Consider the following 115343-nt stretch of genomic DNA (forward strand, 5'->3'; position numbering starts at 1 on the left):
GCGGCAGGCGGATTCCTTCGCTCTTTCGGTGTAGACCGAGGATCGACCTTGCCTTGGACAGATATCCATGAAACAGATTGCTTATTCATTGCAGGAAGCAACACGGCTGAATGTCACCCAACCTCCATGTTCCGTGTTTGGCATGTTCAAGAAAGAGGAGGCTACTTAATCGTTGCAGACCCGCGTGAAACACCAATTGCAAGGAGAGCAGATGTTCACTTGGATTTAAGACCGGGTACGGACCTTGCACTTGCAAATGGAATCTTAAATCTTCTTATTGAAAACGGCTATGCCGATGAAGAATTTATTAAAAACCATACAAACGGATTTGAAGAAACAAAGGAATTAATTAAAGAATTTACACCTGAATACACAAGCCAAATCACTGGCGTTGCACCAGAAAAAATCATTCGTGCTGCTGAGATTTACGGAAAAGCACCAAATGCCGTTGTCATGTTTGCCCGTGGTATTGAACAGCAGCATAAAGGAGTCGACAACGTTTCAGGTTACACGAATATGGCGCTTGTAACCGGCAAAATTGGGCGACCTAAATCTGGTGTCGCAACCTTCACGGGTCAAGGTAATGGTCAAGGCGGCCGCGAACATGGCCAGAAATCAGATTTACTTCCTGGCTATCGCAAAATCACTAATCCAAAACATGTGGAAGAGGTTTGTAAGGTTTGGGGAATTACTCCAGAAGAAATGCCGCAACCAGGTGTTTCAGCTTATGAAATGTTTGAATTGATGGAAGAAAAGACAATTCGTGGTTTATATTTGCTTTGTTCTAACCCAGCAGTTTCTGCGCCAAATCAAAACTTTGTCCGTAAAGCCTTAAAAGGATTAGATTTTATGGTTTGTGCCGATTTCTATCTTTCAGAATCAGCTGAGTTTGCAGATGTGATTCTTCCTACTGTTACATGGTCTGAAGATGAAGGTACAGTTACAAATCTTGAAGGACGGATTATTAAAATCAATAAAGCACAAGAGCCCCTTGGCGAGTCAAAACCAGATTGGCAAATTCAAGCTGAGCTAGCTGAAAAGCTTGGAAGAGGAAAATATTTCTCGCATTTAAAAACAGCAAAAGACGTTGCAGACGAATTCCGTCTCGCATCAAAAGGCGGTTATGCAGACTACTACGGAGCAACATGGGATAAAATCGACAAGCAGGATGGCGTATTCTGGCCATGTAAGGATGAAAATGATCCAGGTACACCCCATATGTTCTTAGATAAAAAATTCTATCATCCAGATGGAAAGGCAAAAATCTGTGCTTTACCATATCGCCCGCCAGCAGAAGAACCGGATGCCGAATATCCGTTGCGTTTAACAACTGGGCGCGTCGTTTTCCACTATTTATCAGGAAATCAAACAAGAAGAATCCAATTTTTACGAGATATGTGCCCAGAGCCGTATGTAGAGGTACATCCGGAAACAGCAGCAAAATATAACATTGAACATGAAGAATATGTCCGACTTTATACACGCCGAGGCGAAGCAGAATATAAAGTGAAAATTACCGAAGCGATTCGTAAAGATACAGTATTTGTTCCATATCATTTTGGTCACGAAAAATCTATTAATCTATTAACCATTGCCGCACTCGATCCAATGTCACGTATGCCGGAATTTAAAGCTTGTGCAGCACAGATTGAAAAACTAGAAATGAAGAAGGTGCAGTAAATGAAGAAGAGGCTTTATTTAGAACTGGAAAACTGTATAGGCTGCCGTTCTTGTTTAGCAGCCTGCACACAGTGCGGAGGACATGAGCAGCGCAACCGTAACTATGTTTACGACGTTAACCCGCTTGTTAACCGTCAAACGATGCCTCTTATGTGCCTTCACTGTGTGAATCCGGCATGTGCAAGAAGCTGCCCGGCTCAGGCGATTCAAATTCATGAAACAGGGGCCGTATTATCTGCTCTTGTAGAAAAGTGCATCGGCTGTCAAAACTGTACGATTGCCTGCCCATATGGAATTCCGAAGTTTGATACTGAGCAAAATTTAATGTATAAGTGCGACCTCTGTATCGACCGTTCTAAAGATGGCATCCCGCCGATGTGTGCGAGCGTTTGTCCGTCCAATACATTGCAATGGTTGACAGATGAGGAAATTGAAGCAAAGCAAAAACAATTTAACCTTGATAATGGTAAATGGGTAACAAGCATGCCTTATTTAGAAGGCGAAACAAATGTAAAAGTGAATCTCCCTGGAATCCTGCAGGGTGTCACAAAGTTGTTTTAGGAGGGATTAGACATGACAGATAAAAATAATAAAATCCCGTTTGATGAAGATAATTACACACATAATATTAACCGTAATAATGAACGAAAGCTTGACCGACGAGGATTTATGAAGACCCTTGTCGGGGCTGCTGGGGTATTTGCCGTTTCATCCCTTCCATGGGGAGCGTTGGCGGCGAAGGAACTTGCAGGTTTAGGAGACAAAAAATATCCTAAGCAGAAGATTACTGAGGTTAAATCCATTGCGATTGGAGATGCCGTAGACTTTGCTTTCCCCGGTGAGCACGATAGCGCCATCTTAATAAGACTTTCAGAAAAGAAATATGTTGCATATCAAAATGCCTGCACTCATCTTCGTTGTCCTGTTTTTTGGAAAAAAGACGAGGGAGAAATGCTTTGTCCTTGCCATCACGGAAAATTTGATGTAGAAACGGGTGCACCAATTGCCGGACCACCAAGACGTCCGCTTCCAGAAATCCATGTAAAAGTTGAAAACGGCACTGTTTATGCCCTGGGGGTGAAGCGTTATGAAGCGTAGTTACGTACCGGTTATTCTGCTTCTGGCCGTCCTAATGTTAAACATTATTTTTACGCAATACATGGTACATCAATATTTTTATGAACATTATACAAACACGATTATTGCAGCAGTTATCAATGTGATTTTATTCCCGGTAGCCTTCCTCATCTATAAAAAAGGTGTGAATGTCAATGACTAGCGAAACCTATATCGATTTTTGTTTTATGCGGGCGGAAACAGGAGGGTTTGCTGCAGAAATTGAGAATCTTTTAAAAAACACGTTTGCTAAAAAACGCTTAAATTGGTTTTTAGAAGAAAAAACAATTGATGGTGCTGAAATAGTGGTTGCCGAAATAAAAGGAATGAGTGATTGGGGTTCAGAGGATGAAACGATTCAATTCCTGGAGGCACATGCCGAAGATAAATTTTGGGAGTATCTGCAAGGCTACAAAATGTTCATCTATCCTGTAAAGAGAGGATGCAATAGCTGTGGAACTCATTAAATTAGAAGATGTGGAAGGATTTGTCGGTGTACCGGTTGAAATTGCAATCCAGGATGAAGAGGGTGGTGAAAGGGCACCATCCGTTAAGAAAACAGTGAAAAAGGTTCAATATTGCCCGGATCGTACTCATATCCGTTTTTATTTTGGTGATTTTTATTTTCTAGCAGCGCCCCTGTCAAGCCAGGTAAGACAATCGGAAAATGAATGGGCTGCCTATGACTCGGAAAGCGGGTTAACATATAAAGTAAAAAAGGTTCAGGTCTTGTAAAAGAGCCTGAATTTTTTATAGGTCACAAGGTTAGAGGAGGGGTGATGAATGGCATTAATAAATCCAAAACAGCAAATTAGCTCATACATTATTGATTCACAAGAAGAAGAAATAAAAAGGATTGCTCTTGAACTTCACGAAGGGGTCGGACAAAATCTGTTTAGCATATTAACAGGCTTGCAGTTTGTTGAAACAAGTATAAAAGAGCCGCATATGAAAAGTCACCTGCGTGAAATGTCCTTGTTGATCGAAAAGACAATTCAAGAAATTAGGCTGCTTTCGGTTGAATTACATCCGCCTGCCCTTACAACCCTTGGTTTACTTCCAGCTGTGAAAAACTATATTAAGTTATACACCTCCACCTTTGGCATTCTAGTTGATTTAGAATCATCCGGTGATGAAAGGCCGATTCCAGAAAGAAACAGTATTGCAGTATTTCGGGTATGCCAAGAAGCACTTGCAAACATTGCGAAATACGCCGACACCTGCAATGTAAAAATGAATTTTTATTGGAATGAGGATGAGTTAAAGATTAACATTCATGATTTCGGCAAAGGATTTCAACCAGTAGAACAGAAAGATAATCTTCCTTCATCAGGTCTTGCGGCGATGAAGGAAAGGATGCATCTGACTGGCGGGGAGTGTACGATTTCCTCTAAAATAGGGGAAGGTACATCTATACAAATTTCTCTTCCGTTTTAAAAAGTCTCTAAAGGGGAGTTTATTTTGATAAAAATTCTGTTGGTTGATGATCATGCTGTTGTGAGAAGTGGTTTAAAAATGCTGTTGAATACCAATCCCGAAATAGAGGTAGTCGGTGAGGCATCCGAAGGAAATGAAGGAATCAAAAAAGCGCAAAAACTTAAGCCCAATGTGGTAGTGATGGATTTAAGCATGCCCCATGGTAAGGATGGGCTGACGGCTACTACCGAGTTAAAAAAACTCATGCCAGAAGTCAATATATTGATTTTGACGATGCACGATGATGAAGAATACCTGTTTCGTTCCATTCAAGGCGGAGCATCCGGTTGTATTTTAAAAAGCGCTCCCCATGATGAATTAATGTCAGCAATTGAATCAGTTGCTAAAGGAGATGCCTATCTTCATCCATCGGCCCAAAAGAGATTAATGGAAGAATACTTAGCGGGTGTGAAACAAGATGGCAATGACACGTACAATCTATTATCTGAACGTGAAAAAGAAGTATTAACCCTAATCGCTAAAGGATATTCGAACAAGGAAATTGCCGAGCAGCTTGTCATTAGTGTGAAAACGGTCGAAACTCATAAAGGAAACCTAATGGAAAAATTGCAAATGAAAACCCGGCCTGAGTTGGTTGAATATGCCGTTAAAAAGGGGTTATTAGGTTATGGTATTTAAGGAGAATTATAAGGGATGACAGAGTTAACGGAAAACCCAGTAGTAATTGAGGTTTGCAACCAACTAAAAACTCTAGTCAGCTGTGATTTTGTTGGGCTTGCCCTCCAAAATGTATCCGGCCCTGATGTTAGATGGCATTATGCAGCCGGCAATTTAAATGATAAATATAAAAGAATAACGGTCCGATTCGGGAAAGGAATTGCCGGAAAAATCATTTCAAGTGGAAGTCCTATGATGCTGGCAAATTTCCCTAATGAAATCATTGGAAAAGTGACTGATTATCCTATTATGCTGGCTGAAAATCTCATTTCCTCCTATGCCGTTCCTTTATTTTTTAATGGTGTTCCGAAAGGCGTATTGCTTGTTGGGAAAAGGGAAGCGTATACGTTTACCGAAAATGAGCGGCAGTTGGTAGATGAATCTGCTCATACCCTGGAACACCTATTAAAAGCTCATATTATTCTTTGATGCAGGGGGTTGGAAATGGAAAGGGAATTTCAGCTGACGAAAAATGAACTGATGGACTATAAATTTGCCCTGGATGCATCTTCGATTGTAGCGATTACGGATTCGCGGGGCATTATTACATATGTAAATGATCAATTTTGTTATATTTCTAGATACACTAAGGAAGAATTGCTGGGGCAAGATCATCGGATTATAAATTCGGGTTATCATTCCAAAGCCTTTTTTAAAGAAATGTGGAGAACAATTGGTAATGGAAAGGTATGGAAGGGCGAGATTCGTAATAAAGCGAAGGATGGAACATTCTATTGGATGGATACAACGATTGTCCCTTTTTTAAACGAAAAGAACAAGCCTTATCAATACTTATCGATTCGCTATGAAATTACCGAGAGAAAACGCGTAGAGCAGGAATTACAAAAAATGTTGACGACGATCATCGATGTTCAAGAAGAAGAGAGAAAGCGATTATCACGAAATTTACATGATGGAATCGGACAAAATCTATACAGTCATTTAATCACGATTAATCGTTTGCTTTCTGAAATGAATCATCCTTTGCTTGATCAAATGCAAACAGAAGCGACCCAATTAATTGAAGAAATTCGCGAAATTTCATGGGAACTTCGCCCCTCTGTTTTAGATGATCTAGGGTTAGTACCAGCCATTCGTTCTTTTTTATCACGATATTCAGATCATTATAATATTGATGTATTTTTTGAATGCGTGTTACATCGCCGGCTTGCCATTAGCATTGAGTTGACGATTTATCGGATTATTCAAGAGGCGTTAACAAATATCCGAAAATATGCGGATGTTGATAAAGCTAAAGTCACCGTTAGAGAAATGGGCGATATTGTCAGGGTGATGATTGAAGATACGGGGAAGGGCTTTGACTTAAAAAAGAAGTCCCCAGGTGTCGGCCTATTCAGCATGGATGAACGAGCACGGTCTGTTGGCGGAGAACTTACCATCAATACAACACCAGGGGCAGGAACAAAGATTATCTTAGAGGTTCCTGTTTCAACTACAGAATAAGAAAAAAGAGGGTGTACTTGCACCCTCTTTTTTCTTATATTTTAAATGAACTTTTCAAGGAAACAATCCGGTTAAAGACTAGTTTATCGACTGTGGTGTGTTTTGGATCGACATTAAAGTAGCCGTGTCTAAAGAATTGGAACTTATCGTACGGTCTGCTTTCCTTCATATTTGGCTCAACAAAGCCTTGAAGTACCTCAAGTGAATTGGAATTGACTTGATCAAGGAATGTTTTTCCCTCTTCGCCTTCTTTTTCAGTTTCATCCATAATAAGTGGTTCGTATAAGCGAAACTCAGCAGGTACGGCATGAGTTGCTTCCACCCAGTGGATCGTACCCTTTACTTTCCTTCCAGTAAAGCCTGTGCCGCTTTTCGTTTCCGGATCATAGGTACAGCGAAGCTCGATAACTTTACCACTTGCATCCTTAATGACTTCCTCACATTTAATGAAATACGCATTTTTGAGGCGAACTTCGTTACCTGGGAACAGCCGGAAATATTTCTTTGGCGGATCTTCCATAAAATCGTCTTGCTCGATGTAAATTTCACGCGAGAATGGGATTTTTCTCATACCCATTTCTGGAACCTCAGGATTGATTTCCGCATCAAGTAATTCAATTTGTCCTTCAGGATAATTTGTAATGACTACCTTTAATGGATCAATGATACCCATTGTCCGAGGCGCTTTTAATTTCAAATCCTCCCGGACAAAATGCTCGAGCATTTGAACATCGACCATAGAGTTGTTCTTTGAAATGGCAGTTTCACGAACAAATTCACGAATGGATTCTGGCGTGAAGCCTTTTCTTCTCATTCCAGAAATGGTCGGCATGCGGGGATCATCCCAGCCATCTACAAACCCTTCATCGACAAGCTGCTTGAGCTTACGCTTACTCATAACAGTATTAGTAATATTTAAGCGGCCAAATTCGATTTGCTGTGGCGTGTTCTCCATTTCACATTGTTCGACAACCCAATTATAAAGCGGACGCTGATCTTCGAATTCAATTGTACAGATGGAGTGAGTGACTCCTTCAATTGCATCCTCAAGCGGATGAGCAAATGCATACATTGGATAAATACACCATTTATCACCTGTGTTATGGTGTGTTGCATGTGCAATACGGTAAATGACAGGGTCACGCAGATTAATATTTGGAGAAGACATATCGATCTTGGCTCGCAGTACTTTTTGACCGTTCTCAAATTCACCATTTCGCATTCGATCAAATAAATCAAGGTTTTCTTCAATTGAACGATCGCGATTAGGGCTGTTCTTTCCAGGCTCTGTTAGTGTCCCTCGGTACTCGCGAATTTCGTCAGCGGAAAGATCATCCACATAGGCTAAGCCCTTCTTGATAAGAAGAACCGCTCGCTTGTACATTTCCTCAAAATAATCAGAGGCAAACAATAAGTCATCCCAATCATAGCCGAGCCATTTGACATCCTCTTTAATGGAATTGACGTATTCGATATCTTCCTTTAATGGATTCGTGTCATCAAATCGTAAATTGGTTTTTCCGTTAAATTCATCGGCTAACCCAAAATTGATGAAGATCGATTTCGCATGCCCAATATGTAGATATCCATTTGGCTCCGGCGGGAAACGAGTCACGATTTTGTTGTGTTTACCTGATTCCAAATCTTTTATCATAATATCTTTTATAAAATTTGATGTTTGATTGTCCACCCATTTCAACCTCTTTCATCTTATCTATTAATTATAAATACCATAAATATTGATAATTTTCCATTGTTCCCATCAATTCATGAACAAAACATCCTGATTTGGAAATTTTTTAGTTCAAAATGGAAAGAAGAAGAAAAAAAGGCTAAAATGGTGTTTTATAAGTAAACAACAGAAAGGGGTACAAAGATGATTCATTTTGGAACAGTTGGAACCGGATGGATTACAGAATCCTTCGTTCAGGCAGCGAAGCTAAGCGGTCAAATGCAGTTAGCAGGAGTCTTTTCCAGGAAAGCAGAAAAAGCGAAACAACTTGCTGATACATATCATGCACCAAAATATTATACAGATTTAGAAGAAATGGCGAAAAGCGAGGAGATGGAGGCTGTTTATATTGCTTCACCAAATTCTGTTCATTTCGAACAGACACTTGTTTTTTTGAAAAACAAAAAGCATGTCATTTGTGAAAAGCCGATTTTTTCAAATTTAGCCGAGTTAGAAGAAGCTTACCGAATTGCAGAGGAGAATGGTGTGTATTTATTTGAGGCAATCCGCAATATGCATACGCCGAATTTTCAAATCCTAAAAGATAAGCTTCATCTAGCCGGGCCATTAAGAAGCACTATACTGCCCTATATCCAATACTCTTCCCGGTATGATTTGTTTCTCCAGGGAGAGGAACCCAATATATTTTCTGCAAAATTCTCTGGCGGTGCTCTCGTTGATTTAGGGGTTTATCCACTTTATTTAGCAGTGGGGCTTTTTGGGGAACCGGAAGCTGTCGCGTATCACCCATTCATATTGAGGAGCGGTGTAGATGGAAGCGGCACGCTTGTCTTAAAGTATGATGATTTTGTTTGTACGATTATGTGTTCAAAAATTTCCGATTCCGTTCTTCCTTGTGAAATTCATGGAGAAAAAGGAACCTTTATACTCGAAGACGCGGCACCTATTTCAGAAATTAAATTCATTGATAGTCACTCAAAAGAAAGTCAAATCCTGAGTGTCGAGCAAGAGGAACAAAATATGGTTTATGAATGTATCAATATCGCTAAGATAATTAGAACAAATAATGTAGCAGAGTATGAGAAGTTTAAAAAATGGAGTAAGATTGTTCTTCGCATAACGGAAGAGGCCCGAAAACAAAATAATATTATTTTTGGTTCAGAAAAATAAAAATAGCCAGAGGATATCTCATCCTCTGGCTATTGTGTTTAAGATGCTTGTTCTGATTTTACTTTTTTTGACAGATTTAAGATGGCAATGTGACATCTTTATGAAATGAATCTTAGCGATGATTAATATCACATACCCTGTTTTTCCAGTTACTTATAGTAAAAGTATTAGGAATGGAGGAATGGGGATGAAATCAAGAGCGTGGTACAGGAAACAGCTGAAACGTAAGCCAGTTCAGATTACTAGATATGCCGTTCAGGCTGTGTTTCTTTTGTTTTTGCTATATGTAGGTCTTACGTTCTATCAATTTTATATGCACTTTGAGACGCTTGGAAAAAGCCCTTTTGTAGAACGGCCGCCGGCAGTTGAGGGCTTTCTTCCAATCAGTTCGCTGGTTGCCTTAAAGGTATGGCTGATGAAAGGGGAGTTTGATCAAATTCATCCTGCCGGTCTCGTTTTATTTGCTTTCTTTGTTGGAACAGGAATTATATTTCGAAAATCCTTTTGCAGCTGGATTTGCCCAGTTGGAACGGCCAGTGAATGGACAGCCTGGCTTGGTAAAAAGATTTTTAAGAGAAATTTTGAAATTCCAACCTGGCTCGTTTGGCTGTTAACTCCTCTAAAGTATTTATTACTCTTTTTCTTTATCAATATGATTATTTCAATGCCAATCTACGGCGCCAAGGCATTTTTAAATGATCCCTATAATAAAATTTCCGATGTGAAAATGCTTTTGTTTTTTTTGAATATCAGCGGTTTCGCTTTAAAATTTATTATTGTTATTTTCATCTTATCCTTGTTCTTCAAGAACTTTTGGTGCCGATTCCTTTGTCCGTATGGTGCGATGATTGGGTTAGGCAGCATCCTTAGAATCACCAAAATTCGTAGAAATGAAGATACATGTACAAACTGCGAAATGTGTACAAAGGTTTGCCCGCAGCGATTAAAGGTTCATAAGGTAAAAACAGTCAATTCACTTAATTGTACAGCCTGCATGTCCTGTGTGGAGGCCTGTCCGATCAAAGATACATTGAATATGACGGTAGTGAACAAAAAAGTAAACAAATGGTTTGTGCCGGTTGGTTTCCTAGCCCTCTTTGTCTTGATTGTCGGAATTGCCAAAATTACAGGGCACTGGGAAACAATCATATCCTATAATGAATGGAAACAATTAATCCCTGATGCCAATTATGTTGGTCATTAGGGATTAGGCAGCCTAATTTGAAGGCTGCTTTTTCTTTTTAGAAAGATGGTTAAAGGCCACTGCTAATTTTTATCACTGTTGATTGGAGCGAAGCGCCTGGAGCGCAAATCAACAACCAGTTTAACAGCGCTTTTTAAAAAGAATCTTGTGAAACGAATTAATATCTTTTAATATTTAAATAATACGTTTTCGTACGAATGAGATTGGAATGATGAACAATGCTATTTGTTGAGGAAATGCCAAAAGAAGCAAAAGATAAAATCCTTTATGCTGGACTATCATTATTTACTAGCACCGGTTTTAAAAATACCTCTGTCCTAGATATAGTCGAGATGGCAAGGGTATCAAAAACAACCTTTTATCAACACTTCACCAGTAAAGAGAATTTGATGGCCGGTCTTTTTGAGGTACTGTTCTCAGAAATTATAAGTGAGGTTAAACAAGCGAGTGAACAAGAAAATCGGAACGCTTATAAAGCCTATTTTGGAATTCGGCGTTATATCGAAATTTGCTTTTCAGATGTTAAAGTTGCAGGCTTAATGCTCGTGGAATCTGTCGGAGTATCCCAAGAAGTTGAAAAAGTAAGGAGCGATGCGCACCGGCGTTTTGCCCAGCTTATTTTTAAGACTGTTCAAGGACTGCTGCCATCAACTGTTTCAGAAATCGAAATGCAAGTCGTTTCCCAAGCGATGGTTGGAGCTATTAATGAAGTAGTTGTCCAGAATTATAATGTAGATGGGGGAACACGCATAAGCTATGATGACCTCGCTCGCCTCCTTAATCGGATAGTAATTAGTGCATTCGTTAATCTCGCCAATTAACGGAATTAGCGGAAAAACCTTATAATATAAATGTTCTTACCGTTGTATTATTCGGTTTGTCCGCTGTTTTCTCTTTTATATTTGACGTCAAGTGAGTATAGATATTCATCGTTGTTTTAATGTCTGAATGACCTAGCTTTTGTTGAATTTCTTTTGGTAAAGCTCCAGCTTCAAGCATTAGGCTGGCATGTGTATGTCGAAATGAATGTGGTGTAATCTTCTTGCAAATCCCCGTTAATCTTAAAAGTCGTTTTAATCTTACATCAACATTATCACGCAGCTGTGGATCTCCATCATCCCGAGCGAAAATAAAATTGTGGTTTTTGTAGAGCATTCCATTTCTCAATTTTATTTCATTTTGTCGGACTCGATGCTTCTTTAATAAGTTCACGACCCTTTCATCTAAATCTATTGTCCTGACAGACCCTATGGTTTTTGGTGTATCTACCTTAAAAGATTTGAGAGTATTATCCGGTCTAAATAAAGTTTTAGTGACCCTTAGTGTTTTCTCAGTTTCGTTAAGATCATTCCATTTGAGAGCCAGGAGTTCTCCAATTCGCAAGCCAGTAAACGCTAGTGTAAAGAACATAGCATAATCCATATCAAGACCTTCAGATTTTGCAACCTCCAGTAACATTTTAACTTCTTCTTTTTCTAAATAGATAATTTCCACTTTCTCATTTTCAAGTTCTTCTACGGTTTTCTGTTTTTTGGGCAATTGAAAATCTACAGTAGGATTTCGATCGACTATATTAATAAAACTAAGGACACTTTAGCGTCCTCCGATAATTAAAGCCATCTCCATTGTGAAAGGTTTTTTATTAAAACACCCTCTAGGGAGGGCACTAAGTTTTAAGATTTCTTTAACGTACAAAAACGTTCAAATGTGCGAACTACCCCTATTAGTAAAGCTAATTATATCATTTTCATTCAAAAGCAAAATGCAGGAATGATTGCTTTAGGAATAAACTGCACGCTTTGACTTAAGAAAATATAAATACTCTATTCCGGCAACGGTTATCTTCGTGCCGCCCCGTCCTCTGCCTTTGACGACAAATCCTTCACTTTCTAAAATATCCAAGCGGAGGCGAATCTGCTGAGGGGACAAGACAAAGTCTGTTTCTTTGCTTTGACTTGAAATCAACTCTCTGCTTGCCACTTTTCCCTTTTCGTTGCATTGCTTGATTACTTCTAAGATGAAAGCGCGCTCCTTCATTTCCAGCATACTTTCACATGTAGAATATTCGGACATTACGCTGTCTTTCGCTTGTCCCAACATGGAGGGCAGGTCTCTTTTCGTTACGACATTTCCCTCACTAACCGTCAGCATGTAATCAATTGTGCTTTTCAGTTCCCGTATATTTCCAGGCCATTCATATTGCATGAAAAACTCCAAGACATTTTGCTCAACTTTTACCCACTTCCCGCTCTTTGTAATGAAATGCTTAATCAAAAGTGGAATATCCGCTCTTCTCTCCATGAGTGGCGGAATATTGAGATTAAGTACATTCAGCCGATAAAATAAGTCTGATCTGAATGAACTGTCCCGTATCTTTCCTTGAAGATCTTTATTTGTTGCGGTAATTACTCGAACATTGATAGGTATAATTCTTCCGCCGCCGATTCTACGGATTTCTCCCTCCTGCAGAACGCGCAGCAGATGGGATTGAACAGTGAGACTGATGTCGCCGATTTCATCCAAAAAGATCGTTCCGTTATCCGCCAATTCAAACAGACCTTTCTTTCCTCCTCTTTGTGCCCCTGTAAATGTCCCTTCTTCATAGCCGAACAATTCGCTCTCCAGCAGGCTTTCTGATAATGCGCTGCAGTTTACAGCCAGAAACGGCCCGTCTTTTCGCAATGAATGCTCATGAATCGCATGTGCAAACAGTTCTTTTCCTGTTCCTGTCTCTCCCTGAATTAAAATCGGATGTTCCGACAAGGCAAGTTTCTTGGCGATCCTCTTCCGATCCTTCATTACATCATGCTCGCCGATAATATCATCAAATCCGTATTTTGTATGAAATCCTTTATTACGCATTTCTCTTTGCGCTGTCTTTTCAATTTCAAAAGCTTGATGCACACTCTTGAAAGTTGCAATAATTGTATTTTCTTTCATCATTTGCACTCGAAAAATTACGACACCTACGCCATCTATGTCAAAGAACTTGCTATCATCCTTGCCTATCATGATGAAATCGATAATATCTCTGCGATTCATTACCTGTTCTATATTCTTATTAACCACATCTTGCACAACAACATGAAACAATGCCGCTAGACTATGATTGAATACCGTGATCTGTCCCTCCTGGTTAACGACCAATAGTCCATCATCAACAGTTCCCAACACATTTTGGATGTGCTCGCTCATCTGATTGGCATCCCGCTCTGCAACTAACAGCTTACGTTGTAAATCAATGATATTGCTAATATACCTTTCTGAAATCTTCGAAGTTATATCTTTGTCCAAACCGCAGCATTCCACAACTTCCAAAATAGTTGTCATATCAAAAAGACGCACACCTATGTCAATTACTTCTTTTATATAAGAGGGGCACAGATGCGTTTCTCCTGGTGAAACGGCAATTTGAACATCCTTATAAAACAATATGCCCTTTTGAAAAGGGATAAATTGAATATGGTCGACACCAAGCTGATATAAGGATTCAATAAGACTGATCGTTGCATCATGATCATCATTTACGAGCAGAACAGTTGAGCCTTCAGGTATTTTTAAAAGCTTGTCAATGTATTCATGATGAACGGTTCTCTTGCCAACAATTATGTTCTCGGCATTCCCGCTATACATACCGTTTGTTTCATTATAAGCAGCATCTGATGAACACAAGATAATGGTATCTTCCAGAGAAAGCGGTAAACCTTCAGCTGTAGCATGACTTTTAATTTGAACATAGTCCCCAAGCAGTTGTTCCAGCTGATCATGCAAGGCTTGCTTTGTTTTTAAGCTTCCCGCTATAAGTGTAAGGGTGGATTTCATCATAAGATTCCTTCCTGTCTTTAAATTGGTTCTATTATATCACCAAAAAAGACCGATAAAACCCTAAAGGATGATTCTAAGCATAAAAATTCCCCTGAGAATCAATCTCCCCATTTTGGCACAGATTTTGCATCTATAAATGGACGAAGTGCCAAAGGATTTGAAAAGGGGGGGAAAATAGGATGAAAGGTAAAAAAAGATAGGCGATCAGAGGAAACAAATTGTAAGCGTTTTTTAGAATTCTTTTATTTTAATTACAAAGGAGATTTGTGTATGGGCCAACCACAAGAAAAGGCTGTTTCGATCGGAACAGCGGGGAAAAGAGAGAGAAAAATCAATATTTTTGTATTGCTATTCAGCATTCTTGCTATTGCAACTCTATTAACCTATGTTTTGCCTGCAGGGGAATATGTACGAACTGAAGCGAATGGACGGACAACGGTAGACCCTCACTCTTTTAAGTGGTTAAAATCGGCACCAGTAGGTTTATTCGATATGATAAAAGCTGTTCCTACAGGAATGGTAGAAGCGGGCAATATTATCTTTTTCTTGTTAATTATCGGAGGATTCTTCGGTGTTTTAAGAGCAACAGGTACGATTGACGTGCTGATCGCCACAATGGCTCGAAAGTTGTCGACGCGTGAAAAGCTGCTAATCCCTGTCGTGATGCTGGTTTTCGCTGCAGGTGGTTCCTTAATGGGGATGGCGGAAGAAACACTGGCTTATGTTCCTCTTGTCATTCCGCTAGCGTTGGCTTTGGGATTTGATGCAATTACGGGAACGGCCATTGTCATAGTAGGGGCATTGTCAGGGTTTACGACTGCCATCATGAATCCTTTCACAGTAGGAATCGCCCAAGGCATCGCAGAATTGCCGATGTTCTCAGGGATGGGTTACCGCCTCGTTTTATTTGTTATTGTTTACCTTGTTTCTGCTCTTTTTATCTATCGTTACGCAATGAAGGTAAAGAAAAACCCTTCTTTAGGCGTCTACGGAAAATATACAAAAGAAGAAGCACACCATTTGCTGCAATCCAATGCGAAGTTAACAGCGAGGCATAAGTGTATCTTAGGTGCTTTTTTAATTAACTATATCGTTTTGGCTTTAGGTGTGATCAAATTTCAATGGTACATTACAGAAATTGCAGCCTTATTCATTGTATTGACAATCGTAGTTGGAATCATCGGAAACATGTCTGCAGATCATATTGTTAACTCCTTTACCAAAGGCTCTGCTTCCTTAATCGGTGGAGCATTGATCATTGGCGTTTCACGTGCGATTCTTGTTGTATTAAATGAAGGACATATCATCGACCCTCTCCTGCATCAAGTATCTGAGTCCATCAAGCATTTTCCTGGCTATTTAAGTGTTGCCGGTATGTATACCTTCCAGACGCTTATTCATTTTGTTCTAGCGTCCGGCAGCGGTCATGCAATGCTGACAATGCCGATTATGGCGCCACTCGCGGACCTATTGCATATTACACGCCAAACGGCAGTGTTGTCTTTCTCTTTTGCAGACGGAATCGGAAATATGATTTTTCCGACTGCCACCACCTTAATGGCAAGTTTGACAATTGCCGGTATCTCTTGGACAAAGTGGGCGAGGTGGATTCTGCCGCTGGTACTCATTCAATATCTAATCGGATTAATAGCTGTCATCATAGCTCACTTTATCGGATATGGTCCATTCTGATAGAGGACAAGAATACATGAACAGGAGGAGAAAAGAAATGCTTACCTTAATCAAAAATGGAGAAGTATATGCACCCAATTACCTAGGACGGAAAGACCTATTGATTGCAGATGATAAAATCGCATTTATCGATGACAGAATTGCGATTCCTGACAACTTTGCTCCTATTCAAATTATTAATGCAGCAAATCTTTTAGTTGTTCCGGGATTTATAGATTCACATGTTCACATTATTGGTGGAGGCGGCGAGGGGGGATTCAAAACCCGCACTCCCGAGCTTATGCTTACCAATATTACAACTGCAGGTATTACAACACTTGTTGGCTTACTTGGTACGGACGGGACAACGCGAAAAATGGAGAGTCTACTTGCCAAGGCACGGGCGCTTGAAGAAGAGGGTGTTTCCTGCTTCATTCATACAGGCTCCTATCAAGTGCCAGTAAAAACACTAACGGAAACTATCGAAGACGATATTATTTTAATCGACAAAATTATCGGTGTTGGAGAGATTGCCATTTCCGACCACCGGTCATCAGAACCCACATTTGAGGAACTGGCTAAAGTCGCTGCTGCGGCACGAAATGGTGGGATCCTTTCAGGAAAAGCCGGCATAATAGAAATTCATGTAGGGGACGGAGAGGGAAAGCTTTCATTGCTGCATGAAATTGCAGATAAAACCAATATTCCGATTCGGCATCTCCATCCTACACATATCAACCGAAATGAAGAATTATTCAAGGCTGGAATTGATTACGCGAAGCGAGGTGGATACGTTGACTTTACTACAAGTACCATTCCTCAGTTTTTGGAGGAGGGCGAAGTGAAGTGCAGCAAGGCATTACGCAGGATGCTTGAAGAAGGAATTCCTGTCGGACACATCACCTTCTCTTCAGATGGGCAGGCAAGCCTTCCCTGCTTTGACAGCGATGGGGAGTATATAGGCCTTCAAGTCGGGGAAGTATCGTCGTTATATCACGAAGTACGTGATGCTGTTTTAGAGGAAGGCATCCCGTTGGAAACTGCATTGGAGGTCATCACCACGAATCCTGCACATGTGCTAAAGCTTTCAAGTAAAGGCAGCATCCAAACCGGGAAGGATGCTGATATAGTATTGTTGGAAAAAGAAACGTTGGACATTCACAGTGTCATTGCAAAAGGTAAGCTTATGGTAGAAAACAAAGTTCCAATAATAAAGGGAACATTTGAATAAAGCGCCCTATTGCTTAGTAAGTATTTTTTTCATAATGGAACATTAAGGATTAAGGAAGGCAGCAAAGCTTCTCCAAATGTTACCATGGCCTTATTAACTGGGAAGGTAAAAGCAAAGGGTGACATCAGCACGGGAATGAAAATTGAAAGCATTCTCCGTAAATACAAAATTACAGAGCCATTATACTCAATTCAAAAGACAAATGGGAATTCGTCGTTCACCTTTGTCTTTTTCCTTTTAATAAACACTTTATCCTTGTTGAAAAAATGTCGAAAAATATTGGTTGTTTGATACGGATACGTATTGGTATCATATAAATATAATAAATACTGAATTTACGGAAAATTCAGATGTGCAAAAGGAGGACGAGGGAATGTCGAAAAAAATAGAAGAGTATTCTTTAGAAAATCTAATGAATAAGATTGAAGAGTTATTAAATGAGAATCCAGCGCCGTTTCAGGAGTTTAATGCAAACTATCAATTTGACATTGATGGGGAGGAGTCAGGGGTTTACCAGCTCCGCTTCCAGGATGGAAAAGCCGCCGTGCAGGAAGGTTCTGAAACTCCTGCTGATTGTAGATTGATCATGTCACTAGCAAACTTCCATTTATTTTTATTAGGGAAACTAAACGGAACGATGGCTTTTATGACAGGAAAGTTAAAAATTAATGGTGATATTGGCAAAGCAATGAAAATAGAAAGCATATTACGCCAATATAGCGTGAAAGAACAACTCTAAAAAGCCAAATTGTTCGAAGGTGGTATCAAATGACGGCAAAAAATTTAGTAGAAATGGTGTCCCGTTCAGCCGAACGATTTTCCGAGAAACACGTATTTTTATGGAAAAAAGACGGAAAGTATCAAGGCATCAGCTATCATTCCTTTTGGGAAAAAGTAAAAAATATTGCAGCCGGACTTGCCCATCTAGGAATAAAACGAAATGACAAGGTAGCGATTTTATCAGAAAACAATCCTTATTGGCCTGTTGCAGATGTGGCTATCATGAGTCTTGGGGCTGTATGCGTGCCGATACACTCCACCCTGCCGCCCGAGCAGATCAACTACATTTTGCAAAATGCCGAATGTGCTTTCGTTTTTGTTCAAGACAATAAGTATCTAAAAAAAATCCTTCTTAATGGTAAAGTTCCCCTTCCAACATCGATTATTTTTCCAGGTGAGAATTTCAGAGAAACTGATGGCCTATTATCCTTGCAGCATTTAGCCTATATTGGTTCCGTCCATCCTTTGGATCAGTGGGAAGAGGAATGGAGTAGCTTAACAAGGGAGAATCTTGCCACAATCATCTATACTTCAGGAACTACCGGTAAACCAAAGGGTGCCATGCTGACCCATGGAAATATCCTTTCCAATGTGGAAGGGATTCAATTCTGGGTGCTAGAAGCAAGGCCAGATGATGTTTTACTTTCTCATTTGCCACTCTCTCATGTGTTCGAGCGGATGGCAGGACAATTTATGCCACTTTCTGTTGGGGCAACGATTGCCTACGCGGAAGGAATTAATAAAGTCCAGGAAAACCTTTTAGAGGTCCGGCCAACAGTTTTGGTCAGCGTTCCTCTTCTTTTTGAAAGAGTCTATGCTCAGGCCCAAAAAATGGTGGAAACAGGCACACCATTAAGAAAGAAAATTTTCAAATGGGCAATCGAAATCGGCATGAAAAAATATGACCATTATTTAAAGTTAACTTTCGATGATGCGATGAAAAATGGTTTTTTGCCAAAAGAAATTAAGAAAAGCTGGAAATTGGCCAATGCTCTTGTTTACAGCAAAGTGAAAAAAAAACTGGGAGGAAGGGTCAGAGCGCTTATTTCTGGCGGAGGTGCCCTTAATCCGGAAATCGGGAAGTTTTTTTGGGCAGTCGATATCCCTGTGCTCGAAGGCTACGGTCTAACGGAAACTTCACCAGTCGTTTGCAGCAATCCAATGAATCGCTCAAAGGTCAGCACGGTTGGAAAGCCGCTTCCAAATCTAGAGGTAAAAATCGCTCCAGATGGAGAAGTACTGGTAAAAGGTCCGAGTGTAATGAAGGGGTATTACAAGGATGAAAAGGCAACAGATGAAGCATTTAAAGATGGATGGTTTTTAACCGGGGATATTGGAAGCTTTGATGAAGAAGGCTTTCTAAAAATTGTTGACAGGAAAAAAAGAATTATCGTGCTGACAACCGGAAAAAATGTCGCTCCCCAGCCAGTGGAAAATGCGATTACACAAAGTATCTATATTGACAATTCAGTTTTAATCGGCCAGGACAGAAAATATGTCATTGCTTTGATTACGCCAAACTTAGAAAATCTTTTGCCCTGGTCAAAAAAGAAAGGGTTTTCAGGGAATCTCCAGCAGCTGCTTAAAGAAGAAGCAGTACAACTTCTTCTAACCGAAGAGGTTTCCAGATTCACCCAACAATTTGCCCGATACGAACAGCCGAAAAAAGTGGTCATTATTGGGAAAGAATGGACAGTGGAAGATGGAGAATTGACACCATCTTTAAAGGTCCGCATCCCAGAGATTCAAAAAAAATACAAAGAAGTCATCCATCATGCCTATACGGAGGAAATGTTCACCGATATGCAAATCGCGGCAAACGAAGTGGCCGTCGGATTAACACTCGAGTTTAGCAGAGGGAAAGAGGATTAATCATAATCGCCAACTATTGAGTAAATAGCTGTTTTTTTATCCAATGGAAATGGTGACAAACCAAAAGCCCATATTTTTCATATACATATAAAAAAATACAATGGGTGAGCTCTAATGTTTGGAAATGAAAGAACGGTTTATCTTTTTCCGGCTTCTATAAAAGAAATTGGAGGGAACAAATGGGGATATATCAATGAAAAGGGAAAATTCATTCTTCCCCCGATTTACGAAAATGCCGGAGAATTTCAGGAAAATGGATTAGCAATTGTCAGGATGATGAATCAAACAGGGATTATCAATTCTAGCGGTTATTTTATTGTAAAACCAAAATACGATACCATTAACCCTTTCTCAGAGGCGCGGGCAACGGTTATAGACGATCAGGGGTTTAAAGTGATTGATGAGGCTGGAAAAGAGATTACTTCTAAGGCATATTCCTTTATAGGCGACTACAAGGAAGGAAGAGCATTAATAGCAGATACCGCTCCGGGCGGCCAGTATTTATATGGGTATTTAAATAAACGGGGGAAAGAAGTCATCCCCCTATCCTATGAATCTGCCAGTGATTTTAAGGAGGGAAAAGCTGTTGTAAAAACAAGTGCTGGCACCTATTCTCTTATAGACCTAACTGGTAAAGTACTCAAAACATACCCTTATTCCTATGTTGGTAATTATGGACAGGGAATGCTTGTTTTTCAAAAAAATATTGATGGGAAATTTGGGTTTTTAGACGAGGAAGGGAATACCGTAATTGAACCAAAGTATTCAGGAGCACAGTCATTTATTAATAATCGAGCTATTGTTCAAGTCTCCGAGGGTAATAAAGAGCAATACGGATTAATTAATCAGAAAGGTGACTATATCATAAAAGCAAACTATAATCGCATTGAAAATTTAGGAGAAGACCGGTTTGCCATCGGAAAAGCTAAAGACCCTTCCAAACCATATGCTGGATCAAAATACGCCCTGGCGGATGAGGAAGGCCGGATCCTTACAGGCTTTTTATATAATGAGATTACAAGATTTACAGACGGTTTTGCATCTGCTTCAAATGACCAAAACACCTTTTTTATTAATAGAGGCGGTAGTCGGGTGGATCATCTTCCACTCGTAAGCGGCAGTGGGAGATTACAGTTTGAGAAAACACTCATTAAGGGTGAAATCGATTTTCGTCTTGTCTATTTTTCCAAAAAGTGTGATATTATTTGGAAGCAAAATTCGGTGATTCCGCTCAATAGCCAATATTCTGTTTTAGAGCAGAAATATAAACCCAATGTTGATTATTTGGTCTATTTTCCTCAAGTTCAAGGGGTGGGGCATAAGGGAAAGGTGAACGAGGTATTAAAAGAGCTTTCAGGGGTGAAGGCAGTGCCTCCCCATACTCAATTATCCTCCAACTATTTGGGTGACTTTGAAGTTATTTTTTTTAAGGGAAATTTACTGGTGATTGAAATACAAGGATACGATTATCCTTTTGGGGCTGCACACGGAATGCCCGTAAAAAAATATGCACATATCAATCTCCAAAAAGGTGAGATAAATGAACTTAGACATTTATTTAAACCAGGAAGTCCATATGTAAAAGTCATTAGTGATATCATTCGTGAACAAATAAAAAGCAATCCAGAATATTTCTACGTTTTCCCTAACAGTTATAAGGGCATCCAAGCTGATCAACCTTTTTTTATTACTGAGGAAGCATTGAATATTTACTTTTCCCCTTATGAAATTGCTCCATTTGCAGCGGGATTTCCAACCTTTACAATACTGTTTAAGGATCTAATGAATATCATTGATCAGTCGGGCGAATTTTGGCAGTCATTTCATAAATGAATGAAAATGAAAAAAGCGTGAATCTGCGTAAGATTCACGTTTTTTATCTTAAACACTTAACATAAACGCTAAGTATCCTATAACGATGAATAGCAAGCTCAAAACAAGGGAGAACATTTTCGATGCCTTTTTTATAAAAGTAAAAATCATCAAGATTAAGAAAAATACTGCCGATACCATTAGGCTTTGCGATGCAATTCCAGGTGAAAAATGTAACGGGAATGTTAGACCACCTTGATGAGATAAGCTAAAAAGCTTTGAAACGCCTTCAGCTTTAATTGTTGTTTTAATATCATGTGGGGGGGATTCCTGGCCTAATGCCCCGGTTATAGCAAAGATGATTAACACGAGAATACTTTCAAGCCTTATCCAAGGAATAGGAATAAAGGGAACCCCTTTCGAAAGCTTATTGCGAATTAGGACACTGTTGATAAATGCAAAAACAAGCAGCGGTCCAATCGCCAAATGCTTCAATAACAGTGCCTGGCCATAGGATAACGGCCAAGTATTGGCGTAGTCGCTTAAATCCATAACATAGGTCATTAAGGAAATCCCAGTGATGATGATGGTTAGTAAACATATGATAGCGATCGGTGAAAACCATTTTAAAAACTTAAGCCAATTGTCATGATTCTTAGAGAACCAGCTTACTACGATAAGGAGGCCTATCCAGGTACTCACAGCTAAAAAATGGGCAGTATGAATAAAAAATCCTGGCCATTTTGATAAAGAGCTGGCATGGCTGGACCATCCAAGTGCAGCGATTAAAGCAAGTGTAAAAATTAATCCTGTTATTGAGAAGTGCGGTTTTCGCTCCAGTTTAATCGGAATTAGATAAATAAATAAAATAAAAGAAATGACCCCCGTGCTAATCCACGACTTACCAACCTCAAAATTGGTCAAAACAGACTGTATGGTCAAACCTAATCCAAGGTCCTTATATAAATAGAGAATAATTTTTAATACCGGAACAAAAGAAAGAAGAGCAATTCCAATAGCAGCAGCTAATAAAATACCTTTTGGAACTTTAATTGAAGGCCGAGCTGTTTCTGGAACGAGATGCAAAATAAAACTGCCCAACAGTACAGAAAAGCATAAATAAAGCAAAGCCTCGCTAATGATATTTAAAACAAACATTTAAGCATGCTTCCTTCGATAAATTAACCAGTAGGCGCTGATACCGAAAATAATCAACAACGATGCAGATCCAGGGACAACATAGTTTTTAAATGAAGGCTCTACCGTTTTGGTGTTTTCGGTTAATAAGGCAGTATTCTCAATCTTCTTTGGTGCAGCAGCTTCCTCCGTTTTATTTTTATCAGCTGGTTTCACTTCATTTGATGCTGATGCTGCAACAGCAGTGGCTTGGCTTGCTGGTAATTGAACAGAAAATGGAATATCTCCTTCAAGTGGATGCCCATCCGTCCCGATAATTTTCCAATGAATTTTATAACCGCCGTTTGGCACTTCATTGATCAATGATCCGATTAATTTATTCCCTTCAATAGAAACTTTGGAAAGTGGTATCTCGGTACCTTTTGTATCTTCTAAAGTAAATGTGCTGGTGCTCTCCAAATTTGTTTCGAAGGTAAGATCAATATCTTTTAATGGCTGGGTTAGCACTTCACCATTTTTGGGGGATGAGGTTTCTAAATGTGAATGTGCAAAGACAGTAGTTCCTAATAGAAAAAACAACATTGATGCAATAAGAGAGATTTTCTTAAACATCATTTTCAACTCCGTTATATTGTTATCTTGCTTGTTGTTCATTCTATCATCAAATCTTTACGGTTTTATCATTTTGGCGACATTGTTCACAAACCTTTCAAAAATGCTCTCTTATAAATTTTCGGAAATAATTCTCTATTAAGAACTGAAATGTTCTTGATTTTGTATTATTATATAACTATGTCCGTATTCCTGGTTAAAACAGAATAAACATTCCGAACGTATCAGCATAAGAATTAGTAGAAATAATGGATACTAAATATTGATTATGGAGGATATCATGAAATTTTGTGTATTCTTATTGTTTGCTGGTATATTGGATGCCGTCCTTACACATTTTGGGATTGTATCGGGTTTCGTAGAGGAAGGAAACCCAATTATGGAGTTCTTCATAGAAAAAAGCTGGTCTTACTTTTATTTAATAAAAATTCTTCTGCCAATTATTCTGATAGGTCTTGTTTCCCTTCGTCCATTTAAAGGTGGGGTTAGGACGCTTTTGCTTTCCGCATGCGTACTTTATTTTTCCGTTCTTATATTCCATATCGCCTGGATCCTTCTTTATTTAAATACATCGGCATAACTCCATAGAAACTAGACACACCTTGGTTATTAAGTTAGTATCAATACGATATGGATTGATCATTGCAAAAAACGAATACTATGAAAAAAGAGTTAAATAAGGAGTATTTTATGTTGAACAATTTAAAGCCATTTTTACAAGAAGCGTGGGAGAAGTCTGGGTTTCAAACGGCTACTTCTATTCAAGACGCTGCTATTCCAGTCATCCTAGAAGGAAAAGATGTAATTGCAGAATCGCCAACTGGTACAGGAAAAACACTAGCTTATTTATTGCCATTATTAAATAAAATCGACCCGACCATCCAATCCCTGCAAGCAGTCGTTTTAGCTTCTTCGCAGGAACTTGTTATGCAGGTTTATCAAGAATTCCAAAAGTGGTCGGAAGGAAGCGGGATTCGCGGAACTTCCATTATTGGCGGGGCAAATCTTAAGCGCCAATTAGAAAAATTAAAAAAACGACCTCAGGTGATTTTTGCGACTCCTGGTCGCTTGCTTGAACTGATCAAGCAGAAAAAAGTAAAAATGCATGAGGTTAAGATGGTTGTGCTGGATGAGGGAGATCAGCTACTGATTCCTGAGCACCTTGGCACTGTCCAAAATATCGTAAAATCAACGATGAGTGACAGGCAAGTTGTGTTATTCTCAGCAACGATGAAAACAGCAACAGAAAAATTGGCAAAAGATTTGACTAAGGAACCTGAAGTTCTTCGTATTGAAAAAGATGAAGTTGCTTCCTCGGGAAAGGTGGAGCACATTTACTTCCATTGCGATCAAAGGGATAAAATTAAGCTCCTCGAAAAGATAGCCCGTATAGAGGGAAGTAAGTCGCTGGCGTTTATCAATGACATTGGAGAGATTCAGGTTTTTAAAGAAAAATTACATTTTAAAGAGTTATCTGTCGGAATATTACATAGTGACATGAAAAAATTAGACCGGCAGGCTGCGTTAAAATCATTCCGTGATGGCAAAATGAAAATGCTGGTTGCCACGGATGTGGCGGCAAGGGGCCTTGATATTCAAGGGGTTACCCATGTCGTCCAAATTGATTTTCCTAAAGACATTACCCAATATGTCCACCGCGCTGGAAGAACAGGCCGAATGGGTGCAGATGGAATCGTTATTTCACTTGTCACCGAAAGAGAAGAACGGGAATTGAAGAGATATTGCAAAGAGTTGAATCTTCCTCTTCATAAAAGAATCTTTTACAAAGGGCAAATCGCAGAGGAAACCGAAAAAGGGCAAAAGTTGCGGAAGTAAGGAAAAAGATATTGGCTTGACTCTATTTAAAACTCATTACGGTCACGTAGAATTTTTCTACGTGACCGTTTTAGTTGTTCAAGGCCCTTTATGGTCGCGTAGACCACTTCTACGTGACCGTATTAGAGGTCGCAAGCTAGTTTGGGTCACGTAGACCGCTTCTACGTGACCGAATTAGAAGTCGTAAGCTAGTTTGAGTCACGTAGACCGCCTCTAGTTGACCGAATTAGAAGTCGTAAGCTAGTTTGAGTCAAGTAGACCGCCTCTACGTGACCAAATTAGAGGTTGCAAGCTAGTTTGAGTCACGTAGACCGCCTCTATGTGACCGTATAAGAGGTCGCAAGCTAGTTTGAGTCACGTAGGTTACTTCCCAGTGAAAAATCCCCTTTTTAAGCAGCAAAAAAAAGGATTTGTTCCACCCGTCTTGAATAAATAAATTGAAACGGAGGGAAAAACGATGGAAAATCCAAAATTAAAGAAAATGCTTAATGAATGGCTAGAGGAAGCCACAATAAGTGAGATGCAGGAGAAATTAGAGAGCGGAGAGATTTCGTCTAAAGAGCTAGTTTTGATGTATTTACATAGAATTTCGAGCTTTGATAAAGGGATTCATTCCGTTCTGGAGGTAAATCCAGACGCGTTACATATTGCCGCTACGCTTGACGCTGAACGAAGGAAAGCTGGGCCGCGCAGCCGTTTGCATGGAATCCCCATTTTAATAAAAGATAATATTGATACACACGACAAAATGCATACGAGTGCGGGGTCCCTTGCATTAAAGGATTCCATTGCACTAAAGGATTCCTACGTTGCGGAACAATTGCGCAAAGCAGGTGCAGTTATTCTCGGAAAAACAAATATGACCGAATGGGCGAATTTTATGGCTATAGGCATGAAAAGCGGCTATAGCTCCCGCGGCGGACAAGTATTGAACCCATACGGCCCTGGTAAGTTTGATGTAGGCGGTTCAAGCTCAGGCTCTGGGGCAGCCATTGCATCAAACTTTGCAGCTGCAGCTGTCGGTACTGAAACATCCGGTTCCATTTTAAATCCTTCTTGTCAAAATTCCCTTGTAGGAATCAAGCCAACCGTCGGCCTCATTAGCCGAAGAGGAATTATTCCAATCGCGCATACGCAGGATACGGCGGGGCCGATGACTCGAACAGTGGAGGATGCAGCGATATTGTTAACTGCCTTAAATGGAAAAGATGAAGAGGACGCAATCACCCAAATCAATCCTTTATTTAATATTGAATTCACGGAATACCTGTTTAAGGATGGTCTTAAAGGGAAAAGAATCGGGATCGCCTTACAAAGATTCATTGAGCAATTAAGTGAAGAAAAACTAAAGGTCGTCACTGAGGCATTACAGGTTTTAAAAACATCAGGAGCAGAAGTTATCGAAAACATTGAGATTCCTTCTGCAAAAGCAAACTGGAAATATGATGTTTTAACTTATGAGTTTAAACCTGATCTAAATGTCTATTTAAATGGTCTGCATCCTTCCATCAAGGTTCGCTCTTTAAAGGAACTTATTGAATTCAATAATCAAGATGAAGAAAAAATGTTAAAGTATGGTCAAGCTGTTTTGATTCAATCAGAAAAGACCAGCGGCTCCTTAACTGAAGCAGAGTATGTCCAAGCCTTGGAATTTGATTTATATCACTCCACCCAGCAAGGGATTGATTATGCTTTAGAAACCTATAATCTGGATGCAATTGTTTTTCCACACGAAGAGGGCTCACATATCAGCGCGAAAGCAGGCTATCCGTCGATTGCGGTCCCCGCAGGTTATACTTCTGAAGGGGAACCAGTGGGGATTACCTTTGCCGGGACCGCTTATAGTGAGCCAATGTTAATACAGGCAGCCTATGCTTTTGAGCAGATGACAAAATTCAGAAAACCGCCTGAGTTAGATAAAGAATAAGTCCATTTGTTTTCACTCATACTATCAATGAATTTCTCAAAAAGGAGCTGACAGCAGTGGGAAGAACGAAGCTGGGAAACGCCAATGCCAATCGTAATAATAATCGAAAAAAGGGCATGAGAAACAGCGAAGAACTGGTTGAATTTACGACTGGTGAAGATTTAAAACGGAACCGTCCAAATAGTAAATAGCAAATAACGCCTCCTAATAATTAGGAGGCGTTATTTATTATATTTGCTCTTCTTCCTTAAGCAATTCCAGTGCCCTAAGTGCAGGTCCCTCAATTACATCGCCGGAATAGCCATAGCGTGATCCGTGGCATGGGCAATCCCATGTTTTTTCCGCCTCATTCCATTCACACTCACAGCCTAGGTGGGTACAGGTGGTGTCTACAACATAGAGCTTGCCGTCTTTATCCTTGTAGGCACCTGCTCTTTTTCCGTTATACATGACAGCTGAGCCTTCTCCGTTCTGCAAATCCTCCGGATCCTTTGGCACAATTTCCAGCTTCCCTTTGATTAAATGCTTGGCAACATCTAGATTGGCGGTAATAACATTTTTTAGATCCGGGTCTGCCTGGAATCGAGATGGAGAATACAATTCTTTGTATGGATTTTCCCTATCCAAAACATAATCCGTGAGGAGGTGGCCAGCGAAAATGCCTGTTGTCATGCCCCATTTTTTATAGCCTGTTGCTACTAAAATATGCTCCCGCTCGGAGGTGGTTGGACCGATGTACGGGACTTTGTCAAGTGTCACTAAATCTTGAGCCGACCAGCGGTAAGCATATTCTTTGATGCCGAACACCTCTTCTGCAAAGGCCTCCAGTGCTTCATAATGTTTCATCGTATCGGTGCCTTGGCCGGGTTTATGCTTTTCCCCGCCGATGATGATAAGCTTTTCATCTCCATCAAGCGGCGTATAACGTATAGAGCGAGGAGGGCTTTCGGCACTGATATACATACCGCCTGGATAGTCTTTATCAGTTTTTATTCCAATGGCGTAAGACCTGCTCGCATACATTCGTGCAAAATAAAGACCTACTTTATCAGAAAAAGGAAAATGTGATGCCATAATGACTTTTTTAAATGTAACGGTATTGCCAGTTTTGGTGATAACTTTTGTCTCTCCGTAATCATCATCAATTTCATCAGCCGTTGTGTTTTCATAAACAGCACAGCCATTTTTCACTGCTTCATCCAGAAGGCCCTTCAAAAATTTTAATGGATGATATTGGGCCTGGTTGCTCATTTTCAAGGCTGCTTTCACAGGAATATTAAAAGGAATCGTATCCTTTAAAGCACCATCTATACCGAGCCTTTTATAAGCTTCCCATTCGGTTTGCAGCTTGTCCACATACTCTTCGGTAGTTGCATAAATATAGGCGTCTTCCTTGCTAAAATCACAGTCAATCCCTTTTTCTTGGATTGTTCTTTCTACAAATTCAATTGCACTAGAGGCGGAATCATAGTATTGTCGTGCCTTTTCTTCACCAAAATGATGGATTAGCTCATCATAAAGGATGTCATGCTGTGCCGTTAATTTCGCAGTTGTATGACCTGTGGTCCCATTTAAAACACTGCCGGCTTCCAAAAGCGCAACCTTTACCCCCTCTTTTGAGAGCAAATAGGCTGCTGTAATACCCGTTATCCCTGCTCCAACAATGGCGACATCGACCGTTATATCTTCGTTTAATTTTTTAAAAGCAGGTAATTCAATTTCACGCCAATATGTTTTTGGGAATTGTGGGATATTTTCTGACGTCATATGTACTCCTCCATTTTCCAAAATGATCTCCTGTTTAATTTTTCCTAAAATGATAAAATTAATCTAAAAGGAAAAAGAAAGAACCCTGCTTGATGGGCAAGGCTCTTCACTTGGAATATGGAGGCTTGATGAATGACCAACCCTTGGACGCCGGAAATTGAAGTATCCTCACAAGAAGCGAGCAAACTCATTGTTACGCAATTTCCTCAGCTTAATCCCATCCAAATTAGCCTTTTAGGGCAGGGCTTTGATAATACTGTCTTTAAGGTAAATAACCAATACATTTTTCGGTTTCCTAGAAGAACAATTGCGGTGGATTTATTAAAAACAGAAAATCAGCTTTTGCCACACCTAACAAAATCGCTTAATCTGTCTATTCCAGATCCCATTTTTGGGGGAAGCCCCAGCAGTACCTATCCATGGCCGTTTACTGGTTATAGAGCTGTTAAAGGAGAAACGCCAGGTCAATTAACAGAAGAAAGAAGACTTTTATCGGTTGATCTAATAGCAGAGTTTTTACGAACTCTTCATCAGTTTCCAATCGCCACGGCTAAAAACCTTCATGTACCAAATGATCAATTGAATCGATTAAGTATTCCAATCAGAAGAAAAAAATTAGAGGAAAATGTGAACATAGCTATCATGGATGGGTTGATAAAAAATCCAGAAGTTATAGGGAATTATCTTAAAAGGTTAAAAAATGTTGAGGTGAACCAAGAACTTGCCCTTGTCCATGGCGATCTTCATTTTAAGAATCTATTAGTCGACAACATAGGATTGATTACAGGCATTATTGACTGGGGAGATGTGCATATTGGACATCCTGCTGTAGATTTATCGATTGTCTACAGTTTTTTTCCGCCTGCAGGCAGAAAACAATTTTACGAAATTTATGGCAGGGTAGACGAAAACACCATGTACTTAGCCAGGTTTAAAGCCATCTTTACAAGTGTAATGCTAGTTAGGTTTGCCCATGACCAAAATGATCAAGAAGCTTTCGATGCTGCTGGACAAGCATTATATTTGGCCTTAGCGGATTAAGGAGAATCATTGTCTGTGGGAATTGGATCAATTCGTTTTGCATCATCAGAATTAAGACCTTTGCTTAAAAAATGAATCCAGGTTCCAAGAGCAAAACCAAGGCACAGAAGAAATCCGATGGTTGTAATCCACAAAAGAGCCATTGTAAATCCCCCTTTAATTTAGCTTAAGCGTCCAAGGAAGCTGAGCTTTCTAAAATATATGCATAAGGGGGATTAATTTTTCCAACCATTACAGTGTTTTCTTTATTCCTTTTTCTTCAATTCAGCATAATAATCGACTTTTTTAATATTAACGCCAACAAAGGTTTCGATAATGGACTGCCCGCCAGCGATAGAAAAAATCAATATAACCACATATGTAACCTTTGGAAATAATAAGTAAGCAGTACCGAAGATGATGGCACTCCAAACACCGGCACACCAGTAACACTTCAATAAATACCCAAACATGGAGGTCGGGACTTCCTTTGTTTCGGTTCCATTTTCTGTTTCCACCTTCACCTTTTTCACGAAGGGCTTCCGGATGGATTCGGTAATTTTATCGAAAACAATTAAATGGGTAAATCGGTAGCTTGCTAAAATTAACATGATATAGGTCATCCACGAAATGTCCTTCAAATTTAGTCCTCCAAAACCTATTGAATTCAACCACTTATTTATTTTTTCAAGTCCTGTATATTTTGAGCCTGAAATCAAAAATATATATTCGGAGGAGGCTAAAAAATGAAAAAATCTTTTTGGTTTAGTTTAATGTTTCTACTTTCTCTCTTCTGCATTCCAAGCATTTCATTTGCCCAGCAAGTTTATACGGTACAGCCGGGAGACTCACTTTGGAAAATTGCCGTTAGGTATCAAGTGGGGCTCTCAGAAATTATTTCAGCAAACCCGCAATTTAATAATCCTGCTTTGATTTATCCGGGTCAAAAAGTAACCATTCCAGATTTAGGCGGGGTTAAAGCGATTGAAAATCAGGTCATTTCGCTGACGAATCAGGAACGGGCGAAAAATGGGCTAAAAGCGTTAACTCCTGATTGGGAGCTTTCGAGGGTGGCACGCTATAAGGCCATGGATATGCGGGACAAAAATTATTTTAGTCATACCAGTCCAACCTATGGCAGTCCTTTTGACATGATGAAAAACTTTGGCATTCAATATAGCTCTGCAGCGGAGAACATTGCCGCAGGACAAACCACCCCAGCATCAGTCGTCCAAGCATGGATGAACAGCTCAGGACACCGTGCCAATATTTTAAGCACTAGCTCGACTTATATTGGTGTAGGCTATGCTGCTGGCGGTTCAAAACGATATTATTGGGTTCAGATGTTCATATCCAAATAAAGCAAGAAGGGTCAGCTTCTATTAGAGGCTGACCCTTTCTACGTCTCAGGTCTGAGTTAAAAATCAAGCTCTAGCGCAATTATGGGAAATAAAGAAAAAAGGTAAGATGATATCAAGATAAAGAAAGGAGTGAAAAACAAAATGAAAAAATTTGGTTTACTTTTAGCAGGTGGGATTGCGGCAGTCGTTTTACTGTCAACAATCGGTCCGATGGTGGGGCTTCTTGTTAGTCTAGTGCTCCTGTACTTCATTTTCAAACAGTTTTTAAAAGCTAAATCGACTGGAGCAAAAATCGGTTTAGGGATTATCGGTGCTATCGTCCTAGTGGCTTCTATCCATAACATCCCTGCCATTATTGGAGTGGCGGCAGCATATGTGCTTTACCTTGTCTATAAAAAATGGAACGAGAACAAGCATACCAAAATCATAGAAGAATCAGACCCATTCGTGAATTTTGAAAAACAATGGAATGAATTAAAAAATTATTAAAATAAAGGCTGTGTTTAAGGACTTTTTGATTTTTAACACTGTTGATTGGAGCGGAAGGCACGAAGACTCCTGCGGGAGTACGGGGCAGGGGAGACCCCGCAGGCGCTAAAGCGCCGAGGAGGCTCACCGGCACGCCCGCGGAAAGCGAAGTGCCTGGAGCGCAAATCAACAACCAAGTTTAACAGAGCCAACATAAAAGGAGAGAATGAACATGACAAACCTGTTTACAAGGATCAAAAATACCATTACTGCTGATTTACATGAAGCGATTGACAAAAAGGAAAAGCAAAACCCAATTGCACTGCTTAATCAATACCTCCGTCAGTGTGAGCAGGAAACGGAAAAGGTTAGGAAGCTCTTGGAACGTCAATACACACTAAAGGATGAATTTACTAGGGAATACCAACAGGCTGTAGAGTTAACCGAAAAAAGAAAGCATCAAGCGGAAATTGCCTCAAAAGCAGGAGAAACTGAACTTTATCAGTTTGCATCAGCAGAATTTCAACAATATTCCGACCGTACCCAACGATTAAGTGCTTCCTTAGAACAAGTAAAAGGTCAGCTTGAAGAATTAGAAAGAAAGTATCAAGAAATGAAGCACAAATTAAAGGATATGCATCTTCGCCGGATGGAATTAATGGGCCGAGAAAATGTTACACGCGCTAACCATCGGATTAATCAGGTGCTAGATTCTAATTCTTACTCTGATAATTCATACTCAAAATTTAAAGAAATTGAAAACTACCTAGATCGACTAGAGCATCAAGTAAATAGTTCTTTTTACCGCAGCACCATAGATGCCAGAATCGCTCAATTAGAAAAAGAAATGAAACTGGAAGAAAGCAAGTCTATTTAATAGAAGAATATGGTATTCTAAAAAGGCGTAGGTTTTACGCCTTTTTAGACATTATCAATTTTACAAAAAGGGAGGGTGGGCCGTTTGCTAAAAAATAAGAAAAATGAATATACAGGCTGGTTTATTGTCATTGGAGTAGTCGTTCTTCTGCTTGAAATATTGTTTTTCAATCCAGGGCTTATTTTCTCCCTTTTTGTTTCTGGCGGAATGATTTATTTGGGCCGTAAATGGGCAGGAAAAAAGAAAGGGAAAGTACTGTTCTACGGTGGAATTTTTTTCTTTGCTATTAGTATCTTATCAATGAAAACGTTCAAGTTTTTATTATTCGCTATTCTTCTGCACTATATTATTCAATTCTATCAATCGAAAAAGAATCCTAAGAAAATCCCACTGGTCTTAACAGAATCAGACAAAGTCCCACACGAGGAAACGCTAATTAAGAGCAAGCCGCTCTTTGAAAATATTTTTTTTGGGCAGCAAAAAACTCCTGCGGCTGCCTATGAATGGGATGACATCAACATCCAGGCAGGGATTGGCGATACAAGCATTGATCTTAGCTATACCATGCTTCCAAAGGGTGAAACAGTTATTTTTATTCGTAACATTATCGGCAATATTCAAATACAAGTCCCATATGAATTGGAAGTAAGTGTTCATCATTCTTGTTTGACAGGTTCCGCATCTGTTTTTGAACACAATGAATCGAAAGTTTTTAATCAAGTCTTTCATTTAAAAACACCGGGATATGAAACAGCAGAGCAAAAAGTGAAAATCTTTACATCGTTATTGGTGGGGAATTTAGAGGTGAGCCGGATATGAGCGCAACCCAGCGGCAGATTGTATGGAGTGTCACCTTTACCTTTCTTACTGCGATGATTATCTCAGGAGTGTTTTTAATGGTTTTCCCCCTGTCCAATTGGTCACAAGTGTGGGAACGGCACTTCATGGGAATTCCAATCCTTATATTTATTCCAGCTTTTAGTGTTGCATTAGGTATTTTATTAGGAGCGTATTCGGGAATTTTCTGGAGAAGGCAGCTTTTAGATGTTGAGCATTCTTTGCACTTGTTGGAAGAGGGGAAACAACTAGAGGTTAAAACAAATCCATCCTTGAGTGAGATTCAAAGTATTGCCGAGCGAATCGATAAAATCGGCAAACAAATGTCAGAGCAGGCAAAACTCTCGCAAAGGCTTGCTACAGAAAAAGTGGAGGATTTAGAATCGAAAATCCAAGAAATTATTGAGCAGGAACGAAACCGTCTTGCCCGCGAACTTCATGATTCTGTCAGCCAGCAATTATTTGCGGCATCGATGATGATGTCAGCAATCAATGAAACAAAGGTACAAACCGAAGAAACACGGGAAGCAAAACAATTGAAACTAGTAGAAGAAATGATTCATCAATCGCAGCTTGAAATGAGGGCACTCCTGCTCCATTTGCGGCCGGTTGCCTTAAAGAATAAGACCCTGCAGGAAGGAATTGAGGAGCTGCTAATCGAATTATCACAAAAGGTAACAATGGATATTAACTGGAAGGTAGAAGCGTTTCCGTTAGATAAAGGGGTAGAAGATCATCTTTTCCGGATCCTGCAAGAGTCGATATCAAACACACTAAGGCATTCAAAAGCAAATAAGCTCGAAGTCCTTATGATAAAAAGAGATGATCTTGTTATTTTAAGAATTGTTGATGATGGCATAGGTTTTGAAGTGGACGAAATGAAAGCAGGCTCTTATGGAATGCAAAACATGCATGAGCGGGCGCTGGAAGTCGGCGGTACGTTAAAAGTGATTAGTGTAAAAAATCAAGGGACAAGACTGGAAGTGAAGGTTCCGGTGATGGTAAATGGAGATGGTGTAAATGATTAGAGTAGTATTTGTGGATGATCATGAAATGGTGCGAATCGGGGTATCTTCTTACCTTTCAGCCCAGCCGGACATTGAAGTTGTTGGTGAGGCTGATGATGGAAAAAAAGGGGTGGAATTAGCATTAGAACTCCGCCCAGATATTATTTTAATGGACTTAGTCATGAAGGAAATGGATGGAATTGAGGCAACAAGGCAAATCGTTGAAAAATGGCCTGAGGCAAAGGTCATAATCGTGACCAGCTTCCTCGATGACGAAAAGGTCTATCCTGCCCTTGAGGCAGGGGCGACAAGCTATATGCTTAAGACCTCAAAAGCAAGTGAGATTGCCAATGCTGTCCGCGCTACATACCATGGCCAGTCAGTCCTAGAGCCAGAGGTAACCGGCAAAATGATGGTGAAAATGCGCCAGAAGACTCAGCACCTGCCACACGAAGACCTTACCAGCCGTGAGTTAGAAATTCTGCTTCTTATGGCCCAAGGAAAAACAAATCAGGAAATAGCCGATGAATTGTTTATCGCACTCAAAACTGTTAAAACCCATGTCAGCAATATTTTAAGCAAGCTAGATGTCCAGGACCGCACACAGGCGGTAATCTATGCTTTTAAACATTCTTTAATTAAATAATTTTCAGGCTTTCCAATAATAAAATTGGAGAGCTTTTTATTTTTCAAGAAAAAAGTAATTGAAAATTATTCTCAATAAGTATATGATAATGATTATCATTAGTATTTAAGCGGAGGGTTTTTTTTATGAAATTATTAAAAGTATCTGGAAGTCTAATTATATCTAGCAGTCTATTATTTGGATGTTCTAATACAGTCAAAGATTCAACTACAGAAAAAGTAAAAGAAACAAAGAATACATCTTCAGAAGCTTTTAAAGGGGTAACAGATGAATACCGTAAATATGCTATAGGTGAAATTGAAGAATTTGTAAAGGCAACGGAAGCTTTTACCACAGCAGTTAAAAACGGTGAAATCGATAAAGCGAAAGAACTGTATGGAACATCCCGGATGCATTATGAGCGTGCAGAACCAATTGCAGAAGTTTTCGGAGATCTCGATCCCAAAATTGATGCCCGTGAAGGAGACGTCCCTGATGCAGAATGGACCGGATACCACCGCATCGAAAAAGGACTATGGGTTGAAAACACCACAAAGGGTTATGAGCAGTATGCTGACCAGCTTATGAAAGATGTGAATCTATTAAGAGCAAAAGTAGATACTGTCGAAGTCACACCAGAGCTATTAATAACAGGTGCAGTTGATTTGTTAAATGAGGTTTCTACTTCAAAGGTTACCGGTGAAGAGGATCGTTATTCCCATACGGATTTATTTGACTTTGCGGCAAATGTTGAGGGAGCGGAAAAAATCTATCAGCTTTTAAATCCGGCATTAAAGAAAAAGGATCTTGAGGTTTCAAAGGAAATTCAGTCCAAATTTGCTGATGTTTATAATCTATTAAACAAGCATAAAACAGATGGTGGTTATAAACTCTATACAGATTTATCACAATCAGAAGTTAAAGAGCTTAGTCAGGCTATCGATGCTCTTGCTGAGCCGCTATCTCAAATTGGAAAGGTAAAGGAGGCGTCGTAAATGACAAACAATCCTAACAGCATAGAGGCACAAAAGGCAAATAAGATTTCGAGACGTGATGTCCTGAAAACTGCTGGTGTTGGCGGGGTAGGAATACTTTTAGGGGCATCCGGATTTGGCGGCTTGATGTCAATAACGGAAAGCAAGGCAACCAGTAAAATTGAAAAGGAAATCGTTACGTTCTATGGAAAGCACCAAAGCGGAATTACAACAAAAGCACAAAACCATATATATTTTGTTTCTTTAGATGTGACAACTTCAAAAAAAGAAGATTTGATAAAACTATTTAAAGATTGGACAAAGGCCTCGGCACTAATGACTGAAGGGAAGACAGTTGGTGAACTTTCCAGCAATGAGTTTCTTCCACCTAAGGATACAGGAGAGGCGGCAGGCTTATCTCCATCGAATTTGACGATTACCTTTGGAGTCGGGCCGAGTCTTTTTGTAAAAAACAATCAGGATCGTTTTGGGTTAAAGCAGAAGCAGCCAAAGGAATTAGTCGATCTTCCGAAATTCCCGCTCGATGCTTTAGAAGAGGAGTGGACAGGCGGAGATCTTTGTATCCAGGCATGCGCCGATGATTTGCAGGTGGCCTTTCATGCTATCAGAAACTTGATCAGGATTGCTCGGGGAAAAGCCATATTACGCTGGGCTCAGACAGGCTTCCAGCGGAGCAAACAGGCTGATTCAAAAAATGAAACACCTAGGAATTTGTTTGGCTTTAAAGACGGAACAATAAACCCGGATGTGAATAGCGAAAAAGAAATGAATGAAATTGTTTGGGTACAGCCAGGAGATGGTCCCAATTGGCTTGTGAATGGCAGTTATCTCGTTGTCCGCCGTATTCAAATGTTTATTGAAGTGTGGGATCGCACTTTATTAAAAGAGCAGGAGAATACCTTTGGACGCCATCGCGAGAGCGGTGCACCTCTTGGTCAAAAAAATGAACTTGATAGAGCCGATTTCAATCATAAAGATGAAAACGGACAAGATTATATTCCTGCTGATTCACACTTCCGGCTCTCTCGAGGGGATGGAACTCAAAAAATTCTTCGCAGGGGATTTTCCTACTCTGATGGTATGGACGTAAAAACTGGGTCCCTGGATGCAGGCCTGCTTTTCGTGGGTTTTCAGCGGACGCCAAGCAAACAATTTATCCCTATTCAAACCCGTTTAGCGAATATGGATAAATTAAATGAATATATTTCACACCGCGGAAGCGCCATTTTCGCTTGCCTGCCTGGAACAAAACAGGGAGGTTTTATTGGAGAGACACTATTTAATTAGTGTTTTTCCTTTTATAGAGGAGAGAGTTATATGCAAAAATTGTTGAAGCCATTTCTATTTCTGACGATATTATTTGTGTTTTTGCAAGCGGTACAACCAGTTTCAGCGGCAGAAAATCATGATGAGCTCTTTGTCCTAATTGGCGATAGTTTAATGAAGGCGAAGGATGGAGATAGGGCAACTGTTGCTAAAAACATGGAACAATTCGCAAGCGAATGGATTTCCATTAAAAAATCAGACAGCAAGCAGTCAAAAAAGGTGGACGAAAACCTTAATAAGGTTCAAAGTTTACTAGCCAAAGAGAATGTTGATAAAGAGGCACTTTCAAGAAGCCTATCGGCTCTGTCAAGTTCAGTTGTTCTGTATGATCAGGAACAAAATCCTGAAGATAAGGCAAAAGGAAAAGAGCAAGTAAAACAATTGCTTCCGCTAACCGCAAAATTAAAGGAATCGATTAAGGCGGGGAATCCATTAACCCTAAAGGCTGAATACCAGTCGCTCCTAAATCAATGGAATGCATCAGAAAAGATTGTTCATGATGAAAGTATTGCGACATATGGGAACATCGAAAAATACATGGCATTAATCCGGATCGCGATTACACAAAACCCAGCGGATCTGAAAAAAGCTGAAACGAATGTAGATAAATTAACAACAGTAGTGCAGGATTTCTTAGCGGGGAAGGTTTCGAAGCAGGAAAAAAGTGATTATTCTTTATCAGACCTTACGGCTTTGTTAAGTAAGGCTGAGAATGAAATTGCTGACGAAAAGTATTCGAATGCAAGCAATGATTTAAATGAAATCCTAAATATCTGGCCGATGGTTGAAGGGGACGTGTCAACAAAGGACAGTAAGCTCTACAGTGATATCGAAACAAAAATTCCGGAAGCTATTAGTATATTAAGTTCGGAGAAAGTAAATGCGCAAAAGGCTAAGACCATCATTGAGGATATAAATAAAAGATTGGCTCCTTTAATGAGCAAAACGGATTATTCATTATGGGATGCGGCTCTTATTTTATTACGTGAAGGGTTAGAAGGGCTGCTAATCGTTGCTACCCTAATTGCTTTCTTAAAGAAAATGGGCCAGCAAACTAAACAAAAATGGATTTGGGCTGGTGTTGCGGCAGGAGTGCTGGCAAGTGCAGTGCTTGCAGTCATTATCAATATTGTCTTTTCAAAGATCACTGCAGCGTCAAGCCGGGAGTACATCGAAGGTATAACGGGTGTTATAGCGGTTGTCATGATGCTGACGATAGGGGCATGGCTTCATAATAAATCCAGCATCGGGAATTGGAATAAATATATTAATGAGCAGATGCAGCAGGCCATTGCACGAGGTAGCCTTTTATCGTTTGCCTTTATCAGCTTCCTTTCTGTATTTCGTGAAGGGGCAGAGACAATCATTTTTTACGCAGGGATCACTCCATATATAAGCATGCAGCAGCTTGTACTAGGAATACTACTTGCTGCAGGATTACTAGTGATTGTTGGCTTTGCAATTATTCATTACAGTGTTAAAATTCCCATCCGTTTGTTTTTTAAAGCAGCAACCCTATTAATTTATTTCTTGGCCTTTAAAATTCTTGGCATCAGCATTCATGCCTTACAGATTTCCAACCTCCTCTCCACAAGTACGGTGCAAAATCTTCCGTTCATAGATTGGATGGGATTATATCCAACCTGGGAAACCACTTTAACTCAAGCATTGTTAGTAGCAGTCATCATTCTAATGACATGGATGGTTAAGAAGCGCGCGGTTACATCAAACATTTAAAAGGGCGAAGGCCCTTTTTTTGTTGCTTCCAAAAATATTCTCCTAATAATCATGGAACTTGTCTCATAAGTTATAAGGTGATATTAAAATAAGGGAGAATAAAAAAGTGGCTATTTACTACAAAAGTGTTTTCTTTTTAGCGGCTTCTGCATTTTTGGGAGAAGGAATTGAGTTCTTGGTAAATATGATTCTTGCAAGAGAGTTGGGAACACACGGTTTAGGGCTTTATATGTCCATTCTGCCAACGATCTTTTTGATTGTCCTGCTTTCGAGCTTCGAACTGCCAGTCTCGATTTCAAAATTCATTGCTGAACGTGAAGAACGCTATCACCGAAATATTCTTTATCATGCCATTACAATTACCATTGTCTTTACAAGTATTCTATTTTTATTGGCAACCGTGATTATCCCGTTCATCCCGATTTTTAAAACGTACCATCCGTATATTAGATGGTTTGTTATGATTCTCATACCGGTGATTTCCTTTACTTCGGTAGCAAGAGGATATTTTATGGGGAAGCAGCAGATGGGGAAAATTGCCGTTTCCAATTTTTTGAGAAAAGTCGTGCAGCTTGTCGGCCTATTTATCCTATTTCGATTCCTCGCCTTTGACTCAGAAAGGGCTCTATTAATCGCTATTGGCACGTTAATTGGCAGTGAAATTGTTGTTTTCCTTTACCTCATTTACATGTTTATCATTCAATTTCAACAAATCAAGCGACAGCCTTTTTCCAATCTAAATCGGAAGGCCGTTCGGAAAAATTTAATGGCCGTTTCAATACCAACAACTGGGATGCGCTTGTTTTCTGCTTTTACCAATGCCATTCAACCCTTTGTCATAAAGGCAGCATTAGTGCACTCTGGAATGACGGAAAAACTTGCAACCGAGCAATTTGGGATGCTGATGGGTGTGGCGATGTCGATTGGCTTCTTTCCAGCTTTTATTGCTCATTCGCTATTAGTTGTTCTCATCCCTGCTGTATCTAAAGCCCATTCCCAGCGTGATTTTCCTGCCTTACAAAAAATGCTCCAGCAGGTGATGAAACTTACCCTTTTGTACGGTGTTGCAGCAGTCACTATTTTCTACTTTTATGCTCCTGAATTAACGTCCCTTTTCTTTAAATCGGAAACACCTGCTATCTTCCTGCAATTACTATGGCCGTTTTTCTTGTTCCATTTCTTTATTATGCCGATGCAGGCTTTTATGATCGGTTTAGACATGATTAAAGAGGCGTTTATTCATATTATTTGGTCAACCGTAATCTCCTTTGGACTTATTCTTTGGCTTGGTTCTCAAGCGGATTGGGGAATGAATGGAGTTATTATTGGAATGAATACGGGTTCCGTCTTATTAGCGATGATGCATTATTTAACCATTTGCAAGAAAATAGGCTTTTCCATTTTTATGAAGGGGCTTATACAAAAAGGGCAGAAATTTAATGATGGGGTGTAGGGGTCATTACCATCCTTTCCGTCTAATAAAGTAGGTATTATTTTATTGAAGGGAAGGATGGAACGAAATGGGAAAAGGATTTGTACAACTATTTGAAGAATTAATAATAGAACATGGGCCGGCCATTTTTAAATATATTTTATCGTTAGTGAAACAGAAAGAACTTGCCGAGGACCTTTATCAAGAGGTGTTACTTTCTGCGTATTTGGCATATCCTGCAGTAAAGGAGCATTCAAAATATAAAAGCTGGTTGTTTATAATAGCAGTAAATAAATGCCGCGATTATTGGCGTAAAGAAAACAAGTCTAAATTATTTTGGAAGGAAGAGGTTTATTCCTACTCAGCCTCGGCTTATTGCTCTCCTATTCCTGAAGAGGAAGTACTACATAAATTTACAGCTAAACAAATGGCTGAAAAAGTAAACCTGCTGCCTGAAATTTATCGTAAACCTATTTATCTTTATTACTATCAAGATTTAACTCTAGATGAAATTGCACGAAAAAGTAATCTGCCGATGTCTACGGTAAAAACTAGGATGAAACGAGCGAAGGAACGTCTGCGGCCCAAGGTACAATCTCTCGCTTGATGCTCCTGATTAAACTATTCACTTAGAGGAGAATGTTCACGATGACTGGTAATGCTACAAAAGAAATCCCTGCTCATTTAATGCCGTTTATTTCCAAACAATACTACCATCGCTATACTCCCATCGATCATGCAGTCTGGCGATTTGTAATGAAGCAAAATCACTATTTTTTGAAACAAATTGCGCATCCAGCTTATGTAAATGGCCTCCGAGATTCTGGAATCAAAACTGAATCGATTCCAAAGGTAGAGGATATGAATTCGAGCTTGGCAAAAGTGGGCTGGGGGGCCGTTACGATTGATGGCTTGATTCCAGGTTCGGCCTTTTATGGTTTTTTAGCAAACGGGATTTTACCGATTGCAACAGAAATAAGGAACATCCAAAACATTGCGTATACGCCGGCACCAGATATGCTTCATGAAGCAGCTGGCCATGCCCCGATTTTATTAGATGAATCATACAGGGACTTCGTTAAGAAAATTGGAGAAATGGGCGCAAAAGCTCTATCGAGTAAAGAAAAACTAGAGGTATTTATGGCGGTTCGCCATTTAACGATTGTCGCTGAGGACCCAAAATCAACACCAGAGCAGGTGAAAGCTGCGGAACAACAAGTGGCTGAAGCTAGAAAGAAGGTAAAAGGATTATCGGAATCTGACCAAGTATCACGGCTTTTTTGGTGGACCGTTGAATATGGATTAATTGGCGAATTAGATGATCCAATAATTTATGGTGCCGGCTTGCTGTCTTCAGTAGGAGAAAGTCAAAGCTGTTTAAAGGAAGATGTAAGAAAAATTCCTTTTTCAGTTGAGGAATGTACGAAGACTCCTTATGATGTGACAAAGCCACAGCCGCAATTATTTGTTTGTAAAAGCTTTGATGATTTAGTAGCCGAGATTGATGAATTTGCTAATACGATGGCATTTCGGAAAGGCGGAACAGAAAGCCTCGAAAAGGCACTGACTACTGAAAATACAGCCACGATGGTTTTCTCTTCTGGTTTGCAGGTAACTGGTACGGTTGCAGATATATTGAGGGATGATACAGGAGAAGCTGTTTATTTCCGTACTGCAGGACCTACTGCTTTATCCTATGATAACCACCAATTAGCAGGCCATGGCACCGAAACACACCGAAAAGGCTTTGGAACGCCAATCGGTAAATTAAAGGGTGATATTGTTCTTGAATACTGCTCGATGGAGCAATTAAGTGCCCTAGGGATCATAGAAGAAAAGGAAGCAGTTTTAAATTTTCAAAGCGGGGTTAGGGTAGAAGGCGCCGTTAAGAGTATTTTGTGCTCAGAGGAAAACCCTATCATTATTTCCTTTAAGGATTGTACCGTGATCTATAAGGACAAAGTTCTTTTTGAAAAAGCTTGGGGTACCTTCGATATGGCGGTGGGATCAAAGATCACCTCTGTCTTTGCCGGTGCTGCCGATCCTAACAATTATTTTGATATTGAATCAAAAGAGGAAATCGAGGAAGAAATGGATCAGCCAAGCTGGAGTGAGCTTGAGGGCTTATATGAAAAAGTCCGGAATTTACGCGAGGCAGCCGTTTGGAATGAACAGAGTTTACCCAGTTTAAATGAAGTTTTAGACAAATTGGATCAAGATTATCTTTACGAATGGCTGTTGCGCTTGGAGATATTAGAACTCTATAAAATTCATAATGGCAGTCACTCTAATGTTGATAGAATTTTAAAATCATTAAATAAAGCTGAGTGGGAGCCATCTGTGAAACAAATGATTGGTCGAGGCCTGACTTTGTTTAACGGCAATTAAAATCAAAAGGAGCTTGGGGTTGTTGACCCTCAGCTCCTAATTTTTTAGTCTTTACTATTTAAAATTCCAAAGATACGGAGAATGCTGATAAATAGATTAACGAAGTCCAAATATAAGTTTAATGCCATCAAAGGCACTTCCTCGGCTTTAACTCCATAATGCTTCATGCGGCTGATATCGAAGAGAACATAACCGCTGAATACTAATACTCCGATAAATGAATAGGCAAGCATTCCTGTAGAGCTTAATGGAAAGAAAATATTAAAAATTGAAATGGCTACTAATGCAAGCAGGGCAGCGAGTAAAAAACCACCTAAGAAAGAAAAGTTCTGTTTTGACTTTGCGGCGTAAATAGCAATACCAGAGAAAACTACTGTAGTGCTTGCGAATGCCATTATAACGACGTTAGCGCCTGAAGTAGCTAGGTAGTAAGCAACGATTGGGTATAAGGTAATCCCTGAAATAAAGGTGAAAAGATACAGGAATGAATAAGACATTGCTTTTTTCCTTCTAACAAAGAACGCAATCATCAGCATGACAAATTCTAAAATGGCTAGTGGCATAAAAAGAGCTGGCGGTACAAATACTCCTGCCATGGTGCCTAGGAAGGCTATGGCTAGGGAAAAGGCAAACGTCCGTAAAACAGATGGCATAAATTCAGTTGATGTTTGTGGATACAATTTAACTTCACCTCAAAATATTGTATTACTAAGTTATACGTAAAAGTGGTCAAGATGTTTCATTTTTTCTGAAAAAATCTTTGTCTTCTTTTAAAAGGTCGCGAATCTCGGCTAAAAGTTGTTCTTCACGGCTGATTTTTTCTTCAACCACCACAGGCTCTTCTTTCTTTTTAAATCGGTTCAGGAACTTGATAAAGAGGAAAATCGAAATGGCGATAATGAAGAAATCAAGGACTGATTGAAGAAATACGCCATATTTTATCGGTCCATAGGAGAGATCTTTAATATCCTCTACGTTTACTGCACCGCTAATTACTACAATTATTGGCATAATAATATCTGCCACAAGGGATGAGACGATTTTACCGAAGGCTCCGCCGATAATAACCCCCACCGCTAAATCAATAACATTGCCTTTCATGGCAAATTGTTTAAATTCTTTCCACATGAAACAATACCTCCGAGAATAGTTTCTTAATTGTATATTGTAACCATAAGACTCTTAATATTTCAAACTCAAAGCATTTCCAGTAAAATGTTGATTGACAGTTACTTGAATATTAACTATAGTTACTATGTTAAATTAAATTTATCTGCGCCCGTTTATGGGAGAGGTTCATAGCGTATACCCTCTATAAAAAACTATGGAATGGACAAATTGACCATATCCTTAGGATATGGTTTTTTATTTCTTAGTTTTATGAGCTCCTATAATGCGCGGTTAACATAAGGAGGACTAAAAATGGCAGGAAGAACAGATGCCGAATTAGAAGGCGTAACACTACTTGGTAACCAAGGAACAAAATACTTGTTTGAATATACTCCAGAGGTATTGGAGGCGTTTGATAATAAGCATCCAAACCGTGACTATTTTGTAAAATTCAATTTCCCTGAATTCACAAGTCTTTGTCCAAAAACAGGGCAGCCTGACTTTGCAACAATTTATATCAGCTACATTCCAGATCAAAAAATGGTCGAAAGTAAATCTCTTAAGCTATATCTTTTCAGCTTCCGAAACCATGGAGACTTCCATGAAGACTGCATGAACATTATTATGAATGATTTAATCAAGCTGATGGACCCAAGATACATCGAGGTTTGGGGCAAATTCACTCCAAGAGGCGGCATCTCCATTGATCCTTACTGCAACTACGGCAGACCAGGGACAAAATATGAGCAAATGGCCGATCACCGCATGATGAACCACGATCTTTATCCTGAAAAAATTGATAACCGCTAATATGAAAGAGCAGCAATCCATCATGGAGCTGCTCTTTTTTACGAAATCAAGTTCATCTTGAATGCTTTAACCGCAGCATCGGTTCTGTTTTTTGCCGCTAATTTTTGAATAATAACAGACACATAGTCACGGACCGTATAGCTGCTTAAATGAAGCTCACTTGCTGCTTCGTTAATCGACGCACCTTCCGAAATTAACTTTAACACTTCTTTTTCACGCTGGGTCAATAAACAATTAGAACCCCCAAATTGTTGAATGGCCTCATCCCATATCGAATACATTAATTCCCCAGCGTACCTGCCAAATTTAATCAGTGTCGCCAAGGTTTGTGAGGATACTGCAAATTCGGAGTCCTCTCCCTGGTCCAATAAGGCAATTCCAAGCAATCTGCTTTTAGAGGGTGCATATATTGGCAAGATAACTAATGAACGAAGCTTATACTCCTGTACATATTTTTTCGGTAAAATCTCAGCTGCATCCGCAAAGTAAAGAGGGTGGGATTGAATCAAAGGAAGTAAATATTTCTGAATTAGGGAAAGCTCGAAAACCTCTTCTTTAATTTGCTGTACAGATGGGATGCTGACATTATAACCAGAAACACCAATTCCGGTATCCTCGTAGTGATTATATAAAAATAAGGCACAGCGGCTGAAGGGCATATAATCCACTAATCCCTTTGTAATGGCTTTAACTGCATCATCGGCATTTCGAGAGGGTAATAAGTGCTGAAAAAACAGGAGGGAAGCATCCTTCCAAACTATTTTTCTTTCAAGATGATAAAGCCTTAATTGGCGAAGATACATATCCCGAACAAACTGGATTTGCTGTTCCCCAATCGCTAAATCGTGTTCCTGCAGACAAACGAGCAAAATTTCATTCAAACAGGGAATTTTGAGGATTCTCTCCTTATCTGTACCTACTCCAATCAATCTGGAGATTGCCAGTGAAAGATGGTCAATTTCTCCTGATTTTAAACCTGAACACATATTAAGCAAATGGCTGTCCACTCCATGCTCAGGAGAACAAACAACACTATCAATTTGAAAATCGTCCTGTTCTTTTTTTACAACAGCTACCCATTTCATTGGGAGAATGTTCGTTGCCATGATCATTTTAACCCATTTATCGGTCAGGTTCTCACTGTCCTGGGTTAATAGCGCTTGGTCAAGGATTCTTGCAAAAAAAGCTTGGATTGCCTGATGGTCAAAAAAGGTTGCAGATGGATTGGCAGCAGCCAGCTTATGAAAAATATTTTCAATTGTTGTAACCAGTAAGATGGTTTCATTTTCGTCAAACTTGCCAGAAAAGCGTTTTTGCCATTCTGTCAGCAAAGAAAAAATAAAAGAGTCTATTCGGGGCGTCTGTTCACTTAAAATTTTTTGGATAGCTATTTCAATCATGATATCAAATTCATCTACTAAACTTTCGTTTCGGTATTTTAATGTGGGCAGGAGCTCTTTCCATTCTTTCATAAATGCCTCTCGATGCTCCATAAGGATATCGAGCCCTTTCAGTAAAAGCTGTTCCACTTTATGCTCCATGTGCTTCAGCCTCCATAACCTTTCTATGTTTAAAATGTTCGATGAAAAAAATTCCAATATGTCCGTAGTGGAAGCTCATACCCGACATTTGACGGGTTCGTAATAATTTTACGATATTTTTCGTGATTGTAGTAGTAAACCAAGGGTAGTAAGGTATAGAAAAGATAGATTGTTTAAAAAATTCAAAAAATAGGAGGGGTTTAAATGGAAAGTCCACTTCAACTTGTGGAAGGTACAACAAGCAAAAAAGTTTTTTGGTCAGCTTTAGGTGCTGGAATCTTAACGTTAGCACTATTATTAGTTTCATTTGGTGTATCAGGGGTAGCCTATGCTGTTCCGATTGCGGGTGTCGGGGATTTTTATGTTGAGTTTGACAAATTAGTTGGAACCGGTTACACCTTCTATCCTAAAATGGGGGAAACAAGCAGTTCTGATTCGGCCCCACAAGGTACCAATTTAATCGAAAATCTAACCATCGACAATTTGCAATTGTATAAGGATTTTAATGTAGGCGGAGAGTGGATCCGTGTGAAAATTGCGGCGTCTAAACCAGTTCAGATCAGCGGATTGCAGCATGACGCCGGTCTTATTCAGGCAGATGCCAAATTCGAGAATTTAGTCCTTCAGGAAAAGCACAGCGATGACTGGCAAAAACAATTCAAGCAAACTTCTTCCTCAATTGTTTTAGAACATGCCAAATTAAAAACGCACTATCTCTTCCAGAAGACCATTAATATGAATGGAATGAAACTTACCGTAGAAAAAATTAATAAATAGGGAGGGCGTACAGATGGGTTTTAGTAAATGGCGAAAACAACGGCCGTTGTGGGGGGCATTACTGACTATTGTAAGTGGTTTAATGATATTATGGGTTCCTTTAAATCTTTATCTAAGTACCTTCCTGCCAGGGTCGATTGCAATAATTGGATTATTATTTGGCGGATTAATAACCTTAATTGGCATTGTAGCTTTAATTTTTCCTAATGCTTCAAAAATTCTTGGGATTTTTACCATATTTTTATCCATTCTTTCTGTTATCGGCGCCTTAGGGGGGTTCTTATTTGGCACTATTTTTGGAATTATTGGCGGCGCACTGTTGATGGCATGGCGACTTGGTCCAGCGAAGGTAAAAGTCTCACGTTTTGGAGGCGTTGAAGAGACGATACACAATTTTTAAAGGAGAGCTTAATATGTGGTGGAAAAGCAAGTTTATCTTGTTAAGTTGCAGTCTAACGCTCATGTTTTTGTCAATATGCTCTCTCGGTAAAAGTGTATATGCCGAAAAATTAGATACAGATGGTTTTATTATCGAAGCAGATCGAGTGGTTGGCTCAGGAATGACAGCATCTATTGTAAAACAAGAAACTACAGAAAATGATATGAAGCCAATGCTTCGCTTTCAATATCAGTCGGCAACGATTTATGGAATGAGATTAACGAAACTTGTTGAATCAGCAAATGGTCCAGTCAGTATCACCTTAAAAGCAAGTGGACCAGTTACGGTAAAAGGGATGACTGTTGATACTACAGCCATTTCCTTTAAAGGCGCATGTATTAATGCATCTGAAACAGTTCCTGAGTTAGGCATGGAAGATGTGGTTATGGTCGCACATTATATGAAATCGGACGATAGTTTAATAGAAAAGTTAGTCCTTAATACTATTTCCGGAAATGCTGGTGCTGAAAAGCCGGGGAAATTGCAAATCCTCCAGAATTTAAGCTTGCTTCCATTGAATCAATTGGATAATGAAATTGAAAAAATTTCGGCTGGGCATCTGCCTCTTACTTGTGTAAATGGTTCAAAAGCGGACACGCCGTCTCGCGGCATTGGAGAAATTACCGATCCGATTCAAGATGTTATTGATGGCGTGACCAACCCGCTTGATCCGGTAACAAAGCCACTAGAACCAATTTTGAAACCGTTTGATCCAATAGCTAAACCGCTTGAGCCTGTCCTGAAACCGTTAGAGCCTGTTGTAAAACCGCTTGAACCAGTGTTGAAGCCGCTCGAGCCTGTAACAAAACCACTTGAGCCGGTAGTTAGCGGAACAACGGAAAAAGTGGAACAGGTGGTAAAATCTGTTTGTGAGCAAATGGAGGATGCAAAAGGGGTGATTAATAAAGAGCTGGCATTGGCTTTAATTGATGATGCGATTGCAAAGAATTTACCGTTGAATAAAGTTTGCCAAAGTAACATATCCCTGACCGTAACGCTTCAAAGCTGGGAAGAGAGCCTGTTAAAATCACTCGGACTTATTGATTTATTAGGAAAAGTCATCGTGCAGGATCCAATGCAACAGCTTAATAAAATGCGCGATAATATTTCAAAAGCAAAAGATGGAGCAATCATTTTTACTCCATAAAAAAGAAGGTGTCAGGCACCATGTGATATATTCACATAGTGCCTGACACCTTTCACGCTTATCTTATTAAAAAGCCCAATTTCCGCCTTTAAATACTGGTTCAGTTTTACCATCTGCCGTGATGCCATCGATGTCCATTTGATCAGATCCGATCATGAAATCAACGTGGGTGATACTTTCATTAAGTCCATTTTCAGCCAATTGTTCAGATGACATTTGCTTTCCGCCCTCAATACAGAAGGCATAGGCACTCCCAATAGCTAAATGGTTCGATGCATTTTCATCAAACAACGTGTTAAAGAATAAAACATTAGATTGTGAAATTGGCGAATTGTACGGTACAAGTGCCACTTCACCAAGGTAATGGGAGCCTTCGTCTGTATCGACAAGGCGTTTTAAAATTTCTTCGCCTTCTTCCGCCTTCACACCCACAATTTTTCCATTTTCAAAGGTGATCGAAAAACGGTCGATGATATTTCCGCCGTAGCTTAGCGGCTTTGTACTGGCAACCGTACCATTGACACCGGTTTTGAATGGAACGGTGAATACTTCCTCGGTCGGCATATTGGCCATAAATTCAAAACCCTTTTGATTCACGCTGCCGGCACCAACCCAAATATGTTTTTCGGGAAGCTCAATCGTTAAGTCTGTACCAGGTGCTTTATAGTGAAGTTTAGAATATCGTTTTTCATTTAAATAATGGACTTTTTCGTGAAGCGTTTCGTCATGCTTTTTCCAAGCTTCAACTGGGTTTTCCACATCTACGCGAGTTGCTTTAAAAATGGCCTCCCAAAGTTTGTCGACTTGCTGCTCACTAGGCACATCTGGAAATACCTTAGCAGCCCATGCTGGAGATGCCGCTGCAATTACAGTCCAGCTAACCTTATCTGATTGAATTGCTTTTCGGTAGTTAGACAATGCTTTCCCTGCAGCCTTATTAAAGTTAGAAATCCTTTCAGGGTCCACTCCTTTAAGCAAATCTGGACTCGTAGAAATAACTGACATAAAGGCAGCGCCATTTTCTGCAAGTTGTTCCTGCTCTTTTGCACGCCACTCTGGATACTCAAGAAATGCTTCATTTGGAGCCAAATCGTACTTTGTTCTGGTGACAGTATCATCGTTCCAATTCACAACGACATTGTGGGCACCTGTTTCGTACGCCTTTTTGACAACTAAGCGCACAAATTCAGCAGCATCCAACGTGGCACCAATAACCAAGGTCTGGCCTTTCTGAATATTAACGCCAACCTTAACGGCAAGCTCAGCATATTTTTCAAGGTTTCTTTGAAAATCACTCATATGTATGTCTCCTTTTCAGAATCTTCCTATATATTGTAGCTTTTTTAATTGGAAAAAGAAACCGCTAGCATTTAAACATAAAAAAACAGTAAAGACTGTTCTCTTTACTGCAGTTTGCTGCCATATACTTTTATATTAAAATAAACACCTGCTGAAAAAAGAACGATAAATGTAATAATACCAGATAATGAAGTTGGAGCCATGAATTGAGATAATTCCATTGATTCCACCGTCCTTAAAATAATTAATAAGTTTACACTCTAATTATAATGTTAAAAGGGGTGGATGTGAATAAATTAGTACAATTTTTTGGACATTTTTTGAACTCAACAAAAACGGGACCCATTAGGCCCCGGCATTAATAGATTGCTTTTCAAAAATATTGAACATCAGCCAATATAAGAAACTGCTTAGGAGTGCTAAGATAACCAAGACCAAAAACGTCCAGCTATACCCAATCCAAACCGTCAATGGGATCGAAAGGGGGGCGATTGTCCGGCTGATGGTAAACCGAAGACTTGCAGCGGCAAAATATTGACCTCTCATATGTTCGGGGGCCAGTTTAGAAACAAAGCTTTGCTGTAGCCCTGCGCCCATAAGTTCAGCAAACGTAAATACGGCCATTGCCAAAATTAGTCCCCAAATCAAATGGGTTTGGCTAAAGATCACAACGGAAACGGCATAAACAATAGAAGAAAGCACAAATACGTTTCGTTCATAATATTTACTCATCCATTTTGTTACAACAACCGTCAATAATGCGACAAGGAAGCCATTCTCCGCAAGCACAATTCCAAAGGCCTGCTCTGCCCTTACAGAAAAAGACCAATCTCCAAAGGTAAACAGATTTTGATTTTTAACGACATCCTTAATATAGACAGGAATCAATAAGTCCAACTGCATAAACGTTTGACCAGCTAAAACACCAGCCAAAATAAATAAAAGGAATGTTTTGTCCTTAATAAGGAGCGAATAATCCCTAAACTGGTTAATTAAAAAATAATACCACTTTCCATCAATTGAAGCATCTGCAACCCTTTGAAGGTTAGCTGTTTCACGGGTCCATTTAAATAAAATTAAACCGAGCAGAATGCAAACCATGCCTGCAACAAGCAGTAATTGAAAACGATAGTGAACATAAAATATAGATCCTAAAATAGGACCAATAACAACGGCAATATTGATAGATGTATAGAATATCGCAAAGACGCTGCTTCGGTCTTTTTCTTCGACGACATCCGCAATCATCGCTTGACTTGCCGGCCAATAAAAGGAACCGAAAACACCTGCAACCGCAAACGATAAAAAGCCTACCCAAGGAGAATGAAACCATGGTGAGCTTGCAAAAGCAAATGCCAAAAAAGAAAGTCCCTGTCCAATGGCGGACAAAACCATCATCCGTTTTCGACCAAAGCGGTCGGCACAGTATCCGCCCATTAGATTGGCAATCACAGAAAAAATCTGTGAAAATACTAATAATAATCCTGCTTTATTTTTACCGAATTCATCTGCAAAATAAATCGTTAAAAAGGGAAAAAACATCCAAAAGGTAATGTTCATCATGGCTTCACTAAACAAGCGAACCTTTAGATTTGGATCCCAATCCTTTATCTTCATGCTGTATCCTCGTTTCAAAATTTGATGCCATTTCATCATACTAGAATATGGCACTTTAATGGAACAGTTTTATTATTATTTTTGTACCTATGCTATATTAAACTTATGGAAACTTGAAAGGATGTTTTAAAATATGGCAAAAAGTGTTGTAATTGCTGAAAAACCTTCTGTCGCACGTGATATTGCACGTGTGCTTAATTGTAATAAAAAAGGAAATGGCTATCTTGAAGGTAATAAATATATCGTTACTTGGGCGCTTGGGCACCTAGTAACACTTGCTGATCCAGAAAGTTACGATGTGAAATATAAAACATGGAATTTAGAAGATCTGCCGATGCTGCCTGATCGTTTGAAATTGACAGTAATTAAGCAAACTGGAAAACAGTTTAATGACGTTAAGAGTCAACTGATTAGAAAGGATGTCAGCGAAATAATCGTGGCTACAGACGCAGGAAGAGAGGGAGAATTAGTTGCACGTTGGATTATTGATAAAGTAAAAGTCAATAAACCTATTAAACGTCTTTGGATCTCATCTGTGACAGATAAAGCGATAAAAGATGGCTTTGCTAATTTGAAGCCTGGCAAGTCTTATGACAATTTATATGCTTCAGCTGTCGCACGCTCAGAAGCTGATTGGTATATTGGGCTAAATGCAACCCGCGCATTAACAACCAGGTTCAATGCCCAATTAAACTGCGGTCGTGTTCAAACACCAACTGTTGCAATGATTGCAGCACGCGAGGATGAAATAAAAAATTTCAAAGCACAAACTTATTACGGCATTGAATCCCAAACATCGAACAATTTAAAGCTGACTTGGCAAGATGCAAAAGGGAACAGTCGCAGCTTTGATAAGGAAAAAACCGATGCGATTGTAAAAAAACTAGGAAAACAAAATGCCATTGTAACCGAAATTGAGAAAAAACCGAAAAAGTCATATTCCCCAGCACTTTATGATTTAACAGAACTGCAACGGGATGCGAATAAAATCTTTGGTTACTCTGCAAAGGAAACATTAAACATTATGCAAAAGCTGTACGAGCAGCATAAAGTTTTAACCTATCCGCGTACGGATTCGCGATACATCTCTTCAGATATTGTCGGAACGCTTCCAGAACGATTGAGGGCATGTGGGGGTGGAGAATATCGTCCTTTAACTAATAAAATTTTAAGCAAGCCGATAAAAGTTTCTAAAGCATTTGTTGATGATAGCAAAGTATCAGACCACCATGCTATTATTCCAACAGAAGGCTATGTAAACTTTGCAGCTTTTACAGATAAAGAACGGAAAATTTATGACTTAGTTGTAAAACGATTCTTAGCAGTATTGTTTCCGGCATTCGAGTACGAGCAATTAACGCTTCGAGCGAAAATCGGTGATGAGAACTTCGTTGCAAGGGGAAAAACAATTCTATCAATTGGTTGGAAAGAAGTATATGGAAATCGCTTTGAAGATGATGAAGCAGCAGATGACCTAAAGGAACAGATTTTACCTCGTATCGAAAAAGGCGACACATTAAACGTGAAGCTAATTGCTCAAACATCTGGCCAAACCAATCCACCTGCACGATTTAATGAGGCAACCTTACTTTCGGCAATGGAAAACCCTACGAAGTATATGGAAACAAAAAATAAACAACTGGCAGAAACGTTAAAATCAACTGGTGGATTAGGTACTGTTGCAACACGTGCTGATATAATTGACAAGCTATTCAATTCATTCTTAATCGAAAAGCGCGGAAAAGACATTCACATTACGTCTAAAGGACGTCAATTGTTAGATTTAGTGCCTGAAGAGCTAAAGTCACCTACTTTAACAGGTGAGTGGGAACAAAAGCTTGATCAGATTGCTCATGGAAAGTTGAAAAAAGAAGTCTTTATTAGTGAAATGAAAAACTACACAAGAGAAATCGTTGCTGAAATTAAAGCAAGTAATAAAAAATACAAGCATGACAATATTTCTACTAAGAATTGTCCAGACTGTGGAAAACCAATGCTTGAAGTAAATGGAAAAAAAGGTAAAATGCTCGTGTGCCAAGATCGGGAATGTGGTCATCGTAAAAATGTATCTCGAGTCACAAATGCACGATGCCCACAATGCCATAAAAAACTGGAACTTCGCGGCGAAGGCGAGGGCCAAATCTTCGTATGTAAATGTGGACATCGTGAAAAACTATCTGCTTTCGAAGCACGCCGCAAAAAAGAATCTAGCGGCAAAGTGGATAAGCGCACTGTACAAAAGTATCTAAAAAATCAGCAGAAAGACGAAGAACCATTGAATAATGCGATGGCAGAGGCATTAAAAGGGTTAAAGTTTGATTAACCATCTATTAAAGGGGCCATTCACGAAGATAGAATATCTTTATGAATGGCCCCTTTATCAATCCCTATTACCTTTCATTTGTTATTGTGCTAAAGTATTATCGTGTTAAAATTCTGAAAATTTAATTGACAGTAAGGGTTTTCTTCGCATACAATAATTATCGATACGATAGTTTTATAATTTTTTTGAATGGGATGATAACAATGAGGCATCGCAATAAATTCATACAATATTCCGTTATGTTCATAAAAGAGGCTGGACTCAAAATCTAATCAGATACGAGTCCAGCCTCTTTCTTTATTATACTAAAGTATTAGAGGAGATGGAGAAATGATTACACTTACTGGGAATAGTTTAACGTTGGAGCAAATGAAGGATGTTTTATTTCGCAAGCAAAAGGTCCGTGCTTCTGAACAAAGCATGGAGGCTGCTGCAAAAAGCAGGGAAGCAGTGGAAAGAATCGTATCAGAATCTAAGGTTGTTTATGGAATTACTACCGGTTTTGGTAAATTTAGTGATGTTTTAATTGACAAGGATCATGTACAGGATCTTCAACTTAACTTAATTCGTTCACATGCCTGCGGTGTAGGCGAGCCTTTCCCTGAAGTTGTTGCAAAGGCAATGGTTCTTCTTCGTGCAAATGCACTTTTAAAGGGCTTCTCAGGAATCAGACCGCTTGTTATTGAAAAACTTATTGAATTAGTAAATAAGGATATTATCCCTGTCATTCCGCAACAAGGATCGCTTGGAGCAAGTGGTGATCTAGCTCCATTATCACATCTTGCCTTAGTACTAATCGGTGAAGGCGAAGTTTTTTATAAAGGAAATCGCATGGACTCCCTTTCAGCACTACAGCAGGAAGAAATCCTTCCTGTTACATTAGAAGCGAAAGAAGGCCTCGCTTTGATTAATGGTACTCAAGCAATGACCGCAATGGGGGTAGTAGGATATCTTGAGGCTGAGCAGCTTGCTCATGAGAGTGAGCTTATTGCTTCCATGACAATCGAAGGATTAAATGGAATAATTGATGCTTTTGCTGAAGAAGTTCATGTGGCAAGGGGCTATCAACAGCAGATTGATACAGCTGCGAGAATCCGCCAATATTTAAGTGACAGCTTATTAACGACCATGCAGGGAGAGCTTAGAGTTCAGGATGCTTATTCACTTCGTTGTATTCCACAAGTTCATGGTGCATCTTGGCAGGCTCTTGATTATGTAAAAGAAAAACTAGAAATTGAAATGAATGCGGCAACTGACAATCCGTTAATTTTCGATGATGGTGAAAAAGTAATCTCTGGCGGCAACTTCCATGGTCAGCCGATTGCATTTGCCATGGACTTTATGAAAATTGCTGTTGCCGAATTAGCTAACATTTCTGAAAGAAGGATTGAACGTTTAATCAATCCGCAATTAAATGATTTGCCGCCATTCTTAAGCCCTGAACCAGGCTTACAGTCAGGGGCAATGATTATGCAATATGTAGCCGCTTCACTTGTTTCAGAAAATAAAACTCTTGCCCATCCTGCCAGCGTGGATTCGATTCCTTCATCAGCAAATCAGGAGGATCATGTCAGCATGGGAACAATTGCATCCAGACATGCTTATCAAATCATTCAAAACACTAGAAAGGTCCTTGCAATTGAGTTGATTTGTGCCATGCAGGCTGTAGAATTCCGTGGAGTCGAAAAAATGGCAACACATACAAAGCTACTCTTTGAAAAAGGCCGGGAACAGGTTCCTGCCATTACTCATGACCGAGTATTTTCTAAAGATATCGAAAAGGCATCTGAGTGGCTTAAAAATATTGAATTTTCCCAGATGGTTAGAAGCTTAAAACAAACATTCTAAAGGAAAAAGGCGTGAGTTGCTCACGCCTTTTTATTCTGTCTGTTCCGGCAGCACACGGGCGGTATCACCGCGGCCGCCGTCTTCCTCGATTCTATTCTTAAATGCTTCCTGGGTTACAATCAATTCTTCGTCGCCAATGGCTTCCTTTACATGCTTTTCCACTAGGCTATTCTGAGGAAACTCACCTGGATGGTGTTTTCTTTTGTGGTTAAAATGTTCTCCACGAGCCAAACTCAACACTCCTTTCTTATACGCATGTAGCATGCCCTAACAGAATAGAAATAATTACTTGTCCTTAAAGATGTTAACTTTAAAGTTTATCTTAGAAATTGATATAATTAACTTACATATATGGTAAAAAGGAGGCTTTAACATGGACATGTTTCAAATTGTCTCGGAAGACCGTATTAAAAAAGCATATAAAGATGGAGAGTTCGAAAATCTTCCAGGATTGGGAAAACCAATGCAGCTAGAGGATTTGTCGGGAATTCCCGAGGAGCTGCGGATGGCTTATAAATTGCTGAAAAATGCAGGATATACCCAGGAGGAAAGTCATTTACGTCAAGAATTAATGACGATAGAGGATTTAATAAAAAAAACAGATGATAGTATTGAAAAAGAAAACCTACAAAGAAAGTTAAATGAAAAACTGATTCGTTTCAATCAGATAATGTCCAAAAAAGGTGTGAAAACGAATTCTTCCATTTTTAAGAACTACGAGTTAAAGGTACAAAATAAATTTAAATAAAAGGCCGGAAATCAACAGGCAAGTTTAAAATAGCAAAATAAAAAAAGCTGTGTCGTAGAGGAGCTGTTAACAGTTTACTCTTCGCCAGCTTTTTCTTCTGTTTTTGAGGGTTTACACATGCGGTCAAGAAAATATCCTGCAAATACCATAAATGCAATCGGAATCGAGAAGTTTAAGACATGAATAAAGGTCAAGGTACATCACCTCTAATTGTTATTATTGGAAAATTATTAATATTAAGTATATTTATATATTGGTTTCATTATATGCTCTTTGTCACATTTTAGACAAATATTAAAGCCAGATATAATAAGTAATTTTGGAAATTAAAAGGGGAATTCGACGGTATTTTCCTCCCTTTTCCAATTAAAACAACTAGAAATAAAACAAAAGAGGATATTTTGTAGGATTTTGGAATTATTTGTTCTAAAAAATTGTTAGAATTTTATAAAAAAATGACAAAATCTAACACCCTGTTATAAATGGACTATATATAATGAACATATCGAAAACGATTAAGTATATTGACCTAGAAATGTTAGTGATGATTGGTAAGTCGGTGATGAATTAGGTTCATTAAAGACAGAAAAGGGCAAACCTGTTGAAAAACAGGGACGCAAAGCCGAGGATCTAAGGTAGGTATTTACTTACTATGATGGCCGGGCTACCTGGAATACGAATGTATTTTAGGGGGGGAAAATGATGGTAATTACAGAAAGAAAAATGGATGTCATCGACGAGGAATGGATGGGGCTTATATTAGAGGCGAAAGAGCTCGGTTTATCATTAGATGAAGTACGGGAATTCCTCAATCAATATCAGGTAAAAAAGCTAATAACTAAAAACATCTGAGTACATATGGGAAAAGAAAAAGCATTCTACAAAAAATTTATGTTTTGTAGAATGCTTTTTCTTTTCATGGTAAAAAAATCCTATTGGTTATTGTTTTGGTTTGTCCGCCACTTATTAAATTCAAGAAACTCACGAAATTGATCTTTTGATACACCAGAATTCATGGCTTCTTTCACAATATTCATCCATTCACTATCTAACTCAGTTTTATCTATTTGTTCATGTATTAAATGCTCCACAGGAAGATTTAGTACAGCAGCAATCTTTTCAAGAAACTGAATTGAAGGATTCTTTTGCAGGTTTCTTTCAAGTGAACTTAAATAAGATTTTGCAACACCTGCCTGCTCAGCAAGTTCGGATAGTGACATTTTCTTCTCTAAGCGAAATTTTTTTACGCGGTCACCAATCATTGAGCCTCACACACCTATTTATTATTGTTTATATGTTAATTCTACCAAAAAGAATATGTAAGTACCATATTACGAACGGAGGATAATGACAAAATTATGAACTTTGCAAATTAATGTTTTAGTTTCCGAGGCCATAAGTAATTTTGAAAAAATAATCGGATAGAGTTAATATTAATAGTGTTGCCTATATAGTCTTAAAGTATAATTTTGACATAAGTATGTTTCTATTACGAACAATATTGCTTAACCTACATAAAATTAAACAAAAAGGAAGGGGCCCCTTACATGATTGTACTTAAGTCACAACGTGAAATTGAAGCGATGAAAAAGGCGGGAGAAATACTGGCTGCGTGTCATAGAGAAATAGCGAAGCGAATTAAACCGGGTATAACAACTTGGGAGATTGATCAGTTTGTCGATCAATTTTTAAGCGAAAATAATGCTACCCCTGAGCAAAAAGGCTATAAAGGGTACGAATATGCAACCTGTGCGAGTATAAATGACGAAATCTGCCATGGCTTTCCAAGAAAAGAGCCACTAAAAGAGGGAGACATTGTTACGATTGACATGGTTGTTAATTATAACGGTGCTTTGGCTGACTCTGCATGGTCTTATGCAGTTGGCAAAGTTTCACCGGAGACAGACCATTTATTAAACGTAACAAAAGAAGCACTGTACAAAGGGATTGAACAGTCCGTTCCTGGCAACCGAATTGGGGATATAGGACATGCCATTCAAAAATATGTTGAAAGTCAAGGATTCTCAGTCGTTCGGGATTTTATTGGACACGGAATTGGAACTGTCATCCACGAAAAACCGGATGTACCGCATTATGGGCTGCCAGGTAAAGGACCTCGAATTAAAGAAGGAATGGTGTTTACGATTGAACCAATGGTTAATGTTGGCAGGTACCAAACGAAGATGGATAACAATGGCTGGACCGCCCGCACAATTGACGGTAAAAACTCAGCTCAATACGAACACACAATTGCTATTACCAAAGACGGTCCGATTATTTTAACGGATCAGGGAAAATAAAAAAAACAGATCCTCGTGATCTGTTTTTTTACCTTTTTCGAAGATTTCCTAATTCTTCTACAAGAGCCTGCATTTCATTTGGACTAAAGGAATTCTTTCGTAGTACCATTTCATAGATCTCTTTTAATTCCTCGTACATTTCCTCATCGAAGTGAGAGGGTTTAATCGCACCAAGATTTAATACCTTCAGTTTCTCTTTTATCTGTTCGATCATAAATTCAACATTTTCTACCGACTTTTGGGATAGATTCACTCCGGTCACCCTTTCCGAAATATTAATCCCATCTTTTCATGTTAAAAAGGTTATGTCAATACAAAACTCATGATAAAGTTTGCGGACGTACTTGCTTAGGGAGCGTGAATAAAGCAAAATAAAAGGTAGATTGTATTTTTGGTATTATTTTCATTGAAAATTCGATTTATGATAATTAGAGATAAGGAAGGAAAGGTTAAGATGACGAAGAAAAATCAATTTTGGAAGGGTATGTTACTGGGAGCACTCGCAGGGGGAGCGATCAGTTTATTAGATAAACAAACCAGACAGATCATGAAGGAAAACGTTTCAAAAACTTCAAGTAAGGTTACCTATATTTTACGGCATCCTGGGGAAACCGCTGGGAAAATACGGTCTACGTTTGAGCAGGTAAGTGAGGATATCTCCTATCTTGTGGACAAGGTTGAGGAGTTGCGCGAATTAACTCCCCAGGTGAAGGATATCGTCAAAGAAACGAAGGACTCATTCTCCAAGAGTGACGAAGAGGAGCTCTTAAAAGAAGTTATTGTTGAAGATTAAAAAAATTATTGAAAAAGGAGAGAGCAGGACGTGGAAAAGACCGTGAATGTACGCTCTTCATTGCTTAGATTGCTTTGGCATAGAATTGAAGAAGATGACCTTCCAGGATTAAGTGCCCAATTGGCCTACTTTTTTCTTCTTTCCCTGTTTCCGCTCCTCATTGTTATTTTTTCACTTATGCCCTATATCCCGATTCCTCATCAAGATATGCTAGGGATGATCAGGGATTTTGCACCTGCTGAAGCAATGGAACTTATTGAAAAAAACGTAAAGTTTATTATGAATCATCGCAGCGGCGGCTTGCTTTCGTTCGGGGTTATCGGGACGATTTGGTCGGCATCCAATGGTATTGATGCGGTAGTGAGGGCTTTTAATAAGGCGTATAATGTCAAGGAAAGCCGCTCCTTTATTGTTGCAAGAGGAATGGCTATTCTATTAACCTTCGGGATGATTTTTGTGTTCATCCTCGCGATTATACTTCCGATATTCGGGAGGGAAATTGGACTCTTTATCTTTTCACAATTAGGATATACACAACAGTTCATAAAGCTGTGGGATACGTTTAGTTTACTTCTAAGTGCGATTATTTTATTTCTCATTTTTACCGGTTTGTATTGGGTTGCCCCTAATGTTAAATTACGCTGTCGCAGTGCCTTTCCAGGAGCAGCTTTTGCGACATTGGGCTGGATTATATCCTCCATGGGATTATCCTTATACGTAGAGAACATTGGTAATTATTCGCTAACATACGGTAGTATTGGAGCGATTATCGTGTTAATGATCTGGCTTTACATATCCGCCTTCATCATCATTTTGGGTGGGGAAATTAATGCTTTTTATACTGAAAAAAATCGTACGAACTGCTAATACTTTCCTTTATGAAAATAGGTTTTCTGTCAAAACTATAATTGGGGCATGACATGACCCAACATAAACGGAGGTAAGAATCGATGACAAAGCATACTAAAAAAGATGGCGGTACGAAGCAAAAGGGTAAGGGCAGCAAAGGAAATAAAACTTCTGGATCTGCAAATGGATCAAATGGATATCATTAATGAAATAAAAAAGGCCTGGTGAATTTATTCACCAGGCTTTCATTATGATTTTAACAAGCGTAGACTGTTCAGAATGACTAGGATAGTACTGCCTTCATGTCCAATGACCCCAAAAGGCAAATCCAGCACCTGAAAGAAATTGGATGAGATCAAAAGCATAATGACCGTAATGGAAAAAACAACATTTTGCTTAATGATTTTGTTCATACGTTTGGAAAGTAGAATCGCTTCAGAGATCCGAGGCAAGTCATTTTTCATCAGGACAATATCTGCTGTTTCAAGCGCAACATCTGTTCCTTCCCCCATGGCGATGCCGACATTGGCAATGGCAAGAGCAGGTGCATCGTTAATGCCGTCGCCTACCATTGCGACGGTTTTATATTTGGCTTTCAACTGCTTTAATTGCTCAACTTTTTCTTGTGGTAAGCATTCAGAGTAAAATTCATCAACATGGCTTTCCGACGCAATCGCTCTTGCTGTTTTTTCGCTATCGCCAGTAAGCATTACGGTGCGAATACCTTGTTTCTTTAAATGGTCAATAGCAAGCTTTGTTTCCTTACGGACAACATCTTTTAATGCAATCATGGCACTTAGTTCGCCATTAATTTCAATGAACACTAGCGTATTACCAAGGCTTGCTAGCTCTTTTGCTTTTCCATCTGCAAAGTGATCTACCCGTTCTTTCCCCACGAATGCTGCTTTTCCAATTTTCCATTGTTCCCCGTTTATTTCAGCTTTGACACCCCATCCAGGCACATCCTCCAAACTGTTAGGATGGAAAAGTTCTATGTTCATGTTCTGTTTTGCATATTTGACAATGGCTTGTGCAAGCGGGTGGTTCGAATGATTTTCGATAGATGCGGCTTTCCAAATTAGTGTTTCTGTATCGAGCTCTTCCTTGACAATGACTTCTGTCACTTCAGGCTTTCCTTTAGTCAGTGTTCCGGTTTTATCAAATGCGATTGCTTCTAAATGACTCAAATTTTCCAGGTGTACACCGCCCTTAACCAATATTCCATGCTTTGCGCCATTTGAAATGGCTGAAAGCGTTGCGGGCATGATGGACGCGACTAGGGCACAAGGAGAGGCGACCACTAATAATATCATCGCTCGATAAAAGGATTCATGCCAGCTCCAGCCAAGGGCAAAGTGCGGCAGGAAAAACATCGCAAGCACAACGGTTAGAACGACTTTTACATACGTTCCTTCAAAACGTTCAATAAAAAGCTGAGAAGGTGACTTTTCGCTTTGGGCAGATTGAACGAGCTGAATGATTTTGTGAAAAAGGGTATCATGGCTCGCTTTTGTCACTTGAACCGTAATGGACCCAGTCATATTGACTGTTCCTGCAAAAACTTCCTCCTGATTACCTTTAGAGACAGGCATGGACTCTCCGGTGATTGCTGCCTCATCAATATTGGTTTGTCCTTTGATGATAATCCCGTCTGATGGTACACGTTCACCCGGTTTTATAAGGATGTGGTCACCAACACGAAGCCGTGAAACGGGAACCCGCTCCTCATCCCCGTCGGTAAGTAAGAGCGCCTCTTCTGGTTGAAGCTCCATTAATGATGAAATCTCTTTATGGCTTTTATTCATCGTGTAGGTTTCAAGGGCTCCGCTGACTGCAAAGATGAAGATAAGAATAGCTCCTTCTGTCCAGTAGCCAATCATGGCTGAACCTATTGCAGCGAATATCATAAGCATTTCCACATTTAGTTCCTTATTTTCATAAGTAGCCTCGATGCCTTCCTTTGCCTTGGCAAAACCGCCGATCACAAAAGCCAGCAGATAAGCAATGATGGAATCCGCACCCTGCTCATATTTATCTAATAACCACCCGGTGGCTATCAGTAACCCGCTTAATATCGCTGCAATCAGTTCGGCATGTGGTTTAATTTTTTCAATTACTCCTACTTTTTGTATACCCTTTGTTAGAGACTTTGCTTCAGAACTCATTGATTCTCCCCCCTCGGTCCTTCTAATTGATAAGATTTAAATCTAATTGAGAAAAATAATCAAAATCATTACCCTAAAAAAGCACGAAAGCTGTCATCTTGGTGATGACAGCACTTTCTAGAAAAATTCTTTATTTATATTTAATTTTATTTTATCTTACCATACATTTTATGCTTTAGATATGAAATTGCTCCCATTTAATTTTTTTGTTCAGTGAGAACGTGAACTTTTTTTCCAAATGTAAAAATAATAAAAGAAAGAGCCAGAAGCAGTAAACTAATAATATGAAAGAAGCTAATATTTTGGAAAAACTTAATAAATAGTCCTCCAAGAATTGGACCGCTCAGACTTCCAAGACTATAGAAAATGCCGCATAACAAATTTCCTGTTGGCAAAAGATTTCTTGGTACTAGGTCAGTCATATAGCTAATACCAAGAGAAAAGGTTGAGCCAACTACCATTCCTGAAATGAGAAAGGCAATGAAAAGACCAATAAAAGAATGTTCGAGAAAACTGGCTGCTGTAAAGCTGATAAACCCAATAAATAGAACTGTCATTAAAATGGTTCTCCGACCAAATTGATCGCTTAACATCCCTAATGGCAGCTGGGTAATGATACTGCCTATGGCAAAAGCAGACAATACAAGCGAGACACTTGAAACATTAATATCCATTCTTAAAGCATAAACTGGGAATATCCCGTTTAGAGAAGATTCTAAGAAGCCATAGCAAAATGGCGGCAAAAAAGCTACCCAGCCATATTTAATTGCCTTTCTAAATTGCTTGATGGTTGAAAAAAAGGTATTATTTTTCACTTCTTGTTCGGGAAATTCATTTTTTAAACTAAAAACAAATACCCAGCCAATCAAACAAAGAATGGAGGAAACAATAAATGGGAGGGCTTCATTAACATTCACCAAAGGGGTCATTAAAGGCCCAGCGGCAAATCCAATTCCAAAAAAAAGACCATACAAGGAAATATTTCGTCCTCTTTTTTCTGAGGGGGAAAAGGATGTGATCCAGGTCTGGGTGGCAAAATGCAAGGAGTGGTCACCGATTCCAATTAACAAGCGTAATACAAACCAAAACCCAAAGGATTGCCAGAGCGGGAATAAGGCAAGCGAAATCACAACCAGTCCACCGCCGAAAATAATTACTGGCTTATAACCATATTTTCTTAAGGGCATCTCCATAAACGGCGATACCAGTAATACCCCTATATAAAGAGCGGTGGCATTTAACCCATTTAAAGAAGAGGAAACACCACTTTTTTCAAAAATAACGGCTACGAGCGGAAGAAGCATCCCCTGAGAAAAACCGGAAATAGCAACAATACTCACAAGGATCCAAAAACGGAAACTAAGTTTATTCATCATACTTTCCTCTATTCATAGTCCTTAAATGATGGTACCCTAGAATCTTCCGCCTTTGCAAGAAAAATGTTGCATATGTCTTTTGAAAAATGATACTCTTTTTTTGGCTAATTATGGAGAAAATGACAGCAAAATATGTATTAGAAAAATTAGTGAGTTAAAAACTAGACTATGGAGGGAATGCGGTGACAAATAAAATTTTTATGATAATGACGTTTGCAGGAGTCCCGTTATCTATTATTGGAACTTTAATGCATTGGTCAAATGGTATCCTATTTGTTCTTTATTGCTTAACAATTATTGCTCTAGCCAGTTTTATGGGAAGGGCGACAGAAAGCCTGGCTATTGTTGCCGGTCCGAGGATTGGCGGACTATTAAACGCTACTTTTGGAAATGCCGTTGAATTGATTATTTCTATTTTTGCGTTAAAAGCTGGCCTTGTTGGGGTCGTTTTAGCATCTTTAACCGGCTCTGTATTAGGAAATCTGCTTCTCGTCGCTGGTCTTTCCTTCTTTGTCGGGGGAGTAAAATATAAGCGGCAGAAGTTTAATGTGTATGATGCCCGCCATAATTCCGGACTTTTAATGTTTGCAGTCATCATAGCTTTTGTAATTCCAGCGGTTTTTTCCTTGGATATGAGTAAGGGAAAAACACTAACCTTAAGCGTCGGAATTTCCGTTACCCTGGTGATTCTTTATTTAGCAGCATTATTTTTCAAACTGGTGACTCATCGAGGGGTGTACCAGACGACTAATGATAACGATACACATGATGAAGAGGAACCTGAGTGGGGGAAAGGGAAGGCAATTGCAGTTCTTGCCATTGCAACAATTGCCGTGGCCTATATTTCCGAGCACCTTGTTCACACGTTTGAATTTGTCGCAGAATCCTTTGGCTGGACGGAGCTGTTCATCGGGGTCATCATTGTCGCCATCGTCGGAAACGCTGCCGAACACGCATCTGCCGTTTTAATGGCTTATAAGAATAAGATGGATATCGCAGTAGAAATCGCAATTGGATCAACGCTTCAAGTAGCGATGTTCGTCGCACCCGTTCTTGTCATTGTTTCTCTTTTCCTTAATCAGTCCATGCCATTGATCTTCAGCTGGCAGGAACTTATCGCGATGGTTTCATCCGTGCTTTTAATGGTTGTTATCTCTAATGACGGTGAAACGAATTGGTTTGAAGGCTTAACTCTGCTGGCAGCATATGTCATTATAGGCATTGGCTTTTTTCTGCTCTAATGAATGGTAATGCTTTCAAAAATAAAGACTCTAGGCCAATGAGGCTTAGAGTCTCTTTTTTCAAACTTCTTTTTTAATGTACGGGGTAAAACCAAACCGCTGTGCTATAATGTAAAGCACCTAGTTCTATAAGGGTAAAAAATCAATCGCTTTTCTTGGGACCATCGATCACCAACCTTCATGTTTAGTTATAATTGGAAAAAAACACGAGTGTTGAATGTCATATTATTAGTGAATCCCAACCTCCTTAATGAAAATCAATAATTCGCCAGCAGATTGATTACAGCCCTCCTTTTTGAAAGGTTAACCTCATTATAAAGGAAAATTTGAATTTTGTAAATGTTCAGATTATTACAATTCCATTACTTTTTTCAAGGAGCGAAAGATGAAATTATTGATACGATTTTTATTTTTTATCATCGGTTTGATTATCATGACCTTCGGTGTATGTATGACCATTGAGGTGGCGGATATCGGCGTTGGTGCATGGGATGCACTCAATGTTGCACTAACCGAAAGAGTCGGGCTATCGGTTGGAAAATGGGTCATGATTGATGGCGCCGTCTTAATGATTGTGGTCTCCTTATTGTTGAAAAAAAGACCAGATATCCTTTCTCTCTTAACGATTATTGTAATTGGTACTTTAGTTGACTTTTGGCTGAATACTATATTTGAATTGTTTGACGTTGATTTGCTTATTGCTAAACTGGCGATGCTGCTGATTGGTATTCTGATAATTGGATTTGGAGCATCAATTTACTTACAAGCCAAATTTCCACAGAGTCCGATTGATAATTTCATGCTGGCTATTAAAGAACGCTTCCGTGTGAATTTAATGGTTGCCAAAACCATCGGTGAAATCACCGCCTTAATTCCGGCCTTCTTCCTGAATGGACCAATTTCCTACGGCACAATTATTATTACCTTCGCTGTTGGACCAGCGATCCAATTGTTTTTTCCATCTTTTGAAAAATTAATGCAGAAGCTTCAAGCGAAAGATTTGAAATTTACTAAAGTGAATGGATAATATTTGGGGACTCCGAAAAAACTATGAGCAGACCTTATTAATGCTACTAGTGAAAGGAGTTCAACACAGTGAGGAAAAATGTTTCAATCCTTATGACACTGTTATTAATGTTAACTATTATTCCGTCTGCTTTTGCTGAAAAAGCCAGTACGGTGAAAAAAAATCCTGTAAAATACCAGGTTCCAGCTTCAGTTCGAAATATTACGAAGGAAAATACCTATCCTAATTCAACACAGGATTTGCCATTCTTGCAGCCAAGCGATTTGACTAAAAAGTTAATCAAAACTTCTAGGGTTAAAATTGAAAATCCCGATTTAATTCGGATGCTCAATGAGTCTAGTATTAATAGTACTCCGTTTGCGATTGGTTACCGTGCGATTGTATATTTAGGGCAGTGGCCATTAAATTATGAATCAACAGAGACCTCGCCTAATTGGGAGTACCAAAAAATTAATACCAACTATTTTGATAATCGTGGAGGCAGGGTTCCCTACCAGATTAAATATGTTCAAGAGGCACAAAAAATCGTCAGAGGCGGCCTCACTGCAAAAATCCCAAATGCTGAAGACGTTAAAAAGATGATGCTTTTAAAAGCGATGGAGAAGACCAATCTGCCGCTTGCATTTGAAACGATTATTGGCTCAGGAACAAAAAATGATCATATTTATAACATTCCGCCCAATCGCTTAGGTTACTTATTTGCGTATGCACCAGGGGTAAATGAAAAAGGGAAGGTCACTTACGGTGAAGTTTATTTAATGCTAAAAGGAAACCGGAAGTTTATCGTCATTAAAAACGTTACTTCGCAGGGCATTGGGGCCTGGATTCCTGTTCAGGATTACGTTTCCTTTGGATTTGCAGCGTCTGAGAGACCAAGATAATTTGATGGAAAGACTCCTACATGGTGGGAGTTTTTTTATTATAAATTAGGGCAATATATTGAAAAAGTATGAAATATTCGATAGGATGAGAACGGTAGTGAAAGGAGTGAAGTTTGTGGGTAGTCCAGTCCAAGATAAAAATTCTCAGGTTGACTTTTTAAAACATCGCTTAAATATGTTTATTGATGTGCTTGATGCCATAGATCCGGAAGATGCGGATCTGGAGGATATTGATCGCTTAATTTCGATGCTAAATGAAATGGAAAATAAATGCAAAGAATTCAATAACCGTGAAGCCAGCGAGTCTGTTAAATAGCAGACTCTTTTTTTTGTGTTTTTGGAAAAGTTACCATGAATTCGCTTGCAAGCTTATCCTTTAATTCTAGTGGCTATAGGAGTATAATGAAAAAGTCAAAAAGTTGTAAATTTATATAGAATAATTTGGGGAATTTCGGGAAAGGGGAAAAACGAAGTGAATATCACAAAACTTCAAGAAAGCATGTACAAGCTGATCGTTGAAACATCTACCAAACTTCCAAAGGACGTACGCCGTGCCGTTAAGTCCGCAAAGGAAAGAGAAAACGCAGGTACAAGTGCTGCAATGAGCCTTGCAACCATCACAAACAACATTAAAATGGCTGACGATCAAGTATCGCCAATCTGCCAGGATACAGGTCTGCCTACCTTTAAAATTAAAACTCCAGTTGGCGTGAATCAATTAGAAATTAAAGAAGCGATTAAGAACGCTATTGTTTTGGCGACAAAAGAAGGTAAATTACGCCCGAATTCTGTGGATTCCTTAACAGGTGAAAACAGCGGTGATAATCTTGGTGCAGGTGTACCAGTTATCAAATTTGATCAATGGGAAAAAGATTATATTGATGTCCGCTTGATTTTAAAAGGCGGCGGTTGTGAAAATAAAAATATTCAATACAGCCTTCCATGTGAGTTAGACGGACTAGGCCGCGCCGGCCGGGATCTGGACGGAATCCGCAAATGTATCATGCATTCCGTTTATCAGGCACAAGGCCAAGGCTGCAGCGCCGGCTTTATCGGAGTAGGAATCGGCGGGGACCGTTCTTCAGGCTATGATTTAGCAAAAGAGCAATTATTCCGTTCGGTTGAAGACGTTAATCCAAATGAAGAACTTCGTAAGTTAGAAGAATATGTAATGGAAAATGCAAATAAATTAGGGATCGGAACAATGGGCTTTGGCGGCGAAGCAACTTTGCTTGGCTGTAAAATTGGCGTGATGCACCGCATTCCTGCCAGTTTCTATGTTTCTGTTGCCTACAACTGCTGGGCATTCCGCCGTATGGGAGTGAACGTAGATCCAGTAAGCGGTGAAATTAATGAGTGGGCTTACCAAGAAGGTGAGTTTATTGATTTTGCTGAGGTGGACGAGGCTGATTCTAAGGATTCTGCCGTTTCTTCAGAGAGAGTGATTGCATTAGAAGCTCCTATTACTGAAGAGCAAATTCGTTCGCTGAAAGTCGGTGACGTTGTTCAAATTAACGGATTAATGTACACTGGCCGTGACGCAATTCATAAATATCTAAGCGACCATGATGCACCGGTCGATCTGAATGGCCAGGTCATTTACCACTGCGGTCCTGTAATGTTGAAGGACGAAGATGGTGCGTGGCATGTCAAGGCTGCTGGACCGACTACAAGTATTCGTGAGGAGCCTTACCAGGGCGATATTATGAAAAAATTCGGTATCCGCGCTGTAATCGGTAAGGGCGGAATGGGCCCTAAGACGCTGGCAGCTCTTCAGGAGCACGGTGGTGTGTACTTGAATGCTATCGGCGGTGCAGCGCAGTATTACGCTGATTGTATTAAAGGTGTTGAAGGCGTTGACTTGATGCAATTTGGTATTCCAGAAGCAATGTGGCATCTTCGCGTAGAAGGCTTCACGGCAGTAGTAACGATGGACTCCCACGGAAACAGCCTGCATGCTGATGTAGATAAGTCTTCATTAGAAAAATTAGCACAATTTAAAGAGCCGGTATTTAAATAAGATTGTGAGGATAGGCGCCTGAGGTTGACGCCTATTCTTTTTTTTGTAAAATTATTCGCAATTGGAGAATAGGGCTGTGAATTTGTAGAATAGCTAGGAACTTTTGTAGGATGTATCCTAAAAATTGTAGAATATCACCACAAATTTGTAGGATGCCCTATCTGCTGGATTGAAATTATTCGCAATTGTAGAATAGGGCTGTGAATTTGTAGAATAGCTAGGAGCTTTTGTAGGATGTATCCTAAAAATTGTAGAATATCACCACAAATTTGTAGGATGCCCTATCTGCTGGATTGAATTTATTCGCAATTGTAGAATAGGGCTGTGAATTTGTAGAATAGCCAGTAACTTTTGTAGGATGTAGCCTAAAAATTGTAGAATAGCACTGCATATTTGTAGGATGGTCTAGCGTTAGGATTGAATTTATTCGCAATTGTAGAATAGGGCTGTGAATTTGTAGAATAGCCAGTAACTTTTGTAGAATGTACCCCAAATATTGTAGAATACCAACACATATTTGTAGGCTGCCCTAGAGTCTGGATTGAATTTATTCGCAATTGTAGAATGGGACTGTAAATTTGTAGAATAGCCAGTAACTTTTGTAGAATGTACCCCAAATATTGTAGAATACCACCACATATTTGTCGGATGCCATAGCAATTATTTTTAGAATTGATTCCGACAAAGTATATTCACAAATGCCGATATTTATAAGTAGGTATTCGACAATTTTCGTTGAACTATAATGTTAAATTGAAAGGAGGAGTTGCTTTGTTCCGAAAAGATCTCACAATCCCAAGGGCTTTACTTCAGGCAGAGGCAGCTGAAAGACGAATAATCAAAAACCATATTTTGATGCCAGAAATTAAGAAAAAAATTAAAATACTTAGGTCAGGCTACAATGGAGAAAAAACAATTAAACATTATCTTGAACAAATCCCTGATAAAAAGTACCTTATTTTTCACGGTCTCCGCTTTCCCGTAGGAAAAACCTTCTTCCAAATTGATGCCCTTCTACTATCTCCAAAAAACATTCTCATGTTTGAAGGAAAAAATCATTCAGGAACAATACGAATAAATAAAAATCAAATGATTCATGAGAATTGTGACATAAGAGAAATTTATGAAAACCCAATATCTCAAGCGATTCGTCATAAAATATTGTTAAAAAACTTGCTAGAATCCAACAATATTCTAAAAGTTCCTATTGGATTTTTTGTCGCCGTTTGCCGTACATCTACGGAAGTAATTATCGAACCTGGCTACAAAGAAGCAGAAGAAAAAGTTTGTAGAGCCTATGATATATTAAATAGGATTGAAGTCACTGAAAAATATTTTACAGAGGACATATTCAATAAAAAACAAATTGAAAAAGTAAGCCAACTGTTATTAACCAAACACACACCTGAAAGCAGTAACATTTTAAAGCAAATTGGAATAAATAAATCTGATATAATGCCAGGAGTCCAATGTCCAATTTGCTTATTTATTCCAATGATTTATGATAGGCAAAAATGGAATTGCCCGAATTGTCAATGCATATCCAAGGATGCATTTTTACAAGCTATATATGACTACTTTCTGTTAATCAATCCTCACATAACGAATCAGCAATTATGTTGGTTTCTTAATCTTCCTACTCCAAGGGCGGCTTCATACATATTTTCTTTATTAAAATTCCCTCATACAGGAAATAGCAGGGACCGAATCTACCACCAACCTCACCCATTTCCTTAATCTGCTAATCATCTTTTCCCTCCAAAAACAAACAATATAAAAAACAAAATAGGGGGAGCATGGATGAAAAGATTTATTGCCAGCATAATGGTGCTGTTTTTACTTGTGCCGGCTTCAGCCAGCGCAGCGGTTTCTAGTAAGCCGATCCACTGGGGGTTTAAAAAAGCCGTGGACGAGCAGCCGGCAGAAGCAGGCCCAGAATATGATGAACTACTAGCGAAATACGGGGCTTTTTATAAGGGGAGTCCAAACAAAAAGACCTTGTACCTTACCTTTGACAGCGGCTATGAGAATGGATATATGCCAAAAATTCTTGATGTTTTAAAGAAGGAAAAAGTGCCTGCGACCTTTTTTGTGACGGGACATTTTTTAGAATCACAACCTGAGCTTACAAAACGAATGGTAAAAGAAGGGCATATCATCGGCAACCATTCCTACTATCATCCCGATTTTACAGCGGTAAGTGATGAGAGGATACGCAGAGAGCTTCAAAAGGTTAAGGAAAAAACAAATGAAATTACAGGTCAAAAAGAAATGAAATATTTACGTCCTCCGCGAGGGACTTTTAGTGAAAGAACCCTGCAGATTGCGAAAGAGGAAGGCTTTACCCATGTATTCTGGTCTTTAGCCTTTGTCGATTGGAATGTAAATAACCAAAGGGGATGGCGATATGCATATGACAATATTATGAACCGAGTCCATCCAGGATGCGTCATTCTGTTACATTCGATTTCTAAAGACAATGCTGATGCGCTTGAAAGAGCTATCCAAGACCTGAAAAAGAAAGGCTATAAATTTAAAAGCCTTGATAAATTAAAATGACCGAATTTCGCATGAAATTCGGTTTTTCCCTTTCATTGATTTTTCATGCTATAATACTGGGTAAAATAACAAAGGATGAATCTCCTGTGTGGCAAGAAACAATCCAAATAAATGGCCCTTATAATTTTGACAGTGTATTACAAAGACATGTGCCAGATCCAATAAAACATCTAGACTTAGAAAAACGAACAATAAGTGTTCCAACCGTTATCGCCCAAAAATCACAGGTAGTGGATATAACGGCGACAGGGACAACTGATAAGCCAGCCTTCGTCCTAAACGGAAAAACAGACAAAGAAGCGGCAATCAAAAGGGTGTCTGAAATTTTTCAATGGAATGTTCCATTGGATAAAATCCACAACCATTTTCAACAAACGGACCTCAATGAAATATTCAACCTGTTCATCGGAACACCACTTGTGCTTGATTTCGACCTGTTTGGGAGTCTTATCAAATGTATTATCCACCAGCAGATTAATATGACCTTTGCCTATACTCTTACTGAACGATTTGTCAAGTCCTTCGGCTATGAAATTGATGGTGTATGGTTTTTCCCGGAGCCTGAAACCGTAGCTAGACTTCAAGTGGAACAATTGCGTGAACTACAGTTTAGCAACAGGAAGGCAGAATATATCATAGGAATCGCAAAAGAAATCACCGAAAACGGATTAAATCTAGATGTTTTGAAAAAGGAACCCGATGAAGCGATTTTTGAACAACTAACAAAAATCCGGGGTGTCGGCAGGTGGACAGTCGAAAATTTCCTCTTATTTGCACTTGGGAGACCGAACCTTTTTCCGCTTGCGGACATTGGGATTCAAAATGGATTGAAAAAGCTCTACCAGCTTGAGAAAAAACCAACCTTTGAGGAAATGGAACGTTATAAACAAGATTGGGAGCCCTATCTAAGCTACGCTTCCTTATATTTATGGAGAAGCATCGAATAATTTGGAGTTGAATTTATGAAGACCGAGCAAAGTATAAAAATTGAACCAAAACAGACCTTCCCATTGACCATCAAAAGACTTGGTATCAACGGTGAAGGCGTCGGATATTTTAAAAAGCAAGTGGTATTTGTGCCTGGCGCACTTCCGGGGGAAGAAGTAGTCGTGGAAGCTACTAAGATTCACCCTAAGTTTGCCGAGGCAAAGGTTAAAAAAATCCGCATCCAGTCGCCAAACCGGGTAAAACCGCTCTGTCCGGTTTACGACCAGTGCGGGGGCTGCCAGCTTCAGCATTTGCACTATGATCAGCAGCTTAAGGAAAAGCGCGATATCATAATCCAAGCGCTTGAACGACATACAAAGCTCAAACCAGAAAGCCTCAATATCCGTGAAACAATTGGAATGGAACACCCTTGGGGCTACCGTAATAAAAGCAGCTTTCAAGTCGGTGAAAAAGGGGGCAAGGTCCTTGCGGGACTTTATGGACTTAATTCCCATCAATTAATCAATATCGAGCAATGTGCGGTCCAGCATTCACATACAAACGAAGCGACAGCCAAGGTGAAACAAATTTTAGAGGAATTACGGATACCTATTTACAATGAAAAAACAAGAAAGGGAATCGTCCGGACCATTGTTACCCGTGTTGGCGTTCAAACAGGTGAAGTTCAAGTTGTATTAATCACATCGCAAAAAGAGATGCCGAAGAAAGAACTTATCATTCAAGAAATCCAAAGACGGCTGCCAAATGTAAAATCGATCGTCCAAAATATAAATGGTGAAAAAACCTCACTCATTTTTGGCGAGGAAACTCATAACCTAGCCGGTGAGGAATTTATCCAAGAAACATTAGGCGATCTGCAATTCGAGCTTTCAGCGAGAACATTCTTCCAGCTGAATCCTGTTCAAACAGTAAAACTATATAATGAAGTAAAAAAAGCAGCGGCCTTGACAGGCAAAGAAAAAGTAGTCGATGCCTCTTGCGGTGTCGGGACTATCGGATTGTGGCTTGCAGATCAGTCAGCTGAAGTTCGCGGGATGGATATCATTCCTGAATCTATCGAGGATGCTAAGAAAAACGCAAAACGTCATGGATACACTAATACAAAATATGTCCCGGGGAAAGCGGAAGAGGTCCTGCCAAAATGGGTAAAGAAAGGCTGGAAACCAGATGTTATTGTCGTCGACCCGCCAAGAACAGGGCTGGACAAGCAATTATTGGAAACTATTTTACAGGTGAAACCGGAAAAGCTGATTTATGTTTCTTGCAATCCGTCAACCTTAGCTAAGGACATTCAAACCTTAAGTTCAAAATATGAAGTGAAATATGTCCAACCGGTGGATATGTTTCCACATACGGCACATTGTGAAGCGGTCGCGCGGTTAGAGTTGGTATAATAGAAAAGCAGTTGATATAGAAAAAATCTATACCATCTGCTTTTTTGTTTATAAAAATACCATTCAGGACCGATTTTCGTTAAAATAAACATTGCCGATTTTCACAATAGTTTTTCACAAATTATAAATGTCCAAATGTTCTTATGTTTGATAATAAGTTATTAAGCATGATATAAGTGTAAAAGTTAATATTTCTTGACCGAGAGTTTGAAGTTGTATCCATAGTGAGAGGATTTGAGTTTGAAATGATAGATAATTTTTGGCGTGATTTACCACGACCATTTTTTGTACTTGCACCAATGGAAGATGTGACAGATGTTGTTTTTCGTCACGTAGTAAGTAAAGCCGGTCGACCGGATGTGTTTTTCACAGAGTTTACAAACTCGGATAGCTATTGTCATCCAGAGGGCATGAAAAGTGTGCGTGGCCGTTTGACTTTTACAGAAGATGAACAGCCAATGGTGGCACATATTTGGGGGGATAATCCCGAATATTTCCGTCAAATGAGTATTGGCATGGCAGAGCTGGGTTTTAAAGGCATCGATATTAATATGGGCTGCCCTGTACCGAATGTGGCATCGAGAGGGAAGGGTAGTGGACTAATTCTGCGTCCTGACGTTGCGGCAGAACTTATTCAAGCAGCAAAAGCAGGCGGACTGCCTGTCAGCGTGAAAACACGACTTGGCTTTAAGGAGGTTCAGGAGTGGGAGGAGTGGCTAACGCATATTTTAAATCAGGATATTGCGAACCTTTCTATTCATTTACGTACAAAAAAGGAAATGAGCGAAGTAGATGCGCATTGGGAGCTAATTCCGGAAATCAAAAAATTACGTGACCGTATCGCACCCAATACGCTACTAACAATCAATGGAGACATTCCAGACCGTCAAACTGGGCTGCAGCTTGCTGAACAATATGGTATTGATGGCGTTATGATCGGTCGAGGTATTTTTAAAAATCCTTTTGCTTTTGAAAAAGAGCCAAAAGAGCATAGCAGTAAAGAATACCTTGATCTTTTAAGACTGCAGCTTGATCTTCAAGATCAATATGCGGAAGTACTGCCACGTTCAATCACAGGGCTTCATCGCTTTTTCAAAATTTATGTCAAAGGATTCCGTGGAGCTGGTGAATTAAGAAATCAATTGATGAACACGAAATCAACAGATGAAGTGCGTGCAATGCTCGATAACTTTGTGTCAAAGAATCTTGAAGGAATGGGGCAACAGTAGAAGTGTCCCAATTTCAAGGTGAGTGTATCTCGCAACTCATTTTAAAGAATGGCAACTAACCCTTTTGGGCGTTGCCTTTTTTCGTTTCTTGCCTAACGGAAGTTAAGCAAAAATCGTAACGATCTTTGTAAGTACGATAGTATTGTGAACTAATTATAGTTATCGCTGCAGATATTCCTTATTTTGTAACATTTTTTTTATCAAATAGTAGTATGATAATTATGTGAAGGTTTTCACAAATATATTTTGCATGGGAAGAGGCGATATGTCATGTTCTCTAGAAATAATACTATCGTGTTAGATTTGTATAAACATTATTCGTCACAAGAAGAGTTAAGTCAGGTTGTGGTTCACGATCTGATAGAGAGAGGAAAAGAGTGTAAAAAATTAGATAACAATACTTTTTTAGTAAATAACAAAAACTACACTTTATCAGAAAGAATGTATCCAATTCGTGGATTCATCGTAAGGCAAGCAGTATTAAGTGTAATAAATTAATAACTAAATAGAAGAAATAAAAAATTCAGCCCATTCTTTAAGGAACGGGCTTTTTATGTTGATAGGAAATTAGTTCTAATTAGACAAAGGTTCAATCCCAAAATTACTCGACATAATCCGTTAAACTTCGGGCCGTGACAGGAAACTTTTTCTACATAAAATTACAATTATATTACATTAGCGACAGATTCATTGTTTTTCGGCCAATTGAATTATAAACTAGGAATATATTAGTAAATTGATTAAATGATAGGTTACAAAAGGAGATTTTGTGATGATTAAGAAACTATTAAAATATACAATATCGGCTGCCGTCCTTGCCTCAATGATACAAGTAACACCTACTTTTGCTAGTCCAAATGATTCACAAGTGACACAAGGACAAATCAATGAGACACAAGGACAAATCGATGATTTTGAAACGAAGATTCAACAATTAGACGATCGAATCAGCCTTTCAATGGAGAAAAGCCAAAAGCTAAACGATGATATTAAATCACAGCAAGGAAAAATAGTAGAAACAGAGGCTGACATTGAAGAAGCCAAAAAGTCATTAGATAATCACAAAAAGGTCTATTCTGAACGGCTGAAAAGCATTCAATTAGAGGGGAAACAATCACTCGCTGCATACGCAGAGCTTTTACTTTCTTCTCAAAACCTTTCTGAGTTTTTAACCCGTTTCACTGCTATTTCGACGATTATGGAAAGTGACACAGCCCTGCTGAATGGTTTAAACCAAAAAGAACAGGAATTAAAAAATGCAGAGCAAAAATTACATAACGAATTAGATAAATTGAAAAATAGTCAGGCTGATTTAGCTTCTGAACAAAATAAGATTGAACAAGATAAACAAGAAATAGCAATGGAATTGGCAGCTGCCAAAAACAAATTGCAAAACCAACAGGATCAACTGGCTGAACAAAAGGCTAAGGAGGAGGCGGAACGCCAGGCTCTTTTAGCCCAGCAGCGAGCACAACAAGCACAAAAAGCTCAGCAAACACAACAAAAGGCTAAACAGCATACTTCGGTAAACAAAGGTTCAAAATCATCAACGCCAGCTTCTGTAGTAGCACCCCCAACTAACTCAGGGGATGCAAGTGCAGTTATTGCGTATGCTAAACAATTTTTGGGTGTCCCTTACGTTTGGGGCGGAACAACACCAAGCGGTTTTGATTGCTCTGGATTCACTTCATATGTGTTTAGAAATGCAGCCGGCATTAATCTTCCAAGAGTGTCACGCGACCAACAGAATGTCGGAACGAGAATTTCCCCGAGTCAAGTACAGCCGGGAGATTTAGTATTCAGGGGTAACCCTGCCTATCATGTAGGCATTTATATTGGTAATGGACAATATATCCATGCTCCGCAAACAGGTGATGTTGTAAAAATTGCTAAATATGATCCATCAAAATTTTCTAGTGCTGCAAGAGTATTGCGCTAATATTATCCCAAAAAGCAAAGGAATCATAATCGATTTCTTTGCTTTTTTCATTAAAATTTATAATTTGGAACAAATGGATATCCATGAATAGATTTGAAAAAAATAAAAGGGAAAAGGGGGCAATTCCTATGGATTTAAATTTTTTTAACAAAAAAAACGGGGAACAGGAAACACTTGAAGAAGTTCTAGAACATTCAATCGAAGTGGAAGAAGATTTGATGAGGACCTATTTGATTACGGCAGAGAGGGTTCACGACGATGATGAATTAAAGGAGCGGTTAGAAAACTTTGCCGAAGGAAATGCGAAAAGGACAAAACAGCTCCTTGATGAGTTGAACGATCGAAAGGATAATTAAAATGGATTGGGACCCTTACATCAAAGTAGGGGCCCACTTTTTTTAACTAACGATTTATTTTTGACTGATTAATTCTTTCTTGTCAACTGATTGCTCTGCAGCAAGATAGTCATGGACAACTTTAGTACGAGGCAAAGAAAGGTCGGTGAGAATATGTGATGCCGACACAATTTCGAGCACTGGTAAATCAGCCATTGGTGCAAGTGCATGCGCAAATAACTGCAAGCGGGCAGGGGAGGTCCAGGCACCTTTAATCGTGATATCTGTAATTTCGCCGCGAACCAGCTCACAAATCCTCGGTTTCCCATCCTGGCCTCGAATTAGCTTTAGCATAAAATAGGGCTTGCAAATCTCTTCCCTAGCCTGCTCTAAATCAATTTGCTGGTGCTTATATCCCATAGTAGCGGTGGCCACTCTTAATGTCCCATAATCCAACGTTCCGACTAAAGTATCTGAATCTATGTAAAGATTTGGCTTTCCAAGTTTTTTCGGGTAAGCCCCAACTTCTCTTCCTGCCGCAATTGCTGGATGGTTATCCACGTACATGGAGTGAACATAGTCTCCTTTTTCGCCGTTGAAACTGACAGGGATGACTTGACCAGACTCGGTGTAAGAGCCTAAGCCGGTTACGTCCGGCATGCGGATAACCTCGAACTTAACAAGCGGTTCATCAATCTCTAATGGCTCGGGAACAATTTTTCTCAATGCTTCAATATCAGTGCGATAAATAATGTTCAAATATTCCCGGTTATTAAACCGATACGGTCCACGCGGAAATGCTGGAGCATCTAATGGTGTTGAGATTTGCTTAGCTACTTGATCTAGTTTCATTTTAATTCATCCTTCCTCTGATCCCGGGTCAAAACTCGGAGATAATATTATTTGTTAATGGTCTAAATGAAAAATAAATTTAGACTAAAGAAACGCCGAAATAAAAGGGAAACACAATCAGAATAAAGAAGAAATTTGTCGAAATTTTTTTCGAAAATTATTTGTATAATAACAATTGACAGAAAATTTATTATTTTGTTTAATAATAACATACCAACCGGTCAGTATCAATACAAAATACAACAACAAAGGAGAATGGATGATGAACGCTATAAGTAATCAAATTGAAACACATGTCCAATTTTTAACCGCTGAAGAAGCTGTTAAACAAATTCCTGAAGCTGCTAAAATTATGGTGGGTGGTTTTGGCTTTCCTGGAATGCCTAGATACCTATCAAAGGCACTAATAAATAAGACTAACCTACATAACCTTACCCTTATCATGAACAGCCTAGGGAGCGTGTCTATCCTAAATGATTTGTTCGTTCAGAACCGTATTAAAAAAGTGATTGGAAGTTTCTTTTCAACCAATAAGGAGTTAGTAAAGGCTTATCGTGAGGGTGATGTTGAGATTGAGCTGTTACCTCAAGGTACGTTTACTGAAGCCATTCGACTGGGAGGAGCGGGGATTCCAGCTTTTTATACTCCAACTGCCGCGGGCACGGATTTGGCAAAAGGAAAAGAAATTCGTGTCTTTAATGGCCGCGAACATGTTCTTGAAAAATCTTTAACCGCTGATGTAGCAATCATCAGAGCACATAAAGCAGATAAGGCAGGGAATCTTGTCTACAAAAAAACAGCTCAGAATTTCAACCCAGTAATGGCGACTGCCGCGAAGCTGACAATTGTAGAAGTAGATGAAATTGTTGAAATTGGTGAACTTGATCCAGATACAATCGTTACACCATTTATCTTTGTGGATATCGTTGTGAAAAGGGAGGAAATTTGAAATGAGTGACTCAATTAAGCACTACATTGCATGGCGCTGCGCACAAGAATTAAAATCAGGTGTTGTGAATCTTGGAATTGGAATTCCTACTTTGGTTGCCGATTATTTACCTAAGGGAAGGATCACCCTGCATTCTGAGAATGGTATTCTTGGGGTTGGACCAGAGCCAGGGCCGGATGAGATCGTTCAAAATGTTGATCAAATGGATTTGGTAAATGCTTCAGGTGTACAACCGATTACGGCCCTGCGTCATGCTTCCTTCTTTGATAGTTCTCTCTCTTTTGCGATCATGCGAGGAGGACATCTGGATGCTACTGTAATTGGTGCCCTGCAAGTATCTGAAGACGGAGATATTGCAAGTTGGGCTGTACCAGGAAAGGATGTTCTAGGTGTGGGTGGTGCAATGGATCTTGTCATTGGAGCAAAACGAGTAATCGCGGCTATGACTCATCTTTCACCTAAAGGAGAACCAAAGATTCTTCAAGAGTGTACCTATCCTCTTACTGCTAAAAATAGAGTGGATACCATTGTCACCGAATATGCGGTATTCAAATTCCGTGAGGGACGTTTATGGTTGGTAGAATTGGTAGATGAACTTACGTTTGAACAATTGAAGGAAATGACACCTGCTTCTTATGAAATTGCGGAGGATTTTCAATGGGTGCAGAGAAAAGAATTAATAGCAAAAGAGCTTGTCTTAAAATAAACAAAAGGCTGTTGATTCACTCAACAGCCTTTCGTCTTATAATTAACGTACACCTTTCATGAAGGTTTGAATCTTTGGTGATAGAATAAACAGGATAATACCAAGGACAATCGAAGCTCCACCGATTACACCGAAGTATGTCATTTCGGTTTCAGGTTTATAGAATTTAACAATTTGTGCATTAAGAGCTTGTGCAGCAGCACTTGCTAAGAACCATAAACTCATCGTTTGTGCTGAGAAGGCAGCTGGTGCTAATTTTGTAGTTGCTGATAATCCAACAGGTGATAAGAGTAATTCGCCAAATACGCAAATTAAGTAACTTAAAACAAGCCATAATGGGTTAACTAATGAATGTGCACCGCCAAAGTAAGCAGGTAAAAGTATAACAAGGAATGATACACCAGCGAACAATAATGATAATGAGAATTTCTGCGGAATCGTCGGTTGACGTTTTCCTAATTTCACCCAAATTGCTGCAAAGACAGGTGCAAAAATGATAATAAATAATGGGTTTAAAGATTGGAACCATGCAGGAGAAATATGGATTCCTGCAAAGTCTAACTGTGTGCGTGTATCCGCATAACTAGCAAGGATCGTTGAGCCTTGTTCTTGAATTGACCAGAACATTACAGCTGCAATAAATAATGGAATATATGCAATGACTCGTGAACGTTCTACTGCTGTTGTTTTAGGGCTGCGGTACATAACAATGAAATACATAGTAGGAATCAAAATACCAAGTATCGTTACTAGATTGATAAAGCTCTCAAATGTTAACATTCCCATTGAAATTAAAACAACACATAAAACAGCAATAATGACTGCACTTAATCCAATGATAGTGAAAACTTTTTTCTTTTCAGCAGGTGACAATGGATTATGAACCACTGTACCAGCAAGGCCTAGATTCTTTTTCTTTGTTAAAACAAATAACAGTAATCCTAATGCCATCCCAATAGCAGCAATACCAAAGCCTAAATGGAAGCTGTAATCCATAACAGATCCAACGATTAACGGTGATAAAAATGCCCCTGAGTTAATCCCCATATAGAAAATAGTAAAACCTGCATCACGACGATTATCTTCTTCACTGTACATTTCCCCGACAACAGTCGAAACGTTTGGCTTCAGAAGTCCTGTACCAAGTACGATTAATACCATCGATAAGAAGAACATTGAAACGCTTCCTGGTATGGCAAGAACAATATGACCGAACATGATCAAAATTCCACCGTAAAAAACGGCTTTTGATGTACCAAAAATTCTGTCAGCTAACCAACCGCCGATAATTCCGGACATATATACAAGTGATCCGTAAATGGACATGATGGAAAGAGCGAGGGTTTTATCAATCCCCAATCCACCTTTAGATACTTCGTAGTACATATAGAATACAAGGATAGCTCTCATTCCATAATACGAAAAACGCTCCCAAAACTCAGTAAAGAACAGTGTAAATAATCCTTTAGGATGTCCAAAAAAACCTTTTTGAGGTACACTGTCCACAATTTTCTGTCTATTCAAGTCTGACATCTTACTACCTCCCTTTTTTACTATTTTATAATACTTTTTTTGTTTAGAATCGTCAAAAACTTTTTTTGGAAATGAAAAATGTAAACGTTTTAAATGCTTGGTACTAGTGGGTTTTGAGAGAATTCACATTAAAAAGAAAGTTTTTTTAAAATAATATTTCTTTTCGGAAAAATAGAATTTTCACTTAAAAAAACTTTTAGGAAAATTAATTATGTTTCGAGGATTCTGAAATAAAAAAAGCCCTTGGTTTCAAATTACTTAACCAAGGTTCAATCATGATGAATAATTAGTTCATTAAGGGCTTCATTTATTAAGGCTAGTTTTTCAGATTCAAGCCAATTTTCGGGGATAATTTTATAGCTACAATTTTCGCTCTTTAAATAACTATAAATGATTTGTGCTTCATCAAGATCATCTTTGCTAACTTTAGTGGGAGTAGTGTATGCATTAAAATAGGTTAATATTTTTTCTTTCATATTCAAAAGAAGTTCAAGACCATTTGTACTTCCCAAATGATACTTTCCACTAAATATAACTTTATTTCCCTTAATAAAAAAGAGTTTAAAAGTGGAGTCAGTTAACGATTCCCTGACAACCATATTTTTATTTTCTTCGGCAAATTCAATGACTTGCTCCTTATATATTATAGGGTTTATAGCATCTAGCATGTTTCGGGATTTTGCCGCAGTTTCAAAATCAAATTGTTCGGAAGCAGTAATCATGCTCTGATTTATTTCCTCAAGTATGCTAAAGTCGGTGCCGCTAAGTAAATCAATTATTTTGTTTATAATGTTATCGTAATGATCGAGCGCATGTCCTCCAAGACACATGCCAATACACATTCCTAAGGAATAGTTTAAACATGGACCATTTTTCATAAAAGGATTACTGCAGCTTATTTTAAAAGCTTCTTTTAATCCTTGAATGGCTCTTTCTGTCGTGTATTTGTTAATAAAGGGCCCAAAATATAGATTTTTGTCATTATCGATAATTTTATCTGTTACTTCTAATTTTTGATGACCATTATCCATTTTAATAACGATATAGGGATAGGATTTTGGGCTTTTCATCTTTCTATTAAAAATTGGTTTCATTTCTTTTATTAATTTACATTCCAGCATGAAGGCTTCAAATTCTGTATCTGTAAGGATATAGTCAAAATCGTTTAAGTTAGCCATAAGTTTTTTTATTTTTTGTGGATGAGCTTTTATATTTTGAAAATAAGATTGCACTCTTCTCTTAAGATTTTTTGCTTTTCCAACATAAATGATGTGGCCTTGGGAATCTTTCATTAGATAAACCCCAGGGGTTAAGGGCAGGTCCTTTACCTTTTCTTTTATATTCAAATGCATTCCCTCTCTATGTAATAACTTGATAGAAGTAATTTTAACACAATAAAAAACCAAATTGCTTTTAACAATCTGGTCACTTCTTGGATTGAATGTTTAATTGGGATACCTCTTATATAGATAGAAGAGTAATACTATCATCACAATATCTAATCTCGCATTAAAAGCAAATTGCAATAGACCGGTATTCAAGGTAGGCAGTTTTGTTAATATAAGTGCGGCAATCATAATTCCAATTAAAGGAATCACTGCATTTTTAACTGCTTTATTAAGCATGATTAAAAGTCCGCAAACAATTTCTAGTAAGATGACAACCTTTAATATTATGTGAGGATACGGTAATCCTAAACGGAGAAAACTACTTGCTAATTCAACACTCATTAATTTCATAAGTCCAGATGTAATAAATACAAAGGCCACTGCAAATCGAATAAGATTGCTTGATGAAAACGAAGTATAAATGAGAATCCCCCCTTAAACATAAATGTATGCAAAAGCTGGGACAGTCCATTACAGAAAATAAAAAGACCCTATTTTTATAGGATCTTTCTTTAGTTTCTAATTCTTTGGAGCGCCTTTTGGTGCCTGACACCACTCGTGGACATTTGTCCACGAGTGGTGTCAGGCACCATTTTTTTTTAAGAAAATTAGGCATAATAAGGATTGACTTTGACGCTGCGTGAAGGTGTATCGTTAGCTATGAGGAGATGATCGAATGGAATATACAGTGCAAAAGCTAGCAAGTCTCGCGGGTGTCAGCACAAGAACGCTCAGGTATTATGATGAAATTGGAATTCTTAAGCCGGCAAGAATCAATTCGTCAGGATATCGAATTTATGGGCAAACGGAAGTGGATAGACTCCAGCAAATCCTATTCTACCGAGAATTAGGAGTGGGCTTGGACAGCATTAAAGAAATCGTTACGGCTCCTTCCTTTGACGGTGCAAAGGCACTCAGGGAACATCGCGAGAAGCTCCTCGAAAAGCGGGTTCAATTAGATTTATTAATTGCTAATGTTGAAAAAACAATAGCATTATCAGAAGGGAGAATGAGCATGTCAAATAAAGAAAAGTTTGAAGGCTTCAAGAAAAAGATGATAGATGATAATGAAAAAAAGTACGGAAAAGAAATTCGCCAAAAGTACGGAAATGACACGGTTGAAAAGTCAAATGCAAAATTGCAGAATATGACCGAGGAACAGTATGCGGAAGTATCAAAACTAGCAGAACAAGTCCAAGAAACCTTAGCTGAGGCTTTTAAAACAGGAGATCCTGCAGGGGAGCTGGCGCAAAAAGCAGCTGAACTTCATAAGCAATGGCTCACTTATTATTGGCACGAATACAGCAAAGAAGCCCACGCAGGACTTGGGCAAATGTATGTCGATGATGAAAGATTTACTGCGTATTATGATAAAGAACAACCAGGGACAGCCGAATTTTTAAGAGATGCTATCCTCATTTATACTGGATTGAAAAAATAGACAATAAAAAGACCCTGTAAATGTCCCAGCATTACAGGGTCTTTTACTTTTTGATTAATCGTCAATTTGCCTTTATAATAAATACTGAAAATTATGAAATTTTATCCAAAAAGGGAGTGAGCCATTCAATGAACCTAGCTTCCCAAGAGACTGAATCAAGAGGAAAAAATACGTATTATTTTGATGAATTCTTAGCAAAACGTGAAAATCTTGACTGGTACCGTGATGAACCGTTTTTGCAAAAAGCAGTCAGAAAATTTACAGGGTCCCAATTTGAGAAACTCCATGAAACCATTCTTTCTTTCTCACCTACTGTTTCTTCGAAATGGAACCAATTAGCTGAACGAATTGCAAGACCAGAGGTTAGGCCATATATGCTTCATTATGATGCTTTTAATCATCGAATTGACCGCATTGTCCGACCTATGGAAGTCCATCAATTAGAACGAGAGGTATTTGGGGAAGGACTATTTTCTAGCAAAATGACCCATTGGGAAAGCTTTGTGAAGCGAATGCTGACTCACCAAATTGGCGAAGGCGGAGTTACCTGCCCTCTAACATGTACACATGGATTAATAGCTCTCTTAGAGCAATTTCCAAATGAAGAATACCCGGAACTTCAAGAAATTTTGCAGCATACAAAAGAAGGGCTAGACGGCGAATTTGCGATTGGCGCCCAGTTTATGTCAGAAATTCAAGGCGGTTCGGATCTGCCAGCCAATGTTCTTGAAGCCGTTCCTGAAGGAAAGAATTATCGTCTATATGGAAATAAGTTCTTCTGTTCTGCGGCCCATGCGGATTATTCTGTTGTTACTGCCAAAATCTCCGGGACAGATAAAGTATGTACATTTATTGTCCCTGCTTGGCTCCCTGGCAATAAAGAAAAAGAAAAACGCAATGGATACGAAATTAACCGGATAAAATGGAAGCTTGGTACCGCAGAATTGCCGACTGCTGAAATTCAATACAATGGGGCATTGGCCTATCCTATAGGTCCTAAGGATAAAGGAGTTGCAGTAGCTGTCGGCATTGTTTTGACCTTATCCCGACTCGAAATCGGCATTGCCTGCGCAGGATTTATGCTGCGGGCATCAAGAGAAGCCAGCCTTTACAGCGATTTCCGAACCGTTTTTGGTAAAAAAGTAAATGAATACCCGCTAGCGGCGAGCAAGCTGAAACGAATCGAAAAAGCTGCTAAGCGTACAACTGCCGGTGCTTTTAAAATCTACGATTTGTTTTTGCGTTTAGAAAAACCTCTTAATCCGGGCATAAAATCAGATCTTCCGATTGAAACCCGAAAACAATTGTTTAACTTACGTGAACTTATTTTATTGCAAAAAATTTGTGCCACCAATGAAGGTGCTGAAATATTAAGAGAGACCATATCAATGTTTGCCGGGCATGGGGTAATGGAGGAGTTTTCTTCCTTGCCGCGAATTTTTCGTGATGTCGTCGTTAATGAACAATGGGAAGGCCCACGCAATCTACTATTAACGCAAATTTATCGTGATCTCCAAAGAGTGGTAGATTGGTATTCTCCTAGAGAATTTGTGAGCAGTGTATTAAAGGGAGCAAATCCAGATTCAATTAAGAAATTCTCTGAACAGCTGGAGCATTTACTGCAAAGTCCTGTTTTAGGAGAAGTTAGCGAAGCTTCAATCGAAGCAGCAGCCGAATGGGATACATTTTGTGAATCCTTCTTTAAAGCCTATCAGGAAGTTGCTCTAAAAGAAATCGAACAATAGAATTTTAAAAAAATAAATGATGCCTGACACCTATCCGAATGCGATGGTGTCAGGCTTTTTTTAAAGCGCTTACATGTGTGAGGGAGTTGGATAAAAATTTTATCATTGACAAGTTTCAATAAAAAAGCAAAAATAACTATATATTGAATAATTGCAAAATTTATTATTTTGGAATATTTCTTTATAATTAGAAAAATACTAATAGGTAGGTGTCAGTGTGATCAAAGAACCTATTCTTCAAATAAAAGACTTAAAGGTATCATTTCAGTCTGGGAAAAAACTTTTACCAGCAGTTGATGGTATTAGTTTTGAATTAAAAGAAGGAGAGATCCTTGGAATTGTAGGAGAATCAGGGAGCGGTAAAAGTGTTACATCCTTAGCTACAATGGGGCTAATTCCTTCCCCTCCAGGTAAAATCGAAAAGGGTGAAATCATTTTCGAAGGAAACGACCTAAAAAACATATCCGAAAAAGAATGGCGAAAAATCCGTGGAAATCAGATTTCGATGATTTTCCAAGAGCCGATGACTTCCTTGAATCCGTTATTTACGGTTGGAAATCAACTGTTGGAAGCAATTCGATTACATACAGATTTATCAAAAAGAGAAGCAATAGTTCGAAGCATCGAACTATTAAAGCTGGTGGGGATTCCAAGGGCAGAAGGAATACTAAAGGAACACCCGCATCAGCTGTCAGGCGGAATGAGACAAAGGGTCATGATTGCCATGGCGATGGCCTGTAATCCAAAGGTATTGATTGCGGACGAGCCAACAACGGCTCTCGACGTTACGATTCAAGCACAAATCCTGGCATTAATGAAGGATTTGAATAAAAAAACAAATACCTCCATTATTCTGATTACCCACGACTTAGGCGTCGTGGCAGAAATTTGTGAACGTGTCATAGTTATGTATGCCGGTCAAATTGTGGAACAGGGTGATGTCAGGAGGATATTAAAGGATCCACAGCACCCTTACACAAAAGGTTTATTAAAATCAGTTCCTGACTTAAGAGGAAAAAAAGACCGCCTATACAGTATTCCGGGAACCGTTCCAACACCTGGGACTGTCCATAAGGGCTGCCGATTTGCCGCAAGATGTGCCGAACAAATCGGGAGATGCCATGTGGAGTCACCAGATTTATATCATTTGGAAAAAGACGGACATGAAGTGCGATGTTTCCTACATAAATTGAAGGAGGGGAGTAACCAGCATGTCAGAATTACTTCTTGAGGTAAATGGACTTAAGAAATACTTCCCAATCACTGGCGGTGTTTTTGGAAAGAAACAAGGGGAAGTCAAAGCAGTTGATGATGTTTCTTTCTATGTAAAAAAAGGAGAAACATTGGGCATCGTAGGCGAAAGCGGTTGTGGAAAGTCAACAACAGGCCGTCTGCTCATGCGCTTGATTGAAGCGAGCGATGGAAGAATTGTTTTTGAAGATAAAGAAATTACAAGAATGTCGAAAACAGATTTAAGAAAAATCCGCAGAGATATTCAAATGGTGTTCCAGGATCCCTATGCTTCGTTAAACCCAAGGCATTCGATTGAGCAGATCTTAGAAGAACCGTTGATCGTCCATGGAATTGGGACAAAGGAAGAACGAAAAAAACAGGTAAAAGAAATGCTCGAGGTAGTAGGTTTAAGCAGCTACCATGCCAAGCGATATCCGCACCAATTCAGCGGCGGACAGCGTCAGCGGATCGGAATTGCCAAAGCATTAATGACAAAACCAAAGTTGATTATTGCTGATGAACCTGTATCTGCACTAGATGTTTCCATTCAAGCACAGGTTCTTAACCTAATGAAGGACATTCAAGAAGAATTCCAACTTACATACATATTTATTGCCCATGATTTAGGTGTAGTGCGTCATATTAGTGATCGGGTAGGCGTAATGTATTTAGGCAGATTAATAGAATTAGCTGAAAGTGAAGAGCTTTATGAAAATCCAAAGCATCCATACACGAAGGCACTCCTTTCGGCGGTCCCCATACCAGATCCAGAATTGAAGAAAAAAACAATTTTAATTGAAGGTGAACTGCCAAGCCCGGCAAATCCTCCTTCAGGCTGTGCTTTCCATACTAGATGCTCTCAAGTAATGGATATTTGTAAAACGGCGAGACCTGCGGAACAAGATCTTAACGGTCATTATGTTGCCTGTCACTTATATAACAAGTGATAGCCAGCATTCATGATAAATAAAAAAAGTATTAGGGGGTAAGAAATGCTTATGAAGAGAAAGTCTTTTAAACTGCTGTTCATTTCGCTATTAGCCATCAGTATGTTTTTAGTCGGCTGTAGCAGCAAAACAAATAATGAAGCAGGCGGAAAGAAAGATCCTGCTACTAACAGCGGTTCCAAAAAGGATACACTTGTTTATGGCCGCGGAGGAGATTCTACTTCTCTTGATCCTATCACAACTACTGAAGGTGAAGCCTTCAAAGTAACAGAAAACATTTATGAAACATTGCTGCAGTACGGTGATCAAGATACAACAATTAACCCAGGACTTGCTGAAAAATGGGAAGTTTCTCCAGATGGTTTAACTTACACTTTCCATCTTCGTCAAGGAGTAAAATTCCATGACGGAACTGATTTTAATGCAGATGCAGTTGTATTCAACTTTGACCGCTGGATGAACGGCGATTCTGACAAATTCCCTTATTACACAATGTTTGGCGGATATAAAAAAGATGAGGGCCACGTAATTAAGGAAGTTAAAGCACTTGATGCGAATACCGTTCAATTTGTATTAAAGCGTCCACAAGCTCCGTTCTTAAAGAACTTGGCGATGTCTCCATTCGGAATTGCCAGCCCGACAGCTGTGAAAAAATGGGGCGACGATTTCAGAAGCCATCCGGTTGGAACAGGACCATTCAAATTTGTTGAGTGGAAACAAAATGATACTATCACTCTTGAAAAGAACCCTGACTACTGGCAAAAAGGTCTTCCTAAGTTAAACAAAGTTATTTTCCGTGTAATTCCTGAAAACACTGCACGTCTTAATGCTCTTGCCAACGGCGAGATTGACGTAATGGATGGATTAAACAATTCAGATGAAGCAACTGTTAAGGCAAATGACAAGCTTCAAGTAATCGAGCGTCCTTCCATGAACGTTGGTTATATTGGATTAACAACGACTCGCAAACCTTTCGATAACAAGCTTGTTCGCCAAGCAATTAACTATGCTATCGATAAGAAAGCGATCATTGATGCATTCTATGGCGGCAAAGCACTTCCAGCCGTCAATCCAATGCCACCTTCCATTGAAGGGTATGATAAAGACATTCAGCCATATCCATATGATTTAGAAAAAGCAAAAGCATTATTGAAAGAAGCTGGATACGAAAAAGGTTTCTCAATCGATTTATGGGCAATGCCTGTAGCACGTCCATATATGCCAGAAGCTCAAAAAGTGGCAGAAGTTATCCAAGAAAGCTTAAGCAAAATCGGTGTCAAAGCAAAAATCCAATCCGTTGAATGGGCAACATATTTAGACAAAGCCGCTAAAGGCGAGTTTGATATGTTCATGCTTGGATGGACTGGTGACAATGGAGATCCAGATAACTTCTTATACACGCTTTTAGACAAAGATAGCATTGGAAGCAATAACTACTCTTACTACAGCAGTGATGCACTGCATGATGTATTAATTAAAGCTCAGACTGAATCTGATCAAGCAAAACGTAACGATCTTTACAAGAAAGCTCAAGAAATCATCCATGAAGATGCTCCATGGGTACCGCTTGTTCACTCTACACCATTGTTAGCAGCTTCTAAGGATGTCGTAAACTATTTACCACACCCAACTGGTTCTGAAGCATTAACAAAAGTAGATTTTAAATAATCATTTGTGAAAGGGGAGGGAGCATTGCCTCCCCTTTTGTTAACGAAAATGTTAAAAAGAGGTGATAAGCTTGTTTACATATACGGTCCGACGCTTGTTTTCACTAATACCAGTTTTGTTTGGGATGACTCTAGTTGTTTTTGGTATTATACATGCCATTCCGGGAAATCCTGCCCAAGTTATCCTCGGTCAGAGGGCAACAAAAGAAGCCATCGCCGTATTATCGAAACAACTGGGGTTGGACAGGCCTTGGTACATACAATACGTGGACTATATTAATAAACTATTACATGGGGATTTAGGAACTTCACTCCGGACAAGGGGTCCAATTAATCATGAAGTATGGCCATTTTTAGCGGCCACAATCGAACTCACAGTAGTTGCCATGCTGATTGCTATCATCATTGGTGTGAATGCAGGGATTATTAGTGCTTGGTTTTCTAAATCCTGGTTCGATTATGTCGCAATGGTCCTAGCCCTAATTGGGGTTTCACTGCCGATTTTCTGGCTTGGTTTAATGATGCAATGGGGATTTGCAAATGAATTAGGCTGGCTGCCGACAACTGGAAGAGAAAATGTCAGGGATCCCGTTTCGGCCATTACCAATCTCTATTTAATAGATACGCTCATACAGGGAAGGTTTGACCAATTTGGTACCGTTATCAAGCATCTGATACTGCCAAGCTTTGCTCTTGCAACCATTCCAATGGCGATTATCGCAAGAATGACACGTGCAACGATGCTTGAAGTTATGAGATCTGACTATGTAAGAACAGCTAGAGCAAAGGGTCTTAGGATGTTTTGGGTGGTTTACAAACACTCTTTAAAAAATGCTGTTATCCCAGTTCTTACTGTAATTGGTTTGCAAACAGGACTGCTTTTAGGCGGTGCGATTCTAACAGAAACAATCTTTGGCTGGCCGGGAATTGGACGGTATTTATACGATGCGATTGGATATCGCGATTATCCAGTTATTCAATCTGGGATATTAATTATTGCAGCAATCTTTGTCCTAATAAATTTAATCGTGGATCTATTATATGTTGTTGTTGATCCAAGAATTAAATATACGAAATAGGGGGGATTACTAGTGGCTGAACTTGCAAAAAACACAGCGGACATCACTATAATGGCTACCGAAGAAAAGCTGACACCTCCGTGGAAGGAGGCGTGGCAATCCTTCTATAAAAATAAATTGGCCGTGATTGGCTTAGTAATTGTTCTCTTTTTTATTATTTTAGCCATCGCCGCTCCTTGGGTGGCACCATATAGTTTTAAAGGTCAAGTATTGACTGAGCGGATGCAGGCTCCATCTTCTAAGCATTGGTTCGGAACAGACGACTTTGGCCGGGATATTTTTTCGAGGGTTGTATATGGAGCAAGGATTTCTTTATGGGTTGGTTTTTTCTCAGTTTTGGGCTCAGTTGTTATCGGAACTTTTCTAGGTATCGTGGCCGGATATTATGGACGCTGGATTGATAATATCATATCTCGTATCTTTGATATCATGCTAGCCTTTCCGAGTATTCTTTTGGCGATTGCGGTTGTGTCGATCCTTGGACCATCGTTGCAAAATGCCCTTATTGCGATTGCGGTTATCAATATTCCAAACTTTGGCCGGCTTGTCAGGTCAAAAGTGTTAAGTGTAAAGCAAGAAGAGTATATTATGTCAGCCCGTGCGGTTGGAATGAAAGATGGAAGGATACTTTTCCGTCATATTTTACCGAATAGTATTTCTCCGGTAATTGTTCAGGCAACCCTAGCGATTGCGACTGCTATTATCGAGGCAGCTGCCCTTGGTTTTCTAGGATTAGGTGCTCAGCCTCCTACACCAGAGTGGGGAAAAATGCTGGCGGATTCAAAAAACTACATTACCCAAGCTCCGTGGACATTGATTTTTCCAGGTCTCGCCATTATGCTGACCGTCCTTGGATTCAACTTAATGGGCGATGGTCTTCGTGATGTGCTAGATCCGAAAATGAAGCAATAAACTTTGAGACTCCGTGTGGGGTCTCTTCTTTTTGGGGCAACAATATCATTTGTAGAATGGACTATTTAATTTGTAGAATACATCTTATTAATTGTAGAATGTGCCTTAAGAATTGTAGAAAGTAGCCCTAAATTTGTAGAATGCATTGGCAAATGTAGGAAGTATCTTCAATATTGTAGAATGTAGGCGTAAATTTGTAGAATGTACCCTAAAAATTGTAGAAAGTATCAATAAATTTGTAGAATTCTTCAGCTTTAACGCTTATAATTGTAAAAAATTCAGAAAAATCATTTCAACTTATTGCTTAGTCGTAGGGGGAACGAAAAAATTGAATATTGATCGTGAAAAAAGCATCGTGTTTATCGGATTCATGGGTGCTGGGAAAACAACAATAGGTAAACTAGTAGCAGAAAAACTGAATCGAGAATTTATTGATATTGATGAAGAGATTGAAAAGGAATTTAATATGCCTGTATCGCAGATTTTTAAAGAATTCGGTGAAAAGGTATTTAGAGATAGGGAAAAAGGTTTAATCACTAGTTTGAGTCAACAAAAGAATTTAATAATATCTGTTGGTGGGGGGGCATTCTTACAGGAGGAGATTAAAAAGGTTTGCTTATCCTCCTCTATAGTAATATTTCTAGATATAGCTTTTGAGAGTTGGAAGGAACGAATAAGCTTAATTATTGATAGCCGGCCAGTTTTGCAAGGAAAATCAATTGAGGAGATGCAGGAACTGTTTAACAATAGGCAAAAAGTTTATGCAGATCATCATTTTAAAATTCAAACCGAAAATAAAAATCCGGTGGATATTGCAAGCCAAATCTTAAGAAAAATTCTGAATTAGTAAGATAAATCGCTTTCGAGGTATTCAAGGAGTGGGTTTTTTATGAAAAAAACAATAACTATTAAAGGACTAAAAATTGGGGAAGGGACACCAAAAATCTGTACGCCGATGGTGGGGAGCTCTGTATCAGAATTAATAGATGAAGCATTACATATTAAAACAATTGATGCAGATATTGTAGAGTGGCGGGTCGACTTTTTTGCTGAGGTAGAAGATTTTTCAAAGGTAAAAGAAGCTCTTGAGGAAATCCGTGGTATCTTGCCTAATGTTCCGCTAATCTTTACATTTAGAAGTGAAAGAGAAGGTGGAGAAAAGGAATTAAGTAATCAAACCTACTTCGAATTAAACAAAGCAGCTGCGGAAACCAGATTGGTTGATATCATTGATGTTGAGCTGTTCTATGATGAAAGTATTATTAATTCCTTAATTGAAGCAGCACACTTAAACGGTGTATTCGTCATAATTTCCAATCATGATTTTGAAAAAACGCCTCCCAAGGATGTAATCGTGTCACGATTACGCAAAGCTCAGGAGCTAGGCGGAGATATCCCGAAGATAGCGGTAATGCCAAGAAGTACAGGAGACGTGTTATCCCTATTAGATGCTACCAACACAATGAAAGAACTTTATGCCAATACGCCGATTATTACCATGTCGATGGCTGGTCAGGGGGTTATCAGCCGAATAGCAGGTGAGGTGTTTGGATCCGCAATTACCTTTGGAGCTGCCAAAAAGGCATCCGCACCTGGACAGGTACCAGTGAATGACTTACGCAAGGTCTTGGAAATCCTACATTTAAATTTATAAATATTAGAATGAAAGAAAGTGCCCAACCTGGTACTTTCTTTTTTTTTGAAAGACTCTGTTAAACTTGGTTGCTGATTCGCTCATTACGCTCCGATCAACAGTGTTAAAAATCAACAATGGTCTTTAACATAGCCATTTGAAAAAATAATAAGGCAAAATAATTAACTCATTCTATACAAAACTTATTAAAAAAGGTAAAATGACAATAAAATCAATAATTCCAATATGAAAGGTAGGAATTTAGATGACAGGCAATATTCGTTCGATCCCACGTCCTCTTGTTAAAACAAACCAGTGGAGCATTGTCCTTAGCGTTGTATTAACATGGGTATCTGGACTGGAGTCGATCTTATTAATTCCTTTAGTTGCAGGTCTACTTGGCCTTTTATTTGGCTTTAATCCAATTATGCAAATAGCAAAATTATTCTTAAGAAAAGAGCCAATGGCTTATATTCCTGAAGATTGGGGCCAGCAGCAATTTAATCAAAAAATTGCTATTTCATGTTTAGCTATTGGTTTTATTAGTTTTATTGTTGGATGGGACACATTAGGTTATGTGTTTACAGCTTTAGTAGCAATAGCAGCATTTGTTGCCATTCTAGGTTTTTGTGTTGGTTGTTTTATCCATTTTCAATGGAATCAATACAAATTTAGACGTACACATCAATAAAAGAAATATTAAATGCGGAAGCAGGACTCATTAACAGGAGATTCCTGCTTTTTTAGTGGGCACTGCATAATAATTGTATAATTCTACAATAAGAAATGAAAGCGTTTCCAAAAAATAACGGTGTTATTTTCAGTTAAAACAGAAAATTAGGCAATTTTATTATTGAATAATTATATATCTGGATGTATAATAATTCATTATGAAAGCAACTTAGGAGATGAAGAAATGAAAGCTGCGATAATCGGTGGAACAGGTTACGGATCAGTTGAACTAATTAGGCTAATTCATAGGCACCCTCATTTGGAGGTTGGTACGGTTGTTTCAAATTCCCAAGCTGGGAAAAACTTTAGTGAGACTTATCCGCACTTGTCAGGGATTATCGATCAACCACTCGAAAAATTTGATGCGGATTCAATTAGTTATAAGAATGATATCGTATTTTTGGCTACACCTTCGGGGGTTAGTTCGAATCTTGTTCCTCAGCTTTTAGAAAAGGGGATAAAATGCGTCGACCTTTCGGGAGACTTTCGCCTTAGGTCAGCAGATGAATATGAAAAATGGTATAAGCATTCACCAGCTAGTGAAACATACCTGAATCAAGCAATATATGGATTAAGTGAGATTTATAAAGAAAAAATATCGAATTCAACACTTATTGCAAACCCTGGTTGCTATCCCACAGCTTCAATTCTTGCACTTTTGCCAATTATTAATACAAAAATCGCAGATTACGAGTCTATTGTAATTGATGCAAAATCGGGAGTGTCAGGTGCAGGCAGAGGACTTTCCTTAACATCACATTTTGCTGAAATTAATGAAAATCTTAAAGCATATAAACTTGGAGAACATCAACATATTCCAGAAATCGAACAGATCTTATCTGATGAAAATGGCAGTCCAATCAATATTTCTTTCACTACTCATTTAGTACCAATGAATAGAGGAATTATGTGTTCGGTATATGTAAAATTAAATGATTCTTTTTCGACTGAGGAAGTTCATCAAATATACAGCGAATTTTATAAAAATAAACCATTTGTAAGAGTAAGACCACAAGGGAATATTCCTTCGACAAAAGAAGTCCAAGGATCAAATTATTGCGATATCGGTTTACATGTCGATAAAAGAACAAACCGCCTAACTATCATCTCCGTTATTGACAATTTGGTCAAAGGAGCAGCGGGCCAGGCGATTCAAAACGTAAATATAATGAACGGGTGGGATGAGCGGACGGGGCTTACTGATATTCCACTATATCCATGATTAGAATGATAAATTGTTAGTTAACTAGTTTTGAAGACGGACAAAGTGAAAACTAAGGGGGTATTTCAATTGACTCAGGCATTAACAAGCAAGAAAATCGTTATTCTTGAAGAAGAAAGTGTTACATTACCACAAGGATTCAAAGCAGGCGGCATGCATTGCGGGATTAAACGTAAGAGACTCGACCTCGGTTACATAGTTTCTGAAAAACCAGCTGTAGCTGCCGGTGTATATACAACGAACATTTTTCAAGCTGCACCACTTTTAGTAACACAGGAAAGTATCGCAAAAGAAAATAAAATTCAGGCAATCATAGTGAATTCCGGAAATGCCAATGCTTGTACGGGGGAGCAAGGCTTAAAGGACGCATATGAGATGCAAAAAGGATTTGCAGCTGAACTTGGGGTTCAGGAGCACCTAGTTGCAGTAACCTCAACGGGTGTAATCGGTGAACTACTGCCAATGGATAAACTAAATTCGGGAATTAAGCAAATTCTCGATAAAGAAAACGAAAATGAATTATTTTTTAAGCAAGCGATCCTTACAACAGATACTTGCCTAAAGCAGATTGCGGTACAACTACAAATCGATGGAAAAACAATTAGCATTGGCGGAGCCGCCAAAGGATCAGGCATGATTCATCCAAACATGGCTACCATGCTTGGCTTTGTCACAACTGATGCAAACATTGCCCACGAAGACCTGCTATTTGCATTAAAAGATGTAACGAACAAAACCTTTAATATGATTACCGTAGACGGCGATACAAGCACGAATGATATGGTTTTAGTAATGGCCAATGGTCTAGCAGAAAACAATCAGCTTACTAAAGACCATCCAGAATGGGATAACTTTAAAGAAGGTTTAAAAATAGTCTGTGAGTCCCTTGCTAAGAAAATCGCCAGAGACGGCGAAGGGGCAACAAAGCTGGTTGAAGTTCAAGTTAACGGAGCTTTCAACGTAGATGAAGCTTCAGCTATAGGTAAATCAATTATTTCATCCAATCTTGTAAAAACAGCTATTTATGGAACAGATCCTAACTGGGGTAGAATCGTTACTGCAGCAGGCTATAGCGGAGTTCCTCTTGAACCAAATAAACTAAAGGTTTCCATAGGAACCTATACAGTTTTTGAAAATGGATTACCAAGTTCCTTTGTAGAAGAAGATGTGAAGCAATATCTAGAACAAGAAAATGTCAAAATCTATATTGATTTAAATCAAGGTGATTCCAGTGCTACCGCTTGGGGATGCGATTTGACATATGATTATGTGAAAATCAATGCATCCTACCGCACTTAAGGGAGGAAGGCAAAATGAAATACTTAGTCATTAAGTGCGGCGGAAGTGTGTTAGATAATCTGCCAAGATCATTTTATGAGGACATAGTTAAAATGCATGAAGCTGGTAAGTGGACGCCGATTATTGTACATGGCGGCGGCCCTCTTATTACATCGTTATTGAAATCCTTAAATGTCCAAACCACATTTATTAATGGTTTAAGAGTAACTAATCATGAGGTCCTTGATGTAGTCGAAATGGTTTTGAGTGGATCCGTTAATAAACAGGTCGTCAGAAATTTAATTGAAGTTGGCGGAAATGCTATTGGCGTCAGCGGAGTTGATGGAAGCTTGCTGCAAGCAGTCCCTACTCAAAACGCCGAAACGCTGGGTTTTGTTGGTGAAGTAACGGGGGTTAACAAAAAGGTTCTCGAAGGAATTATTTCTCAAGGAAATATTCCGGTAATTTCTCCAATTGGAATAGATGCCAGCGGTCAACGCTATAACATTAACGGTGACATTGCAGCATCAGCAATTGCTAAGGCACTAGGAGCAAATCTTTGTTTTATCAGTGATATTCCTGGAATATTAGTCGAAAAAGATGGTGCTAAAACAAAGCTTGATAAAGTGTCAAAGGCAGTAATAGAAGAAATGATTGATAATCAAACAATTTATGGTGGCATGATTCCAAAGGTAAAAGCGGCAATTGACGGACTTGTCCACAACATTCCCGAAGTTGGAATCATCAATGGATTCGATAAAAATAGTCTTATAGATTATACCGACGGTAAAAAGATCGGAACAAAAATTGTGTTAGATGAGGAGATTGCATAATGTCGAATACTACTTCCGTTTCCCAAATCTCGCCTGTGATGGCAACCTACGGACGCTTTCCTGTCACACTTGTAAAAGGGAAGGGAAGCTATGTTTGGGATAATCAAGATAACCAATTCCTAGATTTCACTTCTGGAATCGCTACATGTAACCTAGGGCATGTTCCCAATGGTGTAAAAGAAAAACTTGAAGAACAACTGCAAAATCTTTGGCACTGTTCGAATCTATACAACATTCCAAATCAAGAGGAACTGGCAGCGCTTCTTACAGCTAACAGCTGTGGCGATCAAGTCTTCTTTTGCAACAGCGGTGCAGAAGCGAACGAAGCAGCCATTAAGCTGGCCAGAAGATACTCCAACAAAGTAAAAGGGAACCAGTCACCCACAATTGTAACTTTCATGCAATCCTTCCACGGCAGAACGTTAGGAACATTAACAGCCACCGGTCAAGAAAAAATTCAGCACGGATTTGCACCATTAATCCCGGGATTTAGCTATCTGCCGTTTAATGATATTGATTCACTTGATGAACTTAACAGCATTAAACCTGCTGCAGTTCTTCTAGAACTTGTCCAAGGTGAAGGCGGAGTCATTCCGGCAAACCAGGTATGGGTTGAAAAACTCGCACAGATTTGCAAGGAAAATGACATCCTTCTAATGGTCGACGAAATCCAAACTGGGGTCGGTAGAACAGGAACTCTTTTTGCCTATGAGCAGTTCTCCATCGAGCCGGATGTAATCAGTATCGCCAAAGGTCTTGGCTCTGGATTTCCTATCGGGGCTATTATCGCCAAAGAAGAAGCGGCAAAAGGCTTTGAACCAGGCAGCCATGGCAGCACCTTTGGCGGAAACCCTTTAGCAACGGCCGCCGGTCTGGCAACTCTTACTCATATAATTGAAGCGAACCTATTAGATCAAGTTAAAGTAATTTCAGAGTACTTAGATTCTCAACTTCAGAGTCTGAAAGAAAAGTACACTTTTATAAAAGATATTCGCGGAAAAGGACTCCTAAAAGGCTTAGTTGTCGAAATTAACGCCCTAGAAATTGTGCAAAAGGCGATAACCAATAACCTGTTGATATTAACAGCAGGCCCAAATGTGGTACGGATTTTACCACCATTAACTGCCTCAATAGAGGAAATAAATGAATTTATAATCAAGCTGGAAAAAACATTCCAAAGTATAGAGAAAGGCGAGTGAGTGTTTTGAAACAAGGATATCTTACTTTGGAAACGGGAGAAGTATTTGAAGGGATACTGATTGGTGCTCAAAAGGATTCTCTCGGTGAAGTCGTTTTTAATACGAGTATGACTGGCTACCAAGAAATCATTACCGATCCTTCCTATGCCGGACAAATCATTACATTTTGTTACCCGATAATTGGAAATTACGGTGTCAATGCGCTCGATGATGAAAGCATCTCCCCGGCATTAGCGGGAGTAGTAATAGGGGATTTATGTGAAATGCCGAGCCATTATCAATCGATAAATAAATTTTCCGAAAAACTAAAGCAGGCAGGTGTCCCGGGGATTGCCGGAGTGGATACTCGACTTCTTGTAAAAACCATTCGAAGCCGCGGAACAGTTAAAGGATATTTAAGTACAGCGGAGGAAACACAATTCTTAGATACTGAAAAAGCACCACTATGGGTGGAAAAAGTATCGACGAAAAAGATTCAATTTTTCAAAAACAATGGACCACATGTTGTATTAATCGATTTTGGTTATAAAAAGTCGATTCTGAATGCCCTTTTAGAGGAAGGCTGTTCCGTTACAATCGTGCCTTATAATACTTCATATGAAAAAATTAAAGCATTGAATCCGGATGGAGTCTTACTCTCAAATGGTCCCGGAGATCCGATGGCACTTCAGAAGTACTTTTCGGAAATAAAAAAGATTAGTCAGTACTTCCCAACACTCGGAATTTGCTTGGGGCATCAGTTAATCGCCTTGGCATACGGTGCGAAAACAGCAAAACTTGCATACGGCCACCGCGGAGGCAATCATCCTGTAAAAGAATTGCAAACAGGAAAAGTGAAAATGACAGCCCAAAATCATGGTTTTGTGGTCATTGATGAAAGCATCGATTGTCAGGTATTTGATATTACCTACCGTAATGTGAATGACCAATCAATTGAAGGATTAAAGCATCAAAGCTATCCAATCCAAACAGTTCAATTCCATCCTGAAGCCCATCCGGGCCCAAGTGATACAGAATACATTTTAAAAGATTTCGTAAGCCAGATAGCTTCACTAGGAGAGACTCGCTATGCCTTTAAATAAAAACTTAAAAAAAGTACTAGTAATCGGATCAGGCCCGATTGTAATCGGTCAGGCAGCAGAATTTGACTATGCAGGAACACAAGCCTGTATTGCTCTTAAGGAAGAGGGCTTAGAAGTCGTTTTAATCAACAATAATCCTGCTACCATCATGACGGATGAAGCCGTAGCCGATAAGGTGTATATTGAACCTTTGAATGTTGAAACGATTGAAAAAATCATCCAAAAGGAAAAGCCGGATGGAATCATCGGTACACTTGGCGGGCAAACTGGATTAAATTTAACAGTACAATTATATGAAGAGAATATATTAGAAAAATACAATGTAGAACTGCTTGGAACTTCAGTAGAGTCAATCAAAAAAGGAGAGGACCGTGAAAAGTTCCGTAATTTGATGCTCCAGATCAGCGAACCAATTCCAGAATCAGCAATCATTCATAGCTACGATGAAGGCGTAGCATTTGTTAACGAAATTGGTTTTCCTGTCATTATCCGTCCAGCCTATACACTTGGAGGAGATGGAGGCGGTTTTGCACACAATGCAGAGGAACTTGAAATCGTTCTGAAAAAAGGTTTAGCTGCAAGTCCGATTCATCAGGTGTTAGTTGAACGCAGCATAAAAGGCTGGAAGGAAATCGAATACGAAGTTATGAGAGATGCCAATGATACCTGCATCATTGTTTGTAATATGGAAAACATGGACCCAGTTGGTGTCCATACGGGCGACTCAATTGTAGTTGCGCCATCACAAACCTTGACAGATGTTCAGTATCAGATGCTTCGTGATTGTTCCCTAAAGGTTATTCGTGAATTAGGGATTATCGGAGGCTGCAATATCCAGTTTGCGCTTCATCCTGAATCCAATCAGTACTACATCATCGAAGTAAATCCGAGGGTTAGCCGCTCATCTGCTTTGGCATCTAAAGCTACCGGCTATCCAATAGCAAGAATGGCGGCCAAGTGCGCGGTCGGCTATCACTTAGATGAGATTTTGAATCCGATAACAGGCAATACCTTTGCATCGTTTGAGCCAGCGATTGATTATATTGTGGTGAAACTGCCGCGCTTTCCGTTTGACAAATTCCCTGAAGCCGATCGAACATTAGGGACCCAAATGAAAGCAACTGGGGAAGTCATGGCCATTGACCGGACATTTGAAGGTGCTATGAATAAAGCAATCAGGTCGATGGAAATGAATGTATACGGTCTTTGCTTAGAGGCAAATAAGTCATTAACAGAATCATCCATCATTGACCTTCTTAAAACAGCGAATGACCGACGTCTCTTTATTATTGCTGAAGCATTCAAAAGAGGGATTTCTTTTGAAAAAATTCAACAACTGACCCAGATTGATTCATGGTTTTTGCACAAAATTAATTCAATCGTGGATTTAGAAAAGGCTTTAGCGTCATACAAATGGAGCGAAGTCCCACTTGCACTGCTAAAGCAAGCTAAACGAAATAATATTGCAGATAAGCTTTTATCGCAAATTTACAATATTCCTGAAAAACAAGTGAGAAGCAAATGGAAGGAACTAAATTGGAAACCAGGCTATAAGATGGTTGATACATGTTCGGCAGAATTTGATGCCGTTACTCCATACTATTACTCTACCTGGCATGGGTTTGATGAAGTGGAAATTACCAACAAGAAGAAGATTCTTGTCATTGGTTCAGGTCCGATAAGAATCGGCCAGGGAATTGAATTCGATTACTGCTCAGTACATGCGGCAAAAGCAATAAAGAAAAAAGGCTTTGAGGCTGTTGTGATTAATAATAACCCAGAAACTGTAAGCACCGATTATTCGGTTGCGGATCGACTATATTTTGAACCCCTTGCTGCAGAAGATGTTTTGCATGTCATTGAAAAAGAAAAAGTCGATGGGGTATTGATCCAATTCGGCGGGCAGACGGCTATTAATCTGGCACATGATTTAGAAGAAGAAGGGGTAAAAATCTTGGGCACAGCAGTTCAGAATGTAGATCGATTAGAAGACCGGAAAGAATTTTATCAGCTTCTAGAGGATTTACAAATTCCCCATATTGAAGGAAAAACAGCCGATACCACAGAAAAACTGGTTGAAGCAGCTGGAAAATTAGGCTACCCGGTTCTCGTAAGACCATCTTACGTGATTGGCGGACAATCGATGTTTACCATTTTTTCAGAAGAGGAACTAAGAAACTACACGAAGCAGTTTGAAAATAACTCAAGCGAAAAAATGTGGCCGTTATTAGTTGATAAGTTTATACCCGGACTAGAATGCGAGATTGATGTGATTAGTGATGGGGAAACGATTGTAGTCCCAGGAATCTTTGAACATATCGAAAAAGCAGGTGTTCACTCAGGCGATAGTATCTCAGTCTTTCCACCAATTTCATTGTCACAACAGGTAAAAGAAACATTGATAGATTATGCGAGCAAAATTGCAAAGACTACGCCGATTGTTGGAATGATGAATATTCAGTTTGTTATTTATGAAAAACAAGTCTATGTATTAGAAGTAAACCCACGGTCTTCAAGAACGGTGCCTATTATCAGCAAAGTAACTGGAGCTCCAATGATTGAATGGGCCACGAGTGTACAATTAGGCGAATCCTTAAGTGATTTGTGCTTGAACCAAGGATTAATGCCAGAACCAAATTATTTTTCAGTGAAAGCACCTATTTTTTCATCCAGTAAGCTTAAGGGTGTTGACCATGTACTTGGACCTGAAATGAAATCAACTGGTGAAGCGCTTGGAATGGGTCTGACCTATCGAGAAGCTCTTAATAAGGCAATACCTGCTTTAGAGGAAAAAATGGAAGATAACTATATTTTATGCTCCATTTCTGATCGAGAAAAGCAGGCAAGTCTTCCAATAGTTGAAGAGCTGTTAATGAAAAAGTTTAAATTAGCAGCCACAGAAGGAACAGCATTGTTTTTTGAAATAAATGGCATCCCTGTTGATAAAGTGGTAAGGGATGATCAGGATATAAACCACCTATTCCGTAATCAGAAAATGAAGGCAGTCATTAACCTGCCAAACCAAGGCCGTAATAAACTGAAATTTGGTTTTCAAATTCGGGAGCAGGCGATACGGTATAAAGTGCCGGTTTACACTCATTTAGATACGGTGGAAGCGACCATCGGTTTACAAAAAGCTCCACTTACTAATCTTGATGTTCGCTCAGTAAGTGAATTTTACAATTTGAATGAAAGAGGTGCCGTTCATGCTAGAAGCCATTAAGTTAAACGAGAATAAATTACAATTCAAAGGAAAAGACTTTTTACAGCTTTCTGATTTCAGTCCAGAGGAAATCCTATATCTTCTGGACGAGGCTCAAGAACTGAAGGCTATGCAAAAACAGGGGAAACCGCATCCATACTTAAGCGGGAAAGTATTGGGAATGATATTTGAAAAATCTTCGACGCGTACAAGGGTATCCTTTGAGGTTGGCATGCTTCAGCTCGGGGGCCATGCGATATTCTTGAGTTCACGTGATATTCAGCTTGGAAGAGGCGAAAGTATTTCCGATACGGCAAAAGTATTATCGCGCTATGTTGATGGCTTAATGATCCGTACTTTTGGCCATGAATCTGTTGAAGAATTAGCAGAGCATGCTACTATCCCCGTAATCAATGGTTTAACGGATTTGCAGCATCCCACGCAAGTAATGGCAGACCTTTTAACCATACTTGAACATAAAGGAAAATTGGCCGGATTAAAGCTTTGCTATATTGGGGACGGAAACAATAATATGGCTCATTCCTTAATGGAGGGCGCGGTGAAAGTGGGAATGGATATTAGCATTGCCAGTCCGCCGGGATATTTACCTGATGGAAAAATTACCGAAAAGGCAATTAAAGCAGGGAAACAATATGGATGCACTGTTATGATTACCAATGACCCAGTTCAAGCTGTGAAGGGTGCCGATGTCATTGTGACAGATGTATGGACCAGCATGGGGCAGGAAGAAGAAACCGAAAAGAGACTTAAAGATTTTGCATCCTATCAGGTCAATAAGGAGCTTTGTCAGTATGCCAAAGATGATTTCATCTTCTTACACTGTTTACCGGCACATCGCGGCGAAGAGGTAACGGCCGAAATCATTGACGGACCTCATTCCGTTGTTTTTGATGAAGCAGAAAACCGCTTACACGCACAAAAAGCAATTTTAAAATTATTACTAGCATAATAGTATTTATTTTTTTGAGATTTAGTGTATAATAATGCTATTGATTGAATAATAATACACTCAAACGTAAGGAGATATAAAAAATGACGAAAGAGAAAATTGTTTTAGCCTATTCAGGCGGTTTAGATACTTCGGTTTCGGTTAAATGGATTCAGGAAAAATACGGATATGATGTTATTGCATTAGGCCTAGATGTTGGTGAAGGGAAAGATCTTGAAGCAATTAAAAATAAAGCGCTAAACGTTGGCGCTATTAAAGCCATCATGATCGATGCGAAAGAATTGTTAGCAAAGGAATATATTATTCCAGCTTTGAAGGCGAATTGCTTATATGAAGGGAAATACCCGCTTTCTTCTGCCCTTTCACGACCATTAATTTCAAAATTACTAGTTGAGGTTGCTGAACAAGAGGGTGCTGCAGCTGTAGCTCACGGCTGTACAGGTAAAGGAAATGACCAGGTTCGCTTCGAGGTTTCTGTTCAAGCATTGAACCCAAGTTTAAAAGTGGTTGCTCCGGTTCGTGAATGGGGCATGACACGTGATGAGGAAATAAAGTATGCTCAGGAAAACGGAATTCCAATTCCTGTTGATTTAGATAATCCGTTCTCGATTGATGCCAACATTTGGGGTCGTGCTTGTGAAGCTGGTGTCCTTGAAGACCCATGGGCAGAAGCACCTGAAGAAGCATACGATTGGACGAATCCAATTGAACTTACTCCAGACCAAGCAGAGTATGTTGAAATTGACTTTGAACAAGGCGTTCCTGTTGCCCTTAATGGAGAAAAACTTCCATTAGTTCAATTAATTGAAACGTTGAACACTCTTGGCGGCAAACATGGTGTTGGCCGTATCGATCATATCGAAAATAGATTAGTAGGAATTAAATCACGTGAAGTCTATGAAAATCCTGCAGCACTAATTTTAATCAATGCCCATAAAGAATTAGAGTTTTTAACATTGACTCGTGAAGTAACTCAATTCAAGACACAGGTTGAGCAGCAGATGGCAAAGATTATTTATGAGGGCCTTTGGTATTCGCCAATTAAACCAGCTCTTGATGCGTTTATTGATGAAACACAAAAAACCGTTACTGGAACAATTCGCGTGAAGCTCCATAAAGGCAATCATACTGTTGTTGGACGTAAATCTCCATACAGCCTTTATAACGAGGAACTAGCAACCTATACAAAAGGTGATGCATTCGATCACAATGCAGCAGTTGGTTTTATTAAACTATGGGGACTGCCAACAAAGGTTTATTCAGAGGTAACCAAAAAAGAATCAGTTTTAAAATAATTCTAAAGCGCCCTCGAAGCCAAAATTTCGGGGGCAAACTTCTTAGAGGAAGTAAGGGGGAACACTGATGTCCAAGCTATGGGGCGGACGTTTTACAAAAGAAACGAATAAATTAGTCGAAGAATTTACTGCTTCAATCTCTTTTGATCAAAAACTAGCAAAAGAAGATATCGCCGGAAGCCTTGCACATGTCACAATGCTTGGGGAATGCGGTATCATCCCAATGGAGGATGCCGACAAAATAAAAAATGGTCTACTTAAGATTAAAGAGAAAGTGGATCGTAACGAAGTAGAATTTTTAATAGAAGATGAAGATATTCATATGAATATTGAAAAGCTATTAATTGAAGAAATTGGACCTGCCGGGGGCAAGCTCCATACTGGACGCAGCCGTAATGATCAAGTTGCAACGGACATGCATTTATATCTTCGTACAAAAACAACTGAGTTAATTAAATTAGTCGAAGATGTCCAGCAGGCGATCATCAAGCAGGCCAAGGAGAACATAGAAACACTGATTCCTGGGTATACACATTTACAGCGTGCTCAGCCGGTGTCATTTGCCCATCATTTAATGGCTTATTTTTGGATGTTTGAACGCGATAAAGAGAGATTGTTAGATTCTTTGAAACGTGTAAACTGGCTTCCACTTGGTTCTGGAGCATTAGCAGGGACGACCTTTCCGATAAATCGCGAACTTGTTGCCGAATTGCTGGGATTCGAAACAATCTATCCAAATAGCATGGATGCCGTCAGTGACCGCGATTTTATTCTTGAATTTCTATCAATCGGGTCAATCATCATGACGCATATCTCCAGATTTTCTGAAGAATTAGTGATTTGGTCCAGCCAGGAATTCCAATTTGTAGAGCTTGATGATTCGTTTTGTACCGGATCAAGCATCATGCCGCAAAAGAAAAATCCTGACGTACCAGAATTGCTTAGAGGAAAAACAGGGCGCACCTATGGAAATTTAATAGGTTTATTAACAGTCCTCAAAGGATTGCCACTGGCGTATAATAAAGATTTACAAGAAGATAAAGAAGGTATGTTTGATACAGTTGAAACGCTGGAAGGCTCATTAATGCTCCTTGCACCGATGATTGAAACAATGGCCGTGAATAAAGATATCATGCGAAAAGCGATTAACAATGATTTTTCTAATGCTACAGATATTGCCGATTATCTAGTTAGAAAAGGATTGCCGTTCCGTGATGCCCATGAAGTTATTGGAAAAATTGTTTTATATGCGATCCAATCCAACAAATTTTTGCTGGATTTAAGCTTTGATGAATATCAGAAGTTCAGCCCATTATTTGAAGAGGATATTTATAAAGTTTTAGCCCCAGAACATGTAGTGGCTGTCCGCAATAGCTTCGGGGGAACGTCTCCTGAGCAGGTGAAGGCGCAAATTAAACTTGCTGAGGGAAAACTGCAGCAATAATATTAAGCTCGCCAAATTGGCGGGCTTTTCATTTAGCCAAATTATTTGTATGAAAAACTAAAATAGGAGATAATTTCCTTAGGGAAAATTTACAAATTAATGTGTGGAGGTTATATATGAAATATAGAGTATCAGTAGTGCAGTACCATTTACATACGATTAATTCGTTTGAAGAATTCGCCGCCCAGTGTGAGCATTATATAAAAACAGCTGAAGAATTCGGGGCTGAATTTGTTTTGTTTCCCGAGTTTTTTACTACACAGCTTCTTTCCATTGGCAACGGAAAGGGGGAAAGCCTAACCATTGACGATTTGCCAAGCTTTACGGAACAATACCGAGAGCTGTTTTCTAACTTTGCCAGACAGACCAATATGCATATTATTGCCGGTACGCATGTTATTAAAAAAGATAATAAGCTTTACAATACCGCCCATTTATTTTACCCTGACGGAAGAATTGGCGAGCAGGCAAAGCTTCATATAACTCCTACAGAAGTTAAGGAGTGGAGCATGGCACCCGGTAATTCGTTTCAAATTTTTGAAACAGACAAGGGGAAAATAGCCCTTCTTACCTGCTATGATATTGAATTTCCGGAAATTGTCCGTATGGCCAAGGCAAAAGGCGCTGATGTTATTTTCTGTCCATCCTGTACGGATGATCGTCATGGCTTTCATCGGGTGCGTTACACAAGTCATGCACGTGCAATCGAAAATCAAGTATATGTGGTTTTAACCGGAACAGTTGGCTCTCTGCCAACAGTTGACTTTATGAGGGCTAATTTTGGCCAAGCAGTTATTATTACTCCTAATGATATTCCTTTCCCGCCGCGCGGCATTTTAGTGGAAGGGGAAATCAATGATGATATGGTTGTGACAGCCGATCTTGATTTAGATCTTTTGTATGAAGTCCGCGAACGTGGTTCTGTTACAACCTGGCGTGACCGCAGAATTGATTTATACCCTGATTGGGAAAAGTAGGATGTGTTCGGATGTACAGAAGTGAATTTTTTGTTTTCGATAAGGAAAAACCAATGCCGGTTATCATTCGTAATTATTCAAAAGAGGATTTTGACCAGCTCATAGAGATCCAAGCGGAATGCTTTCCTCCTCCTTTTCCATCAGAATTATGGTGGAATAAAGAGCAATTAAATAACCATGTTACCCTTTTCCCAGAAGGTTCTATATGTGTGGAAGTAGATGGAGTATTAGCAGGATCACTTACCGGACTATGTGTGGATTTTGATCCAAAAGAAATGAATCATTCTTGGGAAGAAATCACAGACCACGGGTATATTCGTAACCATAAGCCGAATGGAAGTTCCTTGTATATTGTAGATATTAGCGTTCGCCCAAAGTTCCGAAAACTAGGGCTTGGTAAGTTAATGATGCAGGCCATGTATCATGTTGTGATTGAAAAGGGGTTTGACCGTCTGCTTGGTGGGGGCAGGATGCCAGGCTATCATAAAGTGGCGCATCAAATGACGCCCGAAGAATACCTGGATGCCATCATTAAGGGGGATGTAAAGGATCCTGTCATTACCTTTCTCCTCGGCTGCGGCCGTGTGCCCTTAGGTGTTTCAACAAATTATCTAGATGATGAAGAATCCTGTAATCATGCAGCGATTATGGAATGGAGGAATCCATTCAAATAAAGAATGGGGGATTATTTACAATTGGAGTATAAACGAATAACAAATATTGATGACCCAAATTTTAAAAAACTTCATGATTTAATGGGGAAGATATTCCCGCCTGAGGAAGTATTGGATTATGAGTTATGGAAAGAACCATTAGAAGATCCAAGTATCCGCGTGTTTGTTGCTATTGATGATGAACAGGTAGTTGGAGCTACAGAATACCGCTATTACCCTGATTGGAATATCGCAATGACAGACTTCACCATTATCAGTAAACCAGGGTTAGGCATTGGCCGATTTTTAGCACAGAATCGTTTGAAGGATTTACAATTGCTTGCAAAAGAGAACGAAAAAGAGCTATTTGGTATGTTCGCTGAAATTTATGATCCATATAGAGTGGAACATCATGAATTTGGCGGTGTAAAAGTGATGGATCCTTATGTTCGCAGGGAGGTACTATCCCACCTAGGGTATAAACGTTTAGATCTAGCTTACGTTCATCCATCATGGGAAAATAACGGTGAGGCTGTCTCCGGCCTAGATTTATGCTATATGCCTACAAGCGATGAGGTACATCGTTTGCCTGCAGCGCTTGTAAAAGATTTTCTCACTACGTATTATTCAGTGCTTTCTAATAAACCGCAGGAATGGCTTTTTATGATAGAAAAAATCGATAACAAGGAAACAATTGAATTATTGCCTCTATAAAAAAACTATTGACTTTGACAGAAGATTCAGCTAATATTCATTTTATATTCTTGGAAATTTAATGAAAAATTATATATCTCTTATCCAGAGCGGCGGAGGGACATGGCCCGATGAAGCCCGGCAACCTTCAAGGTAATCCTTGAAAAGGTGCTAATTCCTGCAGGTTTTTATAAAACCTGATAGATAAGAGGAGGAATCCAAGCCCTCTTCTTATGAAGAGGGTTTTTCGTATTTTCAAACTATTTATTGAAGGGGTGCAAAAAATGACTGTTATAAAGGTGGCAATCTTAGGTTTTGGTACGGTGGGTGAGGGTGTCTACCGGACGATTGAATCACATGCTTACGACCTTGAAGCCGTTTTAGGCAAGAAAGTGGAAGTGGCTGCAATTCTAATTAAAAATAAACAGAGGGAAAGAAATATTCGTAAAAATATTTTAATAACTACAGACTTTGAAGAGATACTCAACTTGCCAAAGCTTGATATTGTAATTGAAGCCATTGTAAACAAGGAGCCGACCTTTACATTTTTGCAAAAAGCAATTGAGCGGGGCTGCCACATTATTACAGCCAATAAGGAAATGTTTGCACACCATGGAAAACAACTGAATGAGCTTGCAGAACAAAATAACGTCTCTGTGGGCTTTGAAGCCACAGTTGCCGGGGGAATCCCGGTGATTCAAACACTAAAACAACTATTAAAAATTAACCGGGTTCAACAAATTCAAGGAATATTAAATGGGACCTCGAATTTCATCCTAACCGAAATGAGAGAAAAGAAATGGTCCTTTGCCGAAGCACTGCTTCAGGCTCAAGAAAATGGTTATGCAGAAGCAGATCCAACCAATGATGTCGAAGGCTTCGATGCATTCTACAAAACAATGATTCTAAGCCGAATTGCATTTGGGGAAGAACCGAATTGGCAGGATGTTGAACGTGAAGGAATCACTTCCATCACAAGTGAATTAATTGACGCTGCCGAAAAGTTAGGATTGAGGTTTAAACATATTGCAAGTATCTCTAAGGAAGGCGGCCAAATACAGGTATCTGTTAAGCCGGCTCTTGTCGGGAAGGAGAATCCTTTTTATCATGTAGAGGGCGTCGAGAATGCTGTTAGTGTTCATTCAGATATTGTTGGCAGAATTACACTGCAAGGACCAGGAGCGGGAATGTTTCCTACCGCCAGTGCAGTTATCGAAGATTTGGTATATGTCTGCCTAAATAATCAGAAGGATAGAACATTTAAAGTTGAGGATACGACAGTTTCTGACCTGCAAAGAAGCTGCAAAGAAGAGCTTTGGTTTGTACATGCTCAGAGCAATTATTTTCAAAGCATTCCGTCTAACTTGATTGAACAAACATTCAAACAAGCCTATATAATCAGGGCGACAAAGAGGGATGTAGAGGGGCTGGCTAATCAAGATAAGGAAATTTCTTATTTCCCAATAGTGGGTGAGTATCAGGCAGCAAATGAAGACAAAGTATTGACAGCTCAATAGTAAAAAAAGAGGGCAGCAGCCCTCTTTTTTTAGTTTTTTAAGAATTTGAAAATAATCAGAAAAAATCGTTCGTAACTAGGGATAAGTTTAGACATAATCGTATGTTGAGCATATTGTGTAAAAGCTCGACCTATGGACTAGTTATTGAATACAAGGGAATGGAGGGGGCGGCATGTTAGGAAATAGCTTATATGAACTTTTGCTGACCAAGCTTATTAATTCATTCACTTATGAGTTTTGGGTGAAACCAGAAAGCGTTCATCGGATTGATAAACAATCACGCGAAAAACCTGTAAATGCAGATGGGAAAAATTATATGGTTGGACCAGGAAATGGGGAGTATTATGATGAAGCAGGAATTAGTGTTTCAGTGGGAAAAAATGGAGTAATTGTCCTTGAACATACGGAAATAAATACTTTTGCCGTGTTAGTACATGAAACAGAAATTAACGATATTACTCATATTGCCATTGTTTATGATAATAGATATCCGTATTTATACATTAATGGTGAATTTGTGAAAATTGGTGAACGAAGCCCTAAAAGGTATGTCTACCCGACAGGGATTATTGGTAGTTTGTCAGGCGGATCTTTTAAAGGAGAAATCAAAGAGATTAGGCTTTGGGACCATTGCCGGACTAATAAACAACTTAAGACTTATATGAATCAACAGATAAGTAGAAACAAAGAGGGGCTTTACGGAATTTGGCCAGATCGTCCTGTAAAAGAAACGGATGTAAGAGTGAAGCAAAAAAACACCCAAACCACCCAAAAAACTAGTAAGGCAAACAGAGAAAATAAAAAGAATCAAAATATTGAAGTCAGTATCATTATTCCATCTTATAATAAATTTCCACTCAATATATTTACCCTTTACTCACTCGAACAACAAACATTTAATCCTTCAAAAATAGAAGTAATCTTTATAGATGATGCATCTACTGACCAAACAGAAGAAAATCTTAAAGGTTATAATCCACCTTATCATTTTAAATATATCCGTAATAAAAGTAATCTTGGAAGAGCAAATGTGCGAAATTTAGGTATTCAAGCAGCAAAAGGGAGCATCCTGATTTTTCTAGATGCTGAAATGATTACAGAACCAGATTTTGTTGAAAAGCATTTTAAGTATCATCAATCTCAAAATAAGGTTATTTTGTCAGGTGTGATGCATTCTAAGAAGATTTATTCATGTATCTTTCCTGAGTTTCCTCAGGATGTAATGAACAGGATCCAAACCTTAACCAAAAATAATCCAGAGAAAAACAGAAAGCTGCAAGACTTAAAATTACCGTTGGAAAAGCCGTATCCATTAATAGAAAAAGACGATATTACCAATAAAACCTATACGGATTTAGTTTTTAAACCATTTACGTGGTTTGAGACGATAGTTAAAAATTTTGATGTGGACCTAGATGGATTTATGTTTCCATGGATGGCATTTCTTACAGGGAATGTTTCCATCCGTAAAGAGTTTATTCAACAAGCAGGTTTGTTTGATGAGGACTTTGTTCAATACGGCTACGAGGATTGGGAAATAGGGTACCGTTTATATAAACTGGATGCCAAATATATTGTGTCCAACGAATTAATAACTTACCACCAAGAACATCCTGTGGGAATAAGTAAATGGAAAGAGGCAATTCAAAACCTGGGGCTCTTTATCTTAAAGCATTATGACGTCGATGTTTTAATTCTTGGATTAGAGCTTTCAGGCATAGTAGATTTATTAACGATGAATAAGGTACTAAGCGAGTATAAGTTACTTATGCAAACCTATCCAGAGAGATTTCAAGAATTCCAAGAGAGATTTATTCGCATTCTTCAAGCAACTGTCCTATTACTTCAAATAGATATTCGTCACATTAATATCTTAGGGGCTGCAGGTTTTGGTTCAGACGAAAGAAAAGGCCTTCAAGAAGATATTAATTCCCTTAAATCCCTTGAGGAATTCACCAGTTTAACCAGCCTTTTAGAGAAAATCTTGAATTCCTAAATATTATTCTAAATTAAGGGGATGGAGTGAAGAAAGTGGTTTCCATAATAACTTGTACAATAAGAGATGAGAGTATCAATAATGTTTTCGAAAATTATCAACAGCAAACCTGGAAGGATAAAGAGCTAATTATTATCCTAAATAAGGATTCCATGGACATCGATAAATGGATCAAAAAGGCAAAGAATTATCAGTGTGTCCAGGTATATCAACTGCATGAAAAAGCAACATTAGGCGACTGCCTGAATTTTGGGATTATGAAATCAAAATATGATTTTATAGCAAAATTTGATGACGATGACTATTACGGTCCTGAATATATAAGCAGCGGGATGGAAGCTTTTAAAAATAAAAATATTTCAATAATCGGTAAAAGTTCATTATATATTTATTTTAAAAATAAAAAAGCACTGATTTATATGTCGGGTAAAGAAAATTCCTTCGTTGACACTGTTGCCGGAGCAACACTTATGTTTAGAAAGGATGTATTTCAACAGGTTCAATTTGAAAAAGTGAATCGAGCTGAGGATTACTTTTTCATTGATCAGTGTAAAGAAAAGGGGTTTCACATCTATTCTACTGATCGCCATCATTTTGCTGTAATTCGGCAAGAAGCAGAAAAGCATACCTGGAAAATTTCTGAAGAAGAGCTTATGGAATGGGGAGATATCATCACCTATACAGACGATTTTAAAGCAGTGATCGCAAAAGAGATTGATCATTGAAAGCTTGAATGTAATAAATTTAAAGCGTGGTGACATTAAATCAATAATGTCATCTTTACATAAGGAAGGTTTGTTTATTTTCCCACAGACTTATCCACATTGCGCGGATTGGTATTACGTTATTTTAAATGCTTATCCACAAAATCCACAAACGGAATGGAGGTAATAATTTATGTTGTTCACAATACCTCCAAATTTCTAATATTAAAATGTTAAAAATATGTGAAAGCCGTTGTCATTTTTTGTGGCGGAGAGTATATTAAAAGTGTAGAGAAGATAGTGAAAAGATTCACAAACTTCTGCTACAATAACAGCTAGCTGATCCACCCTTAACAATAAGGGAAATTAAAATCATTAACAAACTTGTGAAATGTTTCACAAGAAATTAATAGGAGATGATTGTGATGAGATGGTACAAAACTCCTCTTGCAGCAGTTGTATGGACAGTATTACGAGTTTGGCTTGGCTTACAATGGATTGAGGCAGGTTATCATAAATTAACAGGCGGTTTCGATGCAGGCGGTTTTCTTAAAGGAGCTCTGGCAAATGCAACAGGGGAACATCCAGCAGTGCAAGCTTGGTACGCTGATTTTTTACAACAATTCGCGATCCCAAATGTTCATATCTTTAACGTCTTGATTCCTTGGGGAGAAATGCTAGTTGGTTTAGGATTAATCGTGGGTTTAGCAACGATTCCGGCATTAATCGCTGGTGCATTTATGAACTTAAACTTTATGCTCGCGGGAACAACAAGCACTAACCCAATTCTTTATACAGCAGCGATGATTCTATTATTCGCAGGCACTGGAGCTTACTACTTCGGACTTGACCGATTTGCAGTACCTTTTATCAAAGGCAATTTCCAAAAAGTCCGTGCAAAAAATGTGCACATCAATTAGTGTTAAAACAATGAAAAATTTATATTAAAGAAGCAGGGCAAAACCTGCTTCTTTTTTTAAAGGATTATTTTCTATTTCGATTTTGGACGCGCTGGTTTGCTGCATTAGCTCGTGCCAGTGCCTCAAGATCCGCTCCATCAGCCATTTCCTTTGAAAACTCAACATCCTGTCCATCTGATTTCATGTTTTTTGGAACTTGTGGAAGTGAAGCTTTATTTTTATCTCGTGAACCATGTCCGCGTGAACGACCCATCATAAAAACCCCTTTCAAATGTTAACTCTTGAGAGGAAAGATGCTCTCCACTCTAGTTTTAACAAATTTAAAGGGGTCCATTAATGGAAAATTCTTTAAAAATTTGGTGTACTATAGCTTCGTTTTTCTGTCGGCATAACCGCCTGCACGGTCTGCCATTTTAAATTCCCGCTGATAAGATACCTCTTGCATGCTTGTAAGACTGTATTTCCCTCTATCCTTATCCTTTTTCTTCTTTTCAGCCATTTTTGCTCATTCCTTTCAACATTTTTTTGTCAATCGTCATCAAGCTATGTGGTAAAAATAAAGCACTTTATGTACTTATTTCCATTTTTACCTTATAGGAAAGGAATGATACTGATTTTAAGAAATTATATTTCGTAAGGCTTTTTGAAGATCCGGGTATTTAAATTCAAAACCTGAATCCAATAATTTATTTGGTAATACTTTTTGACCATCGACAACTAATGTACTCATTTCTCCCAAAAGTAATCGAAGGGCAAAGCTGGGAACCGGCAACCAGTGAGGGCGGTGTAATTCCAGTGCAAG

Annotated in this window: 111 protein-coding genes and 3 riboswitches (2 of these 114 cut by a window edge); of the genes, 86 read left to right on the forward strand and 25 right to left on the reverse strand. The window is 39.1% G+C overall.

Annotated elements, in window-relative coordinates:
• The 10 genes in view from AC59HZ_RS22970 to AC59HZ_RS23015 are tightly spaced (at most 48 nt apart) and all read left to right on the forward strand, a layout consistent with a single transcriptional unit that may run on beyond the window.
• Nucleotides 1-1680, forward strand: partial view of a molybdopterin oxidoreductase family protein gene (locus AC59HZ_RS22970; RefSeq protein ID WP_496548081.1) — the 3' portion only. It extends 501 nt beyond the left edge of the window; 1680 of the gene's 2181 nt are visible here — the last part of the coding sequence; its start codon lies beyond the left edge, outside the window; its stop codon occupies nucleotides 1678-1680.
• On the forward strand, nucleotides 1681-2241 hold the full coding sequence (locus tag AC59HZ_RS22975) for a 4Fe-4S dicluster domain-containing protein (protein ID WP_430064531.1): 561 nt from the start codon (nucleotides 1681-1683) through the stop codon (nucleotides 2239-2241).
• A 12-nt stretch (nucleotides 2242-2253) separates the two neighbouring features.
• Nucleotides 2254-2778: a QcrA and Rieske domain-containing protein gene (locus AC59HZ_RS22980; protein WP_496548082.1), complete on the forward strand. Its 525-nt coding sequence runs from the start codon at nucleotides 2254-2256 to the stop codon at nucleotides 2776-2778.
• On the forward strand, nucleotides 2768-2959 hold the full coding sequence (locus AC59HZ_RS22985) for a hypothetical protein (RefSeq protein ID WP_496548083.1): 192 nt from the start codon (nucleotides 2768-2770) through the stop codon (nucleotides 2957-2959). The genes AC59HZ_RS22980 and AC59HZ_RS22985 overlap by 11 nt, the downstream gene beginning before the upstream one ends.
• Nucleotides 2952-3263: a hypothetical protein gene (locus AC59HZ_RS22990; protein ID WP_496548084.1), complete on the forward strand. Its 312-nt coding sequence runs from the start codon at nucleotides 2952-2954 to the stop codon at nucleotides 3261-3263. Before AC59HZ_RS22985 ends, AC59HZ_RS22990 begins: the two co-directional genes overlap by 8 nt.
• A complete protein-coding gene (locus AC59HZ_RS22995) occupies nucleotides 3250-3531 on the forward strand; it encodes a hypothetical protein (RefSeq protein ID WP_496548085.1) in 282 nt (93 codons plus the stop codon). Before AC59HZ_RS22990 ends, AC59HZ_RS22995 begins: the two co-directional genes overlap by 14 nt.
• A gap of 48 nt (nucleotides 3532-3579) precedes the next feature.
• Nucleotides 3580-4233 carry a sensor histidine kinase gene (locus AC59HZ_RS23000; RefSeq protein ID WP_496548086.1) on the forward strand — a complete coding sequence of 218 codons (654 nt, stop codon included), beginning with the start codon at nucleotides 3580-3582 and terminating at the stop codon, nucleotides 4231-4233.
• A 24-nt stretch (nucleotides 4234-4257) separates the two neighbouring features.
• Nucleotides 4258-4911 (forward strand): response regulator, encoded by a 654-nt coding sequence (locus AC59HZ_RS23005; RefSeq protein ID WP_496548087.1) that lies wholly within the window; start codon nucleotides 4258-4260, stop codon nucleotides 4909-4911.
• Between the two features lie 15 nt (nucleotides 4912-4926).
• On the forward strand, nucleotides 4927-5379 hold the full coding sequence (locus tag AC59HZ_RS23010; protein ID WP_496548088.1) for a GAF domain-containing protein: 453 nt from the start codon (nucleotides 4927-4929) through the stop codon (nucleotides 5377-5379).
• Between the two features lie 15 nt (nucleotides 5380-5394).
• Entirely contained in the window at nucleotides 5395-6414 is a 1020-nt protein-coding gene (locus AC59HZ_RS23015) for a PAS domain-containing sensor histidine kinase (protein WP_496548089.1), read from the forward strand.
• Between the two features lie 34 nt (nucleotides 6415-6448).
• On the opposite strand, the gene AC59HZ_RS23020 is transcribed toward AC59HZ_RS23015, so the two are convergent.
• Entirely contained in the window at nucleotides 6449-8104 is a 1656-nt protein-coding gene (locus tag AC59HZ_RS23020) for a glutamine--tRNA ligase/YqeY domain fusion protein (RefSeq protein WP_496548090.1), read from the reverse strand.
• Between the two features lie 186 nt (nucleotides 8105-8290).
• On the opposite strand from AC59HZ_RS23020, the gene AC59HZ_RS23025 reads away from it, so the two are divergent.
• From AC59HZ_RS23025 to AC59HZ_RS23035, 3 genes are all read left to right on the forward strand, one after another.
• Nucleotides 8291-9277, forward strand: coding sequence for a Gfo/Idh/MocA family protein (locus tag AC59HZ_RS23025; RefSeq protein WP_496548091.1), 987 nt, complete (start codon nucleotides 8291-8293; stop codon nucleotides 9275-9277).
• A gap of 187 nt (nucleotides 9278-9464) precedes the next feature.
• The gene (locus AC59HZ_RS23030; protein WP_496548092.1) at nucleotides 9465-10481 is read left to right on the forward strand and encodes a 4Fe-4S binding protein; all 1017 of its coding nucleotides are present in this window, start codon (nucleotides 9465-9467) and stop codon (nucleotides 10479-10481) included.
• A 218-nt stretch (nucleotides 10482-10699) separates the two neighbouring features.
• The gene (locus AC59HZ_RS23035) at nucleotides 10700-11302 is read left to right on the forward strand and encodes a TetR/AcrR family transcriptional regulator (protein WP_496548093.1); all 603 of its coding nucleotides are present in this window, start codon (nucleotides 10700-10702) and stop codon (nucleotides 11300-11302) included.
• Between the two features lie 19 nt (nucleotides 11303-11321).
• Here the strand turns inward: AC59HZ_RS23035 and AC59HZ_RS23040 are convergent, their stop codons facing one another.
• Nucleotides 11322-12020: a site-specific integrase gene (locus AC59HZ_RS23040; RefSeq protein ID WP_496548094.1), complete on the reverse strand. Its 699-nt coding sequence runs from the start codon at nucleotides 12018-12020 to the stop codon at nucleotides 11322-11324.
• A gap of 240 nt (nucleotides 12021-12260) precedes the next feature.
• On the reverse strand, nucleotides 12261-14306 hold the full coding sequence (locus AC59HZ_RS23045) for a sigma-54 interaction domain-containing protein (protein ID WP_496548095.1): 2046 nt from the start codon (nucleotides 14304-14306) through the stop codon (nucleotides 12261-12263).
• Between the two features lie 270 nt (nucleotides 14307-14576).
• Here AC59HZ_RS23045 and AC59HZ_RS23050 point away from each other — a divergent pair, with 270 nt between their 5' ends.
• The 5 genes from AC59HZ_RS23050 (at nucleotide 14577) to AC59HZ_RS23070 (ending at nucleotide 21693) form a co-directional block, all read left to right on the forward strand.
• Complete coding sequence (locus AC59HZ_RS23050) at nucleotides 14577-15998, forward strand: YfcC family protein (protein ID WP_496548096.1); 1422 nt, start codon at nucleotides 14577-14579, stop codon at nucleotides 15996-15998.
• 37 nt (nucleotides 15999-16035) lie between these two features.
• On the forward strand, nucleotides 16036-17208 hold the full coding sequence (gene iadA, locus AC59HZ_RS23055) for a beta-aspartyl-peptidase (RefSeq protein WP_496548097.1): 1173 nt from the start codon (nucleotides 16036-16038) through the stop codon (nucleotides 17206-17208).
• A gap of 373 nt (nucleotides 17209-17581) precedes the next feature.
• Complete coding sequence (locus AC59HZ_RS23060; RefSeq protein WP_496548098.1) at nucleotides 17582-17947, forward strand: SCP2 sterol-binding domain-containing protein; 366 nt, start codon at nucleotides 17582-17584, stop codon at nucleotides 17945-17947.
• 29 nt (nucleotides 17948-17976) lie between these two features.
• A complete protein-coding gene (locus tag AC59HZ_RS23065) occupies nucleotides 17977-19860 on the forward strand; it encodes an AMP-dependent synthetase/ligase (protein ID WP_496548099.1) in 1884 nt (627 codons plus the stop codon).
• A 114-nt stretch (nucleotides 19861-19974) separates the two neighbouring features.
• Nucleotides 19975-21693 carry a WG repeat-containing protein gene (locus AC59HZ_RS23070; protein ID WP_496548100.1) on the forward strand — a complete coding sequence of 573 codons (1719 nt, stop codon included), beginning with the start codon at nucleotides 19975-19977 and terminating at the stop codon, nucleotides 21691-21693.
• A 48-nt stretch (nucleotides 21694-21741) separates the two neighbouring features.
• On the opposite strand, the gene AC59HZ_RS23075 is transcribed toward AC59HZ_RS23070, so the two are convergent.
• Nucleotides 21742-22830: a CopD family protein gene (locus tag AC59HZ_RS23075; RefSeq protein ID WP_496548101.1), complete on the reverse strand. Its 1089-nt coding sequence runs from the start codon at nucleotides 22828-22830 to the stop codon at nucleotides 21742-21744.
• Nucleotides 22831-23463: a copper resistance CopC family protein gene (locus AC59HZ_RS23080; protein ID WP_496548102.1), complete on the reverse strand. Its 633-nt coding sequence runs from the start codon at nucleotides 23461-23463 to the stop codon at nucleotides 22831-22833.
• A gap of 238 nt (nucleotides 23464-23701) precedes the next feature.
• Between AC59HZ_RS23080 and AC59HZ_RS23085 the strand changes: the two genes are divergently transcribed.
• The 4 genes from AC59HZ_RS23085 to ypzF all read left to right on the forward strand — a co-directional run bounded on the left by AC59HZ_RS23085 (nucleotide 23702) and on the right by ypzF (nucleotide 27375).
• Complete coding sequence (locus AC59HZ_RS23085) at nucleotides 23702-24001, forward strand: DUF5658 family protein (RefSeq protein ID WP_496548103.1); 300 nt, start codon at nucleotides 23702-23704, stop codon at nucleotides 23999-24001.
• A 110-nt stretch (nucleotides 24002-24111) separates the two neighbouring features.
• Complete coding sequence (locus AC59HZ_RS23090) at nucleotides 24112-25257, forward strand: DEAD/DEAH box helicase (protein WP_496548104.1); 1146 nt, start codon at nucleotides 24112-24114, stop codon at nucleotides 25255-25257.
• Between the two features lie 457 nt (nucleotides 25258-25714).
• The gene (locus AC59HZ_RS23095) at nucleotides 25715-27184 is read left to right on the forward strand and encodes an amidase family protein (RefSeq protein ID WP_496548105.1); all 1470 of its coding nucleotides are present in this window, start codon (nucleotides 25715-25717) and stop codon (nucleotides 27182-27184) included.
• A gap of 56 nt (nucleotides 27185-27240) precedes the next feature.
• The gene (ypzF, locus tag AC59HZ_RS23100; RefSeq protein ID WP_263297732.1) at nucleotides 27241-27375 is read left to right on the forward strand and encodes a protein YpzF; all 135 of its coding nucleotides are present in this window, start codon (nucleotides 27241-27243) and stop codon (nucleotides 27373-27375) included.
• Nucleotides 27376-27412: 37 nt separating this feature from the next.
• Here ypzF and AC59HZ_RS23105 read toward each other — a convergent pair whose 3' ends face one another.
• Nucleotides 27413-28951 carry an FAD-dependent oxidoreductase gene (locus AC59HZ_RS23105; protein WP_496548106.1) on the reverse strand — a complete coding sequence of 513 codons (1539 nt, stop codon included), beginning with the start codon at nucleotides 28949-28951 and terminating at the stop codon, nucleotides 27413-27415.
• A gap of 132 nt (nucleotides 28952-29083) precedes the next feature.
• On the opposite strand from AC59HZ_RS23105, the gene AC59HZ_RS23110 reads away from it, so the two are divergent.
• The gene (locus AC59HZ_RS23110) at nucleotides 29084-29992 is read left to right on the forward strand and encodes a phosphotransferase (RefSeq protein WP_496548107.1); all 909 of its coding nucleotides are present in this window, start codon (nucleotides 29084-29086) and stop codon (nucleotides 29990-29992) included.
• Here the strand turns inward: AC59HZ_RS23110 and AC59HZ_RS23115 are convergent.
• Entirely contained in the window at nucleotides 29989-30135 is a 147-nt protein-coding gene (locus AC59HZ_RS23115; protein WP_496548108.1) for a hypothetical protein, read from the reverse strand. The two genes, AC59HZ_RS23110 and AC59HZ_RS23115, sit on opposite strands and share 4 nt — an antisense overlap.
• Before the next feature lie 102 nt (nucleotides 30136-30237).
• Nucleotides 30238-30612, reverse strand: coding sequence for a DUF1360 domain-containing protein (locus AC59HZ_RS23120; protein WP_496548109.1), 375 nt, complete (start codon nucleotides 30610-30612; stop codon nucleotides 30238-30240).
• 105 nt (nucleotides 30613-30717) lie between these two features.
• On the opposite strand from AC59HZ_RS23120, the gene safA reads away from it, so the two are divergent.
• The 12 genes from safA (at nucleotide 30718) to AC59HZ_RS23180 (ending at nucleotide 43024) form a co-directional block, all read left to right on the forward strand.
• On the forward strand, nucleotides 30718-31332 hold the full coding sequence (safA, locus tag AC59HZ_RS23125) for a SafA/ExsA family spore coat assembly protein (protein ID WP_496548110.1): 615 nt from the start codon (nucleotides 30718-30720) through the stop codon (nucleotides 31330-31332).
• Between the two features lie 141 nt (nucleotides 31333-31473).
• Complete coding sequence (locus AC59HZ_RS23130) at nucleotides 31474-31821, forward strand: lmo0954 family membrane protein (RefSeq protein WP_496548111.1); 348 nt, start codon at nucleotides 31474-31476, stop codon at nucleotides 31819-31821.
• Between the two features lie 211 nt (nucleotides 31822-32032).
• Complete coding sequence (locus AC59HZ_RS23135) at nucleotides 32033-32677, forward strand: PspA/IM30 family protein (RefSeq protein WP_496548112.1); 645 nt, start codon at nucleotides 32033-32035, stop codon at nucleotides 32675-32677.
• 75 nt (nucleotides 32678-32752) lie between these two features.
• Nucleotides 32753-33496: a cell wall-active antibiotics response protein LiaF gene (liaF, locus tag AC59HZ_RS23140; RefSeq protein WP_496548113.1), complete on the forward strand. Its 744-nt coding sequence runs from the start codon at nucleotides 32753-32755 to the stop codon at nucleotides 33494-33496.
• A complete protein-coding gene (locus tag AC59HZ_RS23145) occupies nucleotides 33493-34542 on the forward strand; it encodes a sensor histidine kinase (protein ID WP_496548114.1) in 1050 nt (349 codons plus the stop codon). The genes liaF and AC59HZ_RS23145 overlap by 4 nt, the downstream gene beginning before the upstream one ends.
• The gene (locus tag AC59HZ_RS23150) at nucleotides 34535-35167 is read left to right on the forward strand and encodes a response regulator (protein WP_496548115.1); all 633 of its coding nucleotides are present in this window, start codon (nucleotides 34535-34537) and stop codon (nucleotides 35165-35167) included. Before AC59HZ_RS23145 ends, AC59HZ_RS23150 begins: the two co-directional genes overlap by 8 nt.
• 125 nt (nucleotides 35168-35292) lie before the next feature.
• The gene (gene efeO / locus AC59HZ_RS23155) at nucleotides 35293-36141 is read left to right on the forward strand and encodes an iron uptake system protein EfeO (protein ID WP_496548116.1); all 849 of its coding nucleotides are present in this window, start codon (nucleotides 35293-35295) and stop codon (nucleotides 36139-36141) included.
• A complete protein-coding gene (gene efeB / locus AC59HZ_RS23160) occupies nucleotides 36142-37428 on the forward strand; it encodes an iron uptake transporter deferrochelatase/peroxidase subunit (RefSeq protein WP_496548117.1) in 1287 nt (428 codons plus the stop codon).
• 30 nt (nucleotides 37429-37458) lie between these two features.
• On the forward strand, nucleotides 37459-39204 hold the full coding sequence (locus tag AC59HZ_RS23165; RefSeq protein ID WP_496548118.1) for an FTR1 family iron permease: 1746 nt from the start codon (nucleotides 37459-37461) through the stop codon (nucleotides 39202-39204).
• A 106-nt stretch (nucleotides 39205-39310) separates the two neighbouring features.
• A complete protein-coding gene (locus tag AC59HZ_RS23170; protein ID WP_496548119.1) occupies nucleotides 39311-40657 on the forward strand; it encodes a polysaccharide biosynthesis protein in 1347 nt (448 codons plus the stop codon).
• 67 nt (nucleotides 40658-40724) lie between these two features.
• Complete coding sequence (locus AC59HZ_RS23175) at nucleotides 40725-41243, forward strand: RNA polymerase sigma factor (protein ID WP_496548120.1); 519 nt, start codon at nucleotides 40725-40727, stop codon at nucleotides 41241-41243.
• A gap of 41 nt (nucleotides 41244-41284) precedes the next feature.
• The gene (locus AC59HZ_RS23180; protein WP_496548121.1) at nucleotides 41285-43024 is read left to right on the forward strand and encodes an aromatic amino acid hydroxylase; all 1740 of its coding nucleotides are present in this window, start codon (nucleotides 41285-41287) and stop codon (nucleotides 43022-43024) included.
• 44 nt (nucleotides 43025-43068) lie between these two features.
• Here the strand turns inward: AC59HZ_RS23180 and AC59HZ_RS23185 are convergent, their stop codons facing one another.
• Both AC59HZ_RS23185 and mscL read right to left on the reverse strand, forming a co-directional pair.
• A complete protein-coding gene (locus AC59HZ_RS23185) occupies nucleotides 43069-43704 on the reverse strand; it encodes a Bax inhibitor-1/YccA family protein (protein ID WP_496548122.1) in 636 nt (211 codons plus the stop codon).
• A 49-nt stretch (nucleotides 43705-43753) separates the two neighbouring features.
• Nucleotides 43754-44152 carry a large conductance mechanosensitive channel protein MscL gene (gene mscL / locus AC59HZ_RS23190; protein WP_496548123.1) on the reverse strand — a complete coding sequence of 133 codons (399 nt, stop codon included), beginning with the start codon at nucleotides 44150-44152 and terminating at the stop codon, nucleotides 43754-43756.
• 157 nt (nucleotides 44153-44309) lie between these two features.
• Nucleotides 44310-44356: riboswitch (PreQ1 riboswitch) on the forward strand.
• Between the two features lie 90 nt (nucleotides 44357-44446).
• Here mscL and queF point away from each other — a divergent pair.
• The gene (gene queF, locus AC59HZ_RS23195; RefSeq protein WP_223589673.1) at nucleotides 44447-44944 is read left to right on the forward strand and encodes a preQ(1) synthase; all 498 of its coding nucleotides are present in this window, start codon (nucleotides 44447-44449) and stop codon (nucleotides 44942-44944) included.
• A gap of 38 nt (nucleotides 44945-44982) precedes the next feature.
• On the opposite strand, the gene AC59HZ_RS23200 is transcribed toward queF, so the two are convergent.
• A complete protein-coding gene (locus tag AC59HZ_RS23200) occupies nucleotides 44983-46485 on the reverse strand; it encodes a response regulator transcription factor (RefSeq protein ID WP_496548124.1) in 1503 nt (500 codons plus the stop codon).
• A 204-nt stretch (nucleotides 46486-46689) separates the two neighbouring features.
• Between AC59HZ_RS23200 and AC59HZ_RS23205 the strand changes: the two genes are divergently transcribed.
• Genes AC59HZ_RS23205 through AC59HZ_RS23215 form a run of 3 tightly spaced genes read left to right on the forward strand, consistent with a single transcriptional unit; the run spans nucleotide 46690 to nucleotide 48848 of the window.
• A complete protein-coding gene (locus AC59HZ_RS23205; protein ID WP_496548125.1) occupies nucleotides 46690-47262 on the forward strand; it encodes a DUF6230 family protein in 573 nt (190 codons plus the stop codon).
• Between the two features lie 13 nt (nucleotides 47263-47275).
• Nucleotides 47276-47662: a DUF6114 domain-containing protein gene (locus AC59HZ_RS23210; protein WP_496548126.1), complete on the forward strand. Its 387-nt coding sequence runs from the start codon at nucleotides 47276-47278 to the stop codon at nucleotides 47660-47662.
• A 13-nt stretch (nucleotides 47663-47675) separates the two neighbouring features.
• Complete coding sequence (locus AC59HZ_RS23215; RefSeq protein WP_496548127.1) at nucleotides 47676-48848, forward strand: hypothetical protein; 1173 nt, start codon at nucleotides 47676-47678, stop codon at nucleotides 48846-48848.
• 66 nt (nucleotides 48849-48914) lie between these two features.
• Here AC59HZ_RS23215 and AC59HZ_RS23220 read toward each other — a convergent pair whose 3' ends face one another.
• On the reverse strand, nucleotides 48915-50147 hold the full coding sequence (locus tag AC59HZ_RS23220) for an aminopeptidase (RefSeq protein WP_496548128.1): 1233 nt from the start codon (nucleotides 50145-50147) through the stop codon (nucleotides 48915-48917).
• A gap of 345 nt (nucleotides 50148-50492) precedes the next feature.
• On the reverse strand, nucleotides 50493-51764 hold the full coding sequence (locus AC59HZ_RS23225) for an MDR family MFS transporter (RefSeq protein ID WP_496548129.1): 1272 nt from the start codon (nucleotides 51762-51764) through the stop codon (nucleotides 50493-50495).
• Between the two features lie 133 nt (nucleotides 51765-51897).
• Here AC59HZ_RS23225 and AC59HZ_RS23230 point away from each other — a divergent pair, with 133 nt between their 5' ends.
• Both AC59HZ_RS23230 and hutH read left to right on the forward strand, forming a co-directional pair.
• Nucleotides 51898-54087 (forward strand): DNA topoisomerase III, encoded by a 2190-nt coding sequence (locus AC59HZ_RS23230; protein WP_496548130.1) that lies wholly within the window; start codon nucleotides 51898-51900, stop codon nucleotides 54085-54087.
• A gap of 330 nt (nucleotides 54088-54417) precedes the next feature.
• The gene (gene hutH, locus AC59HZ_RS23235; RefSeq protein WP_496548131.1) at nucleotides 54418-55935 is read left to right on the forward strand and encodes a histidine ammonia-lyase; all 1518 of its coding nucleotides are present in this window, start codon (nucleotides 54418-54420) and stop codon (nucleotides 55933-55935) included.
• Nucleotides 55936-55965: 30 nt separating this feature from the next.
• On the opposite strand, the gene AC59HZ_RS23240 is transcribed toward hutH, so the two are convergent.
• Nucleotides 55966-56166: a hypothetical protein gene (locus AC59HZ_RS23240; protein WP_496548132.1), complete on the reverse strand. Its 201-nt coding sequence runs from the start codon at nucleotides 56164-56166 to the stop codon at nucleotides 55966-55968.
• A 142-nt stretch (nucleotides 56167-56308) separates the two neighbouring features.
• On the opposite strand from AC59HZ_RS23240, the gene AC59HZ_RS23245 reads away from it, so the two are divergent.
• Nucleotides 56309-56683: a DnaJ family domain-containing protein gene (locus AC59HZ_RS23245; protein ID WP_496548133.1), complete on the forward strand. Its 375-nt coding sequence runs from the start codon at nucleotides 56309-56311 to the stop codon at nucleotides 56681-56683.
• Nucleotides 56684-57264: 581 nt separating this feature from the next.
• A riboswitch (cyclic di-GMP riboswitch) is annotated at nucleotides 57265-57355 on the forward strand.
• 27 nt (nucleotides 57356-57382) lie between these two features.
• Complete coding sequence (locus AC59HZ_RS23250; protein ID WP_496548134.1) at nucleotides 57383-57535, forward strand: anti-repressor SinI family protein; 153 nt, start codon at nucleotides 57383-57385, stop codon at nucleotides 57533-57535.
• An 80-nt stretch (nucleotides 57536-57615) separates the two neighbouring features.
• Here the strand turns inward: AC59HZ_RS23250 and AC59HZ_RS23255 are convergent, their stop codons facing one another.
• Nucleotides 57616-57945, reverse strand: a complete 330-nt coding sequence (locus tag AC59HZ_RS23255) for a helix-turn-helix domain-containing protein (protein WP_223589693.1) — start codon at nucleotides 57943-57945, stop codon at nucleotides 57616-57618.
• Nucleotides 57946-58230: 285 nt separating this feature from the next.
• Between AC59HZ_RS23255 and map the strand changes: the two genes are divergently transcribed.
• Nucleotides 58231-58983, forward strand: a complete 753-nt coding sequence (gene map, locus AC59HZ_RS23260; protein ID WP_496548135.1) for a type I methionyl aminopeptidase — start codon at nucleotides 58231-58233, stop codon at nucleotides 58981-58983.
• A 28-nt stretch (nucleotides 58984-59011) separates the two neighbouring features.
• Here the strand turns inward: map and AC59HZ_RS23265 are convergent, their stop codons facing one another.
• Complete coding sequence (locus AC59HZ_RS23265; protein WP_223589697.1) at nucleotides 59012-59236, reverse strand: DUF1128 domain-containing protein; 225 nt, start codon at nucleotides 59234-59236, stop codon at nucleotides 59012-59014.
• Nucleotides 59237-59404: 168 nt separating this feature from the next.
• Here AC59HZ_RS23265 and AC59HZ_RS23270 point away from each other — a divergent pair, with 168 nt between their 5' ends.
• Together AC59HZ_RS23270 and AC59HZ_RS23275 are read left to right on the forward strand one after the other, a co-directional pair.
• Nucleotides 59405-59776, forward strand: coding sequence for a YtxH domain-containing protein (locus tag AC59HZ_RS23270; protein ID WP_496548136.1), 372 nt, complete (start codon nucleotides 59405-59407; stop codon nucleotides 59774-59776).
• 30 nt (nucleotides 59777-59806) lie between these two features.
• Complete coding sequence (locus AC59HZ_RS23275) at nucleotides 59807-60643, forward strand: YihY/virulence factor BrkB family protein (RefSeq protein WP_496548137.1); 837 nt, start codon at nucleotides 59807-59809, stop codon at nucleotides 60641-60643.
• Nucleotides 60644-60873: 230 nt separating this feature from the next.
• Here AC59HZ_RS23275 and AC59HZ_RS23280 read toward each other — a convergent pair whose 3' ends face one another.
• Together AC59HZ_RS23280 and AC59HZ_RS23285 are read right to left on the reverse strand one after the other, a co-directional pair.
• Nucleotides 60874-62790: a heavy metal translocating P-type ATPase gene (locus AC59HZ_RS23280; RefSeq protein WP_496548138.1), complete on the reverse strand. Its 1917-nt coding sequence runs from the start codon at nucleotides 62788-62790 to the stop codon at nucleotides 60874-60876.
• Between the two features lie 197 nt (nucleotides 62791-62987).
• The gene (locus AC59HZ_RS23285) at nucleotides 62988-64163 is read right to left on the reverse strand and encodes an MFS transporter (RefSeq protein WP_496548206.1); all 1176 of its coding nucleotides are present in this window, start codon (nucleotides 64161-64163) and stop codon (nucleotides 62988-62990) included.
• A 185-nt stretch (nucleotides 64164-64348) separates the two neighbouring features.
• On the opposite strand from AC59HZ_RS23285, the gene cax reads away from it, so the two are divergent.
• The 12 genes from cax to AC59HZ_RS23345 all read left to right on the forward strand — a co-directional run bounded on the left by cax (nucleotide 64349) and on the right by AC59HZ_RS23345 (nucleotide 77760).
• Complete coding sequence (cax, locus tag AC59HZ_RS23290; protein WP_496548139.1) at nucleotides 64349-65407, forward strand: calcium/proton exchanger; 1059 nt, start codon at nucleotides 64349-64351, stop codon at nucleotides 65405-65407.
• Nucleotides 65408-65792: 385 nt separating this feature from the next.
• Nucleotides 65793-66434 (forward strand): YczE/YyaS/YitT family protein, encoded by a 642-nt coding sequence (locus AC59HZ_RS23295; protein ID WP_496548140.1) that lies wholly within the window; start codon nucleotides 65793-65795, stop codon nucleotides 66432-66434.
• Nucleotides 66435-66526: 92 nt separating this feature from the next.
• Nucleotides 66527-67315, forward strand: a complete 789-nt coding sequence (locus AC59HZ_RS23300; protein ID WP_496548207.1) for a YfkD family protein — start codon at nucleotides 66527-66529, stop codon at nucleotides 67313-67315.
• Nucleotides 67316-67430: 115 nt separating this feature from the next.
• Nucleotides 67431-67631: an SE1561 family protein gene (locus AC59HZ_RS23305; RefSeq protein ID WP_496548141.1), complete on the forward strand. Its 201-nt coding sequence runs from the start codon at nucleotides 67431-67433 to the stop codon at nucleotides 67629-67631.
• A 156-nt stretch (nucleotides 67632-67787) separates the two neighbouring features.
• A complete protein-coding gene (locus tag AC59HZ_RS23310) occupies nucleotides 67788-69335 on the forward strand; it encodes a fumarate hydratase (protein WP_496548142.1) in 1548 nt (515 codons plus the stop codon).
• 855 nt (nucleotides 69336-70190) lie between these two features.
• Entirely contained in the window at nucleotides 70191-71072 is an 882-nt protein-coding gene (locus AC59HZ_RS23315; protein ID WP_496548143.1) for a nuclease-related domain-containing protein, read from the forward strand.
• Between the two features lie 87 nt (nucleotides 71073-71159).
• Nucleotides 71160-71894 carry a delta-lactam-biosynthetic de-N-acetylase gene (gene pdaA / locus AC59HZ_RS23320; RefSeq protein WP_496548208.1) on the forward strand — a complete coding sequence of 245 codons (735 nt, stop codon included), beginning with the start codon at nucleotides 71160-71162 and terminating at the stop codon, nucleotides 71892-71894.
• A gap of 86 nt (nucleotides 71895-71980) precedes the next feature.
• The gene (locus AC59HZ_RS23325; RefSeq protein WP_496548144.1) at nucleotides 71981-72841 is read left to right on the forward strand and encodes a DNA-3-methyladenine glycosylase family protein; all 861 of its coding nucleotides are present in this window, start codon (nucleotides 71981-71983) and stop codon (nucleotides 72839-72841) included.
• A gap of 15 nt (nucleotides 72842-72856) precedes the next feature.
• A complete protein-coding gene (rlmD, locus tag AC59HZ_RS23330; protein ID WP_496548145.1) occupies nucleotides 72857-74236 on the forward strand; it encodes a 23S rRNA (uracil(1939)-C(5))-methyltransferase RlmD in 1380 nt (459 codons plus the stop codon).
• A 224-nt stretch (nucleotides 74237-74460) separates the two neighbouring features.
• Nucleotides 74461-75465, forward strand: coding sequence for a tRNA dihydrouridine synthase (locus AC59HZ_RS23335; RefSeq protein WP_496548146.1), 1005 nt, complete (start codon nucleotides 74461-74463; stop codon nucleotides 75463-75465).
• Nucleotides 75466-76237: 772 nt separating this feature from the next.
• Nucleotides 76238-77404 (forward strand): C40 family peptidase, encoded by a 1167-nt coding sequence (locus AC59HZ_RS23340; protein ID WP_496548147.1) that lies wholly within the window; start codon nucleotides 76238-76240, stop codon nucleotides 77402-77404.
• Between the two features lie 128 nt (nucleotides 77405-77532).
• Nucleotides 77533-77760, forward strand: coding sequence for a hypothetical protein (locus AC59HZ_RS23345; RefSeq protein WP_496548148.1), 228 nt, complete (start codon nucleotides 77533-77535; stop codon nucleotides 77758-77760).
• A 54-nt stretch (nucleotides 77761-77814) separates the two neighbouring features.
• Here AC59HZ_RS23345 and AC59HZ_RS23350 read toward each other — a convergent pair whose 3' ends face one another.
• Nucleotides 77815-78597 (reverse strand): acetoacetate decarboxylase, encoded by a 783-nt coding sequence (locus AC59HZ_RS23350; protein ID WP_496548209.1) that lies wholly within the window; start codon nucleotides 78595-78597, stop codon nucleotides 77815-77817.
• 253 nt (nucleotides 78598-78850) lie between these two features.
• Here AC59HZ_RS23350 and AC59HZ_RS23355 point away from each other — a divergent pair, with 253 nt between their 5' ends.
• Both AC59HZ_RS23355 and AC59HZ_RS23360 read left to right on the forward strand, forming a co-directional pair.
• A complete protein-coding gene (locus AC59HZ_RS23355; RefSeq protein WP_496548149.1) occupies nucleotides 78851-79540 on the forward strand; it encodes a CoA transferase subunit A in 690 nt (229 codons plus the stop codon).
• A 1-nt stretch (nucleotide 79541) separates the two neighbouring features.
• A complete protein-coding gene (locus tag AC59HZ_RS23360) occupies nucleotides 79542-80246 on the forward strand; it encodes a 3-oxoacid CoA-transferase subunit B (protein WP_496548150.1) in 705 nt (234 codons plus the stop codon).
• A gap of 42 nt (nucleotides 80247-80288) precedes the next feature.
• On the opposite strand, the gene AC59HZ_RS23365 is transcribed toward AC59HZ_RS23360, so the two are convergent.
• The 3 genes from AC59HZ_RS23365 to AC59HZ_RS23375 form a co-directional block, all read right to left on the reverse strand.
• Nucleotides 80289-81779 (reverse strand): peptide MFS transporter, encoded by a 1491-nt coding sequence (locus AC59HZ_RS23365; RefSeq protein WP_496548151.1) that lies wholly within the window; start codon nucleotides 81777-81779, stop codon nucleotides 80289-80291.
• Between the two features lie 269 nt (nucleotides 81780-82048).
• The gene (locus AC59HZ_RS23370) at nucleotides 82049-83125 is read right to left on the reverse strand and encodes a GIY-YIG nuclease family protein (RefSeq protein WP_496548152.1); all 1077 of its coding nucleotides are present in this window, start codon (nucleotides 83123-83125) and stop codon (nucleotides 82049-82051) included.
• Between the two features lie 99 nt (nucleotides 83126-83224).
• Nucleotides 83225-83596: a DoxX family protein gene (locus AC59HZ_RS23375; RefSeq protein ID WP_496548210.1), complete on the reverse strand. Its 372-nt coding sequence runs from the start codon at nucleotides 83594-83596 to the stop codon at nucleotides 83225-83227.
• A gap of 247 nt (nucleotides 83597-83843) precedes the next feature.
• Here AC59HZ_RS23375 and AC59HZ_RS23380 point away from each other — a divergent pair, with 247 nt between their 5' ends.
• The 26 genes from AC59HZ_RS23380 (at nucleotide 83844) to AC59HZ_RS23505 (ending at nucleotide 114541) form a co-directional block, all read left to right on the forward strand.
• Nucleotides 83844-84608, forward strand: a complete 765-nt coding sequence (locus tag AC59HZ_RS23380) for a MerR family transcriptional regulator (protein ID WP_496548153.1) — start codon at nucleotides 83844-83846, stop codon at nucleotides 84606-84608.
• A gap of 128 nt (nucleotides 84609-84736) precedes the next feature.
• A complete protein-coding gene (locus AC59HZ_RS23385) occupies nucleotides 84737-86353 on the forward strand; it encodes an acyl-CoA dehydrogenase family protein (protein ID WP_496548154.1) in 1617 nt (538 codons plus the stop codon).
• Nucleotides 86354-86570: 217 nt separating this feature from the next.
• Nucleotides 86571-87584, forward strand: a complete 1014-nt coding sequence (locus AC59HZ_RS23390; RefSeq protein WP_496548155.1) for an ABC transporter ATP-binding protein — start codon at nucleotides 86571-86573, stop codon at nucleotides 87582-87584.
• Nucleotides 87565-88533 carry an ABC transporter ATP-binding protein gene (locus AC59HZ_RS23395; RefSeq protein WP_430064605.1) on the forward strand — a complete coding sequence of 323 codons (969 nt, stop codon included), beginning with the start codon at nucleotides 87565-87567 and terminating at the stop codon, nucleotides 88531-88533. The genes AC59HZ_RS23390 and AC59HZ_RS23395 overlap by 20 nt, the downstream gene beginning before the upstream one ends.
• A gap of 51 nt (nucleotides 88534-88584) precedes the next feature.
• Entirely contained in the window at nucleotides 88585-90201 is a 1617-nt protein-coding gene (locus AC59HZ_RS23400; RefSeq protein WP_496548211.1) for an ABC transporter substrate-binding protein, read from the forward strand.
• 70 nt (nucleotides 90202-90271) lie between these two features.
• Nucleotides 90272-91279: an ABC transporter permease gene (locus AC59HZ_RS23405; RefSeq protein WP_496548156.1), complete on the forward strand. Its 1008-nt coding sequence runs from the start codon at nucleotides 90272-90274 to the stop codon at nucleotides 91277-91279.
• Between the two features lie 12 nt (nucleotides 91280-91291).
• On the forward strand, nucleotides 91292-92191 hold the full coding sequence (gene nikC, locus AC59HZ_RS23410) for a nickel transporter permease (RefSeq protein WP_496548157.1): 900 nt from the start codon (nucleotides 91292-91294) through the stop codon (nucleotides 92189-92191).
• Between the two features lie 370 nt (nucleotides 92192-92561).
• Nucleotides 92562-93038: a shikimate kinase gene (locus AC59HZ_RS23415; protein WP_496548212.1), complete on the forward strand. Its 477-nt coding sequence runs from the start codon at nucleotides 92562-92564 to the stop codon at nucleotides 93036-93038.
• A gap of 42 nt (nucleotides 93039-93080) precedes the next feature.
• Entirely contained in the window at nucleotides 93081-93845 is a 765-nt protein-coding gene (gene aroD / locus AC59HZ_RS23420; RefSeq protein ID WP_496548158.1) for a type I 3-dehydroquinate dehydratase, read from the forward strand.
• Nucleotides 93846-94089: 244 nt separating this feature from the next.
• Entirely contained in the window at nucleotides 94090-94515 is a 426-nt protein-coding gene (locus AC59HZ_RS23425; protein ID WP_496548159.1) for a DUF4395 domain-containing protein, read from the forward strand.
• Nucleotides 94516-94740: 225 nt separating this feature from the next.
• Entirely contained in the window at nucleotides 94741-95778 is a 1038-nt protein-coding gene (argC, locus tag AC59HZ_RS23430; RefSeq protein WP_496548160.1) for an N-acetyl-gamma-glutamyl-phosphate reductase, read from the forward strand.
• A 69-nt stretch (nucleotides 95779-95847) separates the two neighbouring features.
• Complete coding sequence (gene argJ / locus AC59HZ_RS23435) at nucleotides 95848-97077, forward strand: bifunctional ornithine acetyltransferase/N-acetylglutamate synthase (protein WP_496548161.1); 1230 nt, start codon at nucleotides 95848-95850, stop codon at nucleotides 97075-97077.
• 14 nt (nucleotides 97078-97091) lie between these two features.
• Nucleotides 97092-97889 (forward strand): acetylglutamate kinase, encoded by a 798-nt coding sequence (gene argB / locus AC59HZ_RS23440; RefSeq protein ID WP_496548162.1) that lies wholly within the window; start codon nucleotides 97092-97094, stop codon nucleotides 97887-97889.
• Complete coding sequence (gene argD, locus AC59HZ_RS23445) at nucleotides 97889-99088, forward strand: acetylornithine transaminase (protein WP_496548163.1); 1200 nt, start codon at nucleotides 97889-97891, stop codon at nucleotides 99086-99088. Before argB ends, argD begins: the two co-directional genes overlap by 1 nt.
• 5 nt (nucleotides 99089-99093) lie before the next feature.
• Complete coding sequence (locus AC59HZ_RS23450) at nucleotides 99094-100170, forward strand: carbamoyl phosphate synthase small subunit (RefSeq protein WP_496548213.1); 1077 nt, start codon at nucleotides 99094-99096, stop codon at nucleotides 100168-100170.
• Nucleotides 100157-103393, forward strand: a complete 3237-nt coding sequence (gene carB, locus AC59HZ_RS23455; protein WP_496548164.1) for a carbamoyl-phosphate synthase (glutamine-hydrolyzing) large subunit — start codon at nucleotides 100157-100159, stop codon at nucleotides 103391-103393. The genes AC59HZ_RS23450 and carB overlap by 14 nt, the downstream gene beginning before the upstream one ends.
• Nucleotides 103377-104342 (forward strand): ornithine carbamoyltransferase, encoded by a 966-nt coding sequence (argF, locus tag AC59HZ_RS23460; RefSeq protein ID WP_496548165.1) that lies wholly within the window; start codon nucleotides 103377-103379, stop codon nucleotides 104340-104342. The genes carB and argF overlap by 17 nt, the downstream gene beginning before the upstream one ends.
• 83 nt (nucleotides 104343-104425) lie before the next feature.
• Nucleotides 104426-105637: an argininosuccinate synthase gene (locus tag AC59HZ_RS23465; protein WP_496548166.1), complete on the forward strand. Its 1212-nt coding sequence runs from the start codon at nucleotides 104426-104428 to the stop codon at nucleotides 105635-105637.
• 67 nt (nucleotides 105638-105704) lie between these two features.
• A complete protein-coding gene (gene argH / locus AC59HZ_RS23470; RefSeq protein ID WP_496548167.1) occupies nucleotides 105705-107081 on the forward strand; it encodes an argininosuccinate lyase in 1377 nt (458 codons plus the stop codon).
• A 116-nt stretch (nucleotides 107082-107197) separates the two neighbouring features.
• Nucleotides 107198-108058, forward strand: coding sequence for a carbon-nitrogen hydrolase family protein (locus tag AC59HZ_RS23475; protein WP_496548168.1), 861 nt, complete (start codon nucleotides 107198-107200; stop codon nucleotides 108056-108058).
• An 11-nt stretch (nucleotides 108059-108069) separates the two neighbouring features.
• Entirely contained in the window at nucleotides 108070-108732 is a 663-nt protein-coding gene (locus AC59HZ_RS23480; RefSeq protein WP_496548169.1) for a GNAT family N-acetyltransferase, read from the forward strand.
• Nucleotides 108733-108753: 21 nt separating this feature from the next.
• Complete coding sequence (locus AC59HZ_RS23485; RefSeq protein WP_496548214.1) at nucleotides 108754-109425, forward strand: GNAT family N-acetyltransferase; 672 nt, start codon at nucleotides 108754-108756, stop codon at nucleotides 109423-109425.
• 77 nt (nucleotides 109426-109502) lie between these two features.
• Nucleotides 109503-109615: riboswitch (SAM riboswitch) on the forward strand.
• 73 nt (nucleotides 109616-109688) lie between these two features.
• A complete protein-coding gene (locus tag AC59HZ_RS23490; RefSeq protein WP_496548170.1) occupies nucleotides 109689-110921 on the forward strand; it encodes a homoserine dehydrogenase in 1233 nt (410 codons plus the stop codon).
• Nucleotides 110922-111093: 172 nt separating this feature from the next.
• The gene (locus AC59HZ_RS23495; RefSeq protein ID WP_496548171.1) at nucleotides 111094-112917 is read left to right on the forward strand and encodes a glycosyltransferase; all 1824 of its coding nucleotides are present in this window, start codon (nucleotides 111094-111096) and stop codon (nucleotides 112915-112917) included.
• Nucleotides 112918-112943: 26 nt separating this feature from the next.
• Entirely contained in the window at nucleotides 112944-113642 is a 699-nt protein-coding gene (locus tag AC59HZ_RS23500) for a glycosyltransferase family 2 protein (RefSeq protein WP_496548172.1), read from the forward strand.
• Nucleotides 113643-114046: 404 nt separating this feature from the next.
• A complete protein-coding gene (locus AC59HZ_RS23505; RefSeq protein WP_496548173.1) occupies nucleotides 114047-114541 on the forward strand; it encodes a DoxX family membrane protein in 495 nt (164 codons plus the stop codon).
• Nucleotides 114542-114605: 64 nt separating this feature from the next.
• Here AC59HZ_RS23505 and AC59HZ_RS23510 read toward each other — a convergent pair whose 3' ends face one another.
• The 3 genes from AC59HZ_RS23510 to AC59HZ_RS23520 form a co-directional block, all read right to left on the reverse strand.
• A complete protein-coding gene (locus AC59HZ_RS23510) occupies nucleotides 114606-114794 on the reverse strand; it encodes a YfhD family protein (RefSeq protein ID WP_223589761.1) in 189 nt (62 codons plus the stop codon).
• Between the two features lie 111 nt (nucleotides 114795-114905).
• The gene (locus AC59HZ_RS23515; protein ID WP_289986839.1) at nucleotides 114906-115040 is read right to left on the reverse strand and encodes a YfhE family protein; all 135 of its coding nucleotides are present in this window, start codon (nucleotides 115038-115040) and stop codon (nucleotides 114906-114908) included.
• A 117-nt stretch (nucleotides 115041-115157) separates the two neighbouring features.
• A protein-coding gene (locus tag AC59HZ_RS23520) for a TIGR01777 family oxidoreductase (RefSeq protein WP_496548174.1) crosses the window boundary here: on the reverse strand, nucleotides 115158-115343 show its 3' portion. The gene runs 720 nt beyond the window's last position; the window shows 186 of its 906 coding nt (coding positions 721-906); the start codon falls outside the window, past its right edge; its stop codon occupies nucleotides 115158-115160.

This window comes from Neobacillus sp. DZ-9 (assembly GCF_059587065.1).

Excerpts from the sequence above, each read along its gene's own strand:
- AC59HZ_RS22975 (WP_430064531.1), top strand. The coding sequence starts at position 1,681 with ATGAAGAAGAGGCTTTATTTAGAACTGGAAAACTGTATAGGCTGCCGT.
- AC59HZ_RS22980 (WP_496548082.1), top strand. The coding sequence starts at position 2,254 with ATGACAGATAAAAATAATAAAATCCCGTTTGATGAAGATAATTACACA.
- AC59HZ_RS22985 (WP_496548083.1), top strand. The coding sequence starts at position 2,768 with ATGAAGCGTAGTTACGTACCGGTTATTCTGCTTCTGGCCGTCCTAATG.
- AC59HZ_RS22990 (WP_496548084.1), top strand. The coding sequence starts at position 2,952 with ATGACTAGCGAAACCTATATCGATTTTTGTTTTATGCGGGCGGAAACA.
- AC59HZ_RS23000 (WP_496548086.1), top strand. The coding sequence starts at position 3,580 with ATGGCATTAATAAATCCAAAACAGCAAATTAGCTCATACATTATTGAT.
- AC59HZ_RS23010 (WP_496548088.1), top strand. The coding sequence starts at position 4,927 with ATGACAGAGTTAACGGAAAACCCAGTAGTAATTGAGGTTTGCAACCAA.
- AC59HZ_RS23015 (WP_496548089.1), top strand. The coding sequence starts at position 5,395 with ATGGAAAGGGAATTTCAGCTGACGAAAAATGAACTGATGGACTATAAA.
- AC59HZ_RS23025 (WP_496548091.1), top strand. The coding sequence starts at position 8,291 with ATGATTCATTTTGGAACAGTTGGAACCGGATGGATTACAGAATCCTTC.
- AC59HZ_RS23030 (WP_496548092.1), top strand. The coding sequence starts at position 9,465 with ATGAAATCAAGAGCGTGGTACAGGAAACAGCTGAAACGTAAGCCAGTT.
- AC59HZ_RS23035 (WP_496548093.1), top strand. The coding sequence starts at position 10,700 with ATGCTATTTGTTGAGGAAATGCCAAAAGAAGCAAAAGATAAAATCCTT.
- AC59HZ_RS23045 (WP_496548095.1), bottom strand. The coding sequence starts at position 14,306 with ATGATGAAATCCACCCTTACACTTATAGCGGGAAGCTTAAAAACAAAG.
- AC59HZ_RS23050 (WP_496548096.1), top strand. The coding sequence starts at position 14,577 with ATGGGCCAACCACAAGAAAAGGCTGTTTCGATCGGAACAGCGGGGAAA.
- iadA (WP_496548097.1), top strand. The coding sequence starts at position 16,036 with ATGCTTACCTTAATCAAAAATGGAGAAGTATATGCACCCAATTACCTA.
- AC59HZ_RS23060 (WP_496548098.1), top strand. The coding sequence starts at position 17,582 with ATGTCGAAAAAAATAGAAGAGTATTCTTTAGAAAATCTAATGAATAAG.
- AC59HZ_RS23065 (WP_496548099.1), top strand. The coding sequence starts at position 17,977 with ATGACGGCAAAAAATTTAGTAGAAATGGTGTCCCGTTCAGCCGAACGA.
- AC59HZ_RS23070 (WP_496548100.1), top strand. The coding sequence starts at position 19,975 with ATGTTTGGAAATGAAAGAACGGTTTATCTTTTTCCGGCTTCTATAAAA.
- AC59HZ_RS23075 (WP_496548101.1), bottom strand. The coding sequence starts at position 22,830 with ATGTTTGTTTTAAATATCATTAGCGAGGCTTTGCTTTATTTATGCTTT.
- AC59HZ_RS23080 (WP_496548102.1), bottom strand. The coding sequence starts at position 23,463 with ATGAACAACAAGCAAGATAACAATATAACGGAGTTGAAAATGATGTTT.
- AC59HZ_RS23085 (WP_496548103.1), top strand. The coding sequence starts at position 23,702 with ATGAAATTTTGTGTATTCTTATTGTTTGCTGGTATATTGGATGCCGTC.
- AC59HZ_RS23090 (WP_496548104.1), top strand. The coding sequence starts at position 24,112 with ATGTTGAACAATTTAAAGCCATTTTTACAAGAAGCGTGGGAGAAGTCT.
- AC59HZ_RS23095 (WP_496548105.1), top strand. The coding sequence starts at position 25,715 with ATGGAAAATCCAAAATTAAAGAAAATGCTTAATGAATGGCTAGAGGAA.
- AC59HZ_RS23105 (WP_496548106.1), bottom strand. The coding sequence starts at position 28,951 with ATGACGTCAGAAAATATCCCACAATTCCCAAAAACATATTGGCGTGAA.
- AC59HZ_RS23110 (WP_496548107.1), top strand. The coding sequence starts at position 29,084 with ATGACCAACCCTTGGACGCCGGAAATTGAAGTATCCTCACAAGAAGCG.
- AC59HZ_RS23115 (WP_496548108.1), bottom strand. The coding sequence starts at position 30,135 with ATGGCTCTTTTGTGGATTACAACCATCGGATTTCTTCTGTGCCTTGGT.
- safA (WP_496548110.1), top strand. The coding sequence starts at position 30,718 with ATGAAAAAATCTTTTTGGTTTAGTTTAATGTTTCTACTTTCTCTCTTC.
- AC59HZ_RS23130 (WP_496548111.1), top strand. The coding sequence starts at position 31,474 with ATGAAAAAATTTGGTTTACTTTTAGCAGGTGGGATTGCGGCAGTCGTT.
- AC59HZ_RS23135 (WP_496548112.1), top strand. The coding sequence starts at position 32,033 with ATGACAAACCTGTTTACAAGGATCAAAAATACCATTACTGCTGATTTA.
- AC59HZ_RS23145 (WP_496548114.1), top strand. The coding sequence starts at position 33,493 with ATGAGCGCAACCCAGCGGCAGATTGTATGGAGTGTCACCTTTACCTTT.
- AC59HZ_RS23150 (WP_496548115.1), top strand. The coding sequence starts at position 34,535 with ATGATTAGAGTAGTATTTGTGGATGATCATGAAATGGTGCGAATCGGG.
- efeO (WP_496548116.1), top strand. The coding sequence starts at position 35,293 with ATGAAATTATTAAAAGTATCTGGAAGTCTAATTATATCTAGCAGTCTA.
- efeB (WP_496548117.1), top strand. The coding sequence starts at position 36,142 with ATGACAAACAATCCTAACAGCATAGAGGCACAAAAGGCAAATAAGATT.
- AC59HZ_RS23165 (WP_496548118.1), top strand. The coding sequence starts at position 37,459 with ATGCAAAAATTGTTGAAGCCATTTCTATTTCTGACGATATTATTTGTG.
- AC59HZ_RS23175 (WP_496548120.1), top strand. The coding sequence starts at position 40,725 with ATGGGAAAAGGATTTGTACAACTATTTGAAGAATTAATAATAGAACAT.
- AC59HZ_RS23180 (WP_496548121.1), top strand. The coding sequence starts at position 41,285 with ATGACTGGTAATGCTACAAAAGAAATCCCTGCTCATTTAATGCCGTTT.
- mscL (WP_496548123.1), bottom strand. The coding sequence starts at position 44,152 with ATGTGGAAAGAATTTAAACAATTTGCCATGAAAGGCAATGTTATTGAT.
- queF (WP_223589673.1), top strand. The coding sequence starts at position 44,447 with ATGGCAGGAAGAACAGATGCCGAATTAGAAGGCGTAACACTACTTGGT.
- AC59HZ_RS23200 (WP_496548124.1), bottom strand. The coding sequence starts at position 46,485 with ATGGAGCATAAAGTGGAACAGCTTTTACTGAAAGGGCTCGATATCCTT.
- AC59HZ_RS23205 (WP_496548125.1), top strand. The coding sequence starts at position 46,690 with ATGGAAAGTCCACTTCAACTTGTGGAAGGTACAACAAGCAAAAAAGTT.
- AC59HZ_RS23210 (WP_496548126.1), top strand. The coding sequence starts at position 47,276 with ATGGGTTTTAGTAAATGGCGAAAACAACGGCCGTTGTGGGGGGCATTA.
- AC59HZ_RS23215 (WP_496548127.1), top strand. The coding sequence starts at position 47,676 with ATGTGGTGGAAAAGCAAGTTTATCTTGTTAAGTTGCAGTCTAACGCTC.
- AC59HZ_RS23220 (WP_496548128.1), bottom strand. The coding sequence starts at position 50,147 with ATGAGTGATTTTCAAAGAAACCTTGAAAAATATGCTGAGCTTGCCGTT.
- AC59HZ_RS23225 (WP_496548129.1), bottom strand. The coding sequence starts at position 51,764 with ATGAAGATAAAGGATTGGGATCCAAATCTAAAGGTTCGCTTGTTTAGT.
- AC59HZ_RS23230 (WP_496548130.1), top strand. The coding sequence starts at position 51,898 with ATGGCAAAAAGTGTTGTAATTGCTGAAAAACCTTCTGTCGCACGTGAT.
- hutH (WP_496548131.1), top strand. The coding sequence starts at position 54,418 with ATGATTACACTTACTGGGAATAGTTTAACGTTGGAGCAAATGAAGGAT.
- AC59HZ_RS23245 (WP_496548133.1), top strand. The coding sequence starts at position 56,309 with ATGGACATGTTTCAAATTGTCTCGGAAGACCGTATTAAAAAAGCATAT.
- AC59HZ_RS23250 (WP_496548134.1), top strand. The coding sequence starts at position 57,383 with ATGATGGTAATTACAGAAAGAAAAATGGATGTCATCGACGAGGAATGG.
- AC59HZ_RS23255 (WP_223589693.1), bottom strand. The coding sequence starts at position 57,945 with ATGATTGGTGACCGCGTAAAAAAATTTCGCTTAGAGAAGAAAATGTCA.
- map (WP_496548135.1), top strand. The coding sequence starts at position 58,231 with ATGATTGTACTTAAGTCACAACGTGAAATTGAAGCGATGAAAAAGGCG.
- AC59HZ_RS23270 (WP_496548136.1), top strand. The coding sequence starts at position 59,405 with ATGATAATTAGAGATAAGGAAGGAAAGGTTAAGATGACGAAGAAAAAT.
- AC59HZ_RS23280 (WP_496548138.1), bottom strand. The coding sequence starts at position 62,790 with ATGAGTTCTGAAGCAAAGTCTCTAACAAAGGGTATACAAAAAGTAGGA.
- AC59HZ_RS23285 (WP_496548206.1), bottom strand. The coding sequence starts at position 64,163 with ATGAATAAACTTAGTTTCCGTTTTTGGATCCTTGTGAGTATTGTTGCT.
- AC59HZ_RS23295 (WP_496548140.1), top strand. The coding sequence starts at position 65,793 with ATGAAATTATTGATACGATTTTTATTTTTTATCATCGGTTTGATTATC.
- AC59HZ_RS23300 (WP_496548207.1), top strand. The coding sequence starts at position 66,527 with ATGACACTGTTATTAATGTTAACTATTATTCCGTCTGCTTTTGCTGAA.
- AC59HZ_RS23315 (WP_496548143.1), top strand. The coding sequence starts at position 70,191 with ATGCCAGAAATTAAGAAAAAAATTAAAATACTTAGGTCAGGCTACAAT.
- pdaA (WP_496548208.1), top strand. The coding sequence starts at position 71,160 with ATGGTGCTGTTTTTACTTGTGCCGGCTTCAGCCAGCGCAGCGGTTTCT.
- rlmD (WP_496548145.1), top strand. The coding sequence starts at position 72,857 with ATGAAGACCGAGCAAAGTATAAAAATTGAACCAAAACAGACCTTCCCA.
- AC59HZ_RS23340 (WP_496548147.1), top strand. The coding sequence starts at position 76,238 with ATGATTAAGAAACTATTAAAATATACAATATCGGCTGCCGTCCTTGCC.
- AC59HZ_RS23345 (WP_496548148.1), top strand. The coding sequence starts at position 77,533 with ATGGATTTAAATTTTTTTAACAAAAAAAACGGGGAACAGGAAACACTT.
- AC59HZ_RS23355 (WP_496548149.1), top strand. The coding sequence starts at position 78,851 with ATGATGAACGCTATAAGTAATCAAATTGAAACACATGTCCAATTTTTA.
- AC59HZ_RS23360 (WP_496548150.1), top strand. The coding sequence starts at position 79,542 with ATGAGTGACTCAATTAAGCACTACATTGCATGGCGCTGCGCACAAGAA.
- AC59HZ_RS23365 (WP_496548151.1), bottom strand. The coding sequence starts at position 81,779 with ATGTCAGACTTGAATAGACAGAAAATTGTGGACAGTGTACCTCAAAAA.
- AC59HZ_RS23380 (WP_496548153.1), top strand. The coding sequence starts at position 83,844 with ATGGAATATACAGTGCAAAAGCTAGCAAGTCTCGCGGGTGTCAGCACA.
- AC59HZ_RS23385 (WP_496548154.1), top strand. The coding sequence starts at position 84,737 with ATGAACCTAGCTTCCCAAGAGACTGAATCAAGAGGAAAAAATACGTAT.
- AC59HZ_RS23395 (WP_430064605.1), top strand. The coding sequence starts at position 87,565 with ATGTCAGAATTACTTCTTGAGGTAAATGGACTTAAGAAATACTTCCCA.
- AC59HZ_RS23400 (WP_496548211.1), top strand. The coding sequence starts at position 88,585 with ATGAAGAGAAAGTCTTTTAAACTGCTGTTCATTTCGCTATTAGCCATC.
- AC59HZ_RS23415 (WP_496548212.1), top strand. The coding sequence starts at position 92,562 with ATGGGTGCTGGGAAAACAACAATAGGTAAACTAGTAGCAGAAAAACTG.
- aroD (WP_496548158.1), top strand. The coding sequence starts at position 93,081 with ATGAAAAAAACAATAACTATTAAAGGACTAAAAATTGGGGAAGGGACA.
- AC59HZ_RS23425 (WP_496548159.1), top strand. The coding sequence starts at position 94,090 with ATGACAGGCAATATTCGTTCGATCCCACGTCCTCTTGTTAAAACAAAC.
- argC (WP_496548160.1), top strand. The coding sequence starts at position 94,741 with ATGAAAGCTGCGATAATCGGTGGAACAGGTTACGGATCAGTTGAACTA.
- argB (WP_496548162.1), top strand. The coding sequence starts at position 97,092 with ATGAAATACTTAGTCATTAAGTGCGGCGGAAGTGTGTTAGATAATCTG.
- argD (WP_496548163.1), top strand. The coding sequence starts at position 97,889 with ATGTCGAATACTACTTCCGTTTCCCAAATCTCGCCTGTGATGGCAACC.
- carB (WP_496548164.1), top strand. The coding sequence starts at position 100,157 with ATGCCTTTAAATAAAAACTTAAAAAAAGTACTAGTAATCGGATCAGGC.
- argF (WP_496548165.1), top strand. The coding sequence starts at position 103,377 with ATGCTAGAAGCCATTAAGTTAAACGAGAATAAATTACAATTCAAAGGA.
- AC59HZ_RS23465 (WP_496548166.1), top strand. The coding sequence starts at position 104,426 with ATGACGAAAGAGAAAATTGTTTTAGCCTATTCAGGCGGTTTAGATACT.
- argH (WP_496548167.1), top strand. The coding sequence starts at position 105,705 with ATGTCCAAGCTATGGGGCGGACGTTTTACAAAAGAAACGAATAAATTA.
- AC59HZ_RS23475 (WP_496548168.1), top strand. The coding sequence starts at position 107,198 with ATGAAATATAGAGTATCAGTAGTGCAGTACCATTTACATACGATTAAT.
- AC59HZ_RS23480 (WP_496548169.1), top strand. The coding sequence starts at position 108,070 with ATGTACAGAAGTGAATTTTTTGTTTTCGATAAGGAAAAACCAATGCCG.
- AC59HZ_RS23490 (WP_496548170.1), top strand. The coding sequence starts at position 109,689 with ATGACTGTTATAAAGGTGGCAATCTTAGGTTTTGGTACGGTGGGTGAG.
- AC59HZ_RS23495 (WP_496548171.1), top strand. The coding sequence starts at position 111,094 with ATGTTAGGAAATAGCTTATATGAACTTTTGCTGACCAAGCTTATTAAT.
- AC59HZ_RS23505 (WP_496548173.1), top strand. The coding sequence starts at position 114,047 with ATGAGATGGTACAAAACTCCTCTTGCAGCAGTTGTATGGACAGTATTA.
- AC59HZ_RS23510 (WP_223589761.1), bottom strand. The coding sequence starts at position 114,794 with ATGGGTCGTTCACGCGGACATGGTTCACGAGATAAAAATAAAGCTTCA.
- AC59HZ_RS23515 (WP_289986839.1), bottom strand. The coding sequence starts at position 115,040 with ATGGCTGAAAAGAAGAAAAAGGATAAGGATAGAGGGAAATACAGTCTT.